At 59.2% G+C, this 114,469-nt stretch carries 102 protein-coding genes, 1 tRNA gene, 1 other RNA gene and 2 pseudogenes (1 of these 106 cut by a window edge); 72 read left to right on the top strand and 34 right to left on the bottom strand.

All coding sequences use genetic code 11. The features are described 5' to 3' along the window. Window positions 1-330 carry the 3' portion of a ClpXP protease specificity-enhancing factor gene (locus ACZZ0A_RS20345; RefSeq protein WP_007917024.1) on the top strand. Its footprint begins 84 nt before the window's first position, so the window shows 330 of its 414 coding nt (coding positions 85-414); its start codon lies beyond the left edge, outside the window; the stop codon is at window positions 328-330. A 51-nt stretch (window positions 331-381) separates the two neighbouring features. On the opposite strand, the gene ACZZ0A_RS20340 is transcribed toward ACZZ0A_RS20345, so the two are convergent. The 4 genes from ACZZ0A_RS20340 to ACZZ0A_RS20325 all read right to left on the bottom strand — a co-directional run bounded on the left by ACZZ0A_RS20340 (window position 382) and on the right by ACZZ0A_RS20325 (window position 3,828). Continuing rightward, window positions 382-960 carry a BON domain-containing protein gene (locus ACZZ0A_RS20340; RefSeq protein WP_007917023.1) on the bottom strand — a complete coding sequence of 193 codons (579 nt, stop codon included), beginning with the start codon at window positions 958-960 and terminating at the stop codon, window positions 382-384. Further along, window positions 957-1,550, bottom strand: a complete 594-nt coding sequence (locus ACZZ0A_RS20335) for a phosphoheptose isomerase (RefSeq protein ID WP_007917022.1) — start codon at window positions 1,548-1,550, stop codon at window positions 957-959. Before ACZZ0A_RS20335 ends, ACZZ0A_RS20340 begins: the two co-directional genes overlap by 4 nt. Before the next feature lie 104 nt (window positions 1,551-1,654). Beyond that, on the bottom strand, window positions 1,655-2,017 hold the full coding sequence (locus ACZZ0A_RS20330) for a YraN family protein (protein WP_007917019.1): 363 nt from the start codon (window positions 2,015-2,017) through the stop codon (window positions 1,655-1,657). Further along, complete coding sequence (locus ACZZ0A_RS20325; protein WP_007917016.1) at window positions 2,017-3,828, bottom strand: penicillin-binding protein activator; 1,812 nt, start codon at window positions 3,826-3,828, stop codon at window positions 2,017-2,019. The genes ACZZ0A_RS20330 and ACZZ0A_RS20325 overlap by 1 nt, the downstream gene beginning before the upstream one ends. Before the next feature lie 177 nt (window positions 3,829-4,005). Between ACZZ0A_RS20325 and rsmI the strand changes: the two genes are divergently transcribed. From rsmI to lpxC, 18 genes are all read left to right on the top strand, one after another. Further along, window positions 4,006-4,911 carry a 16S rRNA (cytidine(1402)-2'-O)-methyltransferase gene (rsmI, locus tag ACZZ0A_RS20320; protein ID WP_463543660.1) on the top strand — a complete coding sequence of 302 codons (906 nt, stop codon included), beginning with the start codon at window positions 4,006-4,008 and terminating at the stop codon, window positions 4,909-4,911. A 73-nt stretch (window positions 4,912-4,984) separates the two neighbouring features. Next, an RNA gene (gene rnpB, locus ACZZ0A_RS20315) (RNase P RNA component class A) lies at window positions 4,985-5,335 on the top strand. A 402-nt stretch (window positions 5,336-5,737) separates the two neighbouring features. Then, window positions 5,738-6,193, top strand: coding sequence for a division/cell wall cluster transcriptional repressor MraZ (gene mraZ, locus ACZZ0A_RS20310; protein WP_007917012.1), 456 nt, complete (start codon window positions 5,738-5,740; stop codon window positions 6,191-6,193). Further along, complete coding sequence (gene rsmH, locus ACZZ0A_RS20305) at window positions 6,190-7,137, top strand: 16S rRNA (cytosine(1402)-N(4))-methyltransferase RsmH (protein WP_007917010.1); 948 nt, start codon at window positions 6,190-6,192, stop codon at window positions 7,135-7,137. Before mraZ ends, rsmH begins: the two co-directional genes overlap by 4 nt. Continuing rightward, window positions 7,134-7,427 carry a cell division protein FtsL gene (gene ftsL / locus ACZZ0A_RS20300; RefSeq protein WP_007917008.1) on the top strand — a complete coding sequence of 98 codons (294 nt, stop codon included), beginning with the start codon at window positions 7,134-7,136 and terminating at the stop codon, window positions 7,425-7,427. The genes rsmH and ftsL overlap by 4 nt, the downstream gene beginning before the upstream one ends. Next, entirely contained in the window at window positions 7,427-9,166 is a 1,740-nt protein-coding gene (locus tag ACZZ0A_RS20295) for a peptidoglycan D,D-transpeptidase FtsI family protein (RefSeq protein ID WP_174245137.1), read from the top strand. The genes ftsL and ACZZ0A_RS20295 overlap by 1 nt, the downstream gene beginning before the upstream one ends. Next, entirely contained in the window at window positions 9,166-10,629 is a 1,464-nt protein-coding gene (locus ACZZ0A_RS20290) for a UDP-N-acetylmuramoyl-L-alanyl-D-glutamate--2,6-diaminopimelate ligase (RefSeq protein ID WP_463543659.1), read from the top strand. Before ACZZ0A_RS20295 ends, ACZZ0A_RS20290 begins: the two co-directional genes overlap by 1 nt. Next, window positions 10,622-11,989, top strand: a complete 1,368-nt coding sequence (locus ACZZ0A_RS20285; protein ID WP_007917002.1) for a UDP-N-acetylmuramoyl-tripeptide--D-alanyl-D-alanine ligase — start codon at window positions 10,622-10,624, stop codon at window positions 11,987-11,989. Before ACZZ0A_RS20290 ends, ACZZ0A_RS20285 begins: the two co-directional genes overlap by 8 nt. Further along, window positions 11,989-13,071: a phospho-N-acetylmuramoyl-pentapeptide-transferase gene (mraY, locus tag ACZZ0A_RS20280; RefSeq protein WP_007917000.1), complete on the top strand. Its 1,083-nt coding sequence runs from the start codon at window positions 11,989-11,991 to the stop codon at window positions 13,069-13,071. Before ACZZ0A_RS20285 ends, mraY begins: the two co-directional genes overlap by 1 nt. A gap of 5 nt (window positions 13,072-13,076) precedes the next feature. After that, the gene (gene murD, locus ACZZ0A_RS20275; protein ID WP_007916998.1) at window positions 13,077-14,423 is read left to right on the top strand and encodes a UDP-N-acetylmuramoyl-L-alanine--D-glutamate ligase; all 1,347 of its coding nucleotides are present in this window, start codon (window positions 13,077-13,079) and stop codon (window positions 14,421-14,423) included. Then, window positions 14,420-15,637 carry a putative lipid II flippase FtsW gene (gene ftsW, locus ACZZ0A_RS20270; RefSeq protein ID WP_007916996.1) on the top strand — a complete coding sequence of 406 codons (1,218 nt, stop codon included), beginning with the start codon at window positions 14,420-14,422 and terminating at the stop codon, window positions 15,635-15,637. The genes murD and ftsW overlap by 4 nt, the downstream gene beginning before the upstream one ends. Continuing rightward, window positions 15,627-16,697 (top strand): undecaprenyldiphospho-muramoylpentapeptide beta-N-acetylglucosaminyltransferase, encoded by a 1,071-nt coding sequence (gene murG, locus ACZZ0A_RS20265; protein ID WP_007916994.1) that lies wholly within the window; start codon window positions 15,627-15,629, stop codon window positions 16,695-16,697. The genes ftsW and murG overlap by 11 nt, the downstream gene beginning before the upstream one ends. Then, window positions 16,690-18,150: a UDP-N-acetylmuramate--L-alanine ligase gene (gene murC / locus ACZZ0A_RS20260; protein ID WP_007916992.1), complete on the top strand. Its 1,461-nt coding sequence runs from the start codon at window positions 16,690-16,692 to the stop codon at window positions 18,148-18,150. The genes murG and murC overlap by 8 nt, the downstream gene beginning before the upstream one ends. Further along, window positions 18,147-19,106: a D-alanine--D-alanine ligase gene (locus tag ACZZ0A_RS20255; protein ID WP_007916991.1), complete on the top strand. Its 960-nt coding sequence runs from the start codon at window positions 18,147-18,149 to the stop codon at window positions 19,104-19,106. The genes murC and ACZZ0A_RS20255 overlap by 4 nt, the downstream gene beginning before the upstream one ends. A 4-nt stretch (window positions 19,107-19,110) precedes the next feature. Further along, window positions 19,111-19,977: a cell division protein FtsQ/DivIB gene (locus ACZZ0A_RS20250; protein WP_007916989.1), complete on the top strand. Its 867-nt coding sequence runs from the start codon at window positions 19,111-19,113 to the stop codon at window positions 19,975-19,977. Between the two features lie 15 nt (window positions 19,978-19,992). After that, on the top strand, window positions 19,993-21,252 hold the full coding sequence (gene ftsA, locus ACZZ0A_RS20245) for a cell division protein FtsA (RefSeq protein ID WP_007916987.1): 1,260 nt from the start codon (window positions 19,993-19,995) through the stop codon (window positions 21,250-21,252). Between the two features lie 68 nt (window positions 21,253-21,320). Then, window positions 21,321-22,517, top strand: coding sequence for a cell division protein FtsZ (gene ftsZ / locus ACZZ0A_RS20240; RefSeq protein WP_007916986.1), 1,197 nt, complete (start codon window positions 21,321-21,323; stop codon window positions 22,515-22,517). 112 nt (window positions 22,518-22,629) lie between these two features. Next, the gene (gene lpxC, locus ACZZ0A_RS20235; protein ID WP_007916984.1) at window positions 22,630-23,541 is read left to right on the top strand and encodes a UDP-3-O-acyl-N-acetylglucosamine deacetylase; all 912 of its coding nucleotides are present in this window, start codon (window positions 22,630-22,632) and stop codon (window positions 23,539-23,541) included. Between the two features lie 202 nt (window positions 23,542-23,743). On the opposite strand, the gene ACZZ0A_RS20230 is transcribed toward lpxC, so the two are convergent. The 7 genes from ACZZ0A_RS20230 to ACZZ0A_RS20200 all read right to left on the bottom strand — a co-directional run bounded on the left by ACZZ0A_RS20230 (window position 23,744) and on the right by ACZZ0A_RS20200 (window position 33,830). Then, window positions 23,744-25,252, bottom strand: a complete 1,509-nt coding sequence (locus ACZZ0A_RS20230; RefSeq protein ID WP_463543658.1) for a sensor domain-containing diguanylate cyclase — start codon at window positions 25,250-25,252, stop codon at window positions 23,744-23,746. 124 nt (window positions 25,253-25,376) lie between these two features. After that, on the bottom strand, window positions 25,377-26,693 hold the full coding sequence (locus tag ACZZ0A_RS20225) for an OprD family porin (RefSeq protein WP_463543657.1): 1,317 nt from the start codon (window positions 26,691-26,693) through the stop codon (window positions 25,377-25,379). 197 nt (window positions 26,694-26,890) lie between these two features. Continuing rightward, window positions 26,891-27,112 carry a hypothetical protein gene (locus ACZZ0A_RS20220; protein WP_463543656.1) on the bottom strand — a complete coding sequence of 74 codons (222 nt, stop codon included), beginning with the start codon at window positions 27,110-27,112 and terminating at the stop codon, window positions 26,891-26,893. A 418-nt stretch (window positions 27,113-27,530) separates the two neighbouring features. Beyond that, on the bottom strand, window positions 27,531-28,895 hold the full coding sequence (locus tag ACZZ0A_RS20215) for a heavy metal sensor histidine kinase (protein ID WP_463543655.1): 1,365 nt from the start codon (window positions 28,893-28,895) through the stop codon (window positions 27,531-27,533). After that, the gene (locus ACZZ0A_RS20210) at window positions 28,885-29,562 is read right to left on the bottom strand and encodes a heavy metal response regulator transcription factor (protein WP_007916978.1); all 678 of its coding nucleotides are present in this window, start codon (window positions 29,560-29,562) and stop codon (window positions 28,885-28,887) included. Before ACZZ0A_RS20210 ends, ACZZ0A_RS20215 begins: the two co-directional genes overlap by 11 nt. Window positions 29,563-29,571: 9 nt before the next feature. Further along, the gene (locus ACZZ0A_RS20205) at window positions 29,572-32,673 is read right to left on the bottom strand and encodes a multidrug efflux RND transporter permease subunit (RefSeq protein WP_007916977.1); all 3,102 of its coding nucleotides are present in this window, start codon (window positions 32,671-32,673) and stop codon (window positions 29,572-29,574) included. After that, window positions 32,670-33,830 carry an efflux RND transporter periplasmic adaptor subunit gene (locus ACZZ0A_RS20200; protein WP_463543654.1) on the bottom strand — a complete coding sequence of 387 codons (1,161 nt, stop codon included), beginning with the start codon at window positions 33,828-33,830 and terminating at the stop codon, window positions 32,670-32,672. The genes ACZZ0A_RS20205 and ACZZ0A_RS20200 overlap by 4 nt, the downstream gene beginning before the upstream one ends. A 956-nt stretch (window positions 33,831-34,786) precedes the next feature. Here ACZZ0A_RS20200 and ACZZ0A_RS20195 point away from each other — a divergent pair. From ACZZ0A_RS20195 to ACZZ0A_RS20175, 5 genes are all read left to right on the top strand, one after another. Further along, the gene (locus ACZZ0A_RS20195; RefSeq protein WP_007916971.1) at window positions 34,787-35,149 is read left to right on the top strand and encodes a DUF6124 family protein; all 363 of its coding nucleotides are present in this window, start codon (window positions 34,787-34,789) and stop codon (window positions 35,147-35,149) included. A 193-nt stretch (window positions 35,150-35,342) separates the two neighbouring features. Further along, a complete protein-coding gene (locus tag ACZZ0A_RS20190; protein WP_007916969.1) occupies window positions 35,343-35,972 on the top strand; it encodes a nucleotidyltransferase domain-containing protein in 630 nt (209 codons plus the stop codon). Continuing rightward, window positions 35,935-36,354: a hypothetical protein gene (locus ACZZ0A_RS20185; RefSeq protein ID WP_414917007.1), complete on the top strand. Its 420-nt coding sequence runs from the start codon at window positions 35,935-35,937 to the stop codon at window positions 36,352-36,354. Before ACZZ0A_RS20190 ends, ACZZ0A_RS20185 begins: the two co-directional genes overlap by 38 nt. Before the next feature lie 129 nt (window positions 36,355-36,483). Continuing rightward, window positions 36,484-36,789 (top strand): type 1 fimbrial protein, encoded by a 306-nt coding sequence (locus ACZZ0A_RS20180; RefSeq protein WP_463543653.1) that lies wholly within the window; start codon window positions 36,484-36,486, stop codon window positions 36,787-36,789. Window positions 36,790-36,900: 111 nt separating this feature from the next. Further along, window positions 36,901-37,140, top strand: a complete 240-nt coding sequence (locus ACZZ0A_RS20175) for a hypothetical protein (protein ID WP_007916963.1) — start codon at window positions 36,901-36,903, stop codon at window positions 37,138-37,140. 175 nt (window positions 37,141-37,315) lie between these two features. Here ACZZ0A_RS20175 and ACZZ0A_RS20170 read toward each other — a convergent pair whose 3' ends face one another. The 5 genes from ACZZ0A_RS20170 to norR form a co-directional block, all read right to left on the bottom strand. Further along, entirely contained in the window at window positions 37,316-38,065 is a 750-nt protein-coding gene (locus ACZZ0A_RS20170; protein WP_007916961.1) for a YkgJ family cysteine cluster protein, read from the bottom strand. An 83-nt stretch (window positions 38,066-38,148) separates the two neighbouring features. Then, on the bottom strand, window positions 38,149-38,475 hold the full coding sequence (locus tag ACZZ0A_RS20165) for a hypothetical protein (protein WP_463543652.1): 327 nt from the start codon (window positions 38,473-38,475) through the stop codon (window positions 38,149-38,151). Window positions 38,476-38,631: 156 nt separating this feature from the next. Continuing rightward, on the bottom strand, window positions 38,632-39,090 hold the full coding sequence (locus ACZZ0A_RS20160) for a GNAT family N-acetyltransferase (RefSeq protein ID WP_007916957.1): 459 nt from the start codon (window positions 39,088-39,090) through the stop codon (window positions 38,632-38,634). Window positions 39,091-39,117: 27 nt separating this feature from the next. Then, entirely contained in the window at window positions 39,118-40,020 is a 903-nt protein-coding gene (locus ACZZ0A_RS20155) for a chemotaxis protein CheV (RefSeq protein WP_007916955.1), read from the bottom strand. A gap of 326 nt (window positions 40,021-40,346) precedes the next feature. Then, window positions 40,347-41,906: a nitric oxide reductase transcriptional regulator NorR gene (gene norR / locus ACZZ0A_RS20150; RefSeq protein ID WP_463543651.1), complete on the bottom strand. Its 1,560-nt coding sequence runs from the start codon at window positions 41,904-41,906 to the stop codon at window positions 40,347-40,349. 164 nt (window positions 41,907-42,070) lie between these two features. Here norR and hmpA point away from each other — a divergent pair, with 164 nt between their 5' ends. From hmpA to ACZZ0A_RS20105, 9 genes are all read left to right on the top strand, one after another. Then, on the top strand, window positions 42,071-43,252 hold the full coding sequence (hmpA, locus tag ACZZ0A_RS20145) for an NO-inducible flavohemoprotein (protein ID WP_123376545.1): 1,182 nt from the start codon (window positions 42,071-42,073) through the stop codon (window positions 43,250-43,252). Between the two features lie 216 nt (window positions 43,253-43,468). After that, on the top strand, window positions 43,469-44,029 hold the full coding sequence (locus ACZZ0A_RS20140) for an ester cyclase (RefSeq protein WP_007916950.1): 561 nt from the start codon (window positions 43,469-43,471) through the stop codon (window positions 44,027-44,029). Between the two features lie 25 nt (window positions 44,030-44,054). Beyond that, the gene (locus ACZZ0A_RS20135) at window positions 44,055-44,564 is read left to right on the top strand and encodes a disulfide bond formation protein B (protein WP_463543650.1); all 510 of its coding nucleotides are present in this window, start codon (window positions 44,055-44,057) and stop codon (window positions 44,562-44,564) included. An 825-nt stretch (window positions 44,565-45,389) separates the two neighbouring features. After that, complete coding sequence (cyoA, locus tag ACZZ0A_RS20130) at window positions 45,390-46,331, top strand: ubiquinol oxidase subunit II (protein WP_007916947.1); 942 nt, start codon at window positions 45,390-45,392, stop codon at window positions 46,329-46,331. 3 nt (window positions 46,332-46,334) lie between these two features. Next, a complete protein-coding gene (cyoB, locus tag ACZZ0A_RS20125; protein ID WP_007916945.1) occupies window positions 46,335-48,365 on the top strand; it encodes a cytochrome o ubiquinol oxidase subunit I in 2,031 nt (676 codons plus the stop codon). 3 nt (window positions 48,366-48,368) lie between these two features. Then, window positions 48,369-48,992: a cytochrome o ubiquinol oxidase subunit III gene (gene cyoC, locus ACZZ0A_RS20120; protein ID WP_007916943.1), complete on the top strand. Its 624-nt coding sequence runs from the start codon at window positions 48,369-48,371 to the stop codon at window positions 48,990-48,992. Then, window positions 48,992-49,327 carry a cytochrome o ubiquinol oxidase subunit IV gene (gene cyoD, locus ACZZ0A_RS20115; RefSeq protein WP_007916940.1) on the top strand — a complete coding sequence of 112 codons (336 nt, stop codon included), beginning with the start codon at window positions 48,992-48,994 and terminating at the stop codon, window positions 49,325-49,327. Before cyoC ends, cyoD begins: the two co-directional genes overlap by 1 nt. Before the next feature lie 11 nt (window positions 49,328-49,338). Beyond that, the gene (gene cyoE / locus ACZZ0A_RS20110) at window positions 49,339-50,226 is read left to right on the top strand and encodes a heme o synthase (RefSeq protein ID WP_007916939.1); all 888 of its coding nucleotides are present in this window, start codon (window positions 49,339-49,341) and stop codon (window positions 50,224-50,226) included. A 388-nt stretch (window positions 50,227-50,614) separates the two neighbouring features. Further along, entirely contained in the window at window positions 50,615-51,106 is a 492-nt protein-coding gene (locus ACZZ0A_RS20105; RefSeq protein ID WP_007916938.1) for a RidA family protein, read from the top strand. A gap of 431 nt (window positions 51,107-51,537) precedes the next feature. Here ACZZ0A_RS20105 and ACZZ0A_RS20100 read toward each other — a convergent pair whose 3' ends face one another. The 3 genes and pseudogenes from ACZZ0A_RS20100 to ACZZ0A_RS20090 form a co-directional block, all read right to left on the bottom strand. Continuing rightward, window positions 51,538-52,239 carry a hypothetical protein gene (locus ACZZ0A_RS20100; protein WP_007949995.1) on the bottom strand — a complete coding sequence of 234 codons (702 nt, stop codon included), beginning with the start codon at window positions 52,237-52,239 and terminating at the stop codon, window positions 51,538-51,540. A 133-nt stretch (window positions 52,240-52,372) separates the two neighbouring features. After that, window positions 52,373-52,777 (bottom strand): GNAT family N-acetyltransferase, encoded by a 405-nt coding sequence (locus tag ACZZ0A_RS20095; RefSeq protein WP_463543649.1) that lies wholly within the window; start codon window positions 52,775-52,777, stop codon window positions 52,373-52,375. Window positions 52,778-52,831: 54 nt separating this feature from the next. After that, window positions 52,832-53,738: pseudogene (locus ACZZ0A_RS20090) on the bottom strand (LysR family transcriptional regulator). A gap of 102 nt (window positions 53,739-53,840) precedes the next feature. Here ACZZ0A_RS20090 and ACZZ0A_RS20085 point away from each other — a divergent pair. Beyond that, the gene (locus ACZZ0A_RS20085; protein WP_463543648.1) at window positions 53,841-55,010 is read left to right on the top strand and encodes an acetylornithine/succinylornithine family transaminase; all 1,170 of its coding nucleotides are present in this window, start codon (window positions 53,841-53,843) and stop codon (window positions 55,008-55,010) included. A 6-nt stretch (window positions 55,011-55,016) separates the two neighbouring features. Here ACZZ0A_RS20085 and ACZZ0A_RS20080 read toward each other — a convergent pair whose 3' ends face one another. From ACZZ0A_RS20080 to ACZZ0A_RS20065, 4 genes are all read right to left on the bottom strand, one after another. Further along, entirely contained in the window at window positions 55,017-55,220 is a 204-nt protein-coding gene (locus tag ACZZ0A_RS20080) for a type II toxin-antitoxin system Phd/YefM family antitoxin (protein WP_081498753.1), read from the bottom strand. A gap of 205 nt (window positions 55,221-55,425) precedes the next feature. Further along, complete coding sequence (locus ACZZ0A_RS20075; RefSeq protein ID WP_463543647.1) at window positions 55,426-57,345, bottom strand: alkaline phosphatase D family protein; 1,920 nt, start codon at window positions 57,343-57,345, stop codon at window positions 55,426-55,428. Between the two features lie 71 nt (window positions 57,346-57,416). Further along, on the bottom strand, window positions 57,417-58,160 hold the full coding sequence (locus tag ACZZ0A_RS20070; RefSeq protein WP_095112386.1) for a hypothetical protein: 744 nt from the start codon (window positions 58,158-58,160) through the stop codon (window positions 57,417-57,419). A gap of 115 nt (window positions 58,161-58,275) precedes the next feature. Continuing rightward, entirely contained in the window at window positions 58,276-58,734 is a 459-nt protein-coding gene (locus ACZZ0A_RS20065) for a hypothetical protein (RefSeq protein ID WP_463543646.1), read from the bottom strand. Window positions 58,735-58,759: 25 nt separating this feature from the next. Between ACZZ0A_RS20065 and ACZZ0A_RS20060 the strand changes: the two genes are divergently transcribed. Beyond that, complete coding sequence (locus tag ACZZ0A_RS20060; protein ID WP_463543645.1) at window positions 58,760-59,506, top strand: hypothetical protein; 747 nt, start codon at window positions 58,760-58,762, stop codon at window positions 59,504-59,506. A 45-nt stretch (window positions 59,507-59,551) separates the two neighbouring features. Then, a complete protein-coding gene (locus ACZZ0A_RS20055; RefSeq protein ID WP_007916917.1) occupies window positions 59,552-59,920 on the top strand; it encodes a PH domain-containing protein in 369 nt (122 codons plus the stop codon). A gap of 12 nt (window positions 59,921-59,932) precedes the next feature. Here ACZZ0A_RS20055 and ACZZ0A_RS20050 read toward each other — a convergent pair whose 3' ends face one another. Together ACZZ0A_RS20050 and ACZZ0A_RS20045 are read right to left on the bottom strand one after the other, a co-directional pair. Continuing rightward, a complete protein-coding gene (locus ACZZ0A_RS20050) occupies window positions 59,933-60,262 on the bottom strand; it encodes a hypothetical protein (RefSeq protein ID WP_463543644.1) in 330 nt (109 codons plus the stop codon). 135 nt (window positions 60,263-60,397) lie between these two features. Then, a tRNA-Leu gene (locus ACZZ0A_RS20045) sits at window positions 60,398-60,482 on the bottom strand. A gap of 107 nt (window positions 60,483-60,589) precedes the next feature. Here ACZZ0A_RS20045 and queA point away from each other — a divergent pair. From queA to ACZZ0A_RS20015, 6 genes are all read left to right on the top strand, one after another. Further along, window positions 60,590-61,654, top strand: coding sequence for a tRNA preQ1(34) S-adenosylmethionine ribosyltransferase-isomerase QueA (gene queA / locus ACZZ0A_RS20040; RefSeq protein ID WP_007916915.1), 1,065 nt, complete (start codon window positions 60,590-60,592; stop codon window positions 61,652-61,654). Between the two features lie 14 nt (window positions 61,655-61,668). Further along, on the top strand, window positions 61,669-62,784 hold the full coding sequence (gene tgt / locus ACZZ0A_RS20035; RefSeq protein ID WP_163004798.1) for a tRNA guanosine(34) transglycosylase Tgt: 1,116 nt from the start codon (window positions 61,669-61,671) through the stop codon (window positions 62,782-62,784). Between the two features lie 43 nt (window positions 62,785-62,827). Beyond that, window positions 62,828-63,166 carry a preprotein translocase subunit YajC gene (yajC, locus tag ACZZ0A_RS20030; protein ID WP_007916913.1) on the top strand — a complete coding sequence of 113 codons (339 nt, stop codon included), beginning with the start codon at window positions 62,828-62,830 and terminating at the stop codon, window positions 63,164-63,166. A 64-nt stretch (window positions 63,167-63,230) separates the two neighbouring features. Next, entirely contained in the window at window positions 63,231-65,099 is a 1,869-nt protein-coding gene (gene secD, locus ACZZ0A_RS20025; protein ID WP_007916911.1) for a protein translocase subunit SecD, read from the top strand. A 9-nt stretch (window positions 65,100-65,108) separates the two neighbouring features. Further along, window positions 65,109-66,023 (top strand): protein translocase subunit SecF, encoded by a 915-nt coding sequence (secF, locus tag ACZZ0A_RS20020; RefSeq protein WP_007916909.1) that lies wholly within the window; start codon window positions 65,109-65,111, stop codon window positions 66,021-66,023. A 121-nt stretch (window positions 66,024-66,144) separates the two neighbouring features. Next, window positions 66,145-66,693 carry a glycine zipper 2TM domain-containing protein gene (locus ACZZ0A_RS20015; protein ID WP_007916907.1) on the top strand — a complete coding sequence of 183 codons (549 nt, stop codon included), beginning with the start codon at window positions 66,145-66,147 and terminating at the stop codon, window positions 66,691-66,693. 248 nt (window positions 66,694-66,941) lie between these two features. Here the strand turns inward: ACZZ0A_RS20015 and suhB are convergent, their stop codons facing one another. Next, complete coding sequence (gene suhB, locus ACZZ0A_RS20010) at window positions 66,942-67,760, bottom strand: type III secretion system regulator SuhB (RefSeq protein WP_016773320.1); 819 nt, start codon at window positions 67,758-67,760, stop codon at window positions 66,942-66,944. Between the two features lie 145 nt (window positions 67,761-67,905). On the opposite strand from suhB, the gene trmJ reads away from it, so the two are divergent. The 21 genes and pseudogenes from trmJ to ACZZ0A_RS19905 all read left to right on the top strand — a co-directional run bounded on the left by trmJ (window position 67,906) and on the right by ACZZ0A_RS19905 (window position 86,844). Further along, window positions 67,906-68,676, top strand: a complete 771-nt coding sequence (gene trmJ, locus ACZZ0A_RS20005; RefSeq protein ID WP_007916903.1) for a tRNA (cytosine(32)/uridine(32)-2'-O)-methyltransferase TrmJ — start codon at window positions 67,906-67,908, stop codon at window positions 68,674-68,676. Window positions 68,677-68,679: 3 nt separating this feature from the next. Next, window positions 68,680-69,456 carry a serine O-acetyltransferase gene (gene cysE, locus ACZZ0A_RS20000; protein ID WP_007916901.1) on the top strand — a complete coding sequence of 259 codons (777 nt, stop codon included), beginning with the start codon at window positions 68,680-68,682 and terminating at the stop codon, window positions 69,454-69,456. A 246-nt stretch (window positions 69,457-69,702) separates the two neighbouring features. Then, window positions 69,703-70,194, top strand: coding sequence for a Fe-S cluster assembly transcriptional regulator IscR (gene iscR, locus ACZZ0A_RS19995; protein ID WP_003227911.1), 492 nt, complete (start codon window positions 69,703-69,705; stop codon window positions 70,192-70,194). Between the two features lie 47 nt (window positions 70,195-70,241). Further along, a complete protein-coding gene (locus tag ACZZ0A_RS19990) occupies window positions 70,242-71,456 on the top strand; it encodes an IscS subfamily cysteine desulfurase (protein ID WP_095048352.1) in 1,215 nt (404 codons plus the stop codon). 101 nt (window positions 71,457-71,557) lie between these two features. Then, on the top strand, window positions 71,558-71,944 hold the full coding sequence (gene iscU / locus ACZZ0A_RS19985) for a Fe-S cluster assembly scaffold IscU (protein ID WP_007916892.1): 387 nt from the start codon (window positions 71,558-71,560) through the stop codon (window positions 71,942-71,944). Between the two features lie 34 nt (window positions 71,945-71,978). Continuing rightward, window positions 71,979-72,302 (top strand): iron-sulfur cluster assembly protein IscA, encoded by a 324-nt coding sequence (gene iscA / locus ACZZ0A_RS19980; protein ID WP_003227904.1) that lies wholly within the window; start codon window positions 71,979-71,981, stop codon window positions 72,300-72,302. Between the two features lie 8 nt (window positions 72,303-72,310). Continuing rightward, on the top strand, window positions 72,311-72,832 hold the full coding sequence (gene hscB / locus ACZZ0A_RS19975; protein ID WP_007916889.1) for a co-chaperone HscB: 522 nt from the start codon (window positions 72,311-72,313) through the stop codon (window positions 72,830-72,832). A 51-nt stretch (window positions 72,833-72,883) separates the two neighbouring features. Beyond that, on the top strand, window positions 72,884-74,749 hold the full coding sequence (hscA, locus tag ACZZ0A_RS19970) for a Fe-S protein assembly chaperone HscA (protein ID WP_463543642.1): 1,866 nt from the start codon (window positions 72,884-72,886) through the stop codon (window positions 74,747-74,749). After that, window positions 74,749-75,090 (top strand): ISC system 2Fe-2S type ferredoxin, encoded by a 342-nt coding sequence (gene fdx / locus ACZZ0A_RS19965; protein WP_007916885.1) that lies wholly within the window; start codon window positions 74,749-74,751, stop codon window positions 75,088-75,090. Before hscA ends, fdx begins: the two co-directional genes overlap by 1 nt. Window positions 75,091-75,104: 14 nt before the next feature. Next, a complete protein-coding gene (iscX, locus tag ACZZ0A_RS19960; RefSeq protein ID WP_447787020.1) occupies window positions 75,105-75,305 on the top strand; it encodes a Fe-S cluster assembly protein IscX in 201 nt (66 codons plus the stop codon). A gap of 87 nt (window positions 75,306-75,392) precedes the next feature. Then, entirely contained in the window at window positions 75,393-75,818 is a 426-nt protein-coding gene (gene ndk / locus ACZZ0A_RS19955) for a nucleoside-diphosphate kinase (RefSeq protein WP_007916882.1), read from the top strand. Between the two features lie 28 nt (window positions 75,819-75,846). Continuing rightward, window positions 75,847-76,995 (top strand): dual-specificity RNA methyltransferase RlmN, encoded by a 1,149-nt coding sequence (gene rlmN, locus ACZZ0A_RS19950; protein WP_007916881.1) that lies wholly within the window; start codon window positions 75,847-75,849, stop codon window positions 76,993-76,995. Between the two features lie 12 nt (window positions 76,996-77,007). Beyond that, entirely contained in the window at window positions 77,008-77,766 is a 759-nt protein-coding gene (gene pilW, locus ACZZ0A_RS19945) for a type IV pilus biogenesis/stability protein PilW (RefSeq protein ID WP_007916880.1), read from the top strand. After that, window positions 77,766-78,809 (top strand): RodZ domain-containing protein, encoded by a 1,044-nt coding sequence (locus ACZZ0A_RS19940; RefSeq protein ID WP_007916871.1) that lies wholly within the window; start codon window positions 77,766-77,768, stop codon window positions 78,807-78,809. The genes pilW and ACZZ0A_RS19940 overlap by 1 nt, the downstream gene beginning before the upstream one ends. Before the next feature lie 3 nt (window positions 78,810-78,812). Further along, window positions 78,813-79,922, top strand: coding sequence for a flavodoxin-dependent (E)-4-hydroxy-3-methylbut-2-enyl-diphosphate synthase (gene ispG / locus ACZZ0A_RS19935; protein ID WP_003227888.1), 1,110 nt, complete (start codon window positions 78,813-78,815; stop codon window positions 79,920-79,922). Window positions 79,923-79,959: 37 nt separating this feature from the next. Beyond that, window positions 79,960-81,249 (top strand): histidine--tRNA ligase, encoded by a 1,290-nt coding sequence (hisS, locus tag ACZZ0A_RS19930; protein WP_007916867.1) that lies wholly within the window; start codon window positions 79,960-79,962, stop codon window positions 81,247-81,249. Window positions 81,250-81,290: 41 nt separating this feature from the next. Further along, window positions 81,291-81,931: pseudogene (locus tag ACZZ0A_RS19925) on the top strand (tetratricopeptide repeat protein). Then, window positions 81,924-83,075 carry an outer membrane protein assembly factor BamB gene (gene bamB / locus ACZZ0A_RS19920; protein ID WP_038362973.1) on the top strand — a complete coding sequence of 384 codons (1,152 nt, stop codon included), beginning with the start codon at window positions 81,924-81,926 and terminating at the stop codon, window positions 83,073-83,075. Before ACZZ0A_RS19925 ends, bamB begins: the two are co-directional and overlap by 8 nt. 136 nt (window positions 83,076-83,211) lie before the next feature. Beyond that, a complete protein-coding gene (gene der / locus ACZZ0A_RS19915) occupies window positions 83,212-84,681 on the top strand; it encodes a ribosome biogenesis GTPase Der (RefSeq protein ID WP_007950048.1) in 1,470 nt (489 codons plus the stop codon). Between the two features lie 235 nt (window positions 84,682-84,916). Further along, complete coding sequence (locus ACZZ0A_RS19910) at window positions 84,917-86,065, top strand: pyridoxal phosphate-dependent aminotransferase (RefSeq protein ID WP_095112382.1); 1,149 nt, start codon at window positions 84,917-84,919, stop codon at window positions 86,063-86,065. After that, entirely contained in the window at window positions 86,053-86,844 is a 792-nt protein-coding gene (locus tag ACZZ0A_RS19905; RefSeq protein WP_463543641.1) for an amidohydrolase, read from the top strand. Before ACZZ0A_RS19910 ends, ACZZ0A_RS19905 begins: the two co-directional genes overlap by 13 nt. Before the next feature lie 100 nt (window positions 86,845-86,944). Here ACZZ0A_RS19905 and leuA read toward each other — a convergent pair whose 3' ends face one another. From leuA to ACZZ0A_RS19885, 4 genes are all read right to left on the bottom strand, one after another. Further along, window positions 86,945-88,624 carry a 2-isopropylmalate synthase gene (gene leuA, locus ACZZ0A_RS19900; RefSeq protein WP_095112380.1) on the bottom strand — a complete coding sequence of 560 codons (1,680 nt, stop codon included), beginning with the start codon at window positions 88,622-88,624 and terminating at the stop codon, window positions 86,945-86,947. A 464-nt stretch (window positions 88,625-89,088) separates the two neighbouring features. Beyond that, complete coding sequence (locus ACZZ0A_RS19895; protein ID WP_447787010.1) at window positions 89,089-89,910, bottom strand: peptidoglycan DD-metalloendopeptidase family protein; 822 nt, start codon at window positions 89,908-89,910, stop codon at window positions 89,089-89,091. Between the two features lie 3 nt (window positions 89,911-89,913). Further along, window positions 89,914-91,293 (bottom strand): exodeoxyribonuclease VII large subunit, encoded by a 1,380-nt coding sequence (gene xseA, locus ACZZ0A_RS19890; RefSeq protein ID WP_042704978.1) that lies wholly within the window; start codon window positions 91,291-91,293, stop codon window positions 89,914-89,916. A gap of 132 nt (window positions 91,294-91,425) precedes the next feature. Then, entirely contained in the window at window positions 91,426-92,313 is an 888-nt protein-coding gene (locus tag ACZZ0A_RS19885; protein WP_463543640.1) for a LysR family transcriptional regulator, read from the bottom strand. 100 nt (window positions 92,314-92,413) lie between these two features. Here ACZZ0A_RS19885 and ACZZ0A_RS19880 point away from each other — a divergent pair, with 100 nt between their 5' ends. The 4 genes from ACZZ0A_RS19880 (at window position 92,414) to guaA (ending at window position 97,178) form a co-directional block, all read left to right on the top strand. Next, a complete protein-coding gene (locus tag ACZZ0A_RS19880) occupies window positions 92,414-93,181 on the top strand; it encodes a sulfite exporter TauE/SafE family protein (RefSeq protein ID WP_414917024.1) in 768 nt (255 codons plus the stop codon). 184 nt (window positions 93,182-93,365) lie between these two features. Continuing rightward, window positions 93,366-93,914, top strand: coding sequence for a sugar ABC transporter ATPase (locus tag ACZZ0A_RS19875; RefSeq protein ID WP_038363001.1), 549 nt, complete (start codon window positions 93,366-93,368; stop codon window positions 93,912-93,914). A gap of 117 nt (window positions 93,915-94,031) precedes the next feature. After that, entirely contained in the window at window positions 94,032-95,501 is a 1,470-nt protein-coding gene (gene guaB / locus ACZZ0A_RS19870; protein ID WP_007916845.1) for an IMP dehydrogenase, read from the top strand. Window positions 95,502-95,600: 99 nt separating this feature from the next. Beyond that, complete coding sequence (gene guaA / locus ACZZ0A_RS19865) at window positions 95,601-97,178, top strand: glutamine-hydrolyzing GMP synthase (protein ID WP_007916833.1); 1,578 nt, start codon at window positions 95,601-95,603, stop codon at window positions 97,176-97,178. Window positions 97,179-97,253: 75 nt separating this feature from the next. Here the strand turns inward: guaA and ACZZ0A_RS19860 are convergent, their stop codons facing one another. The 4 genes from ACZZ0A_RS19860 to treR all read right to left on the bottom strand — a co-directional run bounded on the left by ACZZ0A_RS19860 (window position 97,254) and on the right by treR (window position 106,763). After that, a complete protein-coding gene (locus tag ACZZ0A_RS19860) occupies window positions 97,254-100,391 on the bottom strand; it encodes a membrane-targeted effector domain-containing toxin (protein WP_463543639.1) in 3,138 nt (1,045 codons plus the stop codon). A 157-nt stretch (window positions 100,392-100,548) separates the two neighbouring features. Beyond that, complete coding sequence (locus ACZZ0A_RS19855) at window positions 100,549-102,666, bottom strand: TerD family protein (protein ID WP_463543638.1); 2,118 nt, start codon at window positions 102,664-102,666, stop codon at window positions 100,549-100,551. Window positions 102,667-102,870: 204 nt separating this feature from the next. Next, window positions 102,871-105,957, bottom strand: coding sequence for a membrane-targeted effector domain-containing toxin (locus ACZZ0A_RS19850; protein WP_463543637.1), 3,087 nt, complete (start codon window positions 105,955-105,957; stop codon window positions 102,871-102,873). Window positions 105,958-106,058: 101 nt separating this feature from the next. Then, window positions 106,059-106,763: a trehalose operon repressor gene (gene treR / locus ACZZ0A_RS19845; RefSeq protein WP_007916824.1), complete on the bottom strand. Its 705-nt coding sequence runs from the start codon at window positions 106,761-106,763 to the stop codon at window positions 106,059-106,061. 235 nt (window positions 106,764-106,998) lie between these two features. Between treR and treP the strand changes: the two genes are divergently transcribed. From treP to ACZZ0A_RS19820, 5 genes are all read left to right on the top strand, one after another. Next, complete coding sequence (treP, locus tag ACZZ0A_RS19840; RefSeq protein WP_463543636.1) at window positions 106,999-108,441, top strand: PTS system trehalose-specific EIIBC component; 1,443 nt, start codon at window positions 106,999-107,001, stop codon at window positions 108,439-108,441. A 117-nt stretch (window positions 108,442-108,558) separates the two neighbouring features. Next, window positions 108,559-110,208 carry an alpha,alpha-phosphotrehalase gene (gene treC / locus ACZZ0A_RS19835; RefSeq protein ID WP_463543635.1) on the top strand — a complete coding sequence of 550 codons (1,650 nt, stop codon included), beginning with the start codon at window positions 108,559-108,561 and terminating at the stop codon, window positions 110,206-110,208. A gap of 106 nt (window positions 110,209-110,314) precedes the next feature. Continuing rightward, a complete protein-coding gene (locus ACZZ0A_RS19830) occupies window positions 110,315-111,538 on the top strand; it encodes a maltoporin (RefSeq protein ID WP_007916821.1) in 1,224 nt (407 codons plus the stop codon). 63 nt (window positions 111,539-111,601) lie between these two features. After that, window positions 111,602-114,130 carry a phosphoenolpyruvate--protein phosphotransferase gene (ptsP, locus tag ACZZ0A_RS19825; RefSeq protein WP_463543634.1) on the top strand — a complete coding sequence of 843 codons (2,529 nt, stop codon included), beginning with the start codon at window positions 111,602-111,604 and terminating at the stop codon, window positions 114,128-114,130. Between the two features lie 2 nt (window positions 114,131-114,132). Then, window positions 114,133-114,423, top strand: coding sequence for a PTS transporter subunit EIIB (locus tag ACZZ0A_RS19820; protein ID WP_007916817.1), 291 nt, complete (start codon window positions 114,133-114,135; stop codon window positions 114,421-114,423). Window positions 114,424-114,469: the final 46 nt, after the last annotated feature.

Below are 114,469 nucleotides of genomic sequence, written 5' to 3'. Positions count from 1 at the left end.
TCCGAATACCCGGCGGTGCAGGTGCCGCAGGGTTTCGCCAGTGACGGGCAGATTGTCTTGAACATCTCGCCAAGTGCCGTGCGTCATCTGCACATGGACAACGACGTGGTGACCTTCGAAGGTCGCTTCGGTGGTGTCCCGCACAGCTTGTACGTGCCGATCAGCGCGATCCTGGGGATCTACGCCCGGGAGAACGGTCAGGGCATGGTGTTCGATCTCGAGTCGCCGATGGATGACGAGGAAGAGATCGAGTCGGATGACGACTTGCCACCACCGGACAGCGAGCCGCCGCGCCCTAGCGGCCGGCCAAGCCTGAAAGTGGTGAAGTAATAAAAAAGGCGATCCGGATGGATCGCCTTTTTTGTGTGCGCGTTTCAGCTATCAGTCGATGTATTCGAAGAGTTTGACGATCTTCTGCACGCCGGAAACGCCCTGAACCAGATTGGTCGCCTGGGTGGCTTCCTGTTTGGTCAGCAGGCCCAGCAGATAGACAATACCGTTCTCGGTCACGACCTTGATGCGCGAGCCAGGGATGCTGGCGTCGGTGAGCATCTGGGTCTTGATCTTGGAGGTCAACCAAGTGTCATTCTGACGAGCCAGGAAGCCGGACGGCGGTATGACCTGCAGTTCGTTGTGAACGGTTTTTACCCGTTGCACGGCGGCTGCTGCCTGCTCAGCCTTGGCTTTCAAGTCTGCGCGAGGGGTTTGACCGGCCAGCAAGACAACACCGTTGAAACTGGTGACGACGATGTGCGAATCGTTGTCCAGGGCCGGGTCGGCCTTGGCCACGTTCACACCGACTTTGGTTTCGATCAACGAGTCGTCGATCTTGCTACCGAAGGTGCGCGTGCCACGGTCGTCGTCGATCGGTGCTTCACGGCTGGCGTTCACCACCGAGGTGCAGCCGCTGATGCCGAGGCACAGGGTCAAGGCCAGAAGGCCAAGGCGATTAGGGGTCATTCTTCACTCCCGAACAGTTGGCTGTCGATCAGATCGCAAAGGCAATGGATCGCCAGCAAGTGGACTTCTTGAATACGTGCGGTGACATTGGCCGGTACGCGAATCTCGACGTCTTCGGGCAGCAGCAGTGACGCCATGCCGCCGCCATCGCGTCCGGTCATAGCTACGACAATCATTTCGCGATCATGTGCGGCCTGGATCGCTTGAATAATGTTCGCCGAGTTGCCGCTGGTCGAAATAGCCAGCAGGACATCGCCTGGCTGACCGAGCGCGCGGATCTGTTTGGAGAACACTTCGTTGTAGCTGTAGTCATTGGCGATCGAAGTGATCGTCGAGGTATCGGTGGTCAGGGCGATAGCTGGCAGGCTCGGACGCTCGCGCTCGAAGCGGTTGAGCAACTCGGAGGAGAAGTGCTGGGCATCGCCGGCTGAGCCGCCATTGCCGCATGAAAGCATTTTGCCTTCGTTGAGCAGGGCGTTGACCATGATCTGGCTGGCTTGCTCGATGTGCGGTGCAAGTACGTCCATCGCCTGTTGCTTGGTGTCGATACTGGCCTGGAAAAGCTGGCGAATTCGGGATTGCATGTCCATCTGTGTGACCTTAAGTAGCGCGGCTGTCCGGCACATGAATGTGCAGCCCGCAAAGCAAAGAGCAAAATTTGTCGGTGGGATTGTCCGGGTCGCAACGCCTGCGATCAACTGTCGAAAGCATTCTGCAACCAGTTCAGCTGATCCGGATGGCTGTCGATAGCCACCACGTCGAAGCGGCAAGGGGAATTGGCCCAACGCGACTCGCGCTGAAGAAAATACTGTGCAGCGAAAATCAGTTTCTGCTGCTTGCGCCCATCGATGCTAGCGAGCGCGCCACCCCATTGAGTGTTTTTTCTGTAGCGAACTTCAACAAATACTACTGTATCGCCATCAAGCATGACCAGATCAAGCTCGCCGCGTTTGCATAACCAGTTCTGCGCCAGCAGGCGCAGACCGTGTTGTTGCAGATGCTCGAGCGCCTGGCGCTCGGCATCCTTACCGCTTTGCGAGCGTGACCTGTCGGGCATCAGCGCGGGGTGTCCGGCAGGCGCTGCACCTGGCCGCTGACGAACTGTGCCCAAGGCAATTGACGCACGACCCGTTGGGTCTGGGTCATGCCGAGGCTGCCCGACTCACCGTCGATGCGGCTGTCCGGCAGCGCTTTGAGTTGCCCCAGGCGCGGAGCCAAGCGATAGGCATCGACACCCATCGCGTACAGGCGGCCGAGGCTGCCGGCGGCTTGCGGCCACTGCGCAACCACTTGCTGACGCAATGGGTCACTGCTGTCCAGCAGCCATGGGGTTTCGCAGAAGCGAATGCCGTTCATGTCGTTGTACTGGTTGACGTCGCCACTGGCGCTGTAAACGTGCGAGGTCGCGTAAACCGGAACGTCACCGGCGTACTGGAAATTCAGGGTCGGCTTGATCTGCTGCGCCTGTTGTGGCGTGGCAGCAAGGAAGATGAACTCGATGTCCTGACGACGCGACGGCTGCGCGGCGACGTTAGTGCCGGCGGCATTTTGCAGGCTCTTGGCGCGAGCTTCGCTCTGACGCAGCTGGAACATGTCAGCGATCTGCTGAGCCAGTTGCACCGGCTGATCAACGCGTTCGGTGGCTACGATGCTGCCGCCGTTAGCCTGCCAGTCCTGGCTGAACGCACGCAGTACGCGGTCGCCCCATTCGCCTTTCGGCACCATGATGGCGGCGCGGTGCAGGCCATCGGCACGGGCGCGGCGCGAGACTTCGCGGGCTTCGTCTTCAGCGGCCAGACCAAACTGGAACAGCTGCGCCGGGCCTTGATCGCCTTCGCTATAGTTCAGGGCGAGGGTGGTGATCGGCAGTTGCGGACGGGTGCTCAGCTGTTTGACCAGTGGTTTTTCCAGCGGGCCGACAACCAATTGCACGCCATCAGCCTGAGCCTTGCGGTAGAACTCGTCCATCGAGGTCAGCTTCGAGCTGTCGTAGAACTCGATCGCTGGCGGCTTTTGCCCGGCCTGTTGAGCCTGGTAGTGCGCGGCCATGAAGCCTTCACGCAGTGCCTTGCCGACGGCGGCCAATTGACCGTCCTGTGGCAGCAGCAGGGCGATTTTGCTCAGCGGCTGGCTGGCCAGTTCCTTGAGTTTGGTCAGCGGCAGCGGCAGGTTGATTGCGGCCGGGTGTTTTGGATTCTGCGCGCGCCAGGTGTCGATCGCGGCTTGCTGCTGTTCCAGGGTGCCTGCGGATTTCACCGCCATGGCCAGGCCCATCCAGCCGCCGAGATCGTCGGTGCTGTTCGGTTGCAGTTGGTCGGTCGGCAGCGAACCAATCAGGGTCCAGATCGCTTCGTGGTTCTTGCTCGCGGCTTCGCCTTGCAGCATCGGAGCGATAAACACGCGCTCGCGGGCGGCGGCGAGTGTCTGGCCATCGGCTTCAAGGGCGCGGGCATGCACGGTGCCGGTGCGTACTTGCTGCTCTTCAGGCATCTCGCCCAAGTGTTGCAGGCTTGGATGGCTCAGGGCCGTCAGCGCGGCTTTCGGCTGATTGCGGGTCATGGCCAGTTCAGCATTCAGCGTGCTGGCGAAAATCTGCTGGCCTGGCTTCAGTTGCTCCATCGGCACTTGTTGCAGGATCTGCGCAGACTGGCCGGCGTTACCCTGACGGTAAGCCAGGTCCGCAGCACTCAGGCGCAGCAGGGCGGCTTTTTCCGGGGTTTTCGCCTGGCTAGCCTGTTCGAGCAGTTGCTCGATGCTGGCATCCGGGGTCCGTGGAAGTTCGCCAAGGCTGGAGGAAGGGGAGCTGGCGCAAGCCGCCAACAGGGCAGCGAGGCAGAGGGCAGTGAACAGCCGCAGGCAAGCGATCATGTAAGTGTTCCTGATACTCGATCAAATTAGCGTCGAATTGTACCCAAGCACTGGCCGGGGCGCGATGTTACTGGCGTGAATCGGACGATTTAGCTGGAGTAAATGTTGCGGCGGCGCACAACTGCGCGCAAAACCATGGTGGGTCGAGGCGCGTCGCAAGCCTCGTGTCGCGCTACAATGGCCGCTTTTACCGATCACGAGGTGTGCGCTTTGACTGCTCCAGGTTCCCTGAATTCCGCTGCTGGCTCGCTTTATGTGGTGGCGACGCCCATCGGCAACCTGGACGACATCAGCGCCCGGGCATTGAAGATCCTCCGTGAAGTCGCCTTGATCGCCGCCGAGGACACCCGTCACTCGGCGCGCCTCATGCAGCACTTCGGGATCGGCACGCCGCTGGCTGCGTGTCACGAACACAATGAACGAGATGAAGGTAGCCGCTTTATTACCCGCTTGCTGGCCGGTGATAACGTCGCGCTGATTTCCGATGCCGGGACGCCGCTGATTTCCGATCCGGGTTATCATTTGGTGCGTCAGGCTCGCGCAGCCGGAATCAATGTGGTGCCGGTGCCGGGTGCTTGTGCGCTTATCGCCGCGTTGTCGGCGGCGGGGCTGCCATCCGATCGTTTTATCTTTGAAGGTTTTCTGCCGGCCAAGTCGGTCGGGCGCAAGGCGCGACTGGAAGCCGTTAAAGAAGAGCCGCGCACGCTGATCTTTTACGAAGCTCCGCACCGCATTCTTGAATGTCTGCAGGATATGGAAGCAGTGTTTGGTGGAGAGCGTCAGGCATTGCTCGCCCGTGAAATCACCAAAACCTTTGAAACGCTAAAAGGTCTGCCATTGGCTGAGTTGCGTGCGTTCGTCGAATCCGACAACAATCAGCAACGCGGCGAATGCGTGGTGTTGGTGGCTGGCTGGACCGCGCCGGAGTCTGAAGACGCCGTGAGTAGCGAGGCGATGCGCATCCTCGATCTGCTCCTCGAAGAAATGCCGCTCAAGCGTGCCGCCGCGTTGGCAGCGCAGATCACCGGTGAACGTAAAAACGTCCTGTATCAGGTCGCGCTGGATAAACAGAAAGGCGTGTAAGCCGTCGCCCATAGCGGTCTTGAGGCTTTTAGCGCTTGTTCTTCAGGCGCTCTGCCGTTAACCTTCGCGGCGGAGAGTCGATCGGACAGTCGCTGCCCTCTATGAAAATTAGGGGGAGGAAAGTCCGGGCTCCATAGGGCGAAGTGCCAGGTAATGCCTGGGAGGCGTGAGCCTACGGAAAGTGCCACAGAAAATAACCGCCTAAGCGCTTCGGCGCCGGTAAGGGTGAAAAGGTGCGGTAAGAGCGCACCGCACGTCTGGCAACAGTTCGTGGCTAGGTAAACCCCACTTGGAGCAAGACCAAATAGGGTCCCAAGGCGTGGCCCGCGCTGGGACCGGGTAGGTTGCTAAAGATGTCCAGTGATGGCCATCGTAGACGAATGACTGTTCAAGACAGAACCCGGCTTACAGATCGACTCTCCACCTTTTTCTTTCCCTGCTTGAATCAATGGCAACAGGGCTGTGTAATATCAGCAGGCCTGGGCTGAAAGTTCGGCAGCGGCAAACGCAGTAATAGCCATTTCCCACCTTGCTTCAATCAACAGCAGAAGCGCTTTTGTAATACCGAAAAAATCTTACTCTTAACAAATTACTTTAACTTTCGAGCGCAGCTATCAGTGCTGCATCAGGTTATGGGTCAAAAGTCTGCGCCAGATTGTCGTTACTCCTCCTTTTATGCTCCTAAATCTCCGTTCTGTAAGGGTTTTCCTTTAATCCGCGCCTTGACGGTGTGGTGGGCGCATTCCTATAGTGTGCGCAAGTGGCGGAAAGTGGCATGAAGTGGGTTTTTTGAGCTCAAAACGATAAAAATTGGAGAAACGCAGACGTGTTTCGCGGAGCTAACGCTATCAGTCTCGACGCAAAGGGCCGTCTCGCTATGCCGAGCCGGTACCGTGACGAGCTCGATTCGCGCAGTTCCGGCCAATTGATCGTGACCATTGATGCCGTTGATCCGTGTCTGTGTGTCTATCCGCTCGACGAGTGGGAAATTATTGAAACCAAGTTGCGCGCACTCCCTTCGCTTCGCGAAGAGAACCGTCGCTTGCAGCGTTTATTGATTGGCAACGCCGTCGACCTCGAGCTCGATGGCAGTGGTCGTTTTCTGGTTCCACCGCGTCTGCGCGAATACGCCAAATTGGATAAGCGCGCGATGCTGGTAGGCCAACTGAACAAGTTCCAATTGTGGGACGAGGATGCATGGAACGCGGTATCTGCCGCTGACCTTGCTGCCATTCAACAACCGGGCGCGATGCCTGATGAACTGCGTGATTTGATCCTGTGACTATTGATAGCGGCTTTAACCACATCACCGTACTGCTTGACGAAGCCGTCGAGGCTCTCGCCGTACGTCCTGATGGCTGCTATCTGGACGGCACGTTCGGGCGCGGCGGCCACAGCCGGCTGATCCTCAGCCAGCTCGGCACGGACGGTCGGCTCATCGGATTCGACAAAGATCCACAAGCGATTGCCACCGGGCAAACGCTAGCGGCCGAAGACGGCCGCTTTGTCGTTGTGCAGCGCAGCTTTGCCGAGCTCGGTTCGGTGGTTGCCGAACAGGGTCTGAGCGGCAAGGTCAGCGGTATTCTGCTCGACCTCGGCGTGTCTTCGCCGCAGCTCGACGACGCCGAGCGCGGCTTCAGTTTCCTCAACGACGGCCCGCTCGACATGCGCATGGACCCGTCCCGTGGCATCAGCGCTGCCGAGTTTGTCAACACCGCGCCGGCTGAGGAAATCGCCCGGGTATTCAAGGAATACGGCGAAGAGCGATTCTCCGGTCGCATGGCTCGCGCGGTCGCCGAACGTCGCGATATCAAGCCGTTCGAGCGCACCGCCGATCTGGCTGAAGTGTTGAAAGTCGCCAACCCGGCGTGGGAAAAGGGCAAGAACCCGGCCACCCGTGCATTCCAGGGTTTGCGCATTCACGTCAACAACGAACTGGGTGATCTGGAAGCCGGCCTCGAAGCCGCACTGGACGCTCTGGAAGTTGGCGGCCGTCTGGTCGTGATCAGCTTCCACTCGCTGGAAGACCGCATCGTCAAACTGTTCATGCGCAAGCTGGTGAAAGGCGAAGCCGACAACCTGCCGCGCAACCTGCCGGTTCGCCATGTCGCGTTCGAACCGAAAATCAAAGTCCATGGCAAAGCGCAGACGGCCTCCGACGCCGAACTCAAAGCCAACCCACGTTCCCGTAGCGCCGTCATGCGCGTCGCGGAGAAGCTGCGGTGAGCAAGCTTTTCGCCAAGCCACTGCCCGGCGGCAGCTTTCTGATGCTGCTGCTGTTTATCGGCGTGCTCGTGTCGGCCATCGCCGTGTCGTACAGCGCGCACTGGAACCGGCAGTTGCTCAACACCCTTTACAACGAACTCAGCGTGCGCGACAAGGCGCAGGCCGAGTGGGGCCGTCTGATTCTTGAACAGAGCACCTGGACCGCGCACAGCCGCATCGAAGTGCTGGCCACCGAACAATTGAAAATGCACATCCCCGGCGCGGCTGACGTGAAGATGGTGGCGCCATGATGAAACTCGAAGGCGCACTGTTCCCATGGCGCTTCCGCCTGATGGTGGCGCTGCTTGGCATCATGGTCGCGGCGATCTGCTGGCGCATCATCGACCTGCAAGTGGTTGACCGTGACTTCCTCAAAGGTCAGGGCGATGCGCGCAGCCTGCGTCACATTCCGATTCCGGCTCACCGTGGTCTGATCACCGACCGTAACGGCGAGCCTTTGGCCGTGAGTACCCCGGTGACCACGCTGTGGGCCAACGCCAAGGAAATGCAAACGGCGAAAGAGAAGTGGCCGGCACTCGCCGCCGCGCTGGGTCAGGATCCGAAAGCCCTGACCGAACGCCTCGAAGCCCAGGCCAACAAAGAATTCATTTATCTGGTGCGCGGGCTGACCCCCGAGCAGGGCCAGGCTGTGCTCGATCTGAAAGTGCCGGGCGTTTATGGCATCGAAGAATTCCGCCGGTTCTATCCGGCCGGCGAAGTCACCGCACATATGGTCGGTTTTACTGACATCGATGACCACGGTCGTGAAGGTGTCGAACTGGCCTATGACGAATGGCTCGCCGGGGTGCCGGGCAAACGACAGGTCATCAAGGATCGGCGCGGTCGGCTGATCAAGGATGTCCAGGTCACCAAAAACGCCAAGGCCGGCAAGCCCTTGGCGTTGTCCATTGACCTGCGCCTGCAATATCTGGCCAACCGCGAGCTGCGCAACGCGATCATCGAGAACGGCGCCAAGGCCGGCAGCCTGGTGATCATGGACGTCAAGACCGGCGAGATTCTGGCCATGGTCAACCAGCCGACCTACAACCCGAACAACCGCCGCAACCTGCAACCGGCGATGATGCGTAACCGCGCGATGATCGACGTGTTCGAACCGGGTTCGACCATGAAAGCCATCTCGATGGCTGCCGCAATCGAAACCGGCCGCTGGAAACCGAGCGACACCGTTGAGGTGTATCCGGGCTCCCTGCAGATCGGCAAGTACACGATCAAGGACGTCTCCAAGAGCGAAGGTCCGGTGCTCGACCTGACCGGCATCCTGATCAATTCCAGTAACGTCGGCATGAGTAAGGTCGCGTTCGATATCGGCGGTGAAACGATTTTCCGCCTCGCGCAGAAAGTAGGCCTAGGCCAGGACACCGGCCTTGGCTTCCCGGGCGAACGTGTCGGCAACCTGCCGAACTACCGCGATTGGCGTAAGGCTGAAACCGCAACCTTGTCTTACGGCTACGGTATTTCCGTGACCGCGATTCAACTCGTCCACGCGTTCTCGGCGCTGGCCAACAACGGTCGTCTCGCGCCGCTGACCCTGATCAAAACCGACAAGCCACCGCAGACCACGCAAGTGCTGCCGGAAGCCGTGGCGAAAACCCTGCAAGGCATGCTCACTCAGGTGATCGAAGCGCCGCGCGGCGTGTTCCGTGCGCAGGTGCCGGCGTATCACGTGGCGGGCAAGTCGGGTACTGCGCGTAAGACCTCGGTCGGTACCAAGGGCTATGCGGAAAACTCTTACCGTTCGCTGTTCGCCGGTTTCGGTCCGATGAGCGATCCGCGTTACGCCATCGTTGTCGTGATCGATGAACCGTCCAAGGCCGGTTACTTCGGTGGTCTGGTTTCCGCGCCGGTGTTCAGCCGTGTGATGTCCGGCACCCTGCGTCTGATGAACGTAACACCGGACAACCTGCCGACGACGCAACAAGCCAACGCCACCCCGGTCGTTCCGCTGAAAGCCAATGGAGGGCGCGGCTGATGTCATTAAGTCTGAACAAGATATTCCCCCACGCCGGCCACGATCTGTTGATCCGTGAATTGGCGCTGGACAGCCGCAACGTACGCGCGGGCGATTTGTTCCTTGCCGTGCCCGGCGGCAAATTCGATGGTCGTGCGCACATTGCCGATGCCCTGCAACGTGGCGCGGCAGCGGTGGCGTATGAAGTGGAAGGCGCCACCGTGCTGCCGATCACCGACGTGCCGCTGATTCCGGTCAAAGGCCTGGCAGCGCAGCTGTCGGACATTGCCGGGCGTTTTTACGGCGAGCCAAGCCATCACCTGAACCTGATTGGCGTGACCGGCACCAACGGCAAGACCAGCGTGACCCAATTGGTCGCGCAGGCATTGGATCTGCTCGGCCAGCATTGCGGTATCGTCGGGACCTTGGGTTCCGGCTTCTATGGCGCACTGCAAAGCGGTTTGCACACCACCCCGAATCCGATTGCCGTACAGGCGACTTTGGGCGACCTGAAAAAGGCCGGCGCCAAAGCCGTGGCCATGGAAGTGTCGTCCCACGGTCTGGATCAGGGCCGCGTCACTGCGCTGGCGTTCGACGTCGCGGTGATGACCAACCTGTCCCGCGACCACCTGGACTATCACGGCACCATGCAGGCGTACGCCGAGGCCAAGGCCAAGCTGTTCGCCTGGAATGATCTGAAGTGCCGCGTGGTCAACCTCGACGACGATTTCGGCCGGCAACTGGCCGCTGAAAAATGCGAATCGCGCCTGATCACCTACAGCCTGCTCGACAGCAGCGCTTACCTGTATTGCCGCGAAGCGCAGTTCGACGACCATGGCGTGCGCGCCACGCTGGTCACGCCGCAGGGCGAACATCATCTGCGCAGCACGCTGCTCGGTCGCTTCAACCTGAGTAACGTACTGGCTGCGGTCGGTGCCTTGCTCGGTCTGGATTACGCGCTCGACGAAATTCTCAAAGTACTGCCGAAGCTTGAAGGCCCGGCCGGGCGCATGCAGCGTCTGGGTGGCGGTACGCAGCCTTTGGTGGTGGTCGATTACGCCCACACCCCGGATGCGCTGGAAAAAGTCCTCACTGCATTGCGCCCGCACGTCAAAGGTCAACTGCTGTGCCTGTTCGGCTGCGGCGGTGACCGTGATCGCGGCAAGCGTCCGTTGATGGCTGAAGTGGTCGAGCGTCTGGCCGATCAGGTGCTGGTCACCGACGACAACCCGCGTACTGAAGATCCAGCAGTGATTTTCGATGACATCCGCGCCGGTTTCACGGCTGTGGATAAAGTCACCTTTGTCGCCGGCCGTGGTCAGGCGATTGCGCAACTGATTGCCGGCGCTTCGGCCGATGACGTGATTGTTCTGGCCGGTAAAGGTCACGAGGACTATCAGGAAATCAACGGCGAGCGCCACGCTTTCTCCGATCTGGTCGAGGCTGATCACGCCCTGACGGCGTGGGAGGTGGCCCATGCTTAAGGCCTTGAAACTCAGCGAACTGACCAACGCACTCGATGCACGTTTGATCGCTGCTGATGCCAGTTTCGACGGCGTCAGCATCGACAGCCGTGCGATCCAGCCAGGCCAACTGTTTATTGCGTTGACCGGCCCGCGATTCGACGGTCATGACTATTTGAACGATGTCGCTGGCAAAGGCGCCGTTGCTGCGCTGGTCGAGCGTGAAGTCGCCGACAGCACCTTGCCGCAACTGCTGGTCAAAGACACCCGTCAGGCCCTCGGCCAGTTGGGCGCGCTGAACCGTGCCGCGTTCACTCAGCCAGTCGCAGCGATCACCGGTTCCAGCGGCAAGACCACGGTCAAGGAAATGCTCGCGAGCATCCTGCGCACCCGCGGTCCGGTACTGGCGACCCGTGGCAATCTGAACAACGACCTCGGCGCGCCGCTGACCCTGCTCGAACTGGCCCCGGAACACACTTCGGCCGTCATTGAACTGGGCGCCTCGCGTCTGGGCGAAATCGCTTACACCGTTGGCCTGACCAAGCCGCACGTGGCGATCCTCAACAATGCCGGCACCGCGCATGTTGGTGAGTTCGGCGGGCCGGAAAAAATCGTCGAAGCCAAAGGCGAAATCATCGACGGGCTGGCGGCCGATGGCGTCGCCGTGCTCAACCTCGATGACAAGGCTTTCGGTATCTGGAAGACCCGTGCGGGCGCGCGCAAAGTGCTGACTTTTGCCTTGAGCAACACGCACGCGGACTTTTACGCCAGCGATCTGAGCACCGATGCCCGTGGTTGCCCGGCCTTCAATCTGCACACACCTGAAGGTGTCGAGCGCGTTCAACTGAACCTGCTCGGCACGCATAACGTCGCCAACTCCATGGCCGCCGCCGCTGCCGCTCACGCCCTGGGCGTGTCGCTGTTCGGCATCGCCACCGGGCTTGGCGCCGTGCAACCGGTCAAGGGTCGCACCGTCGCGCAACTGGCGAAAAACGGTATGCGCGTGATCGATGACACTTACAACGCAAACCCCACCTCGATGTGCGCGGCCGTTGATATACTCGCCGGCTTTTCCGGCCGCACCGTCCTGGTGCTCGGAGATATCGGCGAGTTGGGCGATTGGGCGGAGCAGGGGCACCGCGACGTGGGCGAGTACGCCCGGGGCAAGGTTTCCGCGCTTTATGCCGTCGGGCCAAACATGGTTCACGCCGTAAACGCTTTCGGTGAACAGGCGCATCACTTCGGCACGCAAGCCGAACTGATTCAGGCCCTCGACGCCGAGCAGGACACAAACACCACCATTTTGATCAAGGGTTCGCGCAGTGCAGCGATGGAAAACATCGTTGCGGCTCTGTGCGGGTCCAGTCTGGAGAAACATTAATGCTGCTGCTGCTAGCGGAGTATCTGCAACAGTTCTACAAAGGCTTCGCGGTCTTTCAGTACCTGACCCTGCGCGGGATTCTCGGTGTGCTGACCGCGCTGGTTTTGTCGCTGTGCTATGGCCCGTGGATGATCCGCACTTTGCAGAACCGTCAGATCGGTCAGTCCGTTCGTAATGATGGCCCGCAATCGCACCTGTCCAAGTCGGGTACACCGACCATGGGCGGCGCACTGATTCTGTCTTCGATCGGCGTCAGCACTCTGCTTTGGGCTGACCTGAGCAACCGCTACGTCTGGACTGTTTTGTTGGTGACTCTGTTGTTCGGCGCCATCGGCTGGGTCGACGATTACCGCAAAGTCATCGAGAAGAACTCGCGTGGTCTGCCGAGCCGCTGGAAGTATTTCTGGCAGTCGGTGTTTGGCCTCGGCGCGGCGATCTTCCTTTATATGACTGCGTCCACCCCGGTGGAAACCACGCTGATTCTGCCGATGCTCAAGGACTACAGCATTCCGCTGGGCCTCGGTTTCATCGTGCTGACCTACTTTGTGATCGTCGGCTCGAGCAACGCGGTCAACCTGACTGACGGCCTCGATGGCTTGGCAATCATGCCAACCGTAATGGTCGGTGGTGGCCTCGGCATCTTCTGCTACCTGTCGGGTAACGTGAAATTTGCTGAATACCTGTTGATCCCTTACGTGCCGGGCGCGGGCGAACTGATCGTGTTCTGCGGCGCGCTGATCGGTGCCGGTCTCGGCTTCCTGTGGTTCAACACCTATCCGGCGCAAGTGTTCATGGGCGACGTCGGTGCCCTGGCACTCGGCGCGGCGCTGGGCACCATCGCGGTGATCGTCCGTCAGGAAATCGTCCTGTTCATCATGGGCGGCGTGTTCGTGATGGAAACCCTGTCAGTCGTCATTCAGGTTGCGTCCTTTAAGCTGACCGGTCGCCGTGTGTTCCGCATGGCACCGATCCACCACCATTTTGAACTCAAGGGCTGGCCCGAGCCGCGCGTGATCGTCCGTTTCTGGATCATCACCGTGATTCTCGTGCTGATCGGCCTTGCCACCCTGAAGCTGAGGTAGAACGAGTGTCTCTGATCGCTTCTGACCACTTCCGCATCGTTGTCGGCCTCGGCAAGAGCGGCATGTCCCTGGTTCGCTTTCTGGCGAACCGGGGCACGTCGTTTGCCGTCGCCGATACGCGGGAAAATCCACCGGAACTGGCCACGCTCAAGCGTGACTATCCGCACGTGGAAGTGCGTTGTGGCGAGCTGGACGTCGAATTCCTCTGCCGTGCCGACGAGCTCTACGTGAGCCCCGGCCTGGCACTGGCGACCCCGGCCCTGCAAGCCGCTGCGGCCCGTGGCGTGAAACTGTCCGGCGACATCGAGCTGTTCGCGCGTAACGCGCGGGCGCCGATCGTGGCCATCAGCGGTTCCAACGCGAAAAGCACCGTCACCACCCTGGTCGGCGAGATGGCGGCTGCGGCCGGCAAACGCGTCGCCGTCGGCGGCAACCTCGGCACCCCGGCGCTGGATCTGCTCAGCGACGACGTCGAGCTGTACGTCATGGAGCTGTCGAGCTTCCAACTGGAAACCACCGACCAGCTCAACGCTGAAGTGGCCACCGTGCTGAACATCAGCGAAGACCACATGGATCGCTACAGCGGTCTACCGGCGTACCACTTGGCCAAGCACCGGATTTTCCGTGGTGCCAAGCAGTTCGTGGTCAACCGTCAGGATGCGCTGACTCGTCCGTTGATGGGTGAGGGCCAGCCGTGCTGGACCTTCGGTCTGAGCAAACCGGATTTCAAGGCATTCGGTATCCGCGAAGAAGATGGCGAGAAGTACCTGGCCTTCGAATTCCAGAATCTGATGCCAGTGCGTGAATTGAAGATTCGCGGTGCACACAACCAGTCCAACGCCCTCGCGGCGCTGGCGCTCGGTCACGCCGTGGGCTTGCCGTTCGACGCCATGCTCTCGGCGCTGCGCACCTTCGCCGGCCTCGAACATCGCTGCCAGTGGGTGCGTGATCTCGATGGCGTGGCGTATTACAACGATTCCAAAGCGACCAACGTTGGCGCCGCACTGGCGGCCATCGAAGGCCTCGGCACGGACATCAACGGTAAGGTCATCCTGATCGCCGGTGGCGATGGCAAGGGCGCCGAATTCAACGATCTGCGTGATCCGGTCGCGGCCAACTGCCGCGCCGTGATCCTGATGGGCCGCGACTCCGACAAGATCGGTGCGGCAATCGGTGATGCCGTGCCGCTGATTCGCGCGACCTCGCTGGTCGACGCCGTTGCGCAATGCCGCGCCGCCGCCCGGCCGGGTGACGTCGTGCTGCTGTCGCCGGCCTGTGCCAGTTTCGACATGTTCAAGAATTACGAAGACCGTGGTCACCAGTTCGTCCGCGCTGTGGAGGATCTGGCATGAGCCTGCGCAATATCATCAAACCGTATCCGTCGCCGATCATCACCGGGCGCGGTATCGACCTCGATTTCCCGATGCTCGCCGGTTGCCTGGCGCTGCTCGGTCTCGGTTTGATCATGATCGCCTCGGCGTCCACCGAAGTGGCAGCCGCGCAGTCGGGCAGTCCGCTGTATTACATGATTCGCCACCTTATTTATGTGGTGCTGGGTCTGGGCGCGTGCATCGTCACCATGATGATTCCGATCGCCACCTGGCAACGTCTCGGCTGGCTGATGCTGATCGGTGCGTTTGGCTTGCTGGTGATGGTGATCATTCCCGGCATCGGTCGCGAAGTGAACGGTTCGATGCGCTGGATCGGTTTCAGCTTCTTCAACGTGCAGCCGTCCGAGATCGCCAAAGTGTTCGTGGTGATCTACCTCGCCGGTTATCTGGTGCGTCGCCAGAAAGAGGTGCGTGAAAGCTGGATGGGCTTCTTCAAGCCGTTCATCGTGCTGCTGCCGATGGCCGGTCTGTTGCTGATGGAACCGGACTTCGGGGCCACCGTAGTAATGATGGGTGCTGCGGCGGCCATGCTGTTCCTCGGCGGGGTCGGACTGTTCCGCTTCTCGCTGATGGTGGTGTTGGCGGTCGGGGCCGTGGTCTTGCTGATTCAGATGCAGCCATATCGTATGGCGCGTCTGACCAACTTCGCCGACCCGTGGGCTGACCAGTTCGGCGCCGGCTATCAGTTGTCGCAAGCGTTGATCGCGTTCGGTCGCGGTGAATGGCTGGGCGTCGGTCTGGGCAACAGCGTGCAGAAGCAGTTCTACCTGCCGGAAGCGCACACTGACTTCGTGTTCTCGGTACTGGCTGAAGAGCTCGGCGCCGTGGGTTCGCTGTGCACCGTCGCGCTGTTCGTGTTCGTGTGTATTCGCGGCATGTACATCGGCTTGTGGGCGGAGAAAGCCAAACAGTTCTTTGCCGCGTATGTGGCTTACGGTCTGTCGTTCCTGTGGATTGGTCAGTTCCTGATCAACATCGGTGTGAACGTCGGCCTGCTGCCAACCAAGGGCCTGACCTTGCCGTTCCTCAGTTATGGCGGCAGTTCGTTGGTGATCTGCTGTGCCTGCCTTGGCTTGTTGCTGAGGATCGAGTGGGAGAGTCGAACCCATCTGGGCAGTGAAGAGATGGAATTCCATGAGAGCGACTTTGCCGAGGAGCCGAATCATGGGCGCTAACGTATTGATCATGGCCGGCGGCACCGGCGGCCACGTATTCCCGGCGCTGGCCTGTGCCCGCGAGTTTCAGGCGCGCGGCTACACCGTGCACTGGCTCGGCACGCCACGCGGCATCGAGAACGAACTGGTGCCGGCCGCAGGTCTTGAACTGCACCGCATCAACGCTACCGGCCTGCGCGGCAAGGGCAAGCTGTCGCTGCTCAAGGCGCCGTTCATGCTGCTCAAATCGGTGTGGCAGGCGCGGGCAATCATTCGTCGCTTGAAGCCGGTGTGTGTGGTCGGCTTCGGTGGTTATGTGACCGGTCCCGGTGGCCTCGCCGCGAAACTGGCCGGTGTGCCGGTGATCGTTCACGAGCAGAACGCCGTGGCCGGCACCGCCAATCGGTTGCTGGTGCCGTTCGCCGCCCGGGTGTGTGAAGCGTTCCCCGACACCTTTACTCTGTCGGACACCCGCCGTACCACCGGAAACCCGGTGCGCAGCGAGCTGTTCCTCGATACATCGCGACCTGCCCTGGCCGGTCGCAAAGCGCGTTTGCTGATCCTCGGCGGAAGCCTGGGTGCAGAGCCGTTGAACAAGTTGCTGCCTGAAGCCCTGGCCCAAGTCGCTGCCGATTTGCGCCCGGAAGTGTTTCATCAGGCCGGCAAAAACCACGATGAAGTGACTGCAGAGCGTTACCGCGCCGCCGGCGTGGAAGCGCAGGTGCAGCCGTTCATCAAAGACATGGCCCAGGCCTATGGCTGGGCTGACCTGGTGGTGTGCCGTGCAGGCGCGTTGACCATCAGTGAGCTGGCTGCCGCCGGTCTGCCCTCGATGCTGGTGCCTTTGCCCCACGCGATCGACGATCACCAGACCCGCAACGCCGATTATTTGGCCCGCGAAGGCGCTGCCTTCCTGATGCCGCAAAGAACGACTGGTGCCGCGGACCTTGCCGCGCGCCTGACAGAGGTCTTGATGCAACCGCAACGACTCGAAGATATGGCCCAAGCGGCCCGCCGTCTGGCGAAACCCGATGCCACCCGTAGCGTGGTCGATACCTGTCTGGAGGTGGCCCATGGTTGAGAATCAGAAAGCCATGCCGCAACCGGAAATGCGCCGCATCCGTCGCATCCACTTCGTCGGCATCGGCGGCGTGGGCATGTGCGGTATTGCCGAAGTGTTGTTGAACCTGGGCTACCAAGTGTCCGGTTCCGACCTGAAAGCTTCGCCGGTGACCGAGCGTCTGGAATCGTTCGGCGCGCAGATTTTCATTGGCCACCGTGCCGAGAACGCTGCGACCGCCGATGTGCTGGTGGTGTCTAGCGCGGTAAATACCTCGAACCCGGAAGTCGCTACTGCGCTTGAGCGTCGCATTCCGGTTGTACCGCGTGCCGAGATGCTTGCCGAGCTGATGCGCTATCGCCACGGCATCGCTGTCGCCGGTACGCACGGCAAAACCACCACCACCAGCCTGATCGCTTCGGTGTTCGCCGCGGGTGGTCTGGACCCGACGTTCGTCATCGGTGGTCGTCTGAATGCCGCGGGCACCAATGCCCAGCTCGGCACCAGCCGTTACCTGATCGCCGAAGCCGATGAAAGCGATGCGAGTTTTCTGCATCTGCAACCGCTGGTGGCCGTGGTCACCAACATCGACGCCGACCACATGGCGACCTACGACGGTGACTTCAACAAACTGAAGAAAACCTTCGTCGAGTTCCTGCACAACCTGCCGTTCTACGGCTTGGCAGTGATGTGCCTGGACGATCCGGTGGTGCGCGAAATCCTGCCGCTGGTGAAACGTCCGACCGTGACCTACGGCTTCAGCGAAGACGCTGACGTGCGCGCGATCAATATTCGCCAGCAAGGCATGCAGACGTTCTTCACCGTGCTGCGCCCGGATCGCGAGCCGCTGGACGTGTCGGTGAACATGCCCGGCAACCACAACGTCCTCAACTCGCTGGCGACCATCTGCATCGCCACCGACGAAGGCGTCAGCGATGAAGCCATCGTTCAGGGCCTCTCTGGCTTCCAGGGCGTGGGTCGACGCTTCCAGGTCTACGGCGAACTGCCGGTGGACGGCGGCAACGTGATGCTGGTCGACGACTACGGTCACCACCCGACCGAAGTCGCCGCGGTGATCAAAGCCGTGCGCGGTGGCTGGCCGGAGCGCCGTCTGGTGATGGTGTATCAGCCGCACCGTTACAGCCGCACCCGCGACCTGTACGACGACTTCGTCAATGTACTGGCCGACGCCAACGTGCTGCTGCTGATGGAAGTTTATCCGGCCGGCGAAGAGCCGATCCCGGGCGCCGACAGCCGCAAGCTGTGCAACAGCATCCGCCAGCGCGGTCAGCTCGACCCGATCTACATCGAGCGTGGCGTCGATCTGGCGCCGCTGGTCAAGCCGCTGCTGCGTGCCGGCGACATCCTGCTGTGCCAGGGCGCCGGTGATATCGGCGGTCTCGCGCCGAAGCTGTTGAAAAGTGAATTGTTCGCTGGCGCCGTGGCGGCGTCGGTCGAGGGGAAGTTGAAATGACTGCTGCCTACGCCAACCTGTTCTCCACCATCGCGCCAAAAGACTTCGGCCGCGTCGCCGTGCTCTTCGGCGGGCTGAGTGCCGAGCGTGAGGTTTCGCTGAAATCCGGTAACGCCGTACTTGAAGCGCTGCAAAGTGCTGGCGTGGACGCGTTCGGCATCGACGTTGGCGACGACATTCTGCAACGTCTGCTCAGCGAAAAGATCGACCGCGCCTTCATCATTCTTCACGGCCGTGGCGGTGAAGACGGCTCCATGCAGGGCCTGCTCGAAGTGGCGGGCATTCCGTACACCGGCAGCGGCATTCTGGCCTCGGCACTGGCGATGGACAAACTGCGCACGAAGCAGGTCTGGCACAGCCTCGGGATTCCGACGCCACGTCACGCCGTGCTGTGCAGCGAAGCCGATTGTATTTCGGCGGCGACGGAACTGGGCTTCCCTTTGATCGTCAAACCGGCGCATGAAGGTTCAAGTATCGGGATGGCCAAAGTGAGTTCTGCGTCCGAGTTGATCGACGCATGGAAAGCGGCCAGTACCTACGATTCGCAAGTCTTGGTTGAGCAATGGATTCAAGGTCCGGAGTTCACCATCGCCACCCTGCGTGACCAGGTGTTGCCTCCTATCGCCCTGGGTACACCGCACACGTTCTACGACTACGACGCCAAGTACATCGCCAACGATACCCAGTACCGCATTCCGTGCGGGCTGGATGCCGTCAAGGAGCAAGAACTCATGGATCTCACGGCCAAGGCCTGTGAGGCGCTGGGTATTGCCGGCTGGGGCAGGGCGGACGTGATGCAGGACGCCGACGGGCAGTTCTGGTTCCTGGAAGTGAACACCGCACCGGGCATGACCGATCACAGTCTGGTGCCGATGGCCGCGCGTGCGGCTGGCCTGGATTTCCAGCAACTGGTTCTGGCCATTCTGGCCGCCAGTGTTGAAGACGCTCGAGGTTAAGACGATGCAAGGCGCTCAGCTCCGACATCAGCCTCCCGCACCCGGCCGCAAGCCGGTGCCACGGGGTGCCAGCCGAATGGTGGCGAAAGAGCCGATGTCCGCGCGCCTGCCGAAAGCCAATTTCAGCTTTCTGAAAAGTCTGTTCTGGCCGGTGCTGTTGGTGGTGCTGGGCTTTGGCACTTACGAAGGCGCGACGCGTTTGCTGCCGTACGCCGACCGGCCGATCACCAAGATCGCCGTGCAGGGCGACCTGAGCTACATCAGCCAGCAAGCGGTGCAGCAGCGGATCGCCCCGTATGTGGCGTCGAGCTTCTTCACCATCGACCTGGCCGGTATGCGCACCGAGCTTGAGCAGATGCCGTGGATCGCCCACGCCGAAGTCCGTCGGGTGTGGCCGGACCAGGTGGTGATCCGCCTCGAAGAACAATTGCCGGTGGCGCGTTGGGGCGACGAGTCGTTGCTGAACAACCAGGGCCAGGCGTTTACACCAAAAGAGCTGGCGAATTACGAACACCTGCCACAGCTGTTCGGCCCACAACGGGCTCAGCAGCAAGTCATGCAGCAGTATCAGGTGCTGAGCCAGATGCTGCGGCCGTTGGGCTTCTCGATTGCGCGCCTGGAATTGCGTGAACGCGGGAGTTGGTTCCTGACCACCGGTGCCGGCAGTTCCGGCCCGGGCATCGAGTTGTTGCTGGGACGCGGCAACCTGGTGGAAAAGATGCGCCGCTTTATCGCCATCTATGACAAGACGCTTAAAGACCAGATTACGAACATTGCGCGCATCGATCTGCGCTACGCCAACGGCCTCGCTGTTGGCTGGCGGGAACCTGTAGCGCCGACGACAGCCCAACCCGCTGTCGCAAAGAATTAAGAAGAGGCAGGACCCATGGCAAACGTGCAAAGCGGCAAAATGATCGTCGGTCTCGATATCGGCACCTCCAAGGTGGTGGCGCTGGTCGGCGAGGTTTCCGACGACGGCTCGCTGGAAATCGTCGGGATCGGTACCCATCCGTCCCGTGGCCTGAAGAAGGGCGTGGTGGTCAACATCGAGTCCACCGTGCAATCGATCCAGCGCGCGATCGAAGAGGCCCAACTGATGGCGGGCTGCCGCATTCACTCGGCGTTCGTCGGCGTGGCGGGCAATCACATCCGCAGCCTGAACTCCCACGGCATCGTCGCGATCCGTGATCGTGAAGTCAGCTCGGCTGACCTTGAGCGCGTGCTCGACGCCGCTCAGGCCGTGGCGATCCCGGCTGACCAGCGCGTGCTGCACACCCTGCCGCAGGATTACGTGATCGATAACCAGGAAGGCGTACGCGAACCTCTGGGCATGTCCGGCGTGCGTCTGGAAGCCAAGGTTCACGTGGTCACCTGCGCCGTCAACGCCGCACAGAACATTGAAAAATGCGTGCGCCGCTGCGGTCTGGAAATCGACGACATTATTCTCGAGCAACTGGCCTCGGCCTACTCGGTGCTGACCGACGACGAGAAAGAACTCGGCGTGTGCCTGGTCGACATCGGCGGCGGCACCACGGACATCGCGATCTTTACTGAAGGCGCGATCCGCCACACCGCAGTGATCCCGATTGCCGGTGATCAGGTGACCAACGACATCGCCATGGCGTTGCGCACCCCGACCCAGTACGCCGAAGAGATCAAGATCCGCTACGCCTGCGCCCTGGCCAAACTGGCCGGTGCCGGTGAAACCATCAAGGTGCCGAGTGTTGGCGATCGTCCACCGCGCGAACTGTCGCGTCAGGCCCTGGCCGAAGTGGTCGAGCCGCGTTACGACGAACTGTTCACCCTGATCCAGGCCGAGCTGCGTCGCAGCGGCTACGAAGACCTGATCCCGGCCGGCATCGTCCTCACCGGCGGTACGTCGAAGATGGAAGGCGCCACTGAACTGGCCGAAGAAATCTTCCACATGCCGGTCCGCCTCGGCGTACCGCATGGCGTGAAAGGTCTGGATGACGTGGTGCGCAACCCGATTTATTCCACTGGCGTTGGTTTGTTGATGTACGGCCTGCAAAAGCAGTCCGACGGGGTTTCGTTCTCCGGCATCGGCAGCCGCGACAGCTACAGCAACGAAGAGCCACAGGCGCCGTTGCTGGACCGATTGAAGAAGTGGGTTCAAGGCAACTTCTAAAGCTTTACCGCAACACCGCAACAAAAATGCAGTAGGCGAAAAAACTAGAGAATGTAAGGAGAGGGAAAATGTTCGAACTCGTAGACAACATCCCCGCAAGCCCGGTAATCAAAGTTATCGGTGTTGGCGGTGGCGGCGGCAACGCTGTCAATCACATGGTCAAGAGCAACATCGAAGGCGTTGAATTCATCTGCGCCAACACTGATGCTCAAGCGCTGAAAAACATCGGCGCGCGTACCATTCTACAACTGGGCACGGGCGTGACCAAAGGTCTGGGCGCCGGCGCCAACCCTGAAGTAGGTCGTCAGGCCGCTCTCGAAGACCGTGAGCGCATTGCCGAAGTCCTGCAGGGCACCAACATGGTGTTCATCACCACTGGCATGGGCGGCGGTACCGGTACCGGTGCTGCGCCGATCATCGCCGAAGTGGCCAAGGAAATGGGCATTCTGACCGTTGCTGTCGTAACGCGTCCGTTCCCGTTCGAAGGCCGCAAGCGTATGCAGATCGCTGATGAAGGCATCCGCATGCTTTCGGAAAGCGTCGACTCGTTGATCACCATCCCTAACGAGAAGCTGCTGACCATCCTCGGTAAAGACGCCAGCTTGCTGTCGGCTTTCGCCAAGGCTGACGATGTACTGGCCGGTGCCGTTCGCGGTATCTCCGACATCATCAAGCGTCCGGGCATGATCAACGTCGACTTCGCCGACGTGCGTACCGTAATGAGCGAAATGGGCATGGCGATGATGGGCACTGGCTGCGCCAGCGGTCCGAACCGTGCACGTGAAGCCACTGAAGCGGCCATCCGCAACCCGCTGCTGGAAGACGTGAACCTGCAAGGCGCACGCGGCATCCTGGTGAACATCACCGCCGGTCCTGACCTGTCCCTGGGTGAGTACTCCGACGTGGGTAGCATCATCGAAGCCTTCGCTTCCGAGCACGCGATGGTCAAGGTCGGTACCGTTATCGATCCGGACATGCGCGACGAACTGCACGTGACTGTGGTTGCCACCGGTCTGGGCGCGAAAATCGAGAAGCCTGTAAAGGTCATCGACAACACCGTTCACACCTCCATGGCTTCTGCCCAGGTGCAACAACCGGCTGCGGCCCGTCAGGAAGCGCCAGCGGTGAACTACCGTGATCTGGACCGTCCGACCGTCATGCGCAACCAGGCTCAGGCCGGTGCTGCGGCTGCCGCGAAGATGAATCCGCAAGATGATCTGGACTACCTGGACATCCCGGCTTTCCTGCGTCGTCAGGCCGATTGATGGAATGTATCAGGGCTATGAAGGTGATTGGTGTTCAGCAAAGGCATGGTCTGCTATCATCGCCAGCCTTTGTTGATACCAGTTCGCAATTTGCGCTGAAGCGGCCCAAGCCATGATTAAACAACGCACACTGAAAAATATTATCCGTGCCACAGGTGTAGGCCTGCACTCCGGTGAGAAGGTCTATCTGACCCTCAAGCCTGCGCCTGTCGACACTGGCATTGTGTTTTGTCGCGCTGACCTCGACCCTGTGGTGCAGATTCCTGCCCGCGCGGAAAACGTCGGTGAAACCACTATGTCGACGACGCTGATCAACGGCGACGTGAAAGTGGACACGGTAGAGCACTTGCTCTCGGCCATGGCTGGCCTGGGCATCGATAACGCCTACGTCGAGCTCTCCGCGTCCGAAGTCCCGATCATGGATGGCAGCGCTGGACCCTTCGTATTCCTGATTCAATCGGCAGGCCTGGAAGAACAGGACGCCGCCAAGAAATTCATCCGCATCCTGCGTGAAGTGACAGTGGAAGACGGCGACAAGCGCGCCACTTTCGTCCCTTTCGAAGGGTTCAAGGTGAGCTTCGAGATCGATTTCGATCACCCGGTATTCCGGGACCGCACCCAAAGTGCAAGCGTGGATTTTTCCAGCACTTCGTTCGTAAAAGAAGTCAGCCGCGCCCGTACCTTCGGTTTCATGAGTGATATCGAGTACCTGCGCAAGCACAACCTCGCACTCGGCGGCAGCGTTGAAAACGCAATCGTGGTCGATGCCGATGGCGTGTTGAACGAAGACGGCCTTCGCTATGAAGACGAATTCGTGAAGCACAAGATCCTCGATGCCATTGGCGACCTGTACCTGCTGGGCAACAGCCTGATTGGTGAGTTCAAAGGCTTCAAGTCCGGTCATGCACTGAACAACCAGCTGCTGCGCAAGTTGATTGAGCAGACAGATGCTTGGGAAGTGGTGACGTTCGAAGACGCCAGCACCGCACCAATCTCTTACATGCGCCCGGTTGCGGCGGTGTAAGTAAAAAACCTCTCTAGTTTTTTGAAGGCCATCCTCGGATGGCCTTTTTTTATGCCTGCAATTTCTCTGGTGCCTGATCTGGCCCTATCGCTGGCAAGCCAGCTCCCACAGGTTTCTTTGTGAATCACAAATCTGCAGCACATCACAAATCCCTGTGGGAGCTGGCTTGCCAGCGATAGGGCCGGTGAAGCCAATACATCTATCAGGCAGCCACCACCACCCGGTTACGCCCACCTTCCTTGGCCTGATACAACGCCTTGTCCGCCGCAAACAGCAACTGCTCCAGCGTCATCTCGCTCGCCGCCGTCCATGTCGCGATGCCAATACTCACGGTCATCGGCCGCTCAGCCCCATCGACCAATGGCAATTGCTCCACCGCCTGACGAATATGCTCGGCAATCTGCTGCGCGCCATGACCGTCGGTCTCGGCGAGAATCACCGAAAACTCTTCACCGCCATAACGCGCGACCAGATCCGCCGGTCGCCGCACATTGTCCGTGATGACCTTGGCCAGCGTCTTCAACGCCTGATCCCCGGCCTGATGCCCATGTCGATCATTGAATGCCTTGAAGTGATCAGCATCAATCATCATCACCGACATCGGTTTGCCCGAGCGCTGGGCGCGGAACCACTCATGACGCAGTGCCTGATCGAGCATTCGCCGATTGGCCACGCCCGTCAGCGCATCGGTAGCAGCCAGTTGCGCCAGCTCGCGCTCGGCACGCTGGCGCAAGCGTAATTCGCGGGCCAACAGCCAGGTCAGCCACAACAGACCCACGCACAACACGCCCGTGGCACCGCTGATCAGAATCGCGGTGCGCCGCCAGGTGCCGAACACTTGATCGCTGGACAGCGCAACCATCACCGTCAACGGCAAATTGCCAACCCGCGAATAGGTATAGAGGCGCTGCTGATGATCCATGCTCGAGGTGCTGGTGAAACTGCCGCTGCCGTCCTTGTCGCCGAGGATGCGCACGACATTCGGCCGGTTGCCGAAGCTTTTGCCGATGGAATCACTTTGCAGATAAGGCTTCTGTGCGAGCAGGACGCCGTCACTGTTGATGATGTTCAGCGTGCTGTCTTTGCCAATGTCGAGGCTGTTGAACAATTGGTCGAAGTAGTCGAGTTTCATCGACGCCACGGCCACACCAGCGAACTCACCGGTTTGCGAGGAGATCCGGCGACTGAAACTGATTCGCCACTGATTGGCCTCGTCGCAGTCGCAACGGGTCTTGAACGGACGGCTGATGAACATGCCGATGTCGCGATTGAAGGCGTGGGCGAGGAAGTAATCGCGGTCGGCAAAATTACCCGGTTTTGGCTCGATTCGCGAAGAATCGGCAATCACATTCCCGTGTTTGTCGAGCAACAGAATGTCGCCCTTGAAGCGTGCCGTGGTCGAGCGGTCGAACAGCGCCAGATGGCGGATCTGCGGTGTGACATCTTGCAGGTCATCGCGCTGGGCGGCGGCGATCAGGCCTTGCAGGGTCAAGTCGTACAGCTCGACGGTGCGCAGCACATCGGCGTCGATCAGTTGCGCAATGGTGGTGGCACTGCGGGTCGCCGATTCCCGAGCATTGGCGTGCTCGCGGATCAGCAGGAACGTGACGATGCACAGAATCGCGATCACTGTCAGCAAACTGCCGCAGATCAGCAGCAGCTCGGGGCGTCCGGTCTTGCCCGCAACGGGTGGGGTACGGCTCGCGATCATGATTGGGCTGTCGGTTGGGGGAAGGTCTTATAAGCGTAGTAGGCCAAACACCACAGCCGAAGCCAGAAACCATTCCTAATGTGGGAGCGAGCCTGGACTTCAAGACTGTGCTGTGGCGCCGATCTTAGAAGACGTTGATCGGGTAGTCGATGATCACGCGGTATTCATCTGTATCCGAATCAATCACGCCGTAACCGTTGCCGCCACGGTTGGTCGCCCATTGCAGGTGCACCGCCAGATCCTTGGCCTGACCGCTCTGCACCACGTACTTCAAGTCGAGATCGCGTTCCCAATGCTTGGCGTTGCGGCCATCGGCGCTGTACCAGTTGGAATAACCTTTGCTGTCGGGGTCAACTTTGGTCAGGTCGACAGTGCCGCGCGAGTAGGACACAGACGAGGTCAGACCCGGCACGCCGACACCGGCGAAGTCATAGGCGTACTTGAGCTTCCACGAGCGCTCGTTCGGACCGTTGAAGTCGGAGTACTGTTGCGAGTTATCCAGATAAACGCTGTCACCCTGGCTGATGTAGTCGAACGGCGTGTTGCCGTTGACCCGCTGATACGCGGCGGTAACGCTGTGATTACCGACGCCAACGGTGAAATGCAGGCTGTAGGTGTTGTTGTCGATGTTGCCCAGCAGCGCATCACCGGTGTCTTGCGTGTGATAGAAATGCAGGCCAGGGTTGAGGCTGACCAGATCGTTCAACTGCCAGGTGTAATCCAGGTCGTAGTAGTACTGGTTCCAGATGTCCTTCAGCTCGGAGGCATAAAGACTGCTGGTCAGGCCTTCGACACCGCTCCACGCCACGCCGGCCCAGTTCAGGTGCTGGCTCTCATCGCCGTCGGCAAGGGTGCCGTAGGAAGTGCCAATACGCGTGTGACCGCTTTGGTTGTACGGCTTGGTAAAACTGGCCTGGCCACCTTCGATCAACCAGCCGTCGAAGCTGTGGTTGGTCAGGCTCACACCACGGAAAGTCTGCGGCAGCATGCGCGTTTCACCGCCGGCGATGACCGGGTTGGTGAGGAACAGGTCTCCGGCCTTCAATTCGGTATCGAACGCACGCATTTTCAACGTGCCACCCGCCGTGGAGAACGCTCCCGGTGCTTTGCCGCCATTCTCTCGGACCGGCAGGATGCTCGACCCGTCCGTGCCGCCACCGCCATCCAGCTTCAACCCGAGCATGGCGTGGGCGTCAATGCCGAAACCGACTGTGCCTTCGGTGTAACCCGATTTGAACACCCCAAGAAAGCCTTGGCCCCACTCGATGTTGTCGTCCGCTTTCTGCAAGCGGTTGCGATTCATGTAGTAGTTGCGGGCGTTGAGGTTGAGGCTCGAACCCTCGACAAAGCCTTCTTTGGCAGGCTCGTCGGCGTGGGCGGCAGGGGCAATCGTTGCGGCAATTGCAATGAACAGCGGGGTGAAGCGGACTGGGTAACGCACGTGCAATGGAGCTCCTTGGGTCAACTGGCGCCTCTATATTTTGAGGCGCTCGATGTTTCTTGTTGTTACAGACGAACCAAACGGCTTTCAGACCACAACGAAAAAAGGCCGCTGAAAGGCAGCGGCCTGGAATGACGACGGTTGAACGGGAAGAGCCAAACAACCGCGTCGAGGGAAACGTTGGCGCGGAGCGCGACTCAGCTGTCTTTCTCGGCGGTTTGCGCCTGGGAAGTAGCAGCCTGCGGGGCTTGCGAGGCGTCCTGAGCCTTGGCCATCACTTCGGCCTGATGCTGATCGAAGGCCTGAGCGCGAGCGACATTGTGCGCCACGAACGACTGCGATTCTTCAGCCATCGCCATCGGCGACAGGATCAATGAGGACAAAACGAACGCGCTGGCAATACCCATACTGTTGGACATCTTGAAAACCTTCTCGCTTGGCGAGTGCTGTTTGGTGCGGGCAAAGATAAGGTCGCCGGGCGTTGGGAAACAGCGTGATTTTCATAAATGACTGTTGCGCGGGAGGTAAAAGTCGAAGATCGCGGCGCGGCCAAGGGCAACCCCCTCACCCCAGCCCTCTCCCCCAAGGGGGCGAGGGGGAAAGGGAGCAGATCCGGGGCTTTTCAGAATCCGAGTTCGACTGGATATTTCAGGTCGGCGTACTTCGAGAGAACAACTCGCTCAGTCCCATTTCCCCCAGGGGGGCGAGGGGGAAAGGGAGCCGATAGGGGGCTTTTCAAAGCCTGAGTTCGACTCGAGCTTTCAGGTCGGCGTACTTCGAAAGAACACCACGGTCAGTCCCCTCTCCCTCCGGGAGAGGGTTAGGGTGAGGGGCTTTTCAGACCGGCAAATAAATCCCGAAAGTATTCATCCCCCGATCACTGCGCACAAACACATCCCCGCCATGCATCAGCGCAATCGCTTTAACGATCGCCAGCCCCAAGCCATGGTTATTGCCACTGTTACTGCGCGACGCATCGACCCGATAAAAGCGCTCGAACAGCCGTGGCAAATGCTCACTGGCAATCGGCGAACCGGGGTTGGCCACGCCGATACTCACCTGATGTTCCTCAACCTCGATGCGCACCTCAATCACCTGACCCGCGCCGGTGTGCTGCACCGCATTGCTCAACAGATTGATCAACGCCCGGCGCAAATGCGCGACCTCGATCTGCACCAGTGCATCACCGCTGACCTGCACTTCAACCTGCGCATCTTCAAGGATGAAATCCAGATACTCCAGCGTCGTCGCCACCTCATCAGCCAGCGAAGTCGAGGTGAGCTTGGTCGCCTTGTTGCCCTGATCGGCACTGGCCAGAAACAGCATGTCATTGATGATCGAACGCAGCCGTTCCAGCTCTTCAAGATTGGATTGCAGCACTTCGAAATAGTGTTCGGCAGAGCGCCCACGGGTCAGCGCCACTTGCGTCTGGCCAATCAAATTGGTCAGCGGTGAACGCAGTTCATGGGCGACGTCGGCGTTGAACGACTCAAGTCTTGAATAGGCCTGCTCGACCCGTTCCAGCGTCGAGTTGAACGAATCGACAAACTGCTCAAGCTCCGGTGGCAGCGGCGACAAACGCAAGCGCCCGGCCCTGAGCGGTGGCGCCAGTCGTTGAGCCTCATGGGACAGTTTGATCAACGGCTTCAAACCAATCCGCGCGACCCAATAACCCAGTGCCGAAGCCATCAGCACACCGACAATCGCCAGCCCGATCAGCGCGATCAGCAGGTTGTGTTGAGTCTCGTGAAAGGTCTCGGTATCAATGCCGATCATGAAGCGCAGCGGCGGCCGTTGATCCTTGGCTGGCAGCTCGGTCAGCAGCACTTTCAGCGGATAAGGATGGTCGGGCAACTGCAGGTCATGCATGCCCAGCGGCCCTTGGGCGAACCCGCGAATCGCCGCATCCGGCTGACCATACTCGTAACCCGGATCGCCACTCACCACCCAGAAACGAATGCGTTTGTCCTCTTCGCCGAGCAGCTTCAACTTGGCGTTGATCTTCACCCAATGCTCCGGCGTGCCGAAGCGATTGAGCGCCGATTCGAGCACGCTGTAACGTGCATCCAGCTCGGCTTCCGGCAGTAATCCCAGGCCTTTGTCGACCTGTTGATACAGCGCGCCGCCGATCAACAGAAACACCAGTAGCGCGACCAGCGTGAACATGCCGCTGAGGCGCAGCGCGATGGAATTACTGGACACCACGGCTCTCCAGCACATAACCCATGCCGCGAATGGTGTGCAGCAGTTTCTCGTCGAACGGTCCGTCGAGCTTGGCGCGCAGACGTTTGATTGCGACTTCGACGACATTGGCATCGCTGTCGAAATTGATGTCCCAGACCATCTCGGCGATGGCGGTTTTCGAAAGGATTTCACCTTGGCGGCGGGCGAGGACGCTGAGCAGCGAGAACTCTTTGGCGGTCAGATCCAGTCGGGTGCCGGCGCGAGTGGCCTTGCGGCTGATCAAATCTATCCACAGGTCGGCGATGCTCACTTGCACCGGTTCGTGGCCGCCGCTGCGCCGGGTCAGTGCTTGCAGACGCGCGACCAGTTCGAGGAAGGAAAACGGTTTGCCGAGGTAATCATCGGCACCGTCGCGCAAGCCTTTGATGCGGTCTTCGACGCGCTCGCGGGCGGTGAGCATGATCACCGGGGTCTGCTTGCGTGCACGCAATGCGCGCAGTACGCCGAAGCCATCGAGGCCCGGTAGCATGACGTCGAGGACGATCACCGCGTAGTCGCTTTCCAGCGCCAGATGCAGACCCTCGACGCCGTCGCGGGCCAGATCCACGGTGTAACCCTGTTCCGTCAGACCGCGGTGCAGATAGTCCGCGGTTTTTTCCTCGTCTTCGATAATCAGAACGCGCATGACCCTGCCTCAGTCTGTGGTCGCCAATGCCGGTGAGGGCATCGGTTTGGGCCGGTGGAACAGCCGCTCGAGCCACAAGTATATGACCGGAGTGGTAAACAACGTCAGCATCTGGCTGACCAGCAAACCGCCGACCACCGCGATCCCCAACGGTTGGCGCAGTTCGGCACCGGTGCCGTAACCGAGCATCAGCGGCAGCGCGCCAAGCAGGGCGGCGAGGGTGGTCATGATTATCGGCCGGAACCGCGTGATGCACGCTTCGAAAATCGCCTCCTGCGGCGACAGGCCTCGGTGGCGCTGCGCTTCGAGGGCGAAGTCGATCATCAGGATGCCGTTCTTCTTGACGATACCGATCAGCAACACCAGGCCGATCAACGCCATGATCGAAAAGTCCTGGCCGCAGATCCATAGCATGATCACTGCGCCCAAACCCGCCGCCGGCAATGTCGAAATGATCGTCAGCGGGTGCACGAAGCTTTCATAAAGCACTCCGAGAATGATGTACACCGCCACCAGCGCCGCGAGAATCAGCCACGGCTGGCTGGCCAGCGAACTCTGGAACGCCTGCGCCGCACCCTGGAAATTGCCGCTGATCGCCGTCGGCATGCCGATCTCGGCCTTGGCCTGATTGAGCAGAATCACCGCATCACCCAACGCCACGCCGGGCGCGAGGTTGAACGACAGGTTGGCGGCCGGGAACATCCCATCGTGGGCAATCGACAGCGGGCCGATGGTGGGTGCGTCGAATTTGGCCAGCGCTGACAGCGGCACCATCTCGCCACTCAGCGGTGAGCGCAGGTAGAAATAGTTGAGGCTTTCGGCCTTGCCGCGTTGTTTGGTGTCCAGCTCCAGAATCACGTTGTACTGGTTGACCTGGGTCTGGAATTCATTGATCTGCCGTTGGCCGAAAGCATCGTACAGCGCCTCATCGACATCGCTGGCGGTCAGGCCGAAACGTGCGGCGGCGCTGCGGTCGATACTGATGTGGGTGATGCTGCCGCCCAGTTGCAGGTCGTTGGAAATGTCGCGGAACGCCGGGTTGCTGCGCAGTTTTTCCGTGAGGCGTTGCGTCCATGTCGCGAGGGTCGCGCCGTCGTTGCTCTTCAGCACGTATTGGTACTGCGCGCGGCTTGGGCCGGAGCTGAGGTTGATGTCTTGGCCGGCACGCAAGTAGAGAACGATGCCGGGGACTTTCATCAGTTGCGGACGGATGCGGTCGATGAACTGGCTGGCTGAAACGTCGCGGTCGCCGCGTTTTTTCAGGGCGATCCAGAAGCGGCCGTTGGCGATGGTCTGGTTACTGCCGGACACGCCGACCGAGTGGGAAAACGCCTGCACGGCCGGATCGGCGGCGACGATTTCGGCCATGGCCAAGTGTTTTTTCACCATGTCGCCGTAGGAAATATCCGCAGCCGCTTCAGTGGTGCCGAGGACGAAACCGGTGTCCTGCACCGGGAAGAAACCTTTCGGGATAAAGATGTAACCGCCGATGGCCAGCGCCAGCGATAAACCGAAAACGCCGATCATCAACTTCTGATGGGCGAGGGCGCGGCGCAGACCTTTCTCGTACCAGCCGAGCAGACGTTCGCTGAAGCCCGGTTTGGCGTGGGCGTGGTGCACCGGTTTGCGCATGAACAGCGCCGCCAACGTTGGAGCCAGAGTCAGCGAGACCACCACGGAAATCATGATGGTCGAGGTCGCCGTCAGGGCGAATTCCTTGAACAGTCGCCCGACCACACCGCCCATGAACAGCAGCGGAATAAACGCCGCCACCAGCGAGAAACTGATCGAGACCACGGTGAAGCCGATCTCGCCGGCGCCCTTGATCGCCGCTTCGCGCATATCGTCGCCGGCCTCCAGATGGCGGTGGATGTTTTCCACCACCACGATGGCATCGTCGACCACAAATCCCACGGCCACCACGATCGCCACCAGCGTCAGGTTGTTCAGGCTGAAACCGAGGATATACATCAGGGCGAAACTGGCGATCAACGACACGCCGAGTACTGCCGAAACAATCAAGGTTGCCGACAACTGGCGCAGGAACAGCGCCATCACCGCGACCACCAGCAGGATCGCGATCAACAGCGTGATCTCGACCTCATGCAGGGAGGCACGAATGGTCTGGGTGCGGTCGATCAGGGTTTTCACCTGTACCGAGGCCGGCAGCATCGCTTCGAGGCCGGGCAGGGCGGCTTGAATGCGGTCGACGGTTTCAACGATGTTCGCGCCCGGTTGACGCGAGATCACCAGGTTCACCCCGGGTTGATCACCGGCCCAGGCTTGCACGTAGGCATCTTCCGAGCCGTTGACGACTTTGGCGACATCGCGCAGGTGAACCGGGGCGCCGTCCTTGTAGGAAACGATGAGCTGGCTGTAGTCCTCGGGGTGGAACAACTGGTCGTTGGTCGACAGTGTGGAAATGCTCGATTCGCCGTACAGCGCACCTTTGGCGAGGTTGAGGCTGGTCTGCTGGATCGCCAGACGAATGTCGGCGAGGGTCAGGCCGATCGCCGCGAGTTTGTCGGCCGAGGCTTGTACGCGAATCGCCGGACGTTGCTGACCGGTGATGTTGATTTGGCCTACGCCGTCGATCTGACTGATCTGACGCGAGAGCAGGGTTTCCACCAGGTCGCTGAGTTCGGTGCCGGGCATTTGTGACGAGCTGACACTGAGGATCAGCACCGGGCTGTCGGCCGGGTTGACCTTCTTCCAAGTCGGCAGGGTCGGCATGTCCTTGGGCAGTTTGCCGGCGGCGGTGTTGATCGCCGCTTGGACTTCCTGGGCGGCGGTGTCGATGCTTTTATCGAGGGTGAACTGCAGGGTCAGCAGGCTGGAGCCGAGCGCACTGCTGGAGGTCATCTGGGTCATGCCGGGGATGGCGCTGAATTGCACCTCCAGCGGCGTGGCCACGGACGAGGCCATGGTGTCGGGGCTGGCGCCGGGCAACTGCGCGGACACCTGAATCGTCGGAAATTCCGCTTCCGGCAGTGGGGCAATCGGTAAACGCGGGAAGGCAATCAAACCGACCAGCACCAGCGCGATGGTCAGCAGAATGGTTGCGACCGGGTGATCGATGCACCACGTCGAGACGCCTTTGTGCGCCTTCATGGTTTCGGCTCCGCTTGCACCACCTGCGCCGGCTCGCTCATGACTTGCACCGTTGAACCCGGTTTAAGCCGCGACTGGCCATCGGTGACCAGCATGTCACCGGCCTTCACGCCTTTGATGATGTCCTGACCGCTGCCTTGATAAACAATCTGCACTTGCACGGCTTCGACCTTGTCGCCGTTGACCCGGTAAACGAAGTGTTGGTCGAGGCCACGTTGTACAACGGTGGGCGGGACGACCAGCGCATCTTTGTCGAGGGCTGTCTGGATTTTTACCGTGACCAGCAGGCCGGGCCAGAGCTTCTGGCTGGCGTTGTCGAATTCGGCCTTGGCGCGGATGGTGCCGGTGTTGGCGTTGATCTGGTTGTCGATCAGGGTCAGGTGACCTTCGCCGAGCAGGTTGCCGGTTTCGCCATCGGTGTCGGCGCCGATGTAGGCCTTGACCGGTGCGCGCTGCGGATCGTTGATCAGGCCTTGCAGGGTCGGCAGCATTTGCTGCGGCAGGGAGAATTCGACGGCGATCGGGTCGATCTGGGTGACGGTGAACAGGCCGGCGGTGTCGGTCATGCGCAGGAAGTTGCCTTCGTCGACTGTGCGAATACCGACGCGGCCGGTGACCGGGGAGCGGATTTGCGTGTAGGAAAGTTGTACTTGCGCGGCGTCGATCGAGGCTTGGTTGCCTTGGGCGGTGGCCTTCAACTGGTTGACCAGGGCTTGTTGCTGGTCGTAGGTCTGTTTCGAGATGCCGTCGTCGACGGTGAGCAGTTTGTAGCGTTTGAGGTTGACCAGGGCGACTTGCAGTTGCGCCTGGCTTTCGCCCAGTTGGGCGCGGGCCTGGTCGAGGCTGGCGCGGATGGAGCGGTCGTCGATGGTGGCCAGCAGGTCGCCTGCTTTGACGAGTTGGCCTTCTTTGACGAGGATTTTGGTGAGGATGCCGTCGATCTGGGGGCGCACGACGACGCTGTGTAATGAGAGTACGGAGCCGATGCCGCTGGTGTAGCGGGGGACGTCTTTTTCGCTGACCGCTATGACTCGCACCGGGATGGCGGTGGGGGTGGCGAGTTTGGTCGGGGCGGGTTTCAGGGCGTACCACAGACCTGCGCCTGCGAGGACGATCAATAGGGTGGCGAGCAGGGCTTTGTTCTTTTGGATTCGCATGCGGGGTGGGCGCCGGACGGAGTTTGGGCAGGGTTAGGGTCTTTATAAACTTGTTTGGGGGTCAGGAGGGTGACGGCTAGCTGTCGGCGCTGTCAGTTTCGTTGTGTACATATCCGTTGTTGCGGGTGTTGCTGATTACGGTTCCGCCCTTACGGCGGGTCACTTTTGACAAACGCCTCAAAAGTAACCAAAAACGCTTGCTCCTACGTGCGGCCCGCTCGCTGGGGCTCGGGGTTCCTTCGCTGCGGGATCGATCCGGGCGCAGCGCCTACGGTTTGCTTCGCTGCACCTCCTCTCGCTGTGTTTGGCTGCGCCAAACGGTCGCTGCGCTCCCACGCCCGGATCAATCCCTCCACTCAGCCTTCCGACGTCGCCCGTGGGTCAAGATCAAGAGCAGGCGAGCTGACACTCGGCCTATTGAGTGGTGAAGAGCGGGGCGTGGTCGGCTTTGGATTTGTGGTGGATTTGCCCCTCACCCCAGCCCTCTCCCGAGGGAGAGGGAGCCGATTTTCGGGCGTTTCAAAACCTGAGTTCAACGCGGTATTTCACGTCGGTGTACCTCTCCCAAACACCTCGGTCAGTCCCCTCTCCCTCTGGGAGAGGGCTAGGGTGAGGGTTGGCTTTTGGCTGTTTAAATTTGTGTCAAATAACCAGAACCTTCCCACAAGGTTTTCAGGTTGTCCGTCGGACGTGCGCTCTCTAGTCTTGGGTTGTCGCCGAAAACTCGGTGATCGGGTGTGAGAACCCTGAAAAATTAGTGATTCAGTCCATCAGTCCGCATAATTGCCGGCGGCTTGTCCGCTGCTTGCAAGTGCTTCATGGCAGCTGTGTGCGGGCAGACTTCGGTCTGGCCGGTTTCTTATTTTTCCGGTTTCTCACCCCGCACATAGCTGCCACCCACTTCGCCGCGTGAGAAACGGCAAGGGATGGCTCCCATTTGCAAAATAGGGTTTCCAATGACTAAGCCAGTTCCAGATCCACCCATCGATCCCACAACCCCACTCGAAGACGCCATCCGCGCCGACGACCAGATCAAAACCCGTGAAGCTATCAAGCGCGCGCTCGATTTCTACCTCTGTCCCGAACCGGTCAAACCGCGTCAGCCCAGTACGATGTTCCTCATTCACCCGGACATCGACACCGAAAGCCTGCTCGCCCACGCCTGTGAATCGCTGGCTTCAGCCAATGTCATGGCCGGTGATCTGGCTGATCAGCTCAGTCGCCCGCAGCGCAGTACGGCGCTGGCGATCCAGCAGATCGTCATGCTCGCCGAGCTGGCGGTAAACCGGGCGCTGGATCGGGTTGATCCGCAAACGTAATCCGTCTGAACACCGCGTCATCGTTCTTCGCGAGCAGGCTCGCTCCTACAAGGGGATCGCACTCCAAATGTAGGTGTGAGCCTGTTTGCGATGGCGATTGTTCTGTGGCCGCTGTCTCTGGAAATATTCGCAAGGTTGATAAGTCCCAAAAAGGGACCTATCGTTCCCTTTTTGGGACTCTTTGGCCTTCACAGTGGAAACTATCTCTCTAAGCGAAGCGCTGTTTACCACCACTCAACAAAAAGTGTTGGGTCTGCTGTTCGGTAAGCCTGACCAGACTTTCTATGCCAATGAGATCGCGCGCTGGGCGCGTGTTGGCAAAGGCAGTCTCATGCGTGAACTCGACCGTCTGCAGCGAGCCGGTGTGTTGCGCATGAAAAGGGTGGGTAATCAGAACCATTACCAGGCCAATCCCACCTGTCCCATCTATGCCGAACTACTGGGCATCGCCCGCAAGACGTTTGGCATCGCCGAGCCTCTGCGTCAGGCATTGCAGCCATTTACCGAGCAGATCACCTGGGCGTTTGTCTATGGCTCCGTCGCCAAGGACACAGCAAACACACTCAGTGACATTGATCTCATGCTGATTGGCGAAGGCCTGCACTACAGTGACGTCATGGAACTGCTCATGCCTATGGAGGAGCAATTGGGTCGTCCCATCAACCCCACGCTTTACACCCCGCAAGACTGGACGGCGAAACTGGCTGCGCAAAACAGCTTTGTCGTGCGGGTAGTGCAGCAGGAAAAAATCGATCTGTTAGGGGCAAACCCTTTGGAGTCCAAGGATGGGCAGCAACGAGAGTCTGGAGAATCTTCTACGTAGCGGTGGGCTGAAAGCGGAGCCGCCGGATCGCAAGGAGTGTGAGGGCTTGATGCGCTCGGCCGTGGACCGGCTCAAGGATGCGCAAACTTCTACGTTGTCTTTTTCCAGCCGTTTCGACTTGGCTTATAACGCAGCGCACGCGTTGGCGCTGACGGCGCTTCGATTGAGTGGCTTTCGATCAGATAAACGCTATCTGGTCTTTCAGTGCCTGGTGCATACGGCGCATATCAGCAAGGTTCAGGTGCGATTGTTCGCGCTGTGTCATGAGCGGCGCAATCTCGCGGAATACGAAGGGTATATGGATGAGGATGACGCGCTTCTGGCGCAGTTGTTGGAAAGCACCTCGCAATTGTTGAGTAACGTCCAGCAACGAATGAACTGACATTCGGCACGGCTTGCGATCCTGACTAATCTCTTAAAGATCCGCCTCTATGAGCGGATACAGCTTGTATGGCTCAAGCCGCGCACGGCCCAAATCTCTCTGGGCCGTCCACCCCGGGAGTGTCTTGAAATGAAGCTGAAAACCGCTCTGCCATCTGTGCTCCTCTTGCTTCCACTCACAGCCTTCGCCGCGCCGGCCAGCCAATCCGGTGAGATCCGCTTTACCGGGCAAATCGTTGATTCTGGCTGTCAGGTCGGACCGGTCGGGGCGTTTGCGTCTCGTGAGTCTCGCCAGATCGAAATCAAGCCCGGCGTGAAAGTCGATGTCGACACTGAGCGCAACGTCTGCAGTCATCAGGCGCTGCCGATTTCCATGCGCTACGAAGCGTTGAAGACCTCGACCGACAAAGGCATTGTCATCATCAGTTACCTGTAAACCGTTCGGCGTGCGTTGCAAATCTTCAGGTGCCGAGCGATGGCGCACAGGTATACTGCGCGCCTTCGCGGCTCACTGATCGGGCCCGACTTTTTGCTTTCCGGAGCTTTTATGACTTCCCCGACCCTGCCGCCGGTTGACGACGCTGTGAGCGATGTCCCGGCTGAACTGGCCGACACCAGCGATACCAAAGCCGAAATCCCGGCGTTCAAATTTCCATTCAAGCCGGGCGAGCTGGCCTCTGCCAAAGGCTCGAACCAGCCGTGGTACAAGAACGGCGCCAAGAATGGCCACACCAAGACCCCGGGCATGGCGCCGCCGGGTACCCGTCGTTCGATGGGCAAGCGCTGAGTTTTAATCCCGCCTGCGTTCAACGCGGCGATTGGTACTGCCCGTGCCGGACCTTTCGCTGGCAAGCCAGCTCCCACAGGGTTCTGTGTCGTACACAAATTATGTGAACGCCCGAGATACCTGTGGGAGCTAGCGTGCTAACGATGAGGCCGGTTCGATCGCTGCAAAACCCCGATCAAGCCGCCCGCAGCGAAATAAACGCATACGTCTGCGCCGGTTCAGTCACCACCTGTGCCCCGGCCGCCAACACTTGCCCGGCCACATCATCCCCGGACAAATGAAACACCCACTCACTCGGAGTCGTCGTCAGCGGTTGTGCGGTGACCTGATCAATCACCGAAGCAAAAGCGCTCATATTCGGCAAATACGCTGTAAACCCGTCACCCTTCAACGCCGTGGTGCGAATCCCGAGCATCGCGCAAATCGCATCCTTGATGCCGATGTCATCCCGATCCGCCTGGCGCGAGCGTTGAATCAACTCCACCAGTTCCTGATCCACCAACTCGCCACCGGCAATCAGCACCGGCCCCTGTTGCCAGGACTCCGGCGGGCAATCCTTGGCGGCAGGGTTGAGCGGGATATGCGGGTTGATTTCCGCCGGATAGATGCGACACACCAGTGGCCGCCGCTCGTAGATCCGGCACAACTTGTCTTCGTCAAGATTCCGGCAAGGGCCGACGTTGTACGCGGCGAAGGTAATCGCCACGTGGGCATCCGTGACACCGCTGCGCACCACCGCCGAACGCCGTTCAGCGTGCTCACGCTGTTGCGCTGGCAAGCCCAGACCATTGCCGAGAAAAGCCTCCACCAGCACGATCACCTGGCCGCCATCCGCCGCCCACATGCGGGCTTCGGCCAAGGTCAGGGGGACATGGTGATCGGTGCAGCATTTGCCGCAGCCTACGCAGGAAAACGTCGTATTCATTGAGCGATCTGTCTTCAATCAGGGTGTGAAACGGTGGCGGAAAACCACCGCACAGGCCTGGATCGAAGCAAGTTATGCGCCATTCACTGGGTTTTGCCGGTCGGACGGATCGAGTCCCACTCGGTGACGAAAGCAGTTTTCGATTTTTTGTTGTACAGGCACAGCTCGGTGCCTTGCTGGCCTTTCATGTGTTTTTGCGGGTATTGGCCTTGCAGCAGAACGGCGGTGTAGCCGACGCGGTCATCGAATTGCGCGGGCGTGCCGACGGGTTTGGCGTTTTTCAGGCCGCTGGCCTTGGTGCAACTGGCGAGCACGGTTTTGTCGTAGGCGGCCCAGGCATCGGGGCTGGAGGCGTGGGCCTGGGACGCGAGAGCGGTGAGGCAGAGCAGGCTGAGGGTGAGCGCTTTCATGGGGGGCATCCTTGGTCGTGGGTGGCCAAGGTTGGAGTGTGCCTAAAGAGTTTTGTTGCCTGGGACACCGTTAAAAGATCGCAGCCTTCGGCAGCTCCTACATGGATATGCGGTTCCCTGTAGGAGCTGCCGAAGGCTGCGATCTTTTGACTTTAATCAGTCCGGCACCAGTTCCCGACGGACCACATACATCCCGGCACCTTCATACAACCGCTGCGCGCGATGGTTGTCCTCCAGCACCTTCAGATCTACAAACCCTTCGCGCCGTTGCTGAAACACCTTGAATGCATGGAGCAACAACGCCCGACCCAGTCCTCGGCCCTGCATGCGCGGATGCACCACCAGATTTTTGATATAGGCGCTGGTCCAGCATTGCGCCACACCGACCACGCCGTCGCCATCGTGGGCAATAAAGCACAACGACGGATCGTATTCAGGATTGCTCTCGAATTGCTGCTGCCAAGCGTCCAGCGCCGGCACTCGGCCGCCGCCTTCGCGGTAGCCCAGTTGCATCAAATGATGCACGTCCGCCGCCAGTTCGACGGAGTACGTGCGCAGTTCAATGTCCTGTGGCCAAGGCGCATCCGGCGCGTCCTTACCGAGGTCGCGCCGCATCAAAAAACAATACGTCTCGGCCAAGACTCAGTGCCCGTGTGCCGCGACGTGTTTGGCCGCTTCGATCAGGCAGTGGGTCAGTTCCGGCGAGGAGAACTTGGTCAGCACGCCGTTCGCCCCGGCCAGGCGCGCTTTCTCGCTGTTCATTGCGCTGTCGAGCGAGGTGTGCAGCAGCACGTACAGATGGGCGAAGTCCGGCGTTTCACGCAGGGTGCGGGTGAAGGCGTAGCCGTCCATCTCGGACATTTCGATGTCGGAGACAATCAGGTTGATTTGCTGCGCGGTGCCTTGCAGGTCGAGCAGGCAGTCGATGGCTTCCTTGGCGCTGCGTGCGGTGTGGCATTGCAGGCCGAGGTTGCGCAGGGTGTGCACCGATTGTTGCAGTGCCACCTGGCTGTCGTCGACCACCAGAATTCGCGCATTGCCGAGCACATCAGCGTCTTCCATGCTCAGATCGGTCGGGGCCATTTCGATCTGCGCCGGGGCGATGCTGTGGATAACCTTTTCGATATCCAGCACCTGCACCAGCGTACCGTCCACCGAGGTCACGCCGGTGATGTAGGCACGCGAGCCGCCGGAGCCGAACGGCGGTGGTTTGATGTCGGTGGTCAGGCAATGAACGATTTTGCTCACCGCCTGCACGTGCAGGCCCTGCTTCGAACGGCTGACGTCGGTGACGATCAGGCAACCGCCGTTCGGGTCTTCCAGCGGGCGCTCGCCGATGGCGCGGCTGAGGTCGATGACCGACAGCGAGGCGCCGCGCAACGTGGCGATGCCTTTCACATGCGGGTGCGACTCCGGCAGTTTGGTCAGCGGCGGGCAGGGAATGATTTCACTGACTTTCAGCAGGTTGATCGCCATCAGCTTGCCGCTGCGCAAGGTAAACAGCAGAAGCGAAAGTGAATCTGCGCGGGCTTTGGTGGAGGACATATGAACCTTCTGTGGAAAGGTGGTGGGCGAGGGTGGAAATCGCCAGAAACTATTGATGCCGGGTTATCGGCGTTAAAGGGGTGGGCTTTAGGTTAGTTGTCGGGTGGTCGGCTTGAGTTTATCGCTGTTCTCTCGAACACGGCCCCTCACCCCAGCCCTCTCCCAGAGGTAGAGGGGGCCGACCGAGGCGTCTGGCGTTGTACATCGACCTGAATGACCGAGTCGATTATGGATTCGGTAAAGATCTTTCACGTCGGCGGAATTCTTGAATATCTCCCAATCAGTCCCCTCTCCCTCCGGGAGAGGGCTAGGGTGAGGGTGTGCTTTTAGCCTTTCATGCCCAACCGCTTGGCCATCCGCCCAAGATTCGCCCGATCCAGCCCCAACTCCCGCGCCGCACTCGCCCAGTTATCCTGATTGCGTTCCAGCGCCGCACTGATCAAACGCCGCTGATACTGCTCCGTCGCACTGCGCAAATCCCCACTGATCAACGGCATCTCGGTCACCGCACCAACAACAGCCTCAACCGAGTTATCCACAACCTCACGCGGTAAATCCAGATCCGCCGCGCTCAAACTGAGGATCTTCGGCCGCACCTTGCAGTTGCCCAACGCTTTCAGCGCACTGCGTCCGATCAAGTGTTCCAGCTCGCGCACGTTGCCCGGCCAAGTGTAGGCGAGCAGTGCTTCCTGGGCGTCGCTGTTCAGGCGCAGGCTGTTGAGGCCCATGCGCGAGCGATTCTGTTCGAGGAAGAAACCGCTGAGCAGCAATACATCGCGGCCGCGATCACGCAGCGCCGGCACGCGCAGCGGGTACACGCTGAGGCGATGATAGAAGTCGGCACGATAGCGACCGCTGCGCACTTCTTCGGCCAGGTCGCGATTGGTTGCGGCGATCAGGCGCACATCGACCTGATGCTCCTTGTCTGAACCCAATCTTTGCAATTGACCACTCTGCAACACGCGCAACAACTTGGCCTGCACGGTCAGCGACAACTCACCGACTTCATCGAGAAACAGCGTGCCGCCATTGGCCAGTTCGAACTTGCCACGGCGGTCACTGGTGGCGCCGGTGAAGGCGCCGCGCACGTGGCCGAACAGTTCGCTTTCTACCAGCGTATCCGGCAACGCGGCGCAGTTGAGGCTGATGATCGGTTTGTCGGCGCGCGGTGAAGCCGCGTGGATCGCTTGGGCGACCAGTTCTTTGCCGACGCCGGTTTCGCCGGTGATCAACACGGTCAGATCGCTGCCGCCGACCAGATTGATTTCCTCAACCAGTTTTTTCAGCGCCTTGCTCTGGCCGATCATCTCGCGGTTCTGCTGACCGCTGGCCTGGCGATAAACCTCGGCGCGCTGGTGTTCGTCTTCAGCGCGATTGGCCAGGCGTTGAATGCGTTCGGCGGCGTTGACCGTGGCCGAGGCGAGGCTGGCGAAAGCTTGCAAGGCGTCGAGTTCGATCGGTTCGAATCGCTCGGGGTCGAGGGCGTCGAGGGTGATCAGGCCCCAGAGTTTTTCATCGACAAATAAAGGACAGCCGAGGCAATCGTGAACTTCGAGGTGTTCGTCGAGGCCGTCGACCAAACCGTCGTAAGGATCGGGCAAGTCGCTGTCGGCGGCGAATCGCGTGGGGCCGGCGCCGCTCAGCAGAATCTCGAAGCGCGGGTGCTCGCTGACTTTGAAGCGCCGGCCAAGGGTGTCGGTGCTCAAGCCATCCACCGCCAGCGGCACCAGTGCTTCGCCGTCGAGGCGCAACAACGCCGCCGCATCGCAGGGCAGCAAGGCGCGCATGGCTTCAAGCAGGCGTCGGTAGCGCTCGCCCTCGGGCAGTTCGCGAGACAGGTCGGAGACGAGAGGCAGCAGAGCGGTGAGCAGGGATTTGGCGGTCATGGTCTTGTAGTCAAAGAGACAAGATGTAGTCCGGATGACTATAAGGTGCTCTGAGTCTTTATGACTACTTGAATTTCAAGCTATTGATTTATATGGATAAAAAAGTTGGCATGAATACTGATAACTCTTAGGTAACTTTTCCAAGAAGCTCAGGAGTCAACCTTATGCTTAGCGTCCAGGATCGTGCCATCGTCAAATCCACCGTGCCTCTGCTGGAAAGCGGCGGTGAAGCGCTGATCACGCACTTCTACCGCATGATGCTCTCTGAATACCCGGAAGTTCGCCCGCTGTTCAACCAGGCGCACCAGGCCAGCGGTGACCAGCCCCGCGCCTTGGCTAACGGCGTATTGATGTACGCGCGGCACATCGATCAGCTCGACCAGTTGGGCGATCTGGTGGCGAAAATCATCAACAAGCACGTCGCCCTGCAGATCCTTCCGGAACACTACCCAATCGTCGGCGCCTGCCTGTTGCGGGCGATTTCCGAAGTGCTCGGCGAAGAGATCGCCACACCGGAAGTGATGAGTGCCTGGGGCGCGGCGTATGGCCAGTTAGCTGACATCCTGATCGGCGCCGAAACCGCAATCTACGACCAGAAAGAACACGCCGTTGGCGGCTGGCGTGGTGCGCGCGAGTTCATCGTCGCGGCCAAGGTCGAGGAGAGCGCGGAGATAATTTCGTTCTACTTCGAACCTGCTGATAAAGGCCCGATCCTCGCGGCCGAACCGGGTCAGTACATCGGCATGAAGCTGATCCTCGATGGCGAAGAAATCCGCCGCAATTACTCGCTGTCGGCGTTGGCAAACAACGGTCAGTACCGCATCAGCGTCAAACGCGAACCGGGTGGCCGTGCGTCCAATCACTTGCACGATCAACTGCAGGTTGGCGCCAGCATCCAGTTGTTCCCGCCATCGGGTGAGTTCACCTTGGCTGCGAGCGACAAACCGTTGGTGCTGATCAGCGGCGGCGTTGGCATCACGCCGACTCTGGCGATGCTCGAAGCAGCGCTGGAAACCGAGCGGCCGGTGCACTTTATCCACTGCGCGCGCAATGGCCGCGTGCATGCGTTCCGTGACTGGATTGATGAGCTGGCGGCGCGTCATCCGCAACTCAAACGTTTTTACTGCTATGCCGAAGATGACGGTGTCAGCCCGGCGGCGGACAAGGTCGGGATGCTGGATCAGGCGTTGCTGGGCGAGTGGTTGCCGGCTCAGCGTGATGTGGATGCTTACTTCCTCGGGCCGAAGGGTTTTATGGCGGCGATCAAGCGGCATTTGAAAGCGCTGGGTGTACCGGAGCAGCAGAGCCGTTATGAGTTCTTCGGGCCTGCAGCGGCTTTGGAGTGATCTGAAACCGGGTTGCCTTCATTCGCGAGCAGGCTCGCTCCCACAGGATTTGTGTTCGGCGCAGATCAATGTGGGAGCGAGCCTGCTCGCGAAGGCCGTTACGCGGTGCTGATTCTTAAAAAGTGTTTAAAGGTTAATCATTTCTTAACCGGTTTATCGTTTATTCCCCGATGCTGATGATAGGCGCTCGTTCGTTTACATGATCAGGATCGCCCCATGTCGCACTTCGCCTTCGCTCGTCGTTTCAGTTTTGCAGCCATCGGTCTTTCAGCCGCGTTGCTGGCCAGCCCGTTTGCTTCTGCCGAATCTGCCTTGATAAAACCGCAGACCCTGATCGTCGATCAGAGCCTGCCCAAGGCGCAGGTCGAAGCCATGGAATTAGCCGCGCGGCGTTATGGCAGTTTCTGGAATTCCGGTGAGGAGGCGCTGGCCACGGCGGCGTTGTCGCCGCAGTTTGTCGACCAGACGCCACCCGAGGGCCGGGTGCAGGGGCCGACCGGGCCGTTGCTGGCGTCGAAGTTCTTTCGCACGGCGGTGCCGGACTTGAGTTGCGACATCGAGCAAATGATCATCGCCGGTGATCGCGTGGTAGTGCACCTGCACTTTCGCGGGCACTTCAGCGGTACGTTCAAGGCTCTCAAAGGGCAGGGCCAGCGTGTAGACTTCCGGGCAACCGATATCTATCAGATTGATAACGGTCGCATCGCGGCCAATTGGCATATCGAAGACAACATCAGCTTGATGGCGCAACTGCACGCGCAGCCGCCGGCCAGCTGAACCATGGACTTACAAGGGAAACGCGATGAGCGAGGAAACGATTCGACTGGGACGTGAACGGCGCTTTCTGGTGCTGCTGGGCATTATCTGCCTGGCACTGATCGGCGGTGCGTTGTACATGCAGATCGTGCTCGGTGAAGCACCGTGCCCACTGTGCATTTTGCAGCGCTATGCGTTGTTGTTGATCGCGTTGTTCGCGTTCATCGGCGCGGCCATGCACAGCCGTCGCAGCATCACCGTATTCGAAGTGCTGGTGGTGCTTTGTGCGATTGCCGGGGCCGGTGTGGCCGGGCATCACGTGTACACCCAGTTCTATCCGGCGGTGAGCTGCGGCATCGATGTGCTGCAGCCGATTGTCGATGATCTGCCATTGGCGAAAATCTTCCCGCTGGGCTTTCAGGTCGACGGTTTCTGCTCCACGCCTTACCCGCCGATCCTCGGTCTGTCGCTGGCGCAATGGGCACTGCTGGCGTTCGTGCTGGTGGTCATTCTGGTGCCGCTGCTGACCTCGCGTAACCGAAAAGCACTGCGCTGAGTCAACTATTCGGCAGTCTGGCCGATACAGAAAACGCCTCGATTTGCGTATCAGCATATCGGGGCGTTTTGCATTTCAGAGTGTTTGTGAAAACACCGTGACGGACGGCAAGGGAGGGTGCGGCAAGTGTGCGACATGTTGTCACACGCGCCGTGTCGCAGGGCTCCTCAGTGACGCGGAATCGGCCGTTGTTACAAAAAAGGATTGGTCTGATTCGGGGTTTTTCGGCTTTAGCACGCGAGTGCCAGAGCAGGCAGTTTTAACAAGCGCTGGCAGATGGCCAAAAGCCTTGGGTTATCGGGGCTTGCGCTGTTTCAGCGTTCGGAAAAAGCCTTCAGAGCTGTCTGAACTGACGCGGGTACACCTACAATTTTTGGTGTTTTTGTTGAGAATCTATTTCGATAACATGCGGAACTTTTGCAAAAATGGCGATGGATTGTTGCTCGAACGGATAAAAATTATTTCGGGATAAGACATGGTGTATAGGGCGCTACCTATCTACAATCGCCCGCACTGAATTCCCGGCACTGTTCAGCCTTTATTAAGGAGGCGAGCAGGAAGTCGGGTGTCGAGTGAGTCGCAAGGCTTTCAAGACACCCAGGTGTCGGTGCCTTCCAACTTTCCGCACCAAATGGAATTGGTCTGTAACAAGGCCTTTGACCACGAATTCGAATAAGAACTGACCGCTGTCCCAGGTTTTGTCGAGCGTCTGACGCGCGACGGGCGGCCCTTATTCAATCCAAAGAAAATGCCAACCCTTGGCAGGGTGAAGTGTTGGCGATCAAAACCCAACTGCATTGCGCAAGCTGCTTTAGAGGTCGTGAGATGAGTAAAAACAGGTACCCCAGATTACTAGGCCTAGTGCCGCTGCTCGGCACGTTGTTGCTGGGAGGCTGCAACATGACCTTGCTCAATCCAACGGGCCAGGTTGGCCTGGAACAGCGAAACCTGATCATCACCGCGACCCTGCTGATGCTGTTGGTCGTCGTGCCGGTTATCGTCATGACCTTCCTGTTCGCCTGGAAGTACCGCGCGTCGAACAAGAACGCCGTCTACACCCCGAAATGGTCGCACTCGACCAAAATCGAAGTGGCAGTCTGGACCATCCCGGTCCTGATCATCATTGCCCTGGGTTACATCACCTACATTTCGACCCACGAACTGGACCCGTATCGTCCGATTCAATCCGACGTCAAGCCAGTGACCATCGAAGTCGTTGCGCTGGACTGGAAGTGGCTGTTCATCTACCCGGAACAAGGCATTGCCACGGTCAACAAGATCGTGTTCCCGGCGCACACGCCAATCAACTTCAAGATCACCTCTGACGCTGTGATGAACTCGTTCTTCATCCCGGGTCTGGGCGGCCAGATCTACGCGATGGCGGGCATGCAGACCAAACTGCACCTGATCGCTGACCGCAACGCTGAGATGGACGGTATCTCCGCCAACTACAGCGGCGCGGGTTTCACCGGCATGAAGTTCAAAGCTATCTCCACCACTCAGGAAGATTTCGACGCCTGGGTAAGTGAAGTCAAGAAGTCACCTAAACAGCTTGATCAAGCTGAATACGCGGCCCTTGCCAAACCGAGCCAGAACAACCCAGTCGAGCTCTACTCCTCGGTCACGCCGAACCAGTTCCAGATCATCGTCGACAAGTACGAAGGTATGAAGCCGGGCAAGCCGCTGAAGCACGAGAAGAAAGAGAAAGAAGTGGCGGCCACGGAAATTGACTCGAGTTCGCATTCAGCTGCCGGGGCAGAGGAGTAAACGATGTTTGGTAAATTAAGTTGGGAAGCAGTCCCATTCCACGAGCCGATCGTGATGGTGACCATCGCCATGATCGCCCTCGGTGGTCTGGCGCTGTTCGCTGCAATCACCTACTTCAAGAAGTGGACGTACTTGTGGACCGAGTGGCTGACTTCGGTCGACCACAAGAAAATCGGCGTGATGTACATCATCGTCGCCATGGTCATGCTGCTGCGCGGCTTTGCCGACGCCATCATGATGCGTACCCAGTTGGCCATGGCCACCGAGGGTTCGCCTGGCTACCTGCCACCTGAACACTATGACCAGATCTTCACCGCTCACGGTGTGATCATGATCATCTTCATGGCGATGCCATTCTTCACCGGCCTGATGAACCTTGCAGTGCCGCTGCAGATCGGCGCGCGTGACGTTGCGTTCCCGTTCCTGAACTCCCTGAGCTTCTGGCTGCTGGTGTCCGGCGTTGTGCTGATCAACCTGTCCCTGGGCGTTGGCGAATTCGCCAAGACCGGTTGGGTTGCCTATCCACCATTGTCGGGTCTGCAATACAGCCCTGGCGTGGGCATGGACTACTACATCTGGGCGCTACAGCTATCCGGGTTAGGTACGACGTTAACGGGGGTTAACTTCCTCGCGACCGTACTGAAAATGCGTACCCCTGGCATGAAACTGATGGACATGCCGATCTTCACCTGGACCTGCACCTGGGCAAACGTTCTGATCGTGGCTTCGTTCCCGATCCTGACCGCTACCCTGGCACTGCTGACCCTTGACCGTTACATGGATTTCCACATTTTCACCAATGAACTTGGTGGCAATCCAATGATGTACGTCAACCTGTTCTGGGCCTGGGGCCACCCTGAGGTTTACATCCTGATCCTGCCGGCATTCGGCATCTTCTCGGAAGTGATCTCGGCGTTCACCGGCAAGAAACTGTTCGGCCACCACTCGATGATCTACGCTTCGGGCGCGATCTCGGTACTGGGCTTCATGGTTTGGCTGCACCACTTCTTCACCATGGGTTCGGGTGCCAGCGTCAACGCCTTCTTCGGTCTGGCGACGATGCTGATTTCCATCCCGACGGGTGTGAAGCTATTCAACTGGCTGTTCACCATCTACCAGGGCCGTCTGCGCTTCACCAGCCAGGTTCTGTGGACTCTGGGCTTCATGGTGACCTTCGCCATCGGCGGCATGACCGGCGTACTGCTGGCCATCCCGGGTGCTGACTTCGTTCTGCACAACAGCCTGTTCGTGATCGCGCACTTCCACAACGTGATCATCGGCGGTGCGGTATTCGGTTACATCGCTGGTTTCGCGTTCTACTTCCCGAAAGCGTTCGGCTTCAAGCTGCACGAAGGCTGGGGTAAAGCAGCGTTCTGGTTCTGGATCTCGGGCTTCTTCGTCGCGTTCATGCCGCTCTATGCACTGGGCTTCATGGGCATGACCCGTCGTCTGAACGCTACCACCAACCCTGAGTGGGTACCGTACCTGTACGTTGCCATGTTCGGTGCGGTGATGATCGCTGTGGGTATTGCCTGCCAGCTGATCCAGCTCTATGTGAGCGTGCGTGACCGTAACAAGCCAGAGAACGTTTGCGATCACGGTGACCCGTGGAATGCACACACCCTGGAATGGTCGACCTCGTCGCCACCGCCGTTCTACAACTTTGCTGTGCTGCCTAAGGCTGACTGCATCGACCCGTTCACTGAAGCCAAGGAAAACGGTACTGCGTACCAGCGTCCGGCCAAGTACGAGCCGATCCACATGCCGAACAACACCGCCACTGGCGTGGTGATGGGCGCACTGTTGACCGTCTTCGGTTTCGCGATGATCTGGCACATCTGGTGGTTGGCGATCGCCAGCCTGGCCGGCACCGTCATCTACTTCGTGATCCACGCTGCACGTGACGACCAGGGCTATATGGTTCCGGTTGAAACGATCGAGCGTATCGAAGCCGAGCAGCACAAGCGTCTGGTCGCGGCAGGGAAAATCCCGGCCGGTGCCACCCGTGTTGAAACCTCGTTGGAACAGGCTTAAACCATGTCGAACTTAGTGACCAATGTTGGACACGCCCATGGTGACCATGGGCACGATGACCATCACCACGATTCGGGCGAGATGACCGTATACGGTTTCTGGCTCTACCTGATGACCGACTGCATTCTGTTTGCGTCGATCTTCGCGGTGTACGCAGTACTGGTAAACAACGTCGCCGGTGGCCCGTCGGGCCACGACATCTTCGAACTGCCATACGTGCTGGGCGAAACCGCTCTGCTGTTGTTCAGTTCGATCACCTACGGCTTCGCCATGCTGGCGTTGTACAAAGGCAAGAAGCAGGCGGTCCTGGGTTGGTTGTTCATGACCTTCCTGCTCGGCGCAGGCTTTATCGCCATGGAGATCAACGAGTTCCACCTGCTGATCTCCGAGGGCTTCGGTCCTAGCCGTTCCGGCTTCCTGTCCGCGTTCTTCACCCTGGTCGGTACCCACGGTCTGCACGTGTCGGCGGGTCTGATCTGGATGGGCATCATGATGTACCAGGTCAACAAGCACGGCCTGACGGCGACCAACAAGACCCGTCTGAGCTGCCTGAGCCTGTTCTGGCACTTCCTGGACGTGGTGTGGATCTGCGTATTCACCGTTGTTTACCTGATGGGGACTCTGTAATGGCTAATGCACACTCCCATGACAGCCATGATGCTGGCCACGGCAGCGTAAAGTCGTACGCCATTGGCTTCATCCTGTCGGTGATCCTGACCGTCATCCCATTCGGTCTGGTGATGTACCCGAGCCTGCCGAAAGCCACCACGCTGGCAATCGTTCTGCTGTTCGCAGTAATCCAGGTGATTGTTCACCTGTATTACTTCCTGCACCTGGACCGTTCCATTGCTCAGCGTAACAACGTGATTGCATTCGTCTTTACGGCGATCGTGATCGTGCTGCTGGTTGGCCTGTCGTTGTGGATCATGTTCAGCATCCACACCTACATGATGGCGAAGTGAGGTAAGACCCGATGTCGCTCAAGCACTTTATCCAAATCACCAAACCGGGGATCATTTTCGGTAACGTGCTTTCTGTGGCAGGCGGGTTCTTCCTGGCCTCGAAAGGGCATGTCGATCTGGCGGTGTTTCTGGCTGCCATGATCGGTACATCCCTGGTTGTTGCCTCCGGTTGCGTGTTCAACAACTGCATCGACCGCGACATCGACCTGAAGATGGAACGCACCAAGAACCGGGTGCTGGTGCAGGGCTTGATCTCCCTGAAACTGGCCCTGGTCTACGCGACCATCCTTGGTGTTCTCGGCGTTGCGTTGTTGTACAAGGTGGCCAATCCGTTGGCCGCTTTGTTCGCGGTGATCGGCTTCATCATCTACGTCGGCTTCTACAGCCTGTACCTCAAGCGCAAGTCGGTTCACGGCACGCTGGTGGGCAGTCTGTCGGGCGCCATGCCGCCAGTGATCGGTTACGTCGCCGTAACCAACAGCTTCGACATGGCCGCGTTGACGTTGCTGGTGATGTTCAGCCTTTGGCAGATGCCGCATTCCTACGCCATCGCTATCTTCCGCTTCAACGATTACCTGGCCGCATCGATTCCGGTGCTGCCAGTGAAGCGCGGGATTCAAGTGGCCAAAAAGCACATCCTGCTCTACATCCTGGCGTTCCTCGTAGCGACCTTGATGCTGACCTTCAGCGGTTACGCCGGCATGAGCTACCTCGCCGTCGCCGCGGCCATGGGCATGTACTGGTTGTACATGGCCTGGACCGGCTACAAAGCGGTGGATGACACGGTCTGGGCACGCAAGCTGTTCGTGTTCTCGATCTTCACCATCACTGCGTTGAGCGTCATGATGTCTCTGGACTTCAAGGTGCCCGCAGAGCTGCTGCTGACGTACGCGCCGTAAGGCTCAAAGGCTTGAAGAGAAACCCCGCACATTGAGAGATGTGCGGGGTTTTTTGTTGCCTGGCGTAAAGCCCCTCATCGGAACGCCGCCCGCCCAGCCCTCTTCCAGAGGGAGAGGGGGCCGATCGAGTTGTCTCGAGTCCACCGCCGACCTGCAAAGTCGTGGCGATTATGGATTCGGTAAAGTGCGTTCAGGTCGGTGTATGTCGTCAATATCCTGCGTTCGGTTCCCTCTCCCTATGGGAGAGGGCTAGGGTGAGGGTTGCGAGTGGAGTTCAAAACCCCTAGATTTGGATCCAACCCCGACAGTGATAGCACCAAGCCATTTTTTCGGTGTTTTACTGCCGTGATTCGAGCTTCTTCATGCACTGATCAAAAGGCTGGGCGAAATGACTGAGAGGATGACCTGCGACGAGCGTTTTATTGCCCTGGCCCAAGAGCTGAACTACGACATCTATGGTGAGAACACCGCCGGCGGCAATTACGCGCCGCTGATCCGACATCATGATGAGCTGTACATCAGCGGTATGGTGCCGCGCACTAACGGCAAGATTCAGTACCCGGGTCGCGTCGGACTGGAGCTGACCCTCAAGGATGCGCAAGCCGCCGCGAGCATCAGTGCGATGCGTTGCCTGGCGCTGATCGTCGATGCGGTGGGTTCGCTGGACAAGATCAAGGCGTTGTTGCGGGTGACGGTGTATGTGAAGTCGACGCCGGACTTCGTTGATCTGAGCGAAGTCGCCAACGGTGCCTCGGACGTGTTCAGTCATGTGCTCGGCGATGCCGGCCGGCACACGCGCACCACGGTCGGTGTGTATCAGTTGCCGAAGAACGCAGCGATTGAAGTGGACATGATTGTAGCGTTGCATCCTTCGGCTTGAGGGTGGTTTAGCGGTTTGCCCTCACCCTAGCCCTCTCCCTCGGGAGAGGGGACTGACCGAGGTGTCTTGCGCTATACATCGACCTGAGAGGCCGAGGCGATTGTGGATTCGGCACAGTACTTTCATTTCGGTATGCTTCTTCAATATCCCCAAATCGGCTCCCTCTCCCTCGGGAGAGGGGACTGACCGAGGTGTCTTCCGCTATACGTCGACCTGAAAGATCGAGGCGATAGTGGATTCGGCGCAGCACTTTCATTTCGGTGCATCTCTTGAATATCTCCCGATCGGCTCCCTCTCCCTCGGGAGAGGGCTGGGCGGGCGGCGTTCCGATGAGGGGCGAGGATTTTCGCCACCTCACGAATCCCAAGCCGGACAACAAAAAGCCCCGCCTGAATCTCAGTGCGGGGCTTTTTCGTACAGCGGCTGCGCTATTACTGCGCGGCGATGCTGTAGCCATCAAACGCAGTCTGCTGCTGCAGTGCGGTGATGATGTTCTTGCGGTTCACTGCCTGTTCTGTACCAGCATTATCAACGAAAACTTCGCTTTCCAGCTCCGCTTCTTCGCCTTCACCAACGAAGGTGAAACCGAGGAACTCCAGCGCTGCACGGTCAACGTTCAGGCGCGAGCGTGGCGTGCGCAGTGGCAGGGTCACGCTGATGCCGTCCTTGCTGATGGTGAAGATTTCGACTTCTTTCTTCTTCGCAGCCTTGCTCTTGCCGCCGCTCGGATTGCTGATCGCCTGATGGGTCTGGTTCAGCACTTTCAGCGCGAGGCCGTAAACGATTTCCTGGAACGCCGGATCGTCCTTGAAGCTGGACAGGATGCGGCCGATCGAGAACTTGCTGCTGAGGTCTTCAAGGGCGGCGAGGTCGGCGGCTTCGGCGTCTTTCAGCGCCTTGAGTTCGCCCATCAGCTCGTAGGCCTTGTCGTCATCGAAACTGTCGTGAGCCTGACGGATCGCCGCGCGCAGCTCGCGGATCTGGTCGCTTTCGCGGGTCGACTGGAACGCGTCCAGGACCATCTCGCTGATGATTTTGGCTTGTGGCAGGTGTTGTGAAAGATTGATGGAGTTTTCGTATTCCGCTTTGGACGATTCGGTGACTACGGATTCAGCGGTGTTGAAATCGGACATTGAAATTTCACTACTTTTTAACTTGAGTGGAGATGAGAAAACCGAGGGCTTTTTCAGGCCGACTAATTTAGGGGAGCGCGGCGGCGTTGTCACGGAGCAACGGTCTGCCGGTCGAGTTTTTTCCCGGCGTGCACTATTTCCGGCGCGGCCGTTCCATGGCAATCACCGAGGTTTCAAAACCCAGGCTGGCAAAAAAAGCCTCTGCGCCCTCGCGTCCGGCCCGCAGCACCCAGGTAATTTCGGGATTGTCGCCCATGATGTGCTCGACCAGTGCACGGCCAATCCCTGCACGCCGATGCTGGTCATCGACCACCACCATCGACAGGTAACCGTTGGACAAACCATCGCTGATCCCGCGAGCGAATCCGATGATCTGCCCACCTTGGACGGCAACGGCGGTGCGCTGAGAGTTGTCGATCAACTGGGCGAAGTGTTCAGCTGAACCGGTGCGATGGCCCCAGCCATGCTGCCCGAGAAACTGCCTTACCGATTGCGTTTCGGCGGGCCGCAAATCACGTACGTTGGGTGTGTTGTTCATCTGCTGTTCGAGTCCTTGTCAGCGATTTTTCATGGAAGAGCAGCGTAGGCAGCGTCAGGATTTCCCCCACGTCTGCATCGCAAACTCCACGAACCGGCGCAATTTCGGCAAACGATAACGATCTGGCGCGTAGAGCAGATGCATCGGTCTGCTGGGTGGCTGGAAGTCGGCGATCACCTTCACCAGTCGGCCTTCGCGCAGGTCTTGTTCCACCAGCGCATCCGGAAGCATCACGATGCCCATGCCGGTGCGGGCCGCCTGGTGCAGCCCGGCGGAGCTGTTGATCAGCATAGGCCCGCTGACGTCGACCATGATCTCCCCATCGGGACCACTGAGACGCCAGCGCTTTTCCACCTGATTGCCAGTCGTCGCCAGCGGGATAGGCGAACGACAGGCAGTCGTGTTGTTGCAGGTCTTCCGGGGTTTTTGGCATGCCCCGCCGGGCGACATAGTGCGGCGAGGCGCACACGGTCAGGGTGTAATCGATCAAAGGCCGGGCGATCAGGTTGGACTGCTCGAAATTGCCCAGCCGAAACGCCACATCCAGGCCACTCTCCAGTAGATCGGGACGGCTGTTGGTCAGCACCACGTCGAGTTTGACCTGCGGGTACAGCAACGAGAACTCACTCAGCGCCGGCGCCAGCCGTTCAACGCCGAACGTCAGCGGCGCGGTGAGGCGCAGCATGCCCCGGGGTTGATCGAGGGTCTGCTCGGCGAGGCGTTCGGAATCGGCGACCAATCCCAACACTTCCAGACAACGCTGGTAGTAAACGCTGCCGAATTCAGTGAGCCGCTGACGGCGGGTCGTGCGTTGCAGCAGTTGCACGCCCAGCCGTTGCTCCAGCGCGCGCAGATGATTGCCGACCATGGTCGTCGACAGGTCGCACTGCAACGCGGCCGCCGTCATGCTCCCGGCTTCGACGACTTTGACGTACACGCTCATCGACTGGAACAGGTCCATTATCAAGCTCTGCTTTTAAATGAATGAAGTTTTCCCGAGTTTATCCAGTTTCGCTGGCTAACCATACTGCCAGCACACCGACCTGCACTGGAGTTTAAAGTCATGACCGCCGCCCTGATGAACACCTACCAACCACTGGCCTTGAGCTTCACCAAGGGCCTGGGCACTCGCCTGTGGGATCAGGCCGGTCGCGAGTATCTGGATGCGGTGGCCGGTGTGGCGGTGACCAATGTCGGCCACTCACACCCGCGGATCGTTTCGGCGATCAGCGAGCAGGCCGGGTTGCTGCTGCACACGTCGAATCTGTACAGCATCGACTGGCAGCAACAACTGGCGAAACGGCTGACTGAGCTGTCGGGGATGGAGCGCGCGTTCTTCAATAACTCCGGTGCCGAGGCCAATGAAACAGCGCTGAAACTCGCGCGTTTATACGGCTGGCGCAAAGGCATCGAACAGCCGCTGGTGGTGGTCATGGCCAACGCGTTCCATGGCCGCACACTCGGCACCTTGTCGGCCAGCGATGGTCCGGCGGTGCGTCTGGGGTTCAATGAATTGCCGGGGGATTTCCTCAAAGTGCCATTCGGTGATCTCGCAGCGCTGCAGCAACTGCAGCAAAAACACGGCGAGCGCATCGTGGCGATTCTGGTCGAGCCCATCCAGGGCGAAAGCGGTGTGCAGATCGCGCCGCCCGGTTACCTTAAAGCCCTGCGGGAACTGTGTAATCGCCATGCGTGGCTATTGATGCTCGATGAAATCCAGACCGGCATCGGCCGCACCGGGCGCTGGTTCGCCTTTCACCATGAAGGCATTGTCCCGGACGTCATGACCCTGGCAAAAGGGCTGGGCAATGGCGTGCCGATTGGCGCGTGCCTGGCCCGGGGCAGGGCTGCGGATCTGTTCACGCCCGGCAGTCATGGCAGCACCTTCGGCGGCAATCCACTGGCGTGTCGGGTCGCTTGCACGGTGCTGGACATCATCGAAGAACAGGGCCTGCTGGAAAACGCCCGGATTCAGGGTGAGCGTCTGTTGACTCGGCTGCGCGCAGAGCTGGCGGACAATCCCAATGTGCTGGCGATTCGCGGGCAGGGCTTGATGATCGGGATCGAGCTGAAACAACCGGTGCGTGATCTGACCCTGATCGCCGCGCGGGATTATGGACTGTTGATCAACGTCACGCGGGGCAAGACGATACGGCTGCTGCCACCGTTGACGATTGATGAGCGTGAGGTGGAGATGATTGTCAGAGGTGTGGGATGTGTCGTTCAGTCGTGACGATTTTCACTCTTCGATCAAATGTCTGACTTTGGCTTTTCCTGCGCGCATTTCGCCGATCGATCTGATCAACCGCTCGGCGTTTGCGGGTGAGCGCATCAAGTAGGCTGTTTCTTCGAGTGTGCTGTTCTCGCCAGGAGGCATCATCACGACAGGCTCAGATTCTTGCCGGGATTGCGAAGTTAGCTCTCGATCCTCGCTGGATGCCAAGAACGTATGGAGGTGAGTACAGGATGACAAGGCGACACCTACTAGTGGTTGTTTCGCAGAAGGGTTGCTGCGAGCACGTTCAGTATCACTTAAGAACCCTGGAGACGTTTCTGAGACGTCTGTAATCCTTGTCCACTGTCTCGGGCAGTGAGAAACCGCCGCGTTGTCGGGATCTGGTATTTCCAATGTAGGAAAAAACTTGTGGCTAGTCCGGATAATCCGCCAGATCCGGCGCCAGCATCCGTGTCTTCGCCTTGCCATTCGAATTGTGCTGAATGATCTCGCGCGGCTGCCCCTGTTCATTGAAAAACACCTGACCGATCCCCGCCGAATTCCATAAGCGTTCACCTGCCTCAGCATGTTCCGGCGTGTAGGGCACGATGCGCATGCGGCGGCGTTTGGTAAACCAGTTCAACGGTGAGCGCGGCGAGTAGAGCCAGCGGTTGAGGCGGTCGAACCATTCCAGCAGGCTTTTCGGAAACTCGTTCTTGATCCCGCTGCTGGTGATCTGCCAGATTCGCGGCCCGGCCTTGCGGTGACGGATAAGCACTTCGTAGACGAAGGAATAATGCACATCGCCGGACAGCACCACGTAGTTACCCGGTGTGCGCGAGTGGCGGAAAATATTCAGGATCACTTGCGCGGCACCGCGATGGGCCATCCAGTTTTCCGCGTCGACCAGCAGCGGATAACCGCACCAACTGAAAACCTTCTGCACGGTTTCAATCAGCTTCACGCCGAAGATCGGCGCCGGAGAAACGATGATCGCTGACGGGTGATCGAGCAGTTCCTGTTGCAGTTCGCTCAGCGCCTCCCAATCGAGCAGGCCCGACGGTTGTTTGAGCGCCATCTCACTGCGCCAGCGTCGGGTGCGCGTGTCGATGACTACCAGCGCCGGACTGGTTGGCAGTACGAAATGCCAATGCTGAAAGCGCAGCAGGTCATCGATCAAACCGTCCTGCACCGGGCTGTCGAGATACTGATCATCACCGCTGGCGCTAAGGCTCAGGGTTTTTCCCAGCACATCCTTGAACGCATCGGGATTATTGCCCCAGCCCTGACACAACATATAGGCGATCAACGCGTTGCCGATGATGCGTTTGGAGAACGGATGGCCGTAGGCCGTTTCCTCCCATTGCGCGGACAGGTTCCAGTCATCGGTGATGTCGTGATCATCGAAAATCATCAGGCTCGGCAGATGCGCGAGCGCGCGGGCGACCTTGTCCAATCCAGCCTTGAACGCGTCGATGCGAGTCTGTTCGAGGGTGTAGCGCTTGAGGCGTTCGGGCGTCAGTTCGGGCGCTTGCGGATCGATCAGCGACCAGGCCGTCGGCGACCATACTAGCAAGTACATCGCCATGACTTCGGCGAACGTCACCAGATGATTGTCAGCACTGCTGCTGGTGAAAATCGGCTTACGCGCACCGCCGAAAAATCGCTCGCGCAATGTCTCGTTGCTTTCCAGCGCCGGTAACAAATCCGCACGGTGGTAGTAACTGGCCGGGTGTTTGTAGAGCTTGGCGCTGTCGCTGACCACGGCACCTTCGAGGTGTTCGTCGAACAGGCCAAGGCGTTCGATCAAGGCATGAATCGCCCGCAACATCGGGCCGGCCACGTCGTCGGCGTAGACCTGATCGCCGCTCATCATCAACAGGGCGGGGCGTTGTTGCGGATCGGTTTCCGTCGCCAGCAATTGGTCGACGCAAAGCAAACCATCCGTCGCCGGGTGATGCGGCTTGCGGCAGGAGCCGTGCAGCAGTTGATCGATCCGCGAGCGCAGGACGAAGTTCGGGCTGGTTGCATCGCCGTACAGCAAATGCGCCGCCCAGTCGGCGATGCCCTCTGCATTGTCGATCAGCAGGTCATAGTCGATACGTGTGTCGCAGGGCAGGGCGCTATCGAGAGCAACATCGATGAGATGAACAAAGGCGTCGCGGCCTACTGGAATGACCGTGCATTTCCCGGCGTCGAGAGGAATGTCTCCTACACCTTGCAGGCGCAAGGTCAGCGCCAGTGGCCGCGTGCCGACCAGCCACATGACCACGCGCGTTGGCTCCAGCCGTCGCAACAGCGGGCCGGCCAGGACAGGAGGCAGCGGGATCAGGTCAGCGGGTGTCGAAAACATCGAGGGCAAAGCTCAAGGCGCACAGGCCGGCGATGATAGCGCAGCCGGCGCCTTGATCCCTTAAATGAGGCTTAAGAATCGATCTTCTTCAGCTTCAGATCGAGCAGTCGCCACGCGGCTTTGTCAGTATCTTTGCCGTCTACTTGCTGAACGGAACAGTCAGAACTGTAGCTGACATGGTCGCCCAACATGTTCAGAGCGGTGACGGTGCTGCTGATGGTATAGGTCTGATCCTTGAACCGTTGGCTGCTCGCGCTCTTGGCGCTGGCGATCGCTGTCGACGCTGAAAAACGCATGGCACTTTTGATAATAGGGTCGCAAATCATGAACGCCATCAGGGATCTGTCCGCGTCCGGATGGTTGCCGGCCAGTCGGCGCGAAACTTCAAAATCGTTGCGCACGTTGTCCTTGAAGTTCTTCTCCTGGATTAATGCGGTCAGGCGCTGGCTGTAGTTCGGTAGAAGTGCGGACTCGGGCGGCGAAGGCTCGTTCTGTGGTTCGCTGGCGACATAGGTCGTAAGGTTGTCGGAGTTCTCAGGTGAGGACGCGATCGCAGCCATGGGCTCCATTGCCTTTTCTAATTCAGGCATGAGTGCCGCCGCGGCGCTCTGCGTCTCGCTGCTCTGCGTTGTCCTCGGCGCGGCCGACGGAAACAGCGACAACGTGATCGACAGCACCACCATCGCGACAATGAAGCCGCCCGCAGCACCCACGATATTGCCGTAGAAAATATTCCAGCTGCCACGGTTCTTGACCACCCAGCGCCACATGAACCCCCAAACCGCGACAATCGCCAGAAAACGCAGAAACTCCATTTGATCCTTTCCTTAAACCTTCCAAACCTGAAATCAACGCACGCCCAAGGTGAACGCTGAGAATGGCCGGCAAGATAACAAAACAGACGTGAAATGGCAGTGACGATAGCGGTGCTCAGTGAAAATTAAGCGCGAAAAACGCCAGCGTCGTCACACCCGCAGCCAGCCCACAGATACCGGCGAAAAGTTGCCGGGCCAACGAATGCTCTGGCCGAGGACGCCTGACCAGCCACATCCAGACACCCGCCAGCACGCCGAACGTGGTGATCATTTGCAACACGCTACTGGCCAGGTTCTCAGTTGCAGGAGGCACGTGCGCCGGGAAAAGTCCTGCACAGATCACCGAAAAAATCATCGCTACGATGAAGCCGCTGGCGGCACCCGCCAGGTTGGCGAGGATCAGGTTCCAGGCACCACGAGTCTGCACGACCCAAGCCCAAACGGCTCCCCAGACGAAAAAGTACAACACGGCCATCAAGGTGTTTCTCCCTCTGAAAATTGACTCCACCGAGGTGTTGGCGACCTCGTTACTGGCAGTGGACGGCAAGATAGCAAAATAGTAGCGTCGCGCCACTGCCCATCTCCGTAACGGACTACCCATGCCAGTCAGTACCCACTGTTTGCGCCTGCTCTGCGCAATCACACTCACCGCTGCAATGGCCCCAGCATTCGCCGCCGTGCAAGAGCATCCGGAAAACAGCTGGAAGTACTACGCCGGTAACTGCCAGCGCGTGCTGGAGAAAATGGCCGACGTGCAAAGCAGCCGCACCACCGCCTACGACGTGATGTTCGCGCTGGAAAGCAACCTGCAGACCATGAATGAACACCGCTCCAACCTGACGCCCAATCACCTGGGCTCGCGAGAATTCGCCGAATGCGAAAACTTCGCGGGCCAGGCTGAATCAATCATTGCCCAAGGCAAAGCCGAGTTCGCTGCAAAAATGCAAGGTGCTGCCGAGGAAGGCCGCATCGCCCACCAGAACTCCGCCGCCTACCAACGCGCCCGCGCCCTCGGCTACAGCGACGTCGGTGACATCTCCTTCCTGAAACTGCACGAAGACACCGACGGCGAAGCACGCCTGAAAACCATGTTGATCACCGTCGACGAAATCTGCGGCCAATACTTCCGCGCCACGCAATATGTGAAGCCGTATGTGATCTATACGGTTCGGCCTTCTGACGGCGGTTGTGGCGAAGTGAAGCGCGTTGCGGTGGTTGGCGGCCGATCAGTGGAGAAGGGTGATTACATTGATGAGAAGGGTGAGTTTCAGTATCTGGGCTGGAAAAAGCTTGTCGGCGCCGACGGGTTCCCAACCGATATCCGCGTGCTGAAAGCCCGTCGTTGAAACTAAGAAATACCGGGATGTTTTCTTGAAGAAGAGGATGGACAGATGATCGACTTCAACAACAAAGGCTTTTTCAAACTCAAGCAGAACGATGAGTACGCCGAACGCGTAACCGCGCTGTTGCTCGACGGCGAGGAAGTGATCGACTCTTACAAGGCCATGCGTGACGGCGTGGTGTTTACCAACAAACGCATCATCGCCGTCAACGTTCAGGGCATTACCGGCAGCAAGAAGGATTTCACTTCCTTGCCGTACAAGAACATCGTCGCCTACTCCGTGGAAACCTCGGGCACCTTCGATCTGGATTCGGAGCTGGAGATTTACTTCTCGTCACTGGGGAAGGTGAAGTTCGAATTCACCGGGAAGACCTCGATGGTGGAGATCTCCAAGTACATCTCCAAGCATCTGCTGTAACGGCTCAGCCCATTACAAGATGTCTTTCAAATAACCCTTGAGCGCAAGGAGCGGCTGATCCAGCTGCTCCAGCGAACGCGCCTCACTGAACTCGGCTGACAACTTCTGCAACTCGCGCCCCAGCGGTTTCTCGACACCGCCCAAGGCGTCCATCGCCAAGCTTAGGCATTCGTTCATCTTGAACTGAATGGTCCCGACATCCCCACGCCGCACCAGCAATTCGAAAATGTCTTTCTGGTAATCACCCATGACCATGTCGTCCCGCAGAATCGGGCTCAGACCTTCTTCCTCGTAAGCGAGCTTGAGGGAGAAAAGGGCGACTGTTTCCAGTGACGTTTCCATGGGGTGGGTCCTTGGGTTTTCGGTTGACCAAGAAGCGGTGGATCAAAAGATCGCAGCCTGCGGCAGCTCCTACAACAGCAGCCACTTTTCGGGAGACGAAAAAAAGGCCTTGCTAAGCAAGACCTTTCTTAATTTTGGTGCCCCGAGGGAGACTCGAACTCCCACTCCTTTCGAAAACGGATTTTGAATCCGCCGCGTCTACCAATTCCGCCATCAGGGCTCAATGGCGGCGAAGTATAGAGATGAGATTACCGTCGGTCAATCAGGTACATAGAGAATTTTCGATATTTCCGCTAGACTTTCCGGCCCTGCTAGACGAACCCCATCATGCGCGTTGCTGACTTTACTTTCGAGCTCCCTGATTCGCTGATCGCCCGCCACCCTTTGGCCGAGCGTCGCGGTAGTCGCCTGCTGACCCTTGACGGGCCGAGCGGCGCCCTCGCACACCGTCAATTCACTGATTTGCTTGAGCATTTGCGCCCGGGCGATTTGATGGTGTTCAACAATACCCGGGTGATTCCGGCGCGGCTGTTCGGGCAGAAAGCCTCGGGCGGCAAGCTGGAAATCCTCGTTGAGCGGGTGCTCGATACGCATCGCGTGCTGGCCCATGTGCGTTCCAGCAAGTCGCCGAAGCCGGGTTCTAAGATTCTTATCGATGGTGGTGGCGAAGCCGAAATGCTCGCGCGTCACGATGCGTTGTTCGAACTGGGCTTCGCTGAAGAAGTGTTGCCGTTGCTCGACCGCGTCGGGCACATGCCGTTGCCTCCTTATATAGACCGCCCGGACGAAGGCTCGGATCGCGAGCGTTATCAGACCGTGTACGCCGAGAAACTCGGTGCGGTGGCGGCACCGACGGCGGGGCTGCATTTCGATCAGTCGCTGATGGAAGCAATTGCCGCCAAGGGCGTCGAGACCACGTTCGTTACGCTGCACGTGGGCGCGGGGACGTTCCAGCCGGTGCGCGTCGAGAAGCTTGAAGATCACCACATGCACACCGAGTGGCTGGAAGTCGGCCAGGATGTGGTTGATGCGGTCGCGGCATGCCGTGCGCGTGGTGGTCGGGTGATTGCCGTCGGCACCACCAGCGTGCGCTCGCTGGAAAGCGCCGCGCGCGATGGCGTGCTCAAGCCGTTCAGTGGCGACACCGATATCTTTATCTTCCCGGGCCGACCGTTCCATGTGGTCGATGCCCTGGTGACCAATTTCCATTTGCCGGAATCGACGCTGTTGATGCTGGTTTCGGCATTTGCCGGTTATCCCGAGACCATGGCTGCCTACAAGGCTGCCGTCGACAACGGTTACCGCTTTTTCAGCTACGGTGATGCGATGTTCATCACCCGTAATCCCGCACCTACTGCCCCTAAAGAAACCGGCCCAGAGGAAACAGAATGAGTCGCGAATGTCGCATGTCCTTTGAACTTCTGGCCACCGATGGCAAGGCCCGACGTGGTCGTCTGACCTTCCCGCGTGGCACCGTCGAGACCCCGGCGTTCATGCCGGTGGGCACTTACGGCACGGTCAAGGGCATGTTGCCGCGTGACATCGTTGCCACCGGCGCAGAAATCATTCTCGGCAACACCTTCCACCTGTGGCTGCGCCCTGGCACCCAAGTGATCAAGGAACACGGCGACCTGCACGATTTCATGCAGTGGAAAGGCCCGATCCTCACCGACTCCGGTGGCTTCCAGGTGTTCAGCCTCGGCGCGATGCGCAAAATCAAGGAGGAGGGCGTGACCTTCGCCTCCCCGGTCGACGGCGCCAAAGTGTTCATGGGCCCGGAAGAATCGATGCAGGTGCAGCGCGATCTCGGTTCCGACATCGTGATGATTTTCGATGAATGCACGCCGTATCCTGCTGATGAAGACGTCGCGCGCGTATCGATGGAATTGTCGCTGCGCTGGGCTCAGCGCTCGAAAAATGCTCACGGTGAAAACACCGCTGCATTGTTCGGCATCGTTCAGGGCGGCATGCACCAGGATCTGCGCATGCGCTCGCTGGAAGGCCTCGACAAGATCGGCTTCGATGGCCTGGCCATTGGCGGTCTGTCGGTGGGCGAGCCGAAGCACGAGATGATCAAAGTGCTGGATTATCTGCCGGGCATGATGCCGGCTGACAAACCTCGTTACCTTATGGGCGTTGGCAAACCGGAAGATCTGGTTGAGGGTGTGCGCCGCGGTGTGGACATGTTCGATTGCGTGATGCCAACCCGTAATGCCCGCAATGGGCATCTGTTCATTGATACAGGCGTGCTGAAGATCCGTAACGCGTTCCATCGCCATGATGAATCGCCGCTGGATCCGACCTGCGATTGCTATACCTGCCAGAACTTCTCCCGCGCTTATCTGCATCACCTGGACAAGTGCGGCGAAATGCTGGGAAGCATGCTCAATACCATCCATAACTTGCGCCATTATCAGGTGCTGATGGCTGGTTTGCGCGAGGCTATTCAACAGGGTACATTGGCCGCCTTTGTCGATGCCTTCTACGCCAAACGCGGGCTCCCCGTTCCGCCTTTGGACTGAGTTTTCTGACCCCAAGATTCAACATTTGCAACTGGAGTGCTAAATGAGCTTTTTTATCTCTAACGCCATGGCTGACGCGGCTGCACCGGCTGCTGCCGGCCCAATGGGCGGCGGTTTCGAGTGGATTTTCCTGGTCGGCTTCCTGGTCATCTTCTACCTGATGATCTGGCGTCCACAGGCCAAGCGCGCCAAAGAGCAGAAGAACCTGCTGAGCAGCCTGCAGAAGGGCGACGAAGTGGTCACCACTGGCGGCATCGCCGGCAAGATCACCAAAGTGGCTGATGACTTCGTGGTTCTGGAAGTTTCCGACACCGTGGAAATGAAGTTCCAGAAAGGCGCCATCGCCGCCACGCTGCCAAAAGGCACGCTGAAAGCGATCTGAAGCAACAACTTCTACTCAATCGACGGGGCGCGCAAGGCGCCCCGCGTTCATAACGGGCGGCGTGATGCTGAACAAATATCCTCTGTGGAAATACATTCTGATCCTGGCGGTGCTGGCGATCGGTCTGATTTATTCCGCTCCGAATCTATACCCCGATGACCCGGCCATTCAGGTCAGCGGTGCAAGCACTGCGCTGCAAGTCAATCAGGCTGATCTGGATCGTGTGAGCACTGCGCTCAAGGAGTCCGGGATCAACGTCAAGGCAGCCACGCTGGCCGCCAACGGCAAGGGCGGTCTGATCCGTCTGAGCAAGGCTGAAGATCAACTGCCGGCCAAAGACGTTGTGCGCAAGGCATTGGGTGACGACTACGTTGTCGCGCTGAACCTGGCACAGACCACCCCGCAATGGCTGCGCAACCTGGGCGCGCACCCGATGAAGCTGGGTCTGGACTTGTCCGGTGGTGTGCACTTCCTGCTGGAAGTGGACATGGACAAAGCCCTCGATGCACGCCTGAAAGTCTACGAAGGCGACGTCAAGAGCCTGCTGCGCAAAGAGAAGCTGCGCTATCGCAGTCTGCCGCAACTGGGCGGTGCCATTCAGTTGGGCTTCAGTGATGAAGACTCCCGCGAACAGGCCCGTGCACTGATCCGCAAGAACTTCAACGATTTCGACATTGTTCCGGCCGACCTCAACGGTCAACCGGTGCTGCGTCTGGCGATGACCCCGGCCAAGCTGGCGGAAATCCGTGAATACTCCATCAAGCAGAACTTGACCACGGTACGTAACCGCGTCAACGAGCTGGGTGTTGCCGAACCGATCGTTCAGCGTCAGGGCGCCAACCGCATCGTGGTTGAGCTGCCGGGCGTGCAGGACACTGCCGAAGCCAAGCGTATTCTCGGCAAGACGGCCAACCTTGAGTTCCGTCTGGCTGCTGAGCCGGGTGCTTCGAAAGCCACCTCCGAAACCTTTGAGTTCCGTGAAGGCAATCGTCCGCCAGCACAGATCGAACGTGGTCTGATCATCACCGGTGACCAGGTCACCGACGCCAAAGCCGGTTTCGGCGAGCACGGCACGCCTGAAGTGAACATCCGTCTGGATGGTCATGGTGGTGAGTTGATGAGCCGCGCTACTCGTTCGAACGTCGGTCGCAGCATGGCGGTGATCTTCATCGAACAGCGTCCGGTCACCACTTACACCAAGCAAGTGGTCGATGGCGTCGAGAAAGACGTTGCGGTGCAAACGTTCAAAGAAGAGAAGAAGATCATCAGCCTGGCGACCATTCAGTCGCCGCTGGGTGCTCAGTTCCGCATCACTGGCCTGAACGGTCAGGGCGAATCGTCTGAACTGGCGCTGCTGCTGCGTGCCGGTGGTCTGGCCGCACCGATGTACTTCGCTGAAGAGCGCACCATCGGCCCGAGCCTGGGTGCTGACAACATCACCAAAGGTATCGATGCGTCGCTGTGGGGCATGTTGTTCGTGTCGCTGTTTATCATCGCCATCTACCGCTTCTTCGGCATCATCGCTACCGTTGCTTTGGCGGTGAACATGGTGCTGCTGCTGGCCCTGATGTCGCTGCTGGGTGCAACGCTGACCCTGCCGGGTATCGCCGGTATCGTGCTGACCATGGGTATGGCGGTCGACGCCAACGTGCTGATCTTCTCGCGGATTCGTGAAGAGATCGCCGCCGGCATGACCGTGCAGCGTGCAATCAACGAAGGCTTCGGCCGGGCATTCACCGCGATTCTCGACGCCAACCTGACCACCTTGTTGGTCGGCGGGATTCTCTTTGCCATGGGCACCGGCCCGGTCAAAGGTTTCGCAGTGACCATGTCCCTCGGGATCTTTACCTCGATGTTCACGGCCATCATGGTGACCCGCGCAATGGTCAACCTGATCTTCGGCGGACGTGACTTCAAGAAGTTGTGGATTTAAGGGGCTGCCATGTTACGTACAATCAACTTCATGGGCGTTCGCAACTTCGCGTTCGGCGTCACAGTGTTTCTCACGTTGCTGGCTATGTTCAGTGTCGCTACCAAGGGCATGAACTGGGGTCTGGACTTCACCGGCGGTACGCTCATCGAGCTGACCTACGAGCGTCCGGCCGACGTTACCAAGGTGCGTGAGCAGCTGGCGACGTCGGGTTACCACGAAGCAATCGTGCAGAGCTTCGGTGCGACTACCGATCTGCTGGTGCGGATGCCGGGTGAAGACCCGCAATTGGGCCATCAGGTGGCGGAAGCGCTGTTGAAGGTCGGCGGCGATAACCCGGCAACGGTCAAGCGTGTCGAGTTCGTCGGCCCGCAGGTCGGTGAAGAGCTGCGCGACCAGGGCGGCCTCGGCATGCTGCTGGCGCTCGGCGGCATCCTGATCTACCTGGCTTTCCGCTTTCAGTGGAAATTCGCGGTCGGCGCCATCGTTTCGCTGATTCACGACGTGATCGTCACCATCGGTATCCTGTCGTACTTCCAGATCACTTTCGATCTGACCGTGCTGGCGGCGGTGCTGGCGATCATCGGTTACTCGCTAAACGACACCATCGTGGTATTCGACCGGGTTCGTGAGAACTTCCGTGTCCTGCGCAAGGCAACGCTGATCGAGAACATCAACATCTCGACCACGCAAACCCTGCTGCGCACCATGGCGACGTCGATCTCCACCTTGCTGGCGATTGCGGCACTGCTGTTCTTCGGCGGTGACAACCTGTTCGGCTTCTCGATCGCGCTGTTTATCGGCGTACTGGCGGGTACCTACTCGTCGATCTACATCGCTAACGTGGTGCTGATCTGGCTGAACCTGACCACTGAGGATCTGATTCCTCCGGCCAACACCGAGAAGGAAGTCGACGACCGTCCATAACGGCCATCGTTTTCCCGGCTGTCAGCCCAAGAAAGGCGCGAGTTGAACTCGCGCCTTTTTTTATGCTCCAAGGCTGGGAGAAGCGCGGGCGCGTCCCGCATGTGATGGTCAGGAGGTTCATGTGAACAAGTCGTTGCTGGTTGGTGCGGTATTGGGTGCTGTCGGTGTGACTGCCGGGGGTGCTGTTGCCACCTACAGCCTGGTTAAAAGCGGCCCTGAGTATGCGCAAGTATTGGCCGTTGAACCGGTTAAAACACAGATCAAGACTCCACGTGAAGTGTGCAAGGACGTGACAGTGACTCGTCAGGCACCGGTAAAAGATCAACACCAGATTGCCGGTACCGTCGTCGGTGCGCTGGCAGGTGGTTTGCTGGGTAATCAGATTGGCGGCGGCACCGGCAAGAAAATTGCCACGGTAGCCGGCGCGGTCGGTGGCGGTTATGCGGGTAACAAGGTGCAGGAAGGCATGCAGGAGCGTGACACCTACACCACCACGCAAACCCGCTGCAACACAGTCAATGACATCAGCGACAAAGTCGTCGGTTACGACGTGCGTTACTCGCTCGATGGCAAGGAAGGCAAAGTGCGGATGGATCGCGATCCGGGCAACCAGATTCCGGTCGACAAGGAAGGCAAGCTGATTCTGTCGCAGAATGAGCCGGCTCAGTAAAGAGCGACTGTTTTAACAAGAAGCACCCTGCGGGGTGCTTTTTTGTGCCCGCCATTTAGGCTGCACAACAAATCCCCTGTAGGAGTGAGCCTGCTCGCGATAGCTATTCATCATTCAATGCAGGTGGTGGCTGATACACCGCTATCGCGAGCAGGCTCACTCCTGCATTGGTCCCGTGGTGTGGCAGGTGACGAATTCCAGGCATAAAAAAGCACCCCGAAGGGTGCTTTTTTCGTTTCGCGTGACGCTTAGCGCTTCAGCGAAGCCGGCAGGTGCGGCTGGATCGCCGTCAGAACTGCCTTGAAGCATTTGGTGTTGCCGGCAACGATGTGGCCTTTTTCAAGGAAGTCGTGACCGCCGGTGAAGTCGCTCACCAGGCCGCCAGCTTCTTGAATCAGCAGGGCGCCTGCAGCCATGTCCCACTCGGACAGACCCGATTCCCAGAAGGCGTCGAAACGACCGGCAGCAACATACGCCAGATCCAGGCTCGCCGAGCCGGCGCGGCGGATGCCGGCAGTCTGGCCAACCAGGGCGCGGAACATGCCCAGGTAGTTGTCGAGGTTGTCCATCTGATCGTCACGGAACGGGAAACCGGTACCCAGCAGGGCGCCGTCGAGGCTGGTGCGACCGCTGACGCGCAGGCGACGACCGTTCAGTTGAGCGCCGCGACCACGGCTGGCGGTGAATTCTTCCTGACGAACCGGGTCCAGAACCACTGCGTGTTCCAGGCGACCGCGGTATTTGCAGGCAATGCTGACAGCGAAGTGCGGAATGCCACGCAGGAAGTTGGTGGTGCCGTCCAGTGGATCGATGATCCACAGGTACTCTTCGCCTTCGATGCCGGTGCCGGCGTGCAGGCCAGTCTCTTCACCCTGGATCGAGTGATTCGGGTAAGCCTTGCGCAGGGCGTCGATGATTTTCTGTTCAGCGGCGCGATCGACCTCGGATACATAATCCTTGGCGTCTTTTTCGTCGACCTTGATGGTATCCAGGCGCTCGATGGAGCGGAAGATCAGTTCACTGGCGCTGCGGGCGGCGCGCAGCGCGATATTCAGCATGGGCTGCATGGATGTGTCACCTAAGGTTGTTAAAGAAAGCCGCGCATTCTATCAGAACTTTTCTTCAGGTGAAGGACGCTGTTCGCTTTCATAGCTTAACGGTAGGCTGTTCTGTAAGATTTGCACCCCTTTCCTGTGTCCGAGAGCGCCTCCCTTGCTGCAGAACATTCGTGTCGTCCTGGTCAATACCAGCCACCCCGGCAACATCGGCGGGGCCGCGCGCGCCATGAAAAACATGGGTCTGTCGCGACTGGTGCTGGTCGAACCGCGGGTCTTCCCGCACCACGAAGCCGACGCTCGTGCTTCCGGTGCCGGTGACATCCTTGAAAATGCGCAAGTCGTCGCCACTTTGGAAGACGCCTTGGTCGGCTGCAATCTGGTGCTCGGCACCAGCGCCCGTGACCGGCGTATTCCTTGGCCGCTGCTGGATCCGCGCGAGTGCGGCACCAAAGTGGTCGAGGAAGCCGGGCAGGGCGCTGAAATCGCCCTGGTGTTCGGTCGCGAAGATTCCGGCCTGACCAATGAGGAGCTGCAGCGATGTCACTTTCACGTGCACATCCCCTCCGACCCTGAGTTCAGTTCGCTGAACCTTGGCGCGGCGGTGCAGGTGTTGAGCTACGAAGTGCGCATGGCCTGGCTGGCAGCGCAAGGTCAGCCGAGCAAGATCGAGAAAGAAGAAGTGGCTTCGGTGAAAAGTGCCGAGCTGGCGACCATGGATGAGCTGGAGCGATTCTATGAGCATCTGGAGCAGACGCTGGTCGCCATCGAATTCCTCGATCCGGAAAAGCCGCGGCACTTGATGGCGCGCCTGCGCCGGTTGTACGGACGCAGCTCGGTGAGTCGGGCGGAAATGAATATTTTGCGTGGCATCCTCACGGAAACCCAGAAGGCGGCCCGTGGCGAGCTTCTTAAGCGGAAGGACTAAATGATGTTTGAGCGTTTGCGTGAAGATATCCAGAGCGTATTCCATCGAGACCCGGCGGCGCGTAACGCTTTTGAAGTCCTGACCTGCTACCCCGGCATGCATGCGATCTGGATTCATCGATTGGCCGGCATGCTGTGGCGCAACGAACTGAAATGGCTGGCGCGGCTGGTGTCGAACTTCGGTCGCTGGTTGACCGGGATCGAGATTCATCCGGGCGCCAAGGTCGGTCGACGCTTCTTTATCGACCACGGCATGGGCATCGTTATTGGTGAAACCGCCGAGATTGGCGATGACGTGACCATTTATCAGGGCGTGACCCTGGGTGGCACAAGCTGGAACAAAGGCAAACGCCACCCCACTTTGGGTGATGGTGTGGTTGTCGGTGCGGGCGCCAAGGTGCTTGGTCCGTTCACCGTCGGCGCCGGTGCCAAGGTTGGTTCCAATGCCGTGGTGACCAAGGAAGTACCGCCGGGCGCCACTGTTGTCGGTATTCCTGGACGCATCATCGTCAAGTCCGACGAAGAGCAGGACGCCAAGCGCAAGGCCATGGCCGAGAAGATCGGTTTCGATGCCTACGGCGTCAGCGAAGACATGCCTGACCCGGTGGCGCGCGCCATCGGTCAGTTGCTCGATCACCTGCAAGCGGTGGACGGACGGCTGGAAGGGATGTGCGGCGCGCTGAAGGATCTGGGCAGCAATTACTGTGCGAAAGATCTGCCTGAGCTGCGTGAAGAAGACTTCGCCTGCGTCAAAGGCAAAGACGAGTCCAAGGCCAGCTAACGCCCCCTGTAGGAGCTGCCGAAGGCTGCGATCTTCTGATCTTGCCTTTCATAAGATCAAAAGATCGCAGCCTTCGGCAGCTCCTACACAGGCATCCGTCAACCGGTGTGCCATTAGGCCGCAGAGCCTGCTATCATTCGCGCGCTCTTTTGCGGGTAATCCTGACTAAAGTACTAGGTCTTAAAGTTGACTTAAATACTCGGGAATTGCATACTCGCCCCATTCTGAACTCCGTGGTAACTGTCCATGCGACTGACTACAAAAGGCCGATACGCCGTGACCGCCATGCTTGACCTGGCGTTGCACGCGCAGCACGGGCCCGTGTCCCTGGCCGATATCTCCGAGCGCCAAGGCATCTCCCTGTCCTACCTCGAACAGCTGTTCGCCAAGCTGCGCCGCAGCAACCTGGTTTCCAGCGTTCGCGGCCCGGGTGGCGGCTACCAATTGTCCCGCGACATGCAGGGCATTCAGGTCGCCCAGGTGATCGATGCAGTAAACGAATCGGTCGATGCCACCAAATGCCAGGGCCAAGGCGATTGCCATTCCGGCGACACGTGCCTGACCCATCATCTGTGGTGCGATTTGAGCCTGCAGATTCACGAATTTCTAAGTGGTATCAGCTTGGCTGATCTTGTGACTCGCCGTGAGGTGCAAGAAGTAGCCCAGCGTCAGGACCAGCGCCGTTGCAACAGCAAGGCGCCACGCCTGGACAAGATTGAAGCGTCCGCCGTCGAATGACAGCCAAAGAGCTAGCGGCACGCCAGCCCTGATTTAGGAGATAGTCCATGAAATTGCCGATTTACCTTGATTACTCTGCGACCACCCCGGTTGATCCGCGTGTTGCGCAAAAGATGAGTGAATGCCTGCTGGTCGACGGAAACTTCGGTAACCCGGCGTCCCGTTCCCACGTGTTCGGCTGGAAGGCTGAAGAATCGGTCGAAAATGCGCGTCGTCAGGTGGCTGATCTGGTCAACGCCGACCCGCGCGAAATCGTCTGGACTTCCGGTGCCACCGAATCCGACAACCTGGCAATCAAGGGTGCGGCGCATTTCTACGGTTCCAAGGGCAAGCACCTGATCACCTCCAAGATCGAGCACAAGGCTGTCCTCGACACCATGCGCCAACTGGAGCGTGAAGGTTTCGAGGTCACCTACCTCGAGCCGACCGAAGACGGTCTCATCACTCCGTCCATGATTGAAGCTGCACTGCGCGAAGACACCATTCTGGTCTCCGTGATGCACGTGAACAACGAAATCGGCACCGTCAACGACATCGCAGCGATCGGCGAAATGCTCCGCGCCAAGGGCGTTCTGTTCCACGTCGACGCCGCTCAGTCCACTGGCAAGGTCGAGATCGACCTGCAGAAGCTGAAAGTCGACATGATGTCGTTCTCCGCCCATAAAACCTACGGCCCTAAAGGCATCGGCGCGCTGTACGTCAGCCGCAAGCCGCGTGTGCGCATCGAAGCGACCATGCACGGCGGCGGTCACGAGCGTGGCATGCGTTCCGGTACCCTGGCGACCCACCAGATCGTCGGCATGGGTGAAGCGTTCCGCGTAGCCAAAGAAGACATGGCGGCCGAAAACGTCCGTATCAAAGCCTTGAGCGACCGTTTCTACAAGCAGGTCGAGCATCTGGAAGAGCTGTACGTCAACGGCAGCCTGACCGCCCGCGTTCCGCACAACCTGAACCTGAGCTTCAACTACGTTGAAGGCGAGTCGCTGATCATGGCGCTCAAGGATCTGGCGGTATCGTCCGGTTCGGCGTGCACCTCGGCGTCGCTGGAGCCTTCGTACGTACTGCGCGCCCTGGGCCGCAACGACGAACTGGCACACAGCTCGATCCGCTTCACCTTCGGCCGTTTCACCACCGAAGAAGAAATCGACTACGCCGCGCAGAAAGTCTGCGAGGCCGTTACCAAGCTGCGCGCTCTGTCGCCGCTGTGGGACATGTACAAAGACGGCGTCGATATCTCGAAAATCGAGTGGGCGGCACACTAAATATAGAAGCCGCCAGATACAGATCCTGTAGCGACGCGGCGGTTTACGCAGCGCAGTTGCAGGGTCTCAAGAGCGGCCCTGATGAGTGAGGATTGAGAATCATGGCTTACAGCGAAAAGGTCATCGACCACTACGAAAACCCGCGCAACGTCGGCAAGATGAACGCGGAAGATCCTGATGTCGGCACCGGCATGGTCGGCGCTCCGGCGTGCGGCGACGTGATGCGTCTGCAAATCAAGGTCAACGACGCCGGCATCATCGAAGATGCCAAGTTCAAGACCTACGGCTGCGGTTCGGCTATCGCTTCCAGCTCCCTCGCCACCGAGTGGATGAAGGGCAAGACCCTGGACGAAGCAGAAACCATCAAGAACACTCAGCTGGCCGAAGAACTGGCCCTGCCGCCAGTGAAGATTCACTGCTCGGTACTGGCTGAAGACGCTATCAAAGCGGCTGTTCGCGATTACAAGCAGAAGAAAGGCTTGATCTGACTTTCTGGATTTGGCGACGAGTAAGGAGTCACCGATGGCTATCAGCATGACAGAAGCGGCTGCTCGACACGTGCGGCGCTCCCTCGACGGGCGCGGCAAAGGTGAAGGGATTCGTCTGGGTGTTCGCACCACAGGCTGTTCCGGCCTTGCCTACGTGCTGGAGTTTGTCGACGAGGTGGTTGCAGAGGATCAGGTGTTCGAGAGTCACGGCGAAAAAGTGATCATCGACCCGAAAAGCCTGGCCTACCTGGACGGCACCGAGCTCGATTTCGTCAAGGAAGGGTTGAACGAAGGCTTCAAGTTCAACAACCCCAACGTACGCGGTGAATGTGGCTGCGGCGAAAGCTTCAACATCTGAGGCTTGTCGTGGGTATTCCTTGTCATTTCGCTTTATTCGAGCTGCAACCGGGTTTCCGTCTGGATCTCGAGCAGTTGGCCACGCGCTATCGTGAGTTGGCGCGCGGCGTTCATCCTGACCGCTTTGCCGACGCTTCCGAGCGTGAGCAGCGGTCGGCACTCGAGCAGTCTGCGCGGCTCAACGACGCCTATCAGACGCTCAAGAGTCCGGCCCAGCGCGCACGCTACCTGCTGACCATCAGCGGGCATGAAGTGCCGATGGAAGTCACGGTCCACGACCCCGAGTTTCTTCTGCAGCAGATGCAATGGCGCGAAGAGCTCGAAGACCTCCAGGACAGTGCCGATCTCGACGGCGTCGCAGTGTTCAAGCGGCGCCTGAAAGTGGCTCAGGAAGAACTCAATGAAAGCTTCGCAGCCTGTTGGGATGATGCAGCGCAACGTGAGCAGGCCGAACGCCTGATGCGGCGCATGCAGTTCCTCGACAAGCTCACCTACGAAGTGCGCCAGTTAGAAGAGCGCCTCGACGATTAACCCAGTGCCGCTCCGGTCGCACGCCTGATATACAGATAAGTCCTGATCACGATGGCCCTACTGCAGATCGCCGAACCCGGCCAAAGTCCTCAACCGCACCAGCGTCGTCTGGCTGTGGGGATCGACTTGGGCACTACCAATTCGCTGGTCGCTGCGTTGCGCAGTGGTCTTTCCGAGCCGTTGGCTGACGCAAACGGGCAGGTCATCCTGCCGTCCGCTGTGCGTTACCACGCCGATCGCGTCGAAGTTGGCGAGTCAGCCAAGCTGGCCGCCGCTTCCGATCCTTTGAACACCGTGCTGTCGGTCAAGCGCTTGATGGGTCGTGGTCTGTCCGACGTCAAGCAATTGGGCGAGCAACTGCCATACCGCTTTGTCGGTGGCGAATCGCACATGCCGTTCATCGACACCGTGCAAGGCCCGAAAAGCCCGGTCGAAGTCTCCGCCGATATCCTCAAGGTCCTGCGTCAGCGCGCTGAAGCAACCTTGGGTGGCGAGCTGGTGGGTGCGGTGATCACCGTTCCTGCTTACTTCGACGATGCTCAGCGCCAAGCCACCAAGGATGCGGCGAAACTCGCCGGTCTGAACGTGCTGCGTCTGCTCAATGAGCCGACCGCTGCCGCTGTGGCGTACGGTCTGGATCAACACGCTGAAGGCCTGGTCGCTATTTATGACCTGGGCGGCGGCACCTTCGATATTTCCATTCTGCGTCTGACTGGCGGTGTTTTTGAAGTGCTGGCCACTGGCGGCGACAGCGCGCTGGGCGGCGATGACTTCGATCACGCGATTGCCGGCTGGATCATCGAGAGCGCGGGCCTGTCCGCCGATCTTGATCCGGGCGCACAACGCAATCTGCTGCAAACCGCTTGCGCGGCCAAAGAAGCCCTGACCGATGCGTCCAGCGTTGAAGTGGCCTATGGCGACTGGAAAGCACCGCTGACCCGCGAAGCCTTCGATGCGCTGATCGAGCCAATGGTCGCGCGCAGTCTGAAAGCCTGCCGCCGCGCCGTTCGCGACTCCGGCATCGAGCTGGAAGACGTGCACGCCGTGGTCATGGTCGGCGGTTCGACTCGCGTTCCGCGTGTTCGCGAAGCCGTTGCCGAAGCCTTTGGTCGTCAGCCTCTGACCGAAATCGACCCGGATCAAGTGGTGGCCATCGGTGCCGCGATCCAGGCCGATACCCTGGCTGGCAACAAGCGCGATGGCGGCGAGTTGCTGTTGCTCGACGTGATTCCGCTGTCCCTGGGGCTGGAAACCATGGGCGGTCTGATGGAAAAGGTGATTCCACGTAACACCACCATTCCGGTCGCTCGCGCTCAAGATTTTACGACTTATAAAGACGGCCAGTCGGCCATGGCGATCCACGTCCTGCAGGGTGAGCGCGAGCTGATCAGCGACTGCCGCTCGCTGGCGCGTTTCGAATTGCGCGGCATTCCAGCGATGGTGGCGGGTGCAGCGAAGATTCGCGTGACCTTCCAGGTCGATGCCGACGGTCTGCTCAGCGTTTCCGCCCGTGAGCTGGGTTCAGGCGTTGAGGCAAGCATTCAGGTCAAACCGTCCTACGGTCTGACCGACGGCGAAATCGCCAAAATGCTCAAGGATTCGTTCCAGCACGCCAATGACGACAAGGTCGCCCGCGTTCTGCGTGAGCAGCAGGTCGATGCCCAGCGTCTGATCGAAGCGGTGCGGGGCGCTCTGGAGGCGGATGGCGAGCGTTTGCTCGACGCCGAAGAGCGCATGGTTATCGACCTGCAGCTGCAGGAATTGGCCGAACTGATGAAAGGTACCGATGGTTATGCCATCGAGCAGCAGACCAAGCGTCTGTCGCAAGTGACCGATGCTTTTGCTGCCCGCCGCATGGATCTGACGGTGAAAGCCGCTCTGTCGGGGCGCAATCTGAATGAAATCGAGGATATCTGATGCCGCAGGTCATTTTTCTGCCCCACGAGAAGTTCTGCCCTGAAGGCATGGTTGTAGAGGCTGCGCCCGGCACATCGATTCTCGAACTGGCCCACGAACACCACATCGAGATGGAAAGCGCTTGCGGCGGTGTCTGCGCTTGCACCACCTGCCACTGCATCATCCGCGAGGGTTTCGACTCGATGGAAGAGGCCGACGAGCTGGAAGAAGATTTCCTCGATCGTGCCTGGGGTCTGGAAGCGCAATCGCGTCTGGCTTGCCAGGCTATCGTTGGTGAAGAAGACATCACCGTCGAAATTCCGAAATATTCGCTTAACCATGCGGCCGAAGCGCCGCACTGACTGGTAAGACTGTCATGAGCTACGGTTGGAATGATGTTCAACGTATTGCAGAAGAATTGGCCGAGGCCCATGACGGCGTCGATCCGTATTCTGTAGGTTTTGTCCGTCTGCAGCAGATGATCCTGGATCTGCCTGACTTCGATAGCACTTCTGGCCGTGTCGGCGAGAAGGTGCTGGAAGCGGTTCAGGAGCTCTGGGCCAAAGAATTGGACTGATCGTCTCGCAGGTTAGGCAATACCCAAGAACCCGCGTATAATTCGCGGGTTTAATTTTTCGCAAATTACCGTTTCTGGAGTTACACCATGGCTGTTCAACGCACTTTCTCCATCATCAAGCCTGACGCTGTTGCAAAAAACGTCATCGGCGAAATCACCACTCGTTTCGAAAAAGCCGGCCTGCGCGTTGTAGCTTCGAAACTGAAGCAACTGTCCAAAGCTGAAGCTGAAGGCTTCTACGCTGAGCACAGCGCTCGTGGTTTCTTCGGCGACCTGGTTGCTTTCATGATCTCCGGTCCTGTTGTTGTTCAGGTTCTGGAAGGCGAAAACGCTATCGCTCTGAACCGTGAGCTGATGGGCGCTACCAACCCTAAAGAAGCTGCTGCCGGCACCATCCGCGCTGATTTCGCTGATTCCATCGACGCCAACGCTGTTCACGGTTCGGACTCCGAAGCCGCAGCTGCTCGTGAAATCTCGTACTTCTTCGCAGCTACTGAAGTAACCACTCGCTAAGCATTGGCTTAAGAGTGAAGGTGAATCCATGACTACATCGACTGTAAAAACCAACCTGCTGGGTCTGACTCAACAGGAAATGGAAAAATTCTTCGACTCAATCGGGGAGAAGCGTTTCCGTGCCGGTCAGGTAATGAAATGGATTCACCACTTTGGTGTCGATGATTTCGACGCCATGACGAACGTCAGCAAGGCCTTGCGCGACAAGCTCAAGGTTATTGCTGAGGTCCGTGGTCCGGAAGTGGTCAGCGAGGACATCTCCAGCGACGGCACCCGTAAGTGGGTGGTGCGCGTGGCGTCCGGCAGCTGCGTCGAGACCGTGTACATTCCCCAGGGCAAACGCGGCACTTTGTGCGTTTCGTCCCAGGCAGGCTGTGCCCTGGATTGCAGTTTCTGCTCCACCGGCAAGCAAGGCTTCAATAGCAACCTCACCGCCGCCGAAGTCATCGGCCAGGTGTGGATTGCCAACAAATCTTTTGGCAGTGTCCCGGCAACCGTCGACCGTGCCATCACCAACGTGGTGATGATGGGCATGGGTGAGCCATTGCTGAACTTCGACAACGTCGTCGCCGCCATGCATCTGATGATGGATGACCTCGGCTACGGGATCTCCAAGCGCCGCGTGACCCTGTCCACGTCGGGTGTGGTGCCGATGATCGATGAGCTGGCCAAGCACATCGACGTGTCCCTGGCGTTGTCCCTGCACGCACCAAATGACGCATTGCGTAACCAATTGGTGCCGATCAACAAGAAATATCCGCTTAAGATGCTGCTCGAGTCGTGCCAGCGCTACATGTCGTCTCTGGGCGAGAAACGTGTGCTGACCATCGAGTACACCTTGCTCAAGGACATCAACGACAAGGTCGAGCACGCGGTGGAAATGATCGCGCTGCTGAAAGATATCCCGTGCAAGATCAACCTGATTCCGTTCAACCCGTTCCCGCATTCCGGGTACGAGCGGCCGAGCAACAACGCGATCCGTCGTTTCCAGGATCAGTTGCATCAGGCCGGTTTCAACGTCACTGTGCGCACCACCCGTGGTGAAGACATCGACGCTGCATGTGGTCAATTGGTAGGGCAGGTGCTGGATCGCACCCGTCGCAGCGAACGTTACATCGCCGTGCGTGAGTTGAGCGCCGACAGCGATCTGGCACAGAACGCCGCGAATACTAACTAAGAGAGGATCTCTATGTCCCTGCGCTTTGCGCTGCTGTTGCTGTTGGCCAGCCTGTGTGCTGGTTGTGTCCTTTCGGGTGACTACAACCCGATGAAGACCAGCAAGGGCCGCGATGAAGCGCGGGCTGCCTACGTGCAGCTGGGGCTGGGATACTTGCAGCAAGGCATGACTGAACGGGCCAAGGTGCCGCTGAAAAAGGCGCTGGAAATCGACGGCTCCGATCCGGATGCCAATGCGGCCCTCGGTTTGGTGTTTCAGTCCGAAATGGAACCTGAGCTGGCCGACGAACACTTCCGCAAGGCCTTGTCCTCCCGTCCCGCCGATGCGCGCATCCTCAACAACTACGGCAGTTTTCTCTACGAACAACAGCGTTATAAAGAAGCCTACGAGCGTTTTGAACAGGCTGCGGCCGATACCCTGTATCCTGAGCGTTCGCGTGTGTTCGAAAACCTCGGCATGACGGCCGCAAAGCTCGGTCAGCGTGATCTGGCGCAGCAGCAACTGGAAAAGGCGCTGCGTTTGAACCGCCAACAACCGCGTGCATTGCTGGAAATGGCTGAGTTGTCCTTCGAAGACAGGCATTATGTGCCCGCGCGTGACTATTACGACCGATTCAGCCTGCTGACCGAACAAAATGCACGTAGTCTATTGCTCGGCGTTCGGCTGGCAAAAGTGTTTGAAGATCGCGACAAGGCCGCCAGTTATGGCCTGCAATTAAAACGACTCTATCCCGGTACGCCGGAATATCAGCAATACCTGTCGGAGCAATGATGAAAGCGGCGCATCCCGAAGTTGTAGCAGCGAATCGCGTTAACCCCGGTGAGACCCTGCGCCAGGCCCGCGAAAGCAATGGCTGGTCGCTGGCCGAAGTGGCCCTCAAGCTCAACCTCACCGTGACTTCCCTGAGCAATCTTGAAGCCGGCGCTTTCGACAAGCTGCCGGGGCATACCTTCGCTCGCGGTTACATTCGCGCCTATGCCAAATTGCTCGGCATGGACCAGACCGTGCTGGTTCAGCAATTCGACCAGTCCACCGGCACCGACTCCCAGGGCAGCAACGTTCACGCCCTTGGTCGTATCGAAGAGCCTGTACGGGTTTCCCACACTATTTTGCGTATTGTCAGCCTGCTGTTGCTGATTGCGGTCATCGGCGGCGGTTTCGTCTGGTGGCAGGATCAGACGTCGCTGCGCACCAAGGACCTGACGTCCCTGGCGCCTGAGCACGTTGAAGTCGAGGGCGCTGACGGTACGACCCAGATTCACCCGATCGACGAGCCGGAGGATCAGGCTGTCGAGGAGAACCAGTCCGACAGCTCGACTGCGCTGGCATTGCCTCAGTCTGAAACCACTGCTGAATCGACTGGCGCAGAAGCTGCTGCCCCGGCAACTGCTCCAGCGGCACCGGTTGCACCGGCTGTAACGCCGACCGCTCCGGTTCATACGCCAGCCCCGGTTGTCGCCAATCCGGCCACTCCTGCGCCAACCGTTCCAGCTACCCCAGCACCAACCGTTACCGCTCCAGTCGTTGCTGCTACACCGGCACCAGCCGCAGAAGCGGCCGCTCCGGTGGCCGGCGATGGTCAGGTACAACTGCAGTTCAGCGCCGATTGCTGGGCGCAAGTCACCGATGGCCGTGGCAAAGTACTGTTCAGTGGTCTGAAGCATAAAGGCGATAATGTGACCGTCAGCGGCAAGCCGCCGCTCGCCGTGCGTCTGGGCGTTGCCCGTGCTGCACAGGTCAGCTACAACGGCCAGCCGGTCGATATCGCTCCGTTCACCAGTGGCGAGACTGCTCGCCTGAAGTTGGGTCAATAAGTCATGCACGGCGAATCTCCAATCAAACGTCGCGTTTCGCGCAAGATCTGGGTCGGCAACGTACCGGTGGGCGGCGACGCGCCGATCGCGGTGCAGAGCATGACCAACAGCGACACCAATGACGTCGCCGCCACTGTTGCGCAAATCAACCGTCTGGAAGCTGCTGGCGTCGACATCGTCCGCGTCTCGGTGCCGGACATGGACGCCGCCGAGGCGTTCGGCAAGATCAAGCAACTGGTCAAAGTGCCGCTGGTTGCCGACATCCACTTCGATTACAAGATCGCCTTGCGCGTAGCCGAGTTGGGCGTGGACTGCCTGCGCATCAACCCGGGCAACATCGGTCGTGAAGACCGTGTTCGCGCGGTCGTCGATGCAGCGCGTGATCGCGGCATTCCGATCCGCATCGGCGTCAACGCCGGTTCCCTGGAAAAAGACCTGCAAAAGAAATACGGCGAGCCGACCCCGGCTGCGCTGGTCGAATCTGCTTTGCGTCACGTTGAACACCTCGAACGCCTGAATTTCCAGGACTTCAAGGTCAGCGTGAAAGCCTCCGACGTGTTCATGGCCGTCGAAGCCTACCGCTTGCTGGCGAAAGAAATCGTTCAACCGCTGCACCTGGGCATCACCGAAGCCGGTGGATTGCGTTCGGGCACAGTGAAATCCGCCGTGGGCCTAGGTATGCTGCTCGCCGAGGGGATTGGCGATACTATCCGCATCTCGCTGGCGGCCGACCCGGTCGAGGAAGTGAAGGTCGGTTACGACATTCTCAAGTCTTTGCATCTGCGTTCCCGTGGCATCAACTTCATCGCCTGCCCGAGCTGCTCGCGGCAGAACTTCGATGTGGTGAAAACCATGAACGAGCTGGAAGGGCGTCTTGAAGACCTGCTGGTGCCGCTGGATGTCGCGGTGATCGGTTGTGTGGTCAACGGCCCCGGCGAAGCCAAGGAAGCCCATATCGGCTTGACCGGCGGCACGCCAAACCTGATTTACATCGACGGCAAGCCGTCGCAGAAACTGACGAATGACAATCTGGTGGACGAGCTGGAAAAGCTGATCCGCCAGAAAGCGGCCGAAAAGGTCGAAGCTGACGCTGCGGTTATTGCGCGCGGCTGAGCCTGACCGAAGCGCCGAACGAATTTAAGGATTTAAAGTGAGCAAGTCTCTGCAAGCCATTCGTGGCATGAACGACATCCTGCCCGAACAGACCCCGCTGTGGCGTTATTTCGAGGGCACTGTTGCGCGTCTGCTGGATAACTACGGTTACAAGCAGATCCGCATGCCGATCGTCGAGTTCACCGAGCTGTTCAAGCGCTCGATCGGTGAAGTGACCGACATCGTCGAAAAAGAGATGTACACCTTCGAAGACCGCAACGGCGACTCTCTGACCTTGCGTCCGGAAGGCACCGCTGCATGCGTGCGTGCAGTGCTTGAGCACGGCATCACCGGCGGCGGCCAGGTGCAGAAACTCTGGTACATCGGCCCGATGTTCCGCCACGAGCGTCCGCAGAAAGGTCGTTATCGCCAGTTCCACCAGATCGGCCTGGAGGTATTCAACCTCGACGGTCCGGACATCGACGCCGAGCTGATCATCATGACCTGGCGCCTGTGGGGCGAGCTGGGTATTCGTGATGCGGTCAAACTCGAACTCAACAGTCTGGGCACCAGCGAGTCCCGTGGTCGCTATCGTGAAGCGCTGGTCGAGTACCTCTCGGCGCACCACGACAAGCTCGATGAAGACAGCCAGCGTCGCCTGAAAACCAACCCGCTGCGCGTGCTCGACACGAAAAATGCCGACACTCAAGCGGTACTGGTCGATGCGCCGAAGATGGCCGACTACCTCGATGACGAATCCCGTACGCACTTCGAAGGTTTGAAAGCGCGTCTGGATGCTGTCGGCATTCCATATGTGCTCAACCCGAAGCTGGTGCGTGGCCTCGACTACTACAGCAAAACCGTTTTCGAATGGGTCACCGACAAGCTCGGCGCCCAGGGCACTGTCTGCGCCGGCGGCCGTTACGACGGGCTGGTCGAGCAGATGGGCGGCAAGCCGACCACCGGCGTTGGTTTCGCCATGGGCATCGAGCGTCTGGTGCTGATGCTGGAAACTCTGGAGCAGATCCCGGAAGAAATCTCCCGTCAGGTTGATGTCTATCTGTGTGCCTTCGGTGAAGAAGCCGAGCTGGCGGGTCTGGCTCTGGCTGAACGTGTTCGCGATCAACTTCCAAACCTGCGTCTGCAAGTCAATGCCGGCGCTGGCAGCTTCAAAAGCCAATTCAAGAAGGCCGACAAGAGCGGTGCGCTGTACGCACTGATCCTCGGTGACGACGAAATGGCCCAGCAAGTGGTAGGTTTCAAACCCCTGCGTGGCCAGGGCGAACAACAAAGCATTGCCTGGGATGCGCTCGCCGCTCACCTGGCCACCTGCGTCGTGCAGGGTTGAAGCTGTCCAAACAGCCGATTTAGCGATTAAGGAGTATTGGGGTGTCGAGTACCGAAGACGAACAGTTGGCGGATTTGAAGGACTGGTGGACACGCAACGGCAAACCTTGGTCACCGGCGGCCTGTTGGCGCTGGTCATCGTGTTCGGCTGGCAGGCTTATCACAAGTATCAGAGCAACCAGTCGCAAGGCGCCTCGGTGCTCTATCAGCAACTGCTGGAAACCACGCTGACGCCTGACGGCAAACCTGATGCCGCCCGCGTTGCGGACCTGGCCGGTAAGCTCAACAGCGAATTCGGCGGTTCTGCCTACGCGCAGTACGGCAGCCTGTTCGTCGCCAAAGTAGCGGTCGACAGCGGCAAGCTGGACGACGCCGCGACCGAACTGAAAGCCATCGTCGACAAACCGGCCAACCCGGCGCTGGGCGAAATCGCCCGTCAGCGTCTGGCGCAGGTACTCGGCGCGCAAAACAAGGCTGAAGACGGCCTGAAACTGCTCGACGGCGATGCCGACAAAGCATTCCTGGCCACTCGCGAAGAACTCAAGGGCGACCTGCTGGTACAGCTGGGCCGTACCGATGACGCGAACAAGGCGTATCAAAAAGCCAAGGCGGCACTGTCGGATGAAGCGGCGGTCGGTGGCCTTCAAATCAAGCTCGACGACCTGGCCAAAGGGGATGCGTGACGTGATCCGTTGGAAGCATGCAGCATTGCTGGCTCTGGCCCTTCTGGCCGCGGGTTGCAGCAGCAACAGCAAAAAAGAATTGCCACCGGCTGAACTGACCGACTTCAAAGAAGAAGTGGTCCTGCACAAGCAGTGGAGTCGTTCGATCGGTGACGGTCAGGGCGAAACCTACAACATGCTGGTGCCGGCGATCGACGGTGACACCATCTACGCCGCCGATGTAACTGGCGTGGTGATGGCCATGGATCGCGGCAATGGCGATGTGAAATGGAAGCAGGATCTTGAGCTGCCTGTCTCCGGCGCTGTCGGTGTCGGCTACGGTCTGGTTCTGATCGGTACGCTGCGCGGCGAAGTCGTTGCTCTGGACACCAGCAACGGTGAAGAGAAGTGGCGTGCTCGCGTCAACAGCGAGGTTCTCGCGCCGCCGGCCAACAATGGCGACGTCGTGGTCGTGCAGACTCAGGACGATCGTCTGATCGGTCTGGATGCATCGACCGGTACTCAGCGCTGGGTGTATGACAGCACGCCGGCCGTACTGACCCTGCGTGGCACCAGTGCTCCGCTGGTCACCAACCGCCTCGCGGTGGCTGGCCTGTCGACCGGTAAAGTGGTCGCTCTGGACATTTCCAACGGCGTGCCGGTCTGGGAACAACGCATTGCGATCCCTCAGGGCCGTTCGGAACTGGAGCGCGTGGTCGACATCGACGGCGGTCTGCTGCTGTCCGGCGGTACGCTGTACGTTGCCAGCTACCAGGGTCGCGTGGCGGCACTGGACCTGGAAAGCGGTCGTCAACTCTGGCAGCGCGATGCGTCGAGCTACGCCGGTATCGCTCAGGGTTTCGGCAGCGTTTACGTGAGCCTGTCCTCGGGCACCGTTGAAGGCGTCGACGAACGTTCCACCACAGCATTGTGGAGCAACGATTCGCTGGCTCGCCGTCAACTGTCGGCTCCGGAAGTGTTCTCCAGCTATGTTGCAGTGGGTGACCTGGAAGGTTATCTGCACCTGCTGAGTCAGGTTGACGGTCGTTTCGTCGGCCGCGAGCGCATCGACAGCGACGGCCTGCGTGCCCGTCCGCTGGTGGTGGGTGACACGATTTATGTATATGGCAACAGCGGCAAACTGGAAGCCCTGACCATCAAGTAACAACTATGCTTGGGGTTAAACCCCCAGGCGGCCCCGGATTCATGGGGCTTGCAGCGCTAACAGGCGTTGCCCCGAGCACCAGCCGCTGCCTCGCAGCGGCTTTTGTATTTTCTGAAATAACGAAGTGGAGAGCCGCATGGTTCCCGTAATCGCCCTGGTGGGCCGACCGAACGTCGGCAAGTCCACCTTGTTCAACCGCCTGACCAGGACTCGTGACGCCATCGTCGGCGACTTGTCCGGTCTGACCCGTGATCGCCAGTACGGTGAGGCCAAGTGGCAAGGGCGTTCCTACATTCTGGTCGACACCGGCGGTATCTCCGGTGACGAGCACGGTATGGACGAAAAAATGGCCGAGCAGTCGCTGCTGGCCATTGAAGAAGCAGACGTTGTGCTGTTTCTGGTAGATGCCAAGGCCGGCTTCACCGCCGCCGACCAGATGATCGCCGAACACCTGCGCAAACGTAACAAGCGTTCCTACGTGGTTGCCAACAAGGTCGACAACATCGACCCGGAAATGGCCCGCGCTGAATTCGCTCCGCTGGGTATGGGCCACGCGATCCCGATCGCCGGTGCTCACGGCCGTGGCATCACCCAGATGCTGGAAATCGCCCTGGGTGATTTCCCGAGAGACGAAGAAGAGCCGGAAGAAGGCGAAGAAGAGATCGTTGCCGAAGGCGAGGAAGCCAAGCGCATTCCTGGCCCAAGCGAAAAAGACGGGATCAAGATCGCCATCATCGGTCGTCCGAACGTCGGCAAGTCGACCTTGGTCAACCGCATGCTCGGTGAAGACCGGGTTATCGTTTATGACCAGCCGGGCACCACGCGTGACAGTATCTACATTCCGTTCGAGCGCAATGAAGAGAAGTACACGCTGATCGACACCGCTGGTGTGCGCAAGCGCGGCAAGATCCACGAAGAAGTCGAAAAATTCTCCGTGGTCAAAACCCTGCAAGCGATCAAAGACGCCAACGTAGTGATCTTCGTGATGGACGCCCGCGAAGGTGTGGTCGATCACGACCTCAACCTGCTCGGTTTTGCCATCGAATCGGGTCGCGCGCTGGTGATCGCGATCAACAAGTGGGACGGCATGACGCCGAGCGAGCGCGACTACGTCAAGGTCGAGCTGCAGCGTCGTCTGTTCTTTGTTGACTACGCCGACATCCACTTCATCTCGGCCCTGCACGGCACTGGCGTGGGCAACCTCTACGCTTCGGTGCAGAACTCGTTCAAGTCGGCGGTCACCCGCTGGCCGACCAACCGTCTGACCCAGATTCTCGAAGACGCGGTTGGCGAACACGCGCCGCCGATGGTCAACAACCGCCGGATCAAGCTGCGTTACGCTCACTTGGGTGGTGCGAACCCGCCGATCATCGTGATCCACGGTAACCAGATCGAGAAAGTGCCGAAGTCGTATGTGCGCTATCTGGAGAACACCTACCGTCGTGTGCTGAAGCTGGTCGGTACGCCGATCCGCATCGAGTTCAAGGGCGGCGAGAACCCGTACGAAGGCAACAAGACCACGCTGACCGACCGCCAGGTCAACAAGAAGCGTCGCTTGATGTCGCACCACAAAAAAGCTGACAAGAAGCGCCGCGACAAGAAATAAGGTCGCTGGCTGTTGATCGTTCCCATGCTCCGCGTGGGAATGTATTCCGTGACGCTCTGCGTCACATAAGCGGCGGACGCAGAGCGTCCAAGGCTGCATTCCCACGCAGAGCGTGGGAACGATCAACATGAGAGAAGGGTGCCATCCGGCGCCCTTTTTTTATGGGCGCCGGATGGGCTATCCTCGGGCTCTCCCGCGCCGTCGTCAGAGCCGGGTGTTGAGCAGGGAACCCCCGATGATCACCAGTAAGCTGCCGAATGTCGGCATCACGATTTTCACGCAGATGTCTCAGCTCGCCGCGCAAACCGGCGCGATCAACCTGTCCCAGGGTTTTCCTGATTTTGACGGCCCGCAGGCGTTGCGTGATGCGGTCGGTAGACACATTGCCAGTGGCCACAATCAGTATTCGCCGATGACTGGCCTGCCGGCACTGCGCGAACAGATTGCAGCGAAAATCGCTCGCAGCTATGGCGTGCAGGTCAATGCCGACAGCGAAGTGACCGTGACGCCGGGCGCGACCCAGGCGATCTTCTGTGCGATTCAGGCGGTTATCCACAGCGGCGACGAAGTCATCGTGTTCGATCCGTGCTACGACAGCTACGAGCCGGCCACAGAGTTGGCGGGCGGTCGTTGCGTGCATGTGCAGCTGAACCCGGACGACTTCTCCATCGATTTCGACAAACTCGCAGCGGCCCTGAGCCCGCGCACGAAAATGATCGTCATCAACACCCCGCACAACCCGAGCGGCGCATTGATCAGCCGTGCCGAGCTGGATCAACTGGCGGCATTGATCCGTGGTCGCGACATTTATCTGATCAGCGACGAAGTCTACGAACACCTGGTATTTGACGGCGTACCGCACGTTAGCGTGCTCGCCCATGAAGAGTTGTATCAACGCGCCTTCGTGGTCAGTTCGTTCGGCAAGACCTACCACGTCACTGGCTGGAAAACCGGTTACGTCGTCGCGCCACCAGCGCTGACGGCCGAGCTGCGCAAGGTGCACCAGTACGTCAGTTTCTGCGGCGTTACGCCGTTGCAATACGCGCTAGCCGATTACATGGCTGAACACCCGGAGCACGTCGAAGAATTGCCGGGTTTCTATCAGGCCAAGCGCGATCTGTTCTGCGATCTGCTGGCGCCGTCGCGCTTCAGTTTTACCCGAGTCACCGGCACCTATTTTCAACTGGTCGATTATTCGCAGATTCGCCCCGACCTGAACGACGTCGAGATGGCGATGTGGATGACCCGCGAGCACGGCGTGGCGAGTATTCCGGTGTCGGTCTTCTATCAGAATCCACCCGAAGGCCAGCGCCTGGTGCGTCTGTGCTTCGCCAAACGCGAGGAGACGCTGCGAGAAGCGGCGGCGAAACTATGCGTGATCTGAGTGCGTTACCCGATCTCAACCTGGCGCTGATCCAGACCAGCCTTGCCTGGCATGACCGCCAGGCGAACCTCGAGCATTTCGAGCTGTTGCTGGAGCAGGCGCGCGGGGCGGATCTGATCATCCTGCCGGAAATGTTCACCACCGGATTCTCCATGGAATCCGAAACCCTCGCGGAAGCCGAGAACGGCCCGACCAGCAAATGGCTGCGGGTTCAGGCGGCGAAGCTTAATGCAGTCATTACCGGCAGCGTGATCATTCAGGCCGGCGACGGCAGCCATCGCAATCGCCTGCTGTGGGCGCGGCCGGACGGTGAAGTGCTGCATTACGACAAGCGTCACCTGTTCCGCATGGCCGGCGAGCACAACCATTACACCCCTGGCGAACGTCAGGTGCAGTTCGAACTCAAGGGCTGGCGTATCCGTCCGCTGATTTGTTACGACCTGCGCTTTCCGGTGTGGAGCCGCGATGCGCAGGACACCGATCTATTGCTGTACACCGCCAACTGGCCGGGGGCGCGACGGTTGCACTGGAACCGACTGTTGCCTGCTCGGGCGATCGAGAACCTCTGCTATGTGGCGGCGGTGAACCGCGTTGGCACCGACGGCAAGGGCTTCGCGTATACCGGAGACAGTCAGGTGCTGGATTTCCAGGGGGAAACCTTGCTGGCGGCGGGGGAGGCGGATGGTGTGTTCAAGGCTGTGCTGGAAGCGGCTCCGCTCGCGGCGTATCGCGAGCGCTTTCCGGCGAATCTGGATGCTGACACGTTCGAGTTCACCTGAGGCAGCCGATCGTTCCCACGCGGAGCATGGGAACGAGCGCATCAGGCAAAAAAAGGCCCCGGAGTTCGCACTCCGGGGCCTTCTGCATTTCAGCGGTCGATTACGCCGCTTTCGCCTCAGGCTGGCTCAGCGAGCGGTTCAGCGCGCTGAACAGGGCCTTGAAGCTAGCGGTGGTGATGTTTTCATCGATACCCACGCCGTGCACTGCACGTTCGCCGTTCACACGCAGTTCGATGTACGCCGCTGCCTTGGCGTTGGTGCCCGCGCCGATGGCGTGTTCGTTGTAGTCCATGATCTCCACCGGAATCGGCAGGCCGGCGACCAGTGCTTCCAGCGCACCGTTACCTTTGCCGCGCCAGTGCAAGTTGGTTTCGCCCTGACCTTTGCTGGCCACTTCCACTTCGACGGCGCTGTTGCCGTTTTCTTCCTGCAGGCGATGGCTGACCAGCGCGTACGGGGTGTTGGCTTGCAGGTATTCGCTGATCAACAGCGAGTGGATCTGCTTGGCGGTCATCTCCAGGCCCAGACGATCGGTTTCACGCTGCACGACCTGGCTGAATTCGATCTGCATGCGACGTGGCAGGCTGATGCCGTATTCCTGCTCCAGCAAGTAAGCGATGCCGCCCTTGCCCGACTGGCTGTTGACGCGAATCACCGCCTCGTAGCTGCGACCAATGTCGGCCGGGTCGATCGGCAAGTACGGGACTTCCCAAAGCGCGTCTGGTTTCTGCTGGGTGAAGCCTTTGCGAATCGCATCCTGGTGCGAGCCGGAGAACGCGGTGTGCACCAGGTCGCCAACGTACGGGTGACGCGGGTGAACCTGAATCTGGTTGCACTCCTCGACCACTTTGCGCACGCCGTCGATGTCGGAGAAGTCCAGCTGCGGGTCGAGACCCTGAGTGTACATGTTCAGTGCGACGGTGACGAGGTCGACGTTACCGGTACGCTCGCCGTTGCCGAACAGGCAGCCTTCGACGCGATCGGCGCCGGCCATCAGGCCCAGTTCGGTAGCCGCAACGCCAGTGCCACGGTCGTTGTGGGTGTGCAGGCTGATGATCACGCTGTCACGACGGTTGATGTTGCGGCCGAACCACTCGATCTGGTCGGCGTAGACATTCGGCGTTGCGCACTCAACGGTGGCGGGCAGGTTGAGGATCATCTTGTGCTCAGGCGTCGGGTTCCACACCTCGATCACCGCGTCACAGACTTCCTTGGCGAATTCCAGCTCGGTGGCGCTGAAAGTTTCCGGCGAGTATTCGAAAGTCCATTCGGTGTCCGGCTGCATCGCCGCGTATTTGACGAACAGCTTGGCTGCGTTGACCGCAATGGCCTTGATGCCGTCCTTGTCCTGGTTGAAGACGATGCGACGGAAAGAAGGCGAAGTGGCGTTGTACAGGTGAACGATGGCTTTCTTCGCGCCGCGCAGCGATTCGAAAGTGCGCTCGATCAAGTCTTCACGGCCCTGGGTCAGCACCTGAATGGTGGTGTCGTCCGGGATGTGGCCTTCTTCGATCAGGGTACGCACGAAGTCGAAGTCGGTTTGCGAAGCGGCCGGGAACGACGCTTCGATTTCCTTCACGCCGACTTGCACGAGGGTTTTCCAGAAGCGCAGCTTCTTCACCGCGTCCATCGGCTCGATCAGCGACTGGTTGCCGTCGCGCAGGTCGGAGCTGCACCAGATCGGCGCGGTGTCGATGGTTTTCGACGGCCAGGTGCGATCCGGCAGATTGATGACAGGAAACGCGCGGTATTTCGAAGACGGATCTTTGAGCATGCTCATCGGGAAATTCCTTATTGTCTGGGCCGAAAAGAGGCGGCCTGCCGGTGTTACGAATGTTCTGGGAAAAGCGTGGGACGAGGCGCAGCGATTCAGCCTGGCAGTCGTGCGCTGACAAGGCACAGGCTGCGGTGCTGGCGAAGCTGAATGAGGGTGTGAGAGGTTTTCATGCCTTCAACCCTAACCGCGAGGGGAGAGGATGGCAAGCAGTCGGAAAAAATTGAGAGGAATACTCGGAAAGAGAGTTTTGGCGGGATTTTATTGCGCTGGAGATCGCTGATCGTTGTGATATTTGCGCGAGGTTTGATTGGGGCGCAATCGGGGGTGATGGGGTCTCAGGGGTGTTTGAATACAGCATAAGCCGCCATCGCGAGCAGGCTCACTCCTACAGTTGATCGTGTTCACAACACCAGTCCAATGTAGGAGTGAGCCTGCTCGCGATGAGGCCTTAAGCTTCGCTCTATTTTTTAAGGTTGAAACGCACCAATGAAAATCGCCGGATCCACCCGCGCATCATTCAGGCTGACATTCCAGTGCATGTGCGGCCCGGTCGCCCGGCCAGTCGCGCCGACTTTGCCGACCACGGCTCCGCGCGCCAGTTGATCGCCAACCTTCACATCAATCTTCGACATATGGCAGAACATGCTGATAAAGCCTTGCCCATGGTCGACAAACACCGTGTTGCCGTTGAAGAAGTAGTTGCCCGTGAGGATCACCTTGCCCGCCGCCGGGGTCTTGATCGGCGTACCCGCCGGCACCGCGAAGTCGAGGCCGGCATGCGGATTGCGCTCTTCACCATTGAAGAAACGACGCACGCCAAACTTGCTCGACAGCGGCCCATTGACCGGTTTGTCCAGCAGCAGATTGCTCGGCGTGTTCGGGCTGAAGCTGCGGTAGGCCTTGATCTGCTCAGCCAGTTCACCCTCGATGCGCTTGAGGTTCGACTGGTCCGGATTGACTTGCTGCTTGTTCTTCAGGGTGATGCGTTGTTCCGGGTACTTCTTGTTGCCCACGGTAAACGGCAGATTACGCCCGCCGCTGCTGATCTGTTGCGCCCCCGGCTTCACAGTCAACGGCACGCCGACAATCGCCAGCCAGTTGTTCTGCTCTTTCACCACCAGCACCGGTTTGCCTTGATACGTGGCTTTCGGTGCCTGCGCGGCTGAGCCGAGATCAACCACTGCCACGCCACCCGGCACCGGTTTGTTCAGCAGCCGGGTGATGTAACTGTCAGCGTGGGCATTGAAAGTCAGGCAGAGCAGAAACAGTGGAGCCAGAAAACGCGACATTGATCAGTCCAGTAAAGAGAGGGTGACAGGCGTCAGGTGATTGTCCTCGACGCGCACTTGCAGTTCGCCTTCGCCGAGTTTGGCTTTGAGACGCTGGCCGGTGTGGGTTTGCGCGGCGTTGCGGATCGCCTGGCCGCGCTCATCCAGCAGAATGCTGTAACCACGCCCGAGCGTTGCCAGCGGGCTGACCACATGCAGCGTCTGCATTTGGCTGTGCAGTTGCAGGCGACGGTTTTTCAGGCCTTCGCGCATGGCCCGGGGCAGACGTTCGGCGAGGCTGTCGAGGCGCTGACGCAACATCGCCAGTTGCCGTCCCGGATGTTGCCCGGCGAGGCGGGTTTCCAGGCGGATCAAGCGTTCGCGGCGAGTGTTGAGATGACGCTCGAAAGCGCGGCGCATGCGCATGTCCAGATCATCCAGACGCTGAGCCTGCTGGCGCAGACGTTCGCCGGGATGACGCAAGCGACGGGCCATACCTTCCAGGCGCAGGCGATCACGCATCAAGCGATCGCGCATACGCATCACCAAGCGGCGATGCAGGCTTTCGACCTGACGGATCAAGTGACTGGAATCGGGCGCGAGCAACTCAGCGGCGGCGGACGGCGTCGGTGCGCGCACGTCAGCGACAAAGTCACTGATCGACACATCGGTTTCGTGACCGACGGCGCTGACAATTGGCGTCACGCAGGCATCGACGGCGCGGGCCACGGCTTCTTCGTTGAAGCACCAGAGGTCCTCCAACGAGCCGCCGCCACGGGCGAGGATCAGCGCGTCGAAGCCACGGGCATCGGCCATTTTCAACGCACGGACGATTTGCGCGGTGGCCTCGCGGCCCTGTACGGCAGTCGGAATCAGCGTCAGTTGCACCTGCGGCGCACGCCGGCGGAACACGCTGATGATGTCGCGAATCACCGCGCCAGTGGGTGAACTGATGATACCGATGCGCTGCGGATGCGCCGGCAGCGGCACTTTGCGTTCGGCACTGAACAGACCTTCGGCGCTGAGCTTTTCCTTCAACGCATCGAAAGCCAGGCGCAGCGCGCCGTCACCGGCCGGTTCGACGGTGTCGAGGATCAGTTGATAGTCGCCACGGCCTTCAAACAACGAAACCTTGCCACGCACCTTCACCGCCAGGCCGTCCTTCAATGCCTGACGCACTCGCGCGGCGTTCTGCCGGAACAGCGCGCAACGCACCTGCGCGCCGCTGTCCTTGAGGGTGAAGTAGATGTGACCGGACGCCGGGCGGGCGAGGTTGGAAATTTCGCCTTCGACCCAGATGTTGCTGAACACGTCTTCGAGCAACACCCGCGCGCGGCCGTTGAGTTGGCTGACGGTCAGGACTTCACGGTCCAGGCCAAGTCTTGCAAAGGGATCTTTAATCATGGGGCGCAGTTTAAAGCTAATTTCCAATGCAATACACGATCCCCTGTAGGAGTTGCCGAAGGCTGCGATCTTTTGATCTTTCTTTTGGCGGTCAAGATCAAAAGATCGCAGCCTCGTTTCACTCATCAGCTCCTACAGGGGATTGGTGAACGCCTTGATAAAGTGTTGGATCAGCGGGGTGGGATCCTGTCGATAGGCGAGGGCGACGGTGCTGTGGCAGTCGGGATCGGCCAGTGGCAGAAAGCGTACACCGCTCGGGGCGATGTCCTGCATCGATTCCGGCAGCAGGGCGATGCCGAAACCGGCCTGGATCAACTGCAATTGCGTGGTCTTGCGCGACATCACCCGCGCCGCTTTCGGGAAGAAACCCTGACGCATACACAGGTCGGCACACAGGTAACTCAAGCCGCCGCGTTGCGGGTGCGGAATGGAGATGAACGCTTCGTCCTTCAGTTGTGCCAAATCGACACGTTCAGCGTCGGCCAATCGATGATCCATCGGTACCGCCAGCAGCAACCGTTCAGTAAACAGCGGGACAATCTGAATACCTTCGCGCTGGCGCAACACGGGCAGGCGCAGCAGGCCGATATCGAGGCGTCCTTCGGCCAACTCTTCCAGTTGCGCCTCGGAAGACAACTTGCCGATATCCAGTGACACGCCAGGCTGTTGCTGCAGATACGCACCGATTTCACCGAGCAAACGTCCGCTGATCGACACGGTGCTGGAGTGGCTGAGGCGCAATGTGCCGAGCTGACCGTTACCGACTTCAGTGGCCATGGCACTGGCCTTGCTCAACTCATTGAGCAGATTTCTGGCGCGCGGCAAAAACGCCTCGCCTGCCGCTGTCAGGCGAGGCTGGCGCGCGGTTCGTTCGAACAGTGGTGTTTGCAGCCGCGTCTCCATGTCCTTGATCTGCCGGCTCAGCGCCGATTGCGCAACAAACAACCGTTCGGCTGCCGAACTGAAGCTGCCGCACTCAGCGATTTCGACGAAGTAACGCAGTTGACGGGTTGAAAGCATCAGGCATGCCTTTTTGAGATGGGTGAGCGACTTTTAAGATATTAGTCGCAACCCTCGGCGCTGGCTAAAGTCATCACAGGCTTATTAAGGAAGCGCATCGATGAGCGTGGCGGGGTTGTTGAGTGAGTGGGCGTGGGGCCCCGGCGGTTGGGCGGTGATCGGGCTGGGGATCGCCCTGGCCTATATCGTGTTCGGCATTGCCGGGTTTGGCACGGCGCTGGTGGCGGGGCCGATTCTGATTCTATTCATGCCGCTGTCGAAAATCGTGCCGTTGCTGGTGCTGCTGGATTTTGTTGCGGCGTTCGGCAATCTGCTGCCGTCGCGGCGGGATGTGGCCAAACCCGAGTTGCTGCGGCTGCTGCCGTGTATGGCAGTCGGTTGCACGCTGGGGGTGATTTTTCTGCTCAACCTCAAATCCGATGTATTGCTGTTGTTGATGGGGCTGTTTATCAGCGCCTATGCGATTTACAGCTTGTGGGTGAAGGCGCGGCCAACGCAATTGTCGACGGCATGGGCGGTGCCGATGGGGACGGTGGGCGGGTTGTTTGGGGCGCTGTTTGGCAGTGGCGGGTTTCTTTATGCGATCTATCTGAATAGTCGGCTGCCGAAGGATGCGGCGCGGGCCACGCAAAGTGCGTTGATCAGTTGCAGCACGGTGGTGCGTTTGAGCCTGTTTGCTATCGCCGGTGTATATGCCGAGCTACCCTTGTTGATGCTGGCGCTGTGTCTGTTGCCGGCCATGGCGCTGGGGTTGTGGATCGGGCGGCGATTGACCATGCGCCTGTCGCGCGAGGCGTTTGTGCGATTGGTGACGTGGCTGGTGCTGGCGAGCGGGCTCGCATTGATCGGACGCTATCTCAGCACTTGACCGGATTTCGTCAGGGATTAAGCTGCCGGCCGCACTGACGCCATCGCGGGCAAGCCCGCTCCCACAGGTTTCTCTGGTGTACACAACATTTGTGACCGAACGAGATCCCTGTGGGAGCGGGCTTGCCCGCGATGGCGGCGGAGTGAGCACCGCAGAATTTCCATTTGACGTCGCAGGCTGCACCATGAATTCGCAAAGCATCATCGTCCCGAAAATCTCCACCCTGCCGGTCCACGAACCCCGGGCCCGGGCGATCGTGCGCTGGCTGGTGCGCAAGAACATCATCAAAGAAGAGCTGACCACCTGTGGCCGCACCGGCAACCGCATGGCTTACGCGATTGCCGATGGCGCCCGTGCTGTGGTCCTGCACCCGCAAGCCTTGCCATTCGGTGAGCCGATCAACGGGCTGGAGATCGTCACCAAGCGCTGCATCTACACGCCGGCCAAGGGCTTCCTCGAAGAAGCTGGTTGCGCCGAGTGCCGTCGTGAAGTCGGCGAAGCACTGTTCGAAAGCCTTGAAGACTGGTTCCCGGGCCGCACCGACAACTTCACTTGCCCGGAATGCGGGCACGAAGATGACATCAACGGTTTTCTGTTTTTGCAGGAATGCGCGTTCTCCAACCTTGGTTTCATCTTCAATAACTGGCTGGAGGCGGGCTTCAAGCAAAGCTTTATCGATGAGTTCGCCGATTGGCTCGATCAACCTGTCTCTTGGGTCAAGGTGGAGCTGTAGGGGCGGGGATTTCCCGTACATCAGCAACATTGATATTAAGCTGAGTTTTACATTGAACAGCAGGGGGTGTCTGACTATAATGGCGCGCTTCCATTTTCCCGCTCGGGAGCCCCCGCGATGCTGCGTATCAGCCAAGAAGCTCTGACATTCGACGACATTCTCTTAGTGCCTGGTTATTCCGAGGTACTTCCTAACGAAGTCAGTCTCAAGACCCGCCTTACCCGTGGCATCGAGCTGAACATTCCTCTGGTTTCTGCTGCAATGGACACCGTCACTGAAGCCCGTCTGGCAATCGCCATGGCTCAGGAAGGTGGCATCGGCATTATCCACAAGAACATGACCATCGAGCAGCAAGCTGCCGAAGTGCGTAAGGTCAAGAAGTTCGAAGCCGGCGTCGTCAAGGATCCGATCACCATCGAGGCTGATGCCACGGTTCGTGATCTGTTCGAATTGACCCGCATGCACAACATTTCCGGCGTTCCGGTTCTGCACGATGGCGACCTGGTCGGCATCGTCACTTCCCGTGACGTACGTTTCGAAAGCCGTCTGGAAGCCACCGTCCGTGAAGTGATGACGCCCAAAGAGCGTCTGGTCACGATCAAGGAAGGCGCGAGCAAGGACGAAGCACGCGAACTGCTGCACAAGCACCGCATCGAGCGCGTGCTGATCGTCGACGACAAATTCGCCCTCAAAGGCATGATGACCGTCAACGATATCGAAAAAGCCAAAGCCTACCCGCTGGCCAGCAAGGACGATCAAGGTCGTCTGCGCGTGGGCGCTGCTGTCGGTACCGGTAAAGACACCGGTGACCGCGTCGCAGCCCTGGTCAACGCTGGTGTGGACGTCGTGGTAGTCGATACCGCACACGGTCACTCCAAAGGCGTGATCGACCGTGTTCGCTGGGTCAAAGAGAACTTCCCTGAAGTGCAGGTGATTGGCGGCAACATCGCCACCGGCGCCGCTGCCAAGGCTCTGGCCGAAGCAGGCGCTGACGCAGTCAAGGTCGGTATCGGCCCTGGCTCGATCTGCACCACCCGTATCGTCGCCGGTGTCGGCGTCCCACAAATCAGTGCTATCGCCAACGTTGCCGCTGCCCTTGAAGGCACTGGCGTTCCGTTGATCGCCGACGGCGGCATCCGTTTCTCCGGTGACCTGTCCAAGGCCATCGTCGCCGGTGCTTCCTGCGTGATGATGGGCTCGATGTTCGCCGGTACTGAAGAAGCGCCGGGCGAGATCGAACTGTTCCAGGGCCGTTCGTACAAGGCGTATCGCGGCATGGGTTCGCTGGGCGCCATGTCCCAGGCTCAAGGCTCCTCCGACCGTTATTTCCAGGACTCCTCGGCAGGCGCCGAGAAACTCGTTCCGGAAGGCATCGAAGGCCGTGTTCCTTACAAAGGCACCCTGAGCGCGATCATTCACCAGTTGATGGGCGGTCTGCGTTCCTCGATGGGTTACACCGGCAGCGCCAACATCGAAGAAATGCGCACCAAGCCTGAATTCGTGCGGATCACCGGCGCTGGCATGGCCGAATCCCACGTTCACGACGTGCAGATCACCAAAGAAGCGCCAAACTACCGCGTAGGTTGAGCCTTCAAGCAATAAAGTAAGCAACCGGGGCTGTTTGATTCAGCCCCGAGTTGTTTCTGAATCACGACTGTTTCTGAACGACTTAAACGAGACTGAATCATGGCCCTCGATATTCACGCTCACCGCATCCTGATCCTCGACTTCGGTTCGCAATACACCCAACTGATTGCCCGCCGCGTGCGTGAAATCGGTGTGTACTGCGAACTGCACCCGTTCGACATGGACGAAGATGCGATCCGCGAATTCGCTCCTAAAGGCGTCATCCTCGCCGGCGGCCCCGAGTCCGTGCACGTCGCCGACAGCCCGCGTTGCCCACAGGCCGTGTTTGACCTGGGCGTACCGGTTTTCGGTATCTGCTACGGCATGCAGACCATGGCCGAGCAACTGGGCGGCAAGGTTGAAGGTTCCGAACTGCGTGAGTTCGGTTACGCCCGCGTTGATGTGGTTGGCAAGAGCCGCCTGCTCGACGGCATCGAAGACCACATCGACGCTGACGGCCTGTTCGGCCTCGACGTGTGGATGAGCCACGGTGACAAGGTCACCCGGATGCCGGAAGACTTCCACATCCTCGCCAGCACCCCAAGCTGCCCGATCGCCGGTATGTTCAACGACGACCGTGGCTACTACGGTGTGCAGTTCCACCCGGAAGTGACCCACACCAAACAGGGCGGTCGTATCCTGTCGCGTTTCGTCCTCGACATCTGCGGCTGTGAAGCCCTGTGGACGCCGTCGAAGATCGCTGAAGACGCCATCGCCAACATCCGCGCACAAGTCGGCACCGACAACGTGCTGCTGGGTCTGTCCGGCGGCGTTGACTCCTCGGTTGTTGCTGCGCTGCTGCACAAAGCCATCGGCGACCAACTGACCTGCGTCTTCGTCGACAACGGCCTGCTGCGTCTGCACGAAGGCGAGCAAGTGATGGCCATGTTCGCCGAGAACATGGGCGTCAAAGTGATCCGCGCCAACGCTGAAGAGCAGTTCCTCAACAACCTGGCCGGCGAAGCCGACCCGGAGAAGAAGCGCAAAATCATCGGTCGCACCTTCATCGACGTCTTTGATGCCCAGTCGAACAAACTGGAAAACATCAAGTACCTCGCTCAGGGCACCATCTACCCGGACGTGATCGAGTCGGCTGGCGCGAAAAGCGGCAAGGCCCACGTGATCAAGTCGCACCACAACGTGGGCGGCCTGCCGGAAGAGATGAACCTGAAACTGGTCGAGCCACTGCGCGAACTGTTCAAGGACGAAGTCCGTCGTCTGGGCCTGGAACTGGGCCTGCCGTACGACATGGTCTACCGTCACCCGTTCCCGGGCCCGGGCCTGGGCGTGCGCATCCTCGGTGAAGTGAAAAAGGAATACGCCGACCTGCTGCGTCGTGCCGACCACATCTTCATCGAAGAACTGCGCAAAGCCGACTGGTACCACAAAGTCAGCCAGGCGTTCGTGGTGTTCCAGCCAGTGAAATCGGTTGGCGTTGTTGGCGATGGCCGTCGTTACGCTTGGGTGGTTGCCCTGCGTGCCGTGGAAACCATCGACTTCATGACCGCGCGTTGGGCTCACCTGCCTTACGAACTGCTGGAAACCGTCTCCGGCCGCATCATCAATGAAATCGAAGGCATCTCCCGCGTCACTTACGACGTGTCGAGCAAGCCGCCGGCGACCATTGAGTGGGAGTGATCCCGCTGCAGGTTGATTAACGAAAAACCCTTGGCCTGAAGCCAAGGGTTTTTTCGTTTCATACCCTGAAAACAGTTAGCTGGGTAAGCGACTTTGCAGGGTCAAGCCGATCTCTATCAAGCGCTGGGATAACGCGCCGAGGTCACGGAACATGATGCCGCTGATCCGCGGCATCGTCTGTGCCCAGATGTAAACCTGACCGTCCCTTCTGCGATTCACCATTGTTCGAACAATATTGCTGGCACTGTCGCGACGCACGAGTGTGTATGCATTTTGCGTTTTCTCGAACATGAACATGCCGTTGCGATTCAGCAGTGTGTTCACTGTTGCCTCAGTCCATTGCGGTACAGGTGCTGCGATCTGCAAGCGCAGATCAGCGTATAAGACGTCGGAGGAGTTGCGCGTCGTTGCCCCGTTATCAAACGGACCTCGAGCGACTTCCAGTCCCGGGTCGACTCTGATGTCAGCCACTTCGGTGGACGCCACTTCTTCGATCCGTAAACCGATGCCGCCTCTGAGTTCGCTGATGCCTGGCAGATTTCTGAAGGTATTGGTGTTCGTTGCGTCGACCAGGGCAACCCATTTCCCTGGTTTGTTGAGGAGATCGTCACCCCACATGATTTGATTGGCGAGCCGGGCGTGGATCATCTGCTCTTCGATCGAAGTCAGCGGTACCTTCAACTTGTAACTGTGCGCGACTTCAAGCCCATGGGGCCGGATGCCATTGGCCTGAGCAGCCTTGATCAGTTCAAGGATGTTGAATCGTTCATCAGGGTCGGTACCCAGGCTGGACAAGTAGCCTCGAAGATCCTCTGACATCTCTCCCGAGCGGTAAAAGTCATTGAGATCTTCCTGGGCAAAATCACTCAGCAAACCACGTACGTATAGTGTGCGGATATGCCGTGAAAACGTCGGCATGTTTTCGATCATGAAACGCATACTGGCGATGCGATCAAGTGTTTCGCCGACGACCAGCCCATCGGTATTGGCAAAGATGCGATCAATCAACTCAGCGGCCTGCATCTCGGCATCGATTTGCGGGATGACTGGTCGCGCGGGCAGGTTGGTCCAGTTCAGTTCTGAGTAATACTCTTTGGCCTCGTTTAGCATGGACGTGCGTCTGTCGCGGAAATAGGCTGCATACGTATCGGTAGTTGATGATTTACCCTGGTTTGCACTGGCAAGCTCGACGGAAGTCTCGGGCAAGTTCATTGCCCATCTTTTCATTTTCGCCAGGTCCATTCCGATGATGTCGTTGAGAGGAGTAACCAGGCGCAACGGCCGCGCAACCGGTGAAACCGGTTCGACGAGGGGAAGCTCCGCGGACGGCGTGGCCGGATCCGGGGCCGAGGACGAGGTCAGGTCAGTGTCCAGGAAACACGCCTTGCCCACGCATTGGCCTCCTCCCCTGAGACGCAGCGCGGGTATGCGTTCCCACTTGCCGCTACTACCGAAGCGTACGGGTAACGAGTACGCGAATTGATTGGGGCGTTCGGGATTGACAATGGCCCAGTTGCCACTGTCTTCAGAGTCGGCAAAGTAGCGCACGTAGTACGCGGCACCCTCCATTTCGATGGCATGGCCCGGCTCCTTGTCCAGGCGGTAAATACCCTCATATTTGCCTGGCGCTGCCTCTACAGAACGCTGTGCCAGTAACTCGTTGCATCGATATTTGGCAGGAATCTTTGGAAAAGACGAACCCTGGCGCGCAGCAGCCGTGGCCAACTGCTGGCTGGATGCGAGGGTCGTCTCGATGGGGATTTCGTTTGCCAGCTCAACGGCCGCCTCTGGATCAACCGCCGTGACTGGCGGTAGATCCCGAGGCGGCAAGAATGGTGGTTCAGGCGAAGTGAGCTCGATCAACCCGCGCATTTCTTCAGCTTCAGCAAACTCCACCTGTGGGCCCACTTCAAGTTGTGGGCCAGTGCTGATCAGAAACGGAATGTTGAACACAATGTCGATCGCGTTGAGCACTGCGCCGGTGACACCGGCTTTGCGTTCGGTTGGCGTAGTGCCGTTGACGGCCTGATCGATGTTCAAGCCCAAGTTCGCGATGCTCGCGCCAATCAAAGGCAACGCCACAGGCCAGCCCACTGCTGCCATCGGACCGAATACTTTCAGACCGGCACTCAAATAACCGATCCAGAGTTTTTTGCGCAGGGCACTGTTGGAAGTGAGCGCCAGATGCGCCTCGGCAACCATGCTCGTGCGTGTCGACTCGCTCAACCAAGTGAATGCGTCACCGCTGATCGCGACGTTGCTGCGATTGATCATTCGGTGATCGCTGTGGCCCCAGGTGCTCACCAGACGGTTCATCAGGTCGGTGAGGTTTTCGGTCATGTGATTGCGCTCAGCCAGCGGGAAATGCTTGAGAAAGGCCGTGCGCTTGTCCTCTGAATTCATCTGCTCAAGCATCCACCAGTGCAGATCCGTTTCATTGTCCATCAAGAGGAATGACTGGGCTTCGCCTGGCAAGTAAAGGGTCTGCCTGCCACTGTCTTCCACCAGACGCAGCGCATTGGAGGCTACCTGGCCATCGAGATCCAGCGCCCGCACTTCAGCACCGACCGGGTGCAACGCTTGCAGCATTTGCAAGGTAACGGGCCAGGTGACGGGCCCGATAACCGAGGCGACGGCGCGCTGAAAATCAGTCCCGTCAAGGTCACCCTGTTGCAGCGCCTGCACCGCCAGGCTGAGAAAGTTGCACTTTGCCAAGGCGCGGAAGTTATCCGACGAGGTTTGCCAGAATGTCGTCAGTTGACCTGTGTAGCGCGCGCTGAAGTCGACGTCCCAGAACGCTTTCAGAACATCGCTGCCAAGCAACCGTACTTCATTGCTCTGATTGAAGTTTTCCGCCTCCGGGCCATCCGAATAGAAGCCGCAGTAAAGGCCAAGCAGGTCTGCGTTGTCTTGATCAGTCGCACGAAAGCGATGGATCACCAACTGCGTGAGGGTGAGCGTTTCGTAAGGCTTTTCGAGCAAATGCTCCCAACCCGTGAAGGTCAGCGCGCTGCTCTGCGCCGTTTTGAAACGGTGGAAGTAAACCCGGTCGGGATCGAGGCCGAACAGGCCTTTGTCCGCCAGGAGTTCGTTGGCGACTTGCCGGGCTGCATCGAGCAGACTCGGGCAAGTCTGCACGATCGTCGTGGCAATCGCTTTGAGGGCAGTTTTGTCCGCTGCGTTTGGCAGGAGACGTCGTTCGGGGGAGGTCATGCGTTCTTCATCCTTGAGAAACAAAAACCGAGCATGACCGATTCGCTCAAGGGGAGTGCACTAGCCGGCTACCGCATATTGCCCACTATTGATAATTGAGTGGGGGTGATGGAGGAGGACTGTTTGTCCGGCGTCCTCCAGGCACTTGTCGCCGGTATCAAAGATATTGGGATCGAATGAGATCTGTATCGAACGGCGTCAGCCCTTGATCTGGCGCAAACACTGCCTCTGCCTGCTGCGGCGAATCCACTCGTTCTCCCCGCGCTCGAGCATGTAAGTCGAAAAGTGTTTCCAGATCCGGGCGTGGTGTATGCACCAAGGCCCGCAGCATCAACGATACCCCGCTGAGGTTTTTGTCGACGTTGTTCCACCGGGGAGATGAAGTAAGCCCCAGATCGGCCCAAATCATGCGTCGTTCCTGCAAGTCCATCACGAATGGCAGACAAATCACTGTATCGGAGGCGATATCGATGCGATCGACCACGGAGCGCGGTTCGAATACTTCACCCGACGCCGTATCAGTGCGCGCCATCCAGCCAGCGAAGCATTCCGGAAGATCGCAATACGGCTGCTGAGTAAAAGAGTTGATGGACGTGACGACATAGCGGATACCTTTCTCGACCAGAACATCAAGGTCGAGGTCGATGAACTCCGAAGCCCCGTCGGGCGCATCGACGATGTCGCCGCTGTGGTAGCCGCCGTAACCCTTCAGGTTGTAGTACGCGACCGTATCTTTGAATACGAAATTGGCGTCGAAAAATGCGGCGGACAAGTCGATGTCCGTACGGGCACGACCGTTCTTCCACCACAGGAACAGGCGAATGAAACGTGTGTCGGGCATTGGCAGCCGACAGCCCCGAACCAGCGTACGTAGCGATTTCGATGCGGCGCGCTGCGCCAGCGGAACCTTGTATTCGTGTAGTGCTGGATCGATGTAACAGCGGCCTAGCGGCGGCAATGACGCAAAACGTTGTACGAGCGCGTCCTCACAGATGCGGGCTGCACGCGCCAATACTTCAGGTGTGAGAGGTTCGCGTCGATCCTTGATGGCATAGACTTTTGCGAATGAACCTTTCGGTGTGAACGCCCGCAGGGGCAAGGGGCGCGGGGCGCGAACCTGGACCAGTACCTGCAACAGGACAGGCGAGGACACCTGTTCTGCAACCGCCTCGAACGCGTCGAGTATCGAGTCTGCTTCCGTCGCGCGGCGCAGGGTCACGTCTAGTCTTCGTGCGAACTCACCGGGACGGCTTTGTAACAGGAGCGTGAGCGCGGTGATGTCACGCTGGGCCAGCAATCTTTCGACACGTGAATTAAATGTGATGGGCGGTTCGTTACGGCGCGCTGCCGTGATAACGGCTAGAGCTTGTGGGTACTTATCGCCGTAATCGCCGGGATGCAGTACTTCAGCCAGACGTTTCCAGCGCTCAGCATGGCGCATCACGTCTTCTGCTGCGTTGGGTATGTTATCGAGCAGGCGCAATAATAGACGGCGCATCGAGCGCTTCATTGCTTTGAAGCGTGTCGTAGCTGTCGTCAGCGACACGTCTCCGCCACTCAACGCGACCGCCAGTCGTAGCACATCAGTTGCTGTTTCGACGTTTCGCTGCAGGAATGCGTCCACACGTGCATCGCTGGCGACATACCGAATCAGCGCGCCGCCAACCTGTGCACGGATTTCCCGGAACGCAATGGTCTCTGGCAGCAGACGGAACACATCGCTTTTGTACTCTCGGATAAACCAGACGACATCGGCCGTTTCCTCCTCAGAGAGCGAGGTGCGCGATGAAACCAGCGGCTCAAGCAGTGACTCGAATTCAGCGACGCCTCCCGGTTCGATAACGCGGGAAATGAAGTTGCCTTCCAGCATCGGAGGTCGAGCGTGTTCAGTCGCTGGTAATCGCCAAAGCGTGAGGTAGTGGATGACGGCGTTAAGGTACAACTCCGCCTCGGAGGCCGCTAGAACATGCTCTGGAAAGTCTGGATAAAACGGCCGGTGGTGCACGTGAGCACCAGTCTGCCGGCGAAGCACTCTGATAATATCGCGCAGCCAGTACTTGAGTTCTGTGGCTGACAACATGCCGATTTGCTCGATCAGAGGCTCTGACAGTACGCATCGGAACGCCGCGACTTCCTGGACAGCCGACGCGACCTGGGCGCGCGTAGCACCGCCAGAACCCATCGGGACGTGAACTTTGCTGCGGCGACGCAGGAACAGCTCCTGATTCATACTTGAATTTCTCCTTTGATCGCCGTCATGGACGAGCTGCAGCATCGTGTCTACAGCAGATGTAAAAACGCCTGCAAGAAGCAGGCGCAGTGTGGAGAGCGAAACCCCTAGGTCATAGGAGGTTTAGAAGGAAGGTGTTCCATAGCCACGCCGGCATTCTACGTAAGGTTGTCTTTGTTTGGCAGGTGGTTGCCTGTTTCAACGGTAACAAGCTGCTTCGGGCAGAAGATTGGTTAATACCGATCAGCCTCAAACAGGGATCCGGCTACGCAATATCAGCCCGGTATCGGACAAACGTTGAGACATTTCCTTCAGGTTAGCGAACTCAATGTCATTCACCCGCTGCCACGCAGGTCGGTGGAGGGAGACCTTGCCGTCACTCAATCGAGATATCGGAGTGCGCTGGAGCATGCCCTGTTTGCTGCGGTGGATCAGGGTGTAGCTGTCGCCCGCTTTTTCGAACAGATACATGCCGCGCCGGTACAAAAGATTCTCCAACGTCTCCTCGCTCCAGACCAGCTCGGGTGCCTGAACTTTCAAGCGCAAGTCGGCGCGAAGCAGATCCGGATTTCCTTGCCTGACAGTGCCACCGGGCGAGCTGCCGCGTGGCACTTCAATACCCGGATCGACATCCACACCCAGCTCTTCACCAATGCCGACTTCATCGATTCGCAGACCGATTGCTCCTTTCAATTCACTGATGCCCAGCAGTCCTCTGAAGGTATTGGTGTTGTGAGCATCCGTCACTACGATCCATTTTCCCGGGCTGTTGAGGTAGACGTCGCCGGTCATGATGTCGTTTGTCAGATAGGTGCTCATCATCTGCTCGTCGACGGAGGGCAGCGGGGTTTTCATTTTGTAGCTGGCGGCGCAGTCGATCGCCTGGACCCGAACGCCGTTCGCTCGCGCGACCTGGACCAGTTCCAGTGGGTTGAATCGACTGGCGGGATCGGTGCCCAGGCTGCTCAGGTAAGTGCGCAAATCAACGGTCATGTTGCCGCTGGTGAAGTAGCGGTTCAGCTCAACCTGAGCGAAGTCACTGAGCAGCCCGCGCATGTAGAGGGTTTTCGCGTGGCGGGCCAGTGCCGACATGCTTTCAATCAGAAAACGCAGGCTGGCGATGCGATCAAGGGTTTCTCCCACCACTAGCCCTGAAGCACTTTCAAAAATGCCATCGACAAGATCGGCCAGCGGCATCAGACGGCTGATTTCGGGGATTGCCGGACGCGCAGGCTGGATGATCCACGGCAGATTCTTGAAAAAGCCTCGGGCCGAACTTTGCAGCAGCTTGCGTTTGCCGGCGGCATACAATTCGAACGGGTCATCCATGCCAAAACCGCCTTCTCCGTCGGGCTGCAACTGGGCATGGGTTTCGTTGAGGTTCAACGCCCAGCTTTTAATGGAACGGCGCACCGGCGGATCGATGTCGTAGGCGCTGGTTACAGGACGCGGGGGGCGCGATGTCGAGGGTTGCAGTTCTTCCGCCGGTGGAGCGGCCGCCTCGGGTGATACAGGTTCGAAGGTGTCGAGTTCGAGATCCGGGGTGCATTGTTTGCCCATGCACTGGCCGCCACCTTTGAGGCCCAGGGCTGGCATCCGCTCCCACTGCCCTTCGCCATTGAGGCGGATCGGCAAGGCGTGAACAAGCTGGTTGGGACGCTCCGGGTCAACGATTGCCCAGTCGCCACCGCCGCGAGAGTTGGCGAAGTAGCGGACATAGTACGGAGTGTCATTCATCAGAACGGCATAGGGCGGATCAGAGTCGAGACGGTACACGCCGTGGAATTTCCCGTATCCCTCGCCGAGTGCCGCGCCATCGAGCAGCTCGTTGCATTGATAGCGTTCGGGCACCGGGGGCGGTGGGGCGTTCTGCGCCGGAATCAGCGTCGTTTCATCGATATTTGGCACGGTGATGTCGAGATCGTCCGGCACCATGATCTGCAATGGGGGGGCGGCTTCGGCGGAGGGATTCAAGGCTTCGCTGTACTCGGCCATTTCTGCGGCCTCTGCCGCTTCTACCTCGGCGCCCACCTCCAGCATCGGCCCGGTGCCGATCAGCAATGGAAGATTGAATAACAGATTGATGCCACTCAATACCGCACCCAATACGCCCGCCTTGCGTTCGGCGTTGCTCTTGCCGTTCTGCGCCTGATCGATATTCAGGCCCATGCTGGCGATGGTCGCGCCTATGACCGGCAACGCCAGCGGCCAACCGACAGTGGCCATCGGTCCAAACACCTTGAGGCCTGCACTCAAGTAGCCGATCCACAGTTTTTTGCGCAGATCACCATTGGACGTCAGCGACAGGTGAGCTTCAGCAAACATCGCCTGACGTGTGGTGTCGCGCAGCCAGCTGAATGCATCATCGCTCAGCACCTGGTTTGTGCGGTTGATCAGGTGATGGTCGGCCCGGCCCCAGGTGGCCACCAGGCGATTCATCAGATCGGTAATGTTCTCGCTCATGTGCTGACGATCGGCGAGGGCAAAATGATTCAGGAAGGTCGCGCGGCGTTTTGCGTCGTTCAGCTGATCCAGAACCCACCAATGCAGGTCCGCCGGCGTTTCCTTGACCACGAAGGCTTCGGCTTCACTGGGCAGATAGATAATCTGCCGGCCGGCGGGGTCGACGATGCGCAGCAGCTGCGTGGCGACGTGCCCGTCAATGTCGAAGGCGCATACCTCCCCCGTTGCCGTGTGGCTCGTGTGCAGCATGCTCAGGGTGACCGGCCAGCTTACAGGCCCCACCACCGAGTCCATCAGCCATTGAAAGTCACTGCCGGTGAGCTGCCCAAGATCTAGGGCCTGCACCGCACGGCTAAGGAAATTGCACTTGGCCAATGTGCGGAAGTCGTCAGCGTGGCTGTTCCAGAAGTCCGTCAGAGTGGCGGTGTAGTGACCACTGAAATCGAGGCTCCAGAACGCGTTCAAGACCTCGTTGCCGTGCAGGCGCACCTGATTTTTCTCGTCGAAATTCTCGCCCTGCGGACCTTCGGTGTAGAAGCCGCCGTACAGATCGAGAAGATCAGCGTTGTCCTGGTCGGTGGTGCGAAAACGATGAATCACCAACTGTGTCAGGGTCATCGATTCGTAGGGTTTTTCGCGGATGTGCTCCCAGCCGGTAAACGAGCGGGTGCTGCTTTGGGCAGTCTTGAAACGATGGAAATAAACCTGATCCGGATCAAGGCTCGACAAGCCTTTGGCTTCCAGCAGATCACGGGCCGCTTGATGGGCGGCGTCCTGCAGACCGGGACAGTTCTGCACGACGGTATAGGCGATTCGCTTCAGCGCCGCTTTGTCTGCCGCGTTTGGCAGAGGACGTGGTTGGGTGGCGTACATGCTTTCTCCATCCTTGAGAAATGAGAGCCGAGCATGGCCGATTCGCTCAAGGGGAGTGCACTACATATGTACCGCACACGATCGTTGGAAATGTGTCGGGGTCAGCGCCGAGCCACGTCGGAAAAGTAGAACTTGTCGAGGGTGTGCCGCGATTCGGTGTACTCGAACTGCCGACCGTCCTGAAGAAAGGTCTGGTTGCTGACCACGATCACATGGCTCTGGCCGTCGAGGTCCAGGTGCAGTTGATCGTCCTTGCTGCGCGGCACGGCTTCGATGGTGCGTTGGGCGTAGGCAATCTGTAACTGCAATGTCTGTTCGATATGCGCATAGATCGACTGTTCGGCAATGTCGAGGGACAGGCCGGGAATCACTTCGCTGACAAAGTGGTTGATGTCGAGGATGACCCGTTTGCCGTCAATGCGCCGCACACGCTTGATACGGGTGATGAGGCTGCCGGGTTCGGCGTGGATGTGCTCGAGCAGGGCGCCTTCGAGCGGGATCTGGCTCAGCTCGACCACTTCGGTGCTGACGTCGTTGCCCAGGCGCGGGTAGGTCTCTTGAAAGCTGACGATGCCGCCGAGTTGAAACTCGATCGGGTTGGTCGAAAGCACGAAGGTGCCTTTGCCGTGGATTTTCTGCGCAAAGCCACGCTCTTGAAGTAATTCGATGGCCTTGCGCACCGTGCCACGGCTGGCCTGATAGCTGTCCATCAGTTCGGTTTCGGAAGGCAGGCGGGCGCCGCGCTCCAGGCGTTCAGTCGTGATGTTGGCCAGCAGATCGCTATAGATCTGGTTGTATTTGCTCATGGGTAGGCTCGGTGCCGACTGTGCTCAAAGCTTCGAACCTTAAGGCCAGGGTAGGGCTTTGTCCATGTGGACGATGGAAATCACCTTAGGGCTGAGTAGGAAAATTCGTCTTCGGTCTGGCAGGAGCATACATAAACAAACTCGTCTGTACGAGTTGTTGCATTAACTCGTACAGACGAGTATTTTTCGCTTCGGCGTGCTGCCAATAACAACAATCCATAGCGGAAGAACTAGCATGAGCCACGACTACCCGAATATCGCCAGGCAATTGCTGCAAAGCCTCGGCGGCAGCGACAACCTCGAACAGGCCGCCCATTGCGTCACGCGGTTGCGACTGGCCCTGAAGGACCCGAGCCTGGTCGACACTGCCACGCTCAATCAGATCGATCTGGTCAAGGGCTCGTTCTTCACCGGTGGTTTGTATCAGGTGGTGATCGGTCCGGGCGAAGTGGAAAAGGTCTATGCCGAACTGCGTCGCCAGACCGGTCTCGCGGCGTCGACCATCGCTGACGTCAAACAGAAAAGCGCCGAAAAGATCAACGCCATGCAGCGTCTGGTGCGGGTGTTTTCCGATGTATTCATGCCGATCCTGCCAGCACTGATCATTGCCGGCCTGTTGATGGGCATCAACAATCTGCTCGGTGCCAAAGGCATGTTCATCGAAGGGCAGACCCTGCTCGATGCCTACCCGAAACTCGACGGGCTGTGGAGCCTGATCAATCTGATGGCCAACACCTCGTTCGTGTTTCTGCCGGCGCTGGTGGGCTGGTCGGCGGCCAAACGCTTTGGCGGCAGTGAGATCCTCGGCATCGTGCTCGGCCTGATGCTTGTGCACCCCGATCTGCTCAACGCCTGGAACTATGGCAAGGCCGTGGCCGGGCTCGACGGGCAGCAGTTGCCGTACTTCGACATTCTCGGGCTGTTTCAGGTGGAAAAAGTCGGTTATCAGGGGCAGATCCTGCCGATTCTGCTGGCCGCCTACGTGATGAGCGTCATCGAAAAATGGCTGCGGGCGCGCGTGCCCAACGCCATTCAATTGCTCGTGGTGCCGATCACCACCATCGTCGTTACCGGCGTGCTGGCGCTGGCAGTGATCGGCCCGGTGACCCGCCACATCGGCATCTTCATCACCGGAGGGCTGGTCATGCTGTTTGATCTGGCCCCGATGGTGGGTGGAGTGATTTTCGGTCTGCTGTATGCGCCGCTGGTGATCACCGGCATGCACCACATGTTTCTCGCGGTCGATCTGCAATTGATCTCGACCCAGGGCGGCACCTTCATCTGGCCGATGATCGTCATGTCCAATCTCGCTCAGGGCAGCGCCGCCCTGGCGGTGTTCTGGATGACCCGTAATGCGCGGGACAAGAGCATGGCGTCGACCTCGGCGATTTCCGCCTACTTCGGGATCACCGAGCCGGCGATGTTCGGCGTAAACCTGCGCTACAAGTTTCCTTTCTACGCCGCGCTCACCGGCTCGGCGCTGGGCTGTGTGTTCCTGTCGCTGAACAAGGTTCAGGCCTCGGCCATCGGCGTCGGTGGTCTGCCGGGTTTCATCTCGATCATTCCGCAGTACATCCCGATGTTTGTGCTCGGGATGCTGATTGCCATGCTCGTGCCGTTTGTTCTGACCTGTGCACTGAGCATGAAGATTGTCCGCCCCGGTTATCGGGTTGCCTGAATCGATCTGTAGGAGCTGCCGAAGGCTGCGATCTTTTGATCTTGCCTCTCAAAATCAAAAGATCGCAGCCTTCGGCAGCTCCTACAGAGCTCGTAAAATTCAAGAGGGAAATGCGCCATGCAAGACTGGCAGCGTTCGGTGATCTACCAGGTCTATCCGAAGAGTTTTCATAGTCACGCCGGCAACCCGACAGGGGATTTGCTCGGTATCGTCGCCAAGCTCGATTACCTGCAGTGGCTGGGTGTCGACTGCTTGTGGATCACGCCATTTCTGCGTTCGCCGCAACGCGACAACGGCTATGACATCAGCGATTACTACGCCATCGATCCGAGCTACGGCAGCATGGCCGACTGCGAATTGCTGATCGCCGAAGCAGGCAAGCGCGGAATCAAGCTGATGCTCGACATCGTGGTCAATCACACCTCGATCGAACACGTGTGGTTCCAGCAGGCGCGCAGCAGCCTCGACAACCCTTACCGTGATTTCTACATCTGGCGCGATCAGCCGAACAACTGGGAATCCAAATTCGGTGGTTCGGCCTGGGAGTACGAAGCCCAGACCGGTCAGTATTACCTGCACCTGTTCGACCACACCCAGGCCGACCTCAATTGGGACAACCCCAAGGTGCGCGCTGAAGTGTTCCGGATGATGCAGTTCTGGCGGGACAAGGGCGTGGGTGGTTTTCGTCTGGACGTGATCAATCTGATCTCCAAGCCGGAGGACTTTCCCGAAGACCGCAGCGATGGCCGGCGCTTCTATACCGACGGGCCGAATGTCCACGCGTACTTGCAGCAGATGCACCGCGAAGTCTTCGAAGGGCACGACCTGATCAATGTCGGCGAGATGTCATCGACCAGCCTCGAACACTGCATTCGTTATTCGAATCCGCAATCCAAAGAGCTGTCGATGACCTTCAACTTTCATCACCTGAAAGTCGATTATCCGAACCTGCAAAAGTGGGTGCGCGCCGATTTCGATTTCCGTCAGCTCAAGCAAATCCTGTCCGACTGGCAGACCGGCATGCAGGCCGGTGGCGGCTGGAACGCGCTGTTCTGGTGTAACCACGATCAACCGCGAGTGGTCTCGCGTTTCGGCAATGACGGCGAGTATCGCGAACGCTCGGCGAAGATGCTCGGCACCGCGCTGCATTTTCTCCAGGGCACGCCGTTCGTGTATCAGGGCGAAGAGTTGGGCATGACCAATCCGGGGTTCGAATCGATCGAGCATTATCGCGATGTCGAGACGCTGAACATCTTTCGCCTCAAGCGCGAAGCCGGCAGCAGTGATGCCGACAACATGGCGGCAATCAAGCAGAAATCCCGTGATAACGGCCGTACGCCGATGCACTGGGACGCCGGGCCGAACGCCGGTTTCAGCAGTGTCGAGCCATGGATCGGAGTGCCGGCCAATGCCGCGCAGATCAACGTCGCCAGGCAGCTCGATGACCCCGATTCGGTACTCCATCACTACCGCAATCTGATCGCACTGCGTCGCCGCGAATCGTTGATGACCGAGGGGGTGTACCGACAATTACTGCCCGAACATCCACAAGTCTGGGCCTATGTACGTGAAGGCAGCGCCGAGCGTTTGTTGGTGGTGAACAACTTCTACGGGACAACCTGTGAAGTGGAATTGCCGGCGACGGTCATCAGCGAGTCAATGAGCCAGCGCCCGTTGATCAGCAACTATCCGGACGGGCCGTTGCGCAAACGCCAGGTGACGTTACGGCCTTACGAGTCCTTCGTTCTGCACCTGATCGATCCCTGATCCTTAACTAAAAAAACAGCTTTCAAAAAAACACGCAGAGCATTGCGCGGGGGATTTCTGCGCGCCGAATTCATGCAACCAGACAATAAAAACAATGGGGTGGCTTATGAAAACAACAATAAATCGCAGCCTTGCAGTCGCAGGTTTTTGCCTGGCCTTACCGCCGACTTCACAAGCGCTGGAGTTTGGGGGCTATTTGCGCAGCGGCGTCGGCACGTCGGTCAACAGCAGCGGTCAGTCGTGCTTCCAGTTACCGGGGGCGCAGACCAAATATCGTCTGGGTAACGAATGCGAGCAATACGGTGAGTTGGAGTTGCGTCAGGATCTGTACACCCTCGACGACGGTTCGGTCCTGAGTGTCGATGGCATGGCTTCGCTGTATAACCGTTACGACCGCAGTCCCACATTCAAAGATGACAACGGCTCGATACGCTTGCCGCAGGCCTACGCACAGTGGTCAGCGATGCCCGCGCTCAATGGCGGTTCTCTGTGGGCCGGGCGCCGTTACTACAAGCGCAATGACATCCATATTTCCGACTTCTACTACTGGAACCAGAGCGCCACCGGGGGCGGGATCGAGGACGTATTGATCGGTGATCTGAAGTACAGCTACGCCTTTTCGCGCAAGGACAACCTGTACCAAAAGGACTACATCAATCGGCACGACTTCAACGTCGCCGGGTTCAAGACCAACCCTGGCGGTGAGCTGGAGTTCGGCTTGAGTTATATCGACAAACCCGACAGCCGCGATGCCCACCGGGGCTGGGCGATCACCACGCAACATGTGCAGACGGATTTCCTCGGCGGCAAGAACAAACTCGCGCTGCAATACGGTGAGGGGCCGGGCACCGGGCTGGGTTATACCGGCAACGTCAAACTGGACGACAGCAACAAGAGTTACCGGATCGTCGAATTTTTCGACTGGCAAGTGACGCCGCGTTTCGGTGGCCAGATTGCGGCGGTGTACCAGAAAGACATTCGTCCGGACGGTGTCGACCAGAACTGGATCTCTCTGGGTGTGCGTCCCGCCTACGCGCTCAGCGAACACTTCAAACTGGTCACCGAACTGGGCCACGATCAAGTTGAAGCCCCGGGTGGCACGCGCAAACTGAGCAAGTTCACGTTTGCCCCGACCTGGTCGCCCAAAGGCCCGGAGTTCTGGGCGCGACCCGAGGTGCGTCTGTATTACACGTACGCCACCTGGAACGAGGCGGCGAAACGTGCGGCCAACCAACTGGCCAAAGGCTCGGCACTCTCCGATACCGGCGCCTTCGGCAGTGCTCGTCACGGTGCGAATGTCGGATTGCAGGTCGAATACTGGTGGAAATAAGCGATGCTGATGGAGCGTCGCGCTCCATGGGCACTTCAAAGCATAAAAACTGCAGGTGACGTCATGGCCACACCCCAACCATTGCAACTGCTGGCTCCCTTGTCCGGTGTCCTGATGGCGCTTGAGCAAGTGCCCGATCCAGTGTTTTCCGGGCGCGTGATCGGCGACGGTCTGTGCATCGATCCGACCTCATCGACCTTGTGCGCGCCTTTGGCCGGGGTCATCAGCAACGTGCAGGTCAGCGGGCATGCGGTGAGCATCACCGATGAGCATGGCGTACAGGTGTTGATGCATATCGGCCTGGATACGGTGAACCTTGGCGGGCAAGGCTTCACCCGTCTGGTCGAAGAGGGGCAACGGGTTGCCGCCGGGCAGGCGCTGATCGAGTTCGACGCCGACTACATTGCCCGACATGCGCGCAGCCTGATGACGTTGATGTTGGTGGTCAGCGGTGAGCCGTTTACCTGGCTGGTCGCGTCGAGCGGGCGGGTCGAAACAGGTCAGCCGTTGCTTGAGCTTGTCAGCGCACAGGCGATCAGTGAAGAGACAGTCGCGGCAGACAGTCCAGCGCGGTTTTCACAGCCGTTGAAACTGCCCAATCCCAACGGTCTGCATGCGCGCCCGGCAGCGGTGTTCGCGCAAGCGGCAAAGGCTTTCGCGGCAAAGATTTACCTGCATAAACAGCAGGCTCAGGCCAACGCCAAGTCTCTGGTGGCGATCATGGCGTTGCAGACCGCGTTCGGCGACAGCGTGCAGCTCAGTGCGGTGGGCGAAGACGCTGACGCGGCAATCGATGCGCTGACCCGGTTGTTGGCCGAAGGCTGCGGTGAAACGGTGACGGCGGCGGCGCCTGTCGAGGTGGTGGAAACCGAGGTTCTGACTCTTCTGCGTGGCGTCTGTGCGTCACCCGGTTCGGCGTTGGGCCAAGTGGTGCAGATCAGCGAACCGGTGTTCGACGTCAGCGAGTTTGGCGGCGGAGCAGACCTGGAGCGTGTGGCTCTCGCCAATGCCCTGATCGAAGCGGATCTGGCCTTGCAGCATTTGCGCGACACCGCTACGGGTGAGGCTGAAGCCGAGATCTTCAAGGCGCATCAGGAACTGCTCGAAGACCCGGGCCTGCTCGATCAGGCCCAGGCATTGATCAGTGAGGGCAAAAGTGCGGCGTTCGCCTGGCGCGCGGCCACTGAAGAAACTGCGGCGATGTTTCGCCAACTGGGCAGTGCGTTGCTGGCCGAACGGGCGGCGGACCTGACCGATGTCGGACGTCGCGTCCTCAAGTTGCTACTGGGTATTGGCGAGCAGGCGCTGGAGTTGCCGCAAGGATGCATTCTGATCGCCGATCAACTGACGCCGTCGCAGACCGCCTGCATCGATACCAGCAAGGTGCTGGGCTTCGCTACGGTCGGGGGCGGCGCGACCAGTCACGTGGCGATTCTCGCCCGTGCCTGTGGTCTGCCATCGATCTGCGGGGTGCCGGTGCAGATGCTCGCGCTGAGTAACGGCACTCCAATATTGCTCGATGCCGACAAGGGTGAATTACATATACATCCCGACCCTGGGGTCGTCGGGCAGTGGCAGGCTCGATACGCACAACAGCGTCAACGCCATGAGCATGAACTGGCCAGCGCAACGCTTGCGGCACGGACCCGTGACGGCCATCACGTCGAGGTGTCGGCCAACGTCGCCTCGTTATTGGAAACCGAGCAGGCCATGGCCCTCGGCGGTGCGGGCGTCGGCCTGCTGCGTTCGGAGTTTCTCTATCTGGGCCGCAACCACGCGCCGAGCCATGACGAACAGGTCGCCACTTACAGCGCTATCGCTCGCTGTGTCGGGCCTGCGCACAATCTGGTGGTGCGCACCCTCGATGTCGGCGGCGACAAACCGCTGGCCTATGTGCCGATGGACAGCGAAACCAACCCTTTCCTTGGCGTGCGCGGCATTCGTTTGTGTCTGCAGCGTCCGCAGCTACTGCGGGAGCAGTTCCGGGCCATGCTCGGCTGCTGCGATCTGACGCGTTTGCACATCATGTTGCCGATGGTCACGCAACTGTCGGAGCTGCGTCTGGCGCGGCAGATGCTCGACGAGGAAATCCTCGCGCTAGGCCTGACGCAACGGCCGAAACTGGGGATCATGATCGAAGTGCCGGCGGCGGCGTTGATGGCGGATCTGTTTGCGCCGCTGGTGGATTTCTTCTCGATTGGCACCAATGACCTGACGCAGTACACCCTGGCGATGGATCGCGATCACCCGCGTCTGGCCAGTCAGGCGGACAGTTTTCATCCCTCGATATTGCGCCTGATCGCCACGACCGTGAAGGCCGCACACGCCCATGGCAAATGGGTCGGCGTGTGCGGGGCGATGGCTTCGGAACGTCTGGCGGTGCCGCTGTTGCTGGGGTTGGGTGTGGATGAACTGTCGGTGAGCGTGCCGATGATTGCACCGGTCAAGGCAACGGTGCGCGAGCTGGAACTGGCGGATTGTCAGGTCATCGCGCAGCAGGTGCTCGGTCTGGAAAGTGCCGGGCAGGTGCGTGAGGCGTTGCAGCTGTTTCATGAGGCAACCGTCGATACTTTACGGGTTCTGGAGAACTGAACATGTTCGATCAATTGCAGAAGGCATTCTGGAAAGCCCTGACCCCGGATCTGGTGGTGGATACACCCGCAGCGGCGGCCGAACCGAGTGACGGATTGAGCAGCGACATTGTCGCGGCGCTGGGGGGTGTGGATAACCTCCAGTCCCAGCAACCGCTGGCGTTGACGCGGGTACGGGTGGTGTTGCGTGATGTGTCGCACATGGACCCGAACGCGTTGAGCGCCGCCGGTGTCGCGGGCGTGATGCCTTTGGCGGACGGCGTGGTGCACCTGATTACCGGGCTGCGATCTTAAGCCGGCAGGTGATGTGCGGCCTCAGGTCGCCCTTACTGTTTCTCAA

It is taken from the genome of Pseudomonas sp. AC242, from assembly GCF_979258655.1.
This window is presented reverse-complemented; position numbering and strand designations above follow the sequence as displayed.

What these genes read in the sequence shown, in the direction of transcription:
- ACZZ0A_RS20340 (WP_007917023.1), bottom strand. Translation starts at nt 960, where the DNA reads ATGACCCCTAATCGCCTTGGCCTTCTGGCCTTGACCCTGTGCCTCGGC.
- ACZZ0A_RS20335 (WP_007917022.1), bottom strand. Translation starts at nt 1,550, where the DNA reads ATGGACATGCAATCCCGAATTCGCCAGCTTTTCCAGGCCAGTATCGAC.
- ACZZ0A_RS20330 (WP_007917019.1), bottom strand. Translation starts at nt 2,017, where the DNA reads ATGCCCGACAGGTCACGCTCGCAAAGCGGTAAGGATGCCGAGCGCCAG.
- ACZZ0A_RS20325 (WP_007917016.1), bottom strand. Translation starts at nt 3,828, where the DNA reads ATGATCGCTTGCCTGCGGCTGTTCACTGCCCTCTGCCTCGCTGCCCTG.
- rsmI (WP_463543660.1), top strand. Translation starts at nt 4,006, where the DNA reads ATGGCCGCTTTTACCGATCACGAGGTGTGCGCTTTGACTGCTCCAGGT.
- ACZZ0A_RS20295 (WP_174245137.1), top strand. Translation starts at nt 7,427, where the DNA reads ATGAAACTCGAAGGCGCACTGTTCCCATGGCGCTTCCGCCTGATGGTG.
- ACZZ0A_RS20290 (WP_463543659.1), top strand. Translation starts at nt 9,166, where the DNA reads ATGTCATTAAGTCTGAACAAGATATTCCCCCACGCCGGCCACGATCTG.
- ACZZ0A_RS20285 (WP_007917002.1), top strand. Translation starts at nt 10,622, where the DNA reads ATGCTTAAGGCCTTGAAACTCAGCGAACTGACCAACGCACTCGATGCA.
- mraY (WP_007917000.1), top strand. Translation starts at nt 11,989, where the DNA reads ATGCTGCTGCTGCTAGCGGAGTATCTGCAACAGTTCTACAAAGGCTTC.
- ftsW (WP_007916996.1), top strand. Translation starts at nt 14,420, where the DNA reads ATGAGCCTGCGCAATATCATCAAACCGTATCCGTCGCCGATCATCACC.
- murG (WP_007916994.1), top strand. Translation starts at nt 15,627, where the DNA reads ATGGGCGCTAACGTATTGATCATGGCCGGCGGCACCGGCGGCCACGTA.
- murC (WP_007916992.1), top strand. Translation starts at nt 16,690, where the DNA reads ATGGTTGAGAATCAGAAAGCCATGCCGCAACCGGAAATGCGCCGCATC.
- ACZZ0A_RS20255 (WP_007916991.1), top strand. Translation starts at nt 18,147, where the DNA reads ATGACTGCTGCCTACGCCAACCTGTTCTCCACCATCGCGCCAAAAGAC.
- ACZZ0A_RS20250 (WP_007916989.1), top strand. Translation starts at nt 19,111, where the DNA reads ATGCAAGGCGCTCAGCTCCGACATCAGCCTCCCGCACCCGGCCGCAAG.
- ftsA (WP_007916987.1), top strand. Translation starts at nt 19,993, where the DNA reads ATGGCAAACGTGCAAAGCGGCAAAATGATCGTCGGTCTCGATATCGGC.
- ftsZ (WP_007916986.1), top strand. Translation starts at nt 21,321, where the DNA reads ATGTTCGAACTCGTAGACAACATCCCCGCAAGCCCGGTAATCAAAGTT.
- lpxC (WP_007916984.1), top strand. Translation starts at nt 22,630, where the DNA reads ATGATTAAACAACGCACACTGAAAAATATTATCCGTGCCACAGGTGTA.
- ACZZ0A_RS20230 (WP_463543658.1), bottom strand. Translation starts at nt 25,252, where the DNA reads ATGATCGCGAGCCGTACCCCACCCGTTGCGGGCAAGACCGGACGCCCC.
- ACZZ0A_RS20220 (WP_463543656.1), bottom strand. Translation starts at nt 27,112, where the DNA reads ATGTCCAACAGTATGGGTATTGCCAGCGCGTTCGTTTTGTCCTCATTG.
- ACZZ0A_RS20210 (WP_007916978.1), bottom strand. Translation starts at nt 29,562, where the DNA reads ATGCGCGTTCTGATTATCGAAGACGAGGAAAAAACCGCGGACTATCTG.
- ACZZ0A_RS20205 (WP_007916977.1), bottom strand. Translation starts at nt 32,673, where the DNA reads ATGAAGGCGCACAAAGGCGTCTCGACGTGGTGCATCGATCACCCGGTC.
- ACZZ0A_RS20200 (WP_463543654.1), bottom strand. Translation starts at nt 33,830, where the DNA reads ATGCGAATCCAAAAGAACAAAGCCCTGCTCGCCACCCTATTGATCGTC.
- ACZZ0A_RS20195 (WP_007916971.1), top strand. Translation starts at nt 34,787, where the DNA reads ATGACTAAGCCAGTTCCAGATCCACCCATCGATCCCACAACCCCACTC.
- ACZZ0A_RS20185 (WP_414917007.1), top strand. Translation starts at nt 35,935, where the DNA reads ATGGGCAGCAACGAGAGTCTGGAGAATCTTCTACGTAGCGGTGGGCTG.
- ACZZ0A_RS20180 (WP_463543653.1), top strand. Translation starts at nt 36,484, where the DNA reads ATGAAGCTGAAAACCGCTCTGCCATCTGTGCTCCTCTTGCTTCCACTC.
- ACZZ0A_RS20175 (WP_007916963.1), top strand. Translation starts at nt 36,901, where the DNA reads ATGACTTCCCCGACCCTGCCGCCGGTTGACGACGCTGTGAGCGATGTC.
- ACZZ0A_RS20170 (WP_007916961.1), bottom strand. Translation starts at nt 38,065, where the DNA reads ATGAATACGACGTTTTCCTGCGTAGGCTGCGGCAAATGCTGCACCGAT.
- ACZZ0A_RS20165 (WP_463543652.1), bottom strand. Translation starts at nt 38,475, where the DNA reads ATGAAAGCGCTCACCCTCAGCCTGCTCTGCCTCACCGCTCTCGCGTCC.
- ACZZ0A_RS20160 (WP_007916957.1), bottom strand. Translation starts at nt 39,090, where the DNA reads ATGCGGCGCGACCTCGGTAAGGACGCGCCGGATGCGCCTTGGCCACAG.
- ACZZ0A_RS20155 (WP_007916955.1), bottom strand. Translation starts at nt 40,020, where the DNA reads ATGTCCTCCACCAAAGCCCGCGCAGATTCACTTTCGCTTCTGCTGTTT.
- norR (WP_463543651.1), bottom strand. Translation starts at nt 41,906, where the DNA reads ATGACCGCCAAATCCCTGCTCACCGCTCTGCTGCCTCTCGTCTCCGAC.
- hmpA (WP_123376545.1), top strand. Translation starts at nt 42,071, where the DNA reads ATGCTTAGCGTCCAGGATCGTGCCATCGTCAAATCCACCGTGCCTCTG.
- ACZZ0A_RS20140 (WP_007916950.1), top strand. Translation starts at nt 43,469, where the DNA reads ATGTCGCACTTCGCCTTCGCTCGTCGTTTCAGTTTTGCAGCCATCGGT.
- ACZZ0A_RS20135 (WP_463543650.1), top strand. Translation starts at nt 44,055, where the DNA reads ATGAGCGAGGAAACGATTCGACTGGGACGTGAACGGCGCTTTCTGGTG.
- cyoA (WP_007916947.1), top strand. Translation starts at nt 45,390, where the DNA reads ATGAGTAAAAACAGGTACCCCAGATTACTAGGCCTAGTGCCGCTGCTC.
- cyoB (WP_007916945.1), top strand. Translation starts at nt 46,335, where the DNA reads ATGTTTGGTAAATTAAGTTGGGAAGCAGTCCCATTCCACGAGCCGATC.
- cyoC (WP_007916943.1), top strand. Translation starts at nt 48,369, where the DNA reads ATGTCGAACTTAGTGACCAATGTTGGACACGCCCATGGTGACCATGGG.
- cyoD (WP_007916940.1), top strand. Translation starts at nt 48,992, where the DNA reads ATGGCTAATGCACACTCCCATGACAGCCATGATGCTGGCCACGGCAGC.
- cyoE (WP_007916939.1), top strand. Translation starts at nt 49,339, where the DNA reads ATGTCGCTCAAGCACTTTATCCAAATCACCAAACCGGGGATCATTTTC.
- ACZZ0A_RS20105 (WP_007916938.1), top strand. Translation starts at nt 50,615, where the DNA reads ATGACTGAGAGGATGACCTGCGACGAGCGTTTTATTGCCCTGGCCCAA.
- ACZZ0A_RS20100 (WP_007949995.1), bottom strand. Translation starts at nt 52,239, where the DNA reads ATGTCCGATTTCAACACCGCTGAATCCGTAGTCACCGAATCGTCCAAA.
- ACZZ0A_RS20095 (WP_463543649.1), bottom strand. Translation starts at nt 52,777, where the DNA reads ATGAACAACACACCCAACGTACGTGATTTGCGGCCCGCCGAAACGCAA.
- ACZZ0A_RS20085 (WP_463543648.1), top strand. Translation starts at nt 53,841, where the DNA reads ATGACCGCCGCCCTGATGAACACCTACCAACCACTGGCCTTGAGCTTC.
- ACZZ0A_RS20075 (WP_463543647.1), bottom strand. Translation starts at nt 57,345, where the DNA reads ATGTTTTCGACACCCGCTGACCTGATCCCGCTGCCTCCTGTCCTGGCC.
- ACZZ0A_RS20070 (WP_095112386.1), bottom strand. Translation starts at nt 58,160, where the DNA reads ATGGAGTTTCTGCGTTTTCTGGCGATTGTCGCGGTTTGGGGGTTCATG.
- ACZZ0A_RS20060 (WP_463543645.1), top strand. Translation starts at nt 58,760, where the DNA reads ATGCCAGTCAGTACCCACTGTTTGCGCCTGCTCTGCGCAATCACACTC.
- ACZZ0A_RS20055 (WP_007916917.1), top strand. Translation starts at nt 59,552, where the DNA reads ATGATCGACTTCAACAACAAAGGCTTTTTCAAACTCAAGCAGAACGAT.
- ACZZ0A_RS20050 (WP_463543644.1), bottom strand. Translation starts at nt 60,262, where the DNA reads ATGGAAACGTCACTGGAAACAGTCGCCCTTTTCTCCCTCAAGCTCGCT.
- queA (WP_007916915.1), top strand. Translation starts at nt 60,590, where the DNA reads ATGCGCGTTGCTGACTTTACTTTCGAGCTCCCTGATTCGCTGATCGCC.
- tgt (WP_163004798.1), top strand. Translation starts at nt 61,669, where the DNA reads ATGTCCTTTGAACTTCTGGCCACCGATGGCAAGGCCCGACGTGGTCGT.
- yajC (WP_007916913.1), top strand. Translation starts at nt 62,828, where the DNA reads ATGAGCTTTTTTATCTCTAACGCCATGGCTGACGCGGCTGCACCGGCT.
- secD (WP_007916911.1), top strand. Translation starts at nt 63,231, where the DNA reads ATGCTGAACAAATATCCTCTGTGGAAATACATTCTGATCCTGGCGGTG.
- secF (WP_007916909.1), top strand. Translation starts at nt 65,109, where the DNA reads ATGTTACGTACAATCAACTTCATGGGCGTTCGCAACTTCGCGTTCGGC.
- suhB (WP_016773320.1), bottom strand. Translation starts at nt 67,760, where the DNA reads ATGCAGCCCATGCTGAATATCGCGCTGCGCGCCGCCCGCAGCGCCAGT.
- cysE (WP_007916901.1), top strand. Translation starts at nt 68,680, where the DNA reads ATGTTTGAGCGTTTGCGTGAAGATATCCAGAGCGTATTCCATCGAGAC.
- iscR (WP_003227911.1), top strand. Translation starts at nt 69,703, where the DNA reads ATGCGACTGACTACAAAAGGCCGATACGCCGTGACCGCCATGCTTGAC.
- ACZZ0A_RS19990 (WP_095048352.1), top strand. Translation starts at nt 70,242, where the DNA reads ATGAAATTGCCGATTTACCTTGATTACTCTGCGACCACCCCGGTTGAT.
- iscU (WP_007916892.1), top strand. Translation starts at nt 71,558, where the DNA reads ATGGCTTACAGCGAAAAGGTCATCGACCACTACGAAAACCCGCGCAAC.
- iscA (WP_003227904.1), top strand. Translation starts at nt 71,979, where the DNA reads ATGGCTATCAGCATGACAGAAGCGGCTGCTCGACACGTGCGGCGCTCC.
- hscA (WP_463543642.1), top strand. Translation starts at nt 72,884, where the DNA reads ATGGCCCTACTGCAGATCGCCGAACCCGGCCAAAGTCCTCAACCGCAC.
- fdx (WP_007916885.1), top strand. Translation starts at nt 74,749, where the DNA reads ATGCCGCAGGTCATTTTTCTGCCCCACGAGAAGTTCTGCCCTGAAGGC.
- iscX (WP_447787020.1), top strand. Translation starts at nt 75,105, where the DNA reads ATGAGCTACGGTTGGAATGATGTTCAACGTATTGCAGAAGAATTGGCC.
- ndk (WP_007916882.1), top strand. Translation starts at nt 75,393, where the DNA reads ATGGCTGTTCAACGCACTTTCTCCATCATCAAGCCTGACGCTGTTGCA.
- rlmN (WP_007916881.1), top strand. Translation starts at nt 75,847, where the DNA reads ATGACTACATCGACTGTAAAAACCAACCTGCTGGGTCTGACTCAACAG.
- pilW (WP_007916880.1), top strand. Translation starts at nt 77,008, where the DNA reads ATGTCCCTGCGCTTTGCGCTGCTGTTGCTGTTGGCCAGCCTGTGTGCT.
- ACZZ0A_RS19940 (WP_007916871.1), top strand. Translation starts at nt 77,766, where the DNA reads ATGAAAGCGGCGCATCCCGAAGTTGTAGCAGCGAATCGCGTTAACCCC.
- ispG (WP_003227888.1), top strand. Translation starts at nt 78,813, where the DNA reads ATGCACGGCGAATCTCCAATCAAACGTCGCGTTTCGCGCAAGATCTGG.
- bamB (WP_038362973.1), top strand. Translation starts at nt 81,924, where the DNA reads ATGCGTGACGTGATCCGTTGGAAGCATGCAGCATTGCTGGCTCTGGCC.
- der (WP_007950048.1), top strand. Translation starts at nt 83,212, where the DNA reads ATGGTTCCCGTAATCGCCCTGGTGGGCCGACCGAACGTCGGCAAGTCC.
- ACZZ0A_RS19910 (WP_095112382.1), top strand. Translation starts at nt 84,917, where the DNA reads ATGATCACCAGTAAGCTGCCGAATGTCGGCATCACGATTTTCACGCAG.
- ACZZ0A_RS19905 (WP_463543641.1), top strand. Translation starts at nt 86,053, where the DNA reads ATGCGTGATCTGAGTGCGTTACCCGATCTCAACCTGGCGCTGATCCAG.
- leuA (WP_095112380.1), bottom strand. Translation starts at nt 88,624, where the DNA reads ATGAGCATGCTCAAAGATCCGTCTTCGAAATACCGCGCGTTTCCTGTC.
- ACZZ0A_RS19895 (WP_447787010.1), bottom strand. Translation starts at nt 89,910, where the DNA reads ATGTCGCGTTTTCTGGCTCCACTGTTTCTGCTCTGCCTGACTTTCAAT.
- xseA (WP_042704978.1), bottom strand. Translation starts at nt 91,293, where the DNA reads ATGATTAAAGATCCCTTTGCAAGACTTGGCCTGGACCGTGAAGTCCTG.
- ACZZ0A_RS19885 (WP_463543640.1), bottom strand. Translation starts at nt 92,313, where the DNA reads ATGCTTTCAACCCGTCAACTGCGTTACTTCGTCGAAATCGCTGAGTGC.
- ACZZ0A_RS19880 (WP_414917024.1), top strand. Translation starts at nt 92,414, where the DNA reads ATGAGCGTGGCGGGGTTGTTGAGTGAGTGGGCGTGGGGCCCCGGCGGT.
- ACZZ0A_RS19875 (WP_038363001.1), top strand. Translation starts at nt 93,366, where the DNA reads ATGAATTCGCAAAGCATCATCGTCCCGAAAATCTCCACCCTGCCGGTC.
- guaB (WP_007916845.1), top strand. Translation starts at nt 94,032, where the DNA reads ATGCTGCGTATCAGCCAAGAAGCTCTGACATTCGACGACATTCTCTTA.
- guaA (WP_007916833.1), top strand. Translation starts at nt 95,601, where the DNA reads ATGGCCCTCGATATTCACGCTCACCGCATCCTGATCCTCGACTTCGGT.
- ACZZ0A_RS19860 (WP_463543639.1), bottom strand. Translation starts at nt 100,391, where the DNA reads ATGACCTCCCCCGAACGACGTCTCCTGCCAAACGCAGCGGACAAAACT.
- ACZZ0A_RS19855 (WP_463543638.1), bottom strand. Translation starts at nt 102,666, where the DNA reads ATGCTGCAGCTCGTCCATGACGGCGATCAAAGGAGAAATTCAAGTATG.
- ACZZ0A_RS19850 (WP_463543637.1), bottom strand. Translation starts at nt 105,957, where the DNA reads ATGTACGCCACCCAACCACGTCCTCTGCCAAACGCGGCAGACAAAGCG.
- treR (WP_007916824.1), bottom strand. Translation starts at nt 106,763, where the DNA reads ATGAGCAAATACAACCAGATCTATAGCGATCTGCTGGCCAACATCACG.
- treP (WP_463543636.1), top strand. Translation starts at nt 106,999, where the DNA reads ATGAGCCACGACTACCCGAATATCGCCAGGCAATTGCTGCAAAGCCTC.
- treC (WP_463543635.1), top strand. Translation starts at nt 108,559, where the DNA reads ATGCAAGACTGGCAGCGTTCGGTGATCTACCAGGTCTATCCGAAGAGT.
- ACZZ0A_RS19830 (WP_007916821.1), top strand. Translation starts at nt 110,315, where the DNA reads ATGAAAACAACAATAAATCGCAGCCTTGCAGTCGCAGGTTTTTGCCTG.
- ptsP (WP_463543634.1), top strand. Translation starts at nt 111,602, where the DNA reads ATGGCCACACCCCAACCATTGCAACTGCTGGCTCCCTTGTCCGGTGTC.
- ACZZ0A_RS19820 (WP_007916817.1), top strand. Translation starts at nt 114,133, where the DNA reads ATGTTCGATCAATTGCAGAAGGCATTCTGGAAAGCCCTGACCCCGGAT.